The organism is Haladaptatus sp. DYSN1 (assembly GCF_029489995.1).
In the GTDB taxonomy this organism is placed as follows: domain Archaea; phylum Halobacteriota; class Halobacteria; order Halobacteriales; family Halococcaceae; genus QDMS2.
Genome location: NZ_CP120470.1, coordinates 1,279,352 through 1,385,820, shown reverse-complemented (window position 1 = coordinate 1,385,820; position 106,469 = coordinate 1,279,352). Strand labels below are relative to the sequence as shown.

Sequence of the window (106,469 nt, the reverse complement as noted above, 5' to 3'; positions counted from 1 at the left end):
GAAGCCGTCGTCTTCCTCGGGGCGGACGATGAACGAAGAGATGCCCTTGTTGCCCGCCTCTGGGTCGGTTTTAGCGAACAGGGTCACGGTGTCGGCGACCGACCCGTTCGAAATCCAGAGTTTGCCGCCGTTGATGACGTACTCGTCGCCGTCTTTTTCGGCTGTCGTGCCCATCGCGGGCACGTCGCTGCCCGCCTGTGCCTCAGAGAGAGCGAACGCGCCGATGTCTTTGCCTTCGGCGAGTGGCGTGAGATACTCCTGTTTTTGCTCCTCGTTGCCGAACTCGTAGAGCATGTTGCCCGCGAGCGAAATGTGTGCCGCGACGATGGTGCCGACGCCGCCACTGCCGCGTGCAATCTCCGAGAGCCCAATCGCGTAGGAATGATAATCGAGGCCTGCACCGCCGTACTCCTCGGGGAAGGGCATCCCCATGAGGCCGAGTTTGCTCATCTCGGAGACGAGGTCTGCCGGGAATTCGTCGTCGTGGTCGATGTCCGCTGCAATCGGTTTGATCTCCTCGTCGACGAACTCGGAGACCATGTCCTTTATTTGCTGTTGCTCAGCGGAGAGGCTGAAGTCCATACGGAGGAATTAGGATGGTCGTTCCTTTAGTTTTCGTATCCTCGCCACGAATTGCCACCGTGGCGGCGGGATAGCCTTACCTGTCTTCTAAGGCGTCTGCGATGCGGCCGAGTTCACGGCGGATGTCGACCATCTCGTCGCGGACCTTGCGCACTTCGCGGACGAGTTCTTCGTTTGCGCGACTGTTGCTCTGTTCGCGCTCTGGTCGACCACCCATGGCACCGCCGGGGCCGCCACCGCCCATCATGCCGCCCATCATCTGGGCGAATGGGTTGCCGCCGCCACCCATGCCGCCGCCCATACCGCCACCGCCGAAGGCTTCTTCGAGGCGCTCTTCGCGGCTTCGGTCGCCTTCGCCTTCCTCTCGCTCTTTGGCGCGTTTTTCGCGAATCTCCTCGACGCGCTCGCGGAAGGACTTTTCCTGTGACTCTGACTCTGCTTGCTTCTCCTGCTTGTCGTCTTTCGTCATAAGCCGGGGTTGGGAGTGACCGGGGAAAAACGTTGGGGGACGTGGACTCAAAACGCGAGCAGGCTCGACTGGACGGGTTTCGTCGACGCTTCCGCGGTGAGTTCGTATCCGACGAGGCCGCGAAGGTCGACAGCATAGGTCGACCCGGCGTGGCCCAAGAGTAGAACGCGCCCCTGGCTGCCGACGACGGTTCCCGTCGCGAGCGTTTCGGCGATAGGCGGTGCGTCGAGAGAAAATCCGTAGTCAAAGTCGAACTCTTCGATGACGTCAAAGTCAGTGAGAAGGGCGTTCCACGCCGCCTCGTCAACCGTGCGGTGGAGGCCCGGAATCTTCGTCGGGACGCGCACCCGGTCAACCAGCCGGTTCGCGATTTCAGCTTCGCGCTGGCGAGCGATGCGGCCGTCTTTGACGGTGGCGATGTGCGCGCCGCGGTCTGCACCCTGCTCGGTGAGGCGTTGACGGAGTCGCCAACTGCGGGTCACGCCGACTTTGAAGATGTCGGGGGCGAACGCGGCGAGGTAGATGGCGTGTTCCTCCTCGCAGGTGTCGAGCGGTTTGTCGCAGTTTCCGGTGCAGATGGCACACGGCCACAGGTCAGAATGCAGGTCGCAGTAGGGAGCGCGCGGTTCGTCACAGGCGACGTGGTCGTCGTCGTGGACGACGCCCGCACAGTGTCTTCGACCGAGCGAATAGTCGAGTCGACGGCCCGGAACCAGTGGCTCGCGGCGAACTGCGCCGTCCTCGGCGACGAGGAGGGCGGCCTCGTTCTCCTGGCCCGTCCGGTACCCGACGATTTGCACACTGGGGGCTACGCCCGCAGCCGGTAAAAGCCGTCCGTTACCGTCGGTCGCGATGAACTCACGAGTCGATTACCCACGTCGAGACACTCCCGGCCAGAAACGTACATGAACTATCATTGAATTAGTTAGTAGGTTAATATTTTCAGAACAAAATTGCGAAAATTTTAATTGCAGACCGTCTGTCTCGCAGGTATGGCTGATTTGCCAGACACTCTCACACGTCGTAACGCACTCAAACTTCTCGGAACCACGACGGCCGCCGCCGGACTCACGGGCGTCGCAGCCGGTGACCTCAGCGGCCAGACCACGCGCGTGAACGTCGGTTTCGACAATTCGAGCGCGAAGCAGGCCGCCCTCGACCTCGCGGACACCCTTCACTGGGAGTTCGCGTGGGGCGCAGTCACGATTTCGCTCCCGACCGCCGCAATCGACACGCTCAGTGGCGTCCGAGGCATCCGCTACGTCGAAGTCGACGGGACGATGGAGGCCATCGCACAGGACCTCCCGTGGGGCGTAGACCGCACGGACGCCGAGGTCGCACACGCTGCGGGCGACACGGGCGCGGGAGCCGATATCGCCATTATCGACACCGGTATCGACCAGTTCCACGCTGACCTGGCTGACAACCTCGGTAACGGCCGTGCCTTCACGGGTCCTATCGCGACGAGTAACTGGCAGGACGACAACGGTCACGGCACTCACTGTGCGGGTATCGCAGACGCCATCGACAACGACACCGGGGTCGTCGGCGTCTCGACGAACGCGACCCTTCATGCCGTCAAAGTCCTCACCGCCGCAGGCACCGGGATGACTTCCGACGTGGCCAAGGGCATCGAATGGGTCGGCGACCAGGGCTTCGACGTCGGGTCGCTGAGTCTCGGCGGCGGCGCGTCCGAGACGCTCAAAGAGGCCGTCGAGTACACCACCGGCAAGGGCGTCCTGCTCGTCGCCGCGGCCGGCAACGACGGCCCGTGTACCGACTGTGTTGGCTACCCCGCCGCCTATCCCGAAGTGGTTGCCGTCAGTTCGACCAACCAGAACGACGGCCTGTCGAGTTTCTCCTCGCAGGGACCGGAAATCGACATCGCGGCTCCGGGGTCGAACATCTACTCCACCTACACGGGCGGCAGCTACGCCACCCTCTCGGGCACGTCGATGGCCTGTCCACACGTCTCGGGCGCAGCGGGGCAATTGATGGCGCAGGGTCAGTCGGCGAGTCAGGCACGCAACACGCTTCTCTCGACGGCAGAAGACATCGGTCTCTCCGCAAACGAGAGTGGCGCGGGCCTGCTCGACGTGGCCGCCGCGCTCGGCCACAATTCCGGCGACGACCTATAAGTGACATCCTCCCGCGCCTGAAGACGCAGGCCTCCCACACCCACCAACGGGCGGTTCGTTGGGATGTTTATGGTTCGCACCCCGACGAGGTGCTGGCTATGCCACGTAGCCGTTACTCCTATCTCGTCCGGGCAACGGACGGGACTCGGAGGTACCTAGTTGTTTTGTGTCGGTCCGCCGTCCGCGGGCTTACGTTTTGATGAGGCAAACACCCAGTCAACTGCCAGGTTTCGGACTGTCAGAACCCGATGGGAAACCATCGAATCGACACCGAGTGATACGCACGGAGAGCACCTAAGACTATGCTGTACAGTGAAAGTAACCAAAGACGGCGATTCATCCACGTCCTCAAGGGCGTGGTATTCTCGCCTGCAATCCTATAAACTATCGATTAGATAGTTCAACGGTCCTGAATTGTTTCCGCTAAGCAGTTCTCTGCCAATTATTTTAATAATTAATAACAAAGAATTTAATTACTGTTGGCTTCTGGTGGAGTTATGACAGAATTGTCAGAGACTGTCACTCGTCGTAACGCACTCAAACTCCTCGGTTCGACCGCCGCCGCAGCCGGGCTCACGGGCGTCGCCGCGGGCGACCTCACGGGCGACTCGATGCGGGTCAACGTCGGTTACGATACGGAGACCGCAAAACAGGCCGCACTCGACCTCGCCGACACGGTTCACTGGGAGTTCGCCTGGGACGCCCTCACCATCACGATGCCGACAGCGGGCCTCGATTCGCTCCAGGGCGTTTCGGGTATCCGCTACGTCGAGAAGGACACCGAAGTCGAAGCGCTCGCTCAGACGCTGCCGTGGGGCGTAGACCGCACGGATGCGGAAGTCGCACACGCGAACGGTGACACCGGCGAAGGCGCAGACATCGCCATCATCGACACCGGCATCGACCGTTATCATGGCGACCTCGTGGACAACCTCGGCGAAGGACGGGCGTTCACCGGGCCAATTGCCTCCGACAACTGGCACGACGACAACGGTCACGGCACGCACTGCGCCGGCATCGCGGACGCAGTAGACAATTCACAGGGTGTCGTCGGCGTCTCCACGACCGCAACGCTCCACGCCGTCAAGGTACTCACCGCCGCCGGCAGTGGGTTCAACTCGGACGTGGCAAAGGGCATCGAGTGGACCGCAGACCAGGGCTACGACGTTGGCTCCATGAGCCTCGGGGGCGGTGGCTCCACACAGAACGGGAAAGAAGCGGTCGAATATGCGGCGAACAAGGGTGTGTTCCTCATCGCCGCCGCTGGCAACGACGGCCCCTGTACGGACTGCGTGAGCTACCCGGCCGCATACCCCGAAGTGATGGCCGTGAGCGCGACGAACGACCAGGACCAGCTCGCGAGTTACTCCTCACAGGGTCCTGAGGTCGAAATCGCCGCGCCCGGCACGGACATCTATTCGACGTACACCGGCGGGACGTACAACACGCTTTCCGGCACGTCGATGGCCTGCCCGCACGTCTCGGGCGCAGCGGGGCAACTGATGGCCGAGGGGCAGTCCGCCAGTCAGGCCCGGAGCACCCTCAAGAGTTCTGCTGAGGACATCGGCCTCGGCGCGAACGAAAGTGGTTCGGGGCTGCTCGACGTGGCCGCCGCACTCGGCCAAAACTCCGGCGACGACCTGTAACCTCGGCAAATAGTTGTGAACTACCCTGCCCTACCGCGCTCGGGGCTACCCGCCCCTCGCTTGTTGAGGACAGGGCTTCCTGTTTCTGTGTCAAGACTTGCACCCGTGGGCACAGCGGTCTCAGACTCCGCAGGCGATTTCCCTTTACGGGCAGTTCGGAGTGTCCCACTCCTACTGAATCGACACTCGGCCCACACGTCCGATGCACGCTTGTTGTCGTCGTTCGAAAGGCGCGACGCGCCTTTCGTGATGACGAAACGGCTTCGCCGTTTCGAACCACGTTTGAACAACGGACGAGACGTGGTGAGTATCTTACTACCCCCTTCGACCGAATCGGTAGTAAGCGTATTGCACACAGTGAATGTGAACTATGCGGGCGGTGTATCCCCTCCCTACTCGCGTCTTCGACGCTCGTTGAGGAAGGGGGCTTACCGCCTTCGATTATGCTAAACTACACCACCGCCTCTATCCGGACATGACGCTCGAAAAATCGCTCACCGCGACGCCCACGAACGGAAGCGTCGATTTCGTCCTCACGCTCAGGAACACTGGCGAGGACACCGTCTCGCTCACCTTCCGCGATTCGGGGAAGGCAGACTTTGTCGTCTTAGACGGCGACGAGGAACGCTGGCGCTGGTCGGACGGGCGCATGTTCGCCCAGGTGCTCACGAATCAGGATATCGAACCCGGAGACACAGTCGATATCGAAGCGGAGTGGGAGGACCCAGACCCCGGCGAGTACGAAGTCGTCTGCGAACTCCGGACGATGGAAGCCGAGGAAGAACGGACGACATTCTCGGTGTGACTGGGAAGTAACACCAGCCAGTGTTACCTGACGGTCAGTGTTCCTGGTCGGGGTTTTCGAGCAGTTCCTGTACCGCTTTCCGCACGGATTCGTGCGAGGAGAGCCGTGGCTCGTAGCCGAGTGCAGAGAGTTTCTCGATAGAGAGGCGCATCTTCGGCACGTCGCCGGTCCAGCCACGGTCGCCGCCCGTGTACTCGTATTCGGGGTCGAGGCCCATCTCGTCTGCGACGATGTCCGCGATGGTCGTCACGGAGGTGGTCGTCCGGGTACCGAGGTTGTAGGAGTTCATCGGCGCGTCTGCGTGTTCGACGACGTGGGCGATGGCTTCGACGCACTCATCGACGTGCATGTAGGACTTCTCCTGGCGACCGTCGCCAAGGATGACGAGTTTCTCGGGGTCGGCCTGCAACTTCTCGACGAAGTCTGGGACGACGCCGTGGCCAAAGCGCGGGCCGACGATGTTCGCGAAGCGGAAGTTCCACACGGTGAAGTCGTAGGAGTGGGCGAACACAGAGAGGAGACTCTCCTCTGCGAGTTTCGCCGCGCCGTAGATGCTGATGGGTTCGAGTGGGGCGTAGTCTTCTGGCGTCGGACGCGGGGCCTCGCCGTACACCGTCGACGAGGAGGTGTAGACGACGTTCGAGACGCCAACGTCGTCCATCCGCTCTAAGATGTTGTACGTGATGTCACCGTTCACCTCGAACTGCTTGCGCGGTTCGTCCGTGTTCACGTACTTCTCCGCTGCGGCGAAGTGGAACACGGCATCGAGGTCGTCGGTGATGACGTCCGCGACGGCTGACTCGTCGGTGAGGTCTGCGTTCACGAATTCAGCGTCGTCGGGGACGCTCGATCGGATGCCGTTCGAGAGGTTGTCGGCGACGACGACGTCGTTTTCGGGGAGCAACTGGGCGACCATCCGCGAGCCGATGAGACCCGCACCGCCCGTGACGAGGATGCGCTTGCCGGAAAGCTTCATGCGCCGAGATTTGTCGGGGTGCTCAAAGTCGTTCTGGGTCGGTACGGAGAATTTGTGGTTAGGCATCAATGCACAAACACTCGCGATTTCTGGATGGGTGTCCAAGAGCCAGAACAATTATTAGTGAAATTCTGCAATACCAGACAGAATGCCAACTGAGACGTACGGGTTGATTAGTTTGCTGCCTGCGTTGCTGGCAATCGTCCTGACCCTCATCTCGCGACAGGCGTTGCTGTCCCTGTTCGCCGGTGTGTGGCTCGGAGCGACCATCCTTGTCGGGTGGAATCCAATCGCAGGAGGCGCAAAATCGCTCGCACTCGTCGTATCGAACGTCACCTCCGCGTTCAACGCAAAACTCCTGTTGTTCACCTTCCTCGTCGGTGCGTTACTGGGCATGGTGTTCCTCTCGGGGGGAATGCGAGCGGTGGCCGATGGAATCGTGAAGCGAATCAAAACGCGCAGACAGGCGAAAGCGGGCACGGCGTTCCTCGGGACGCTCATCTTCTTCGACTCCTACGCGAGTACGATGATTTCCGGGTCGGTCATGCGCCCGGTCACAGACCAGTTCGACATCTCGCGTGAGAAACTCGCCTACCTCCTCGACTCGACCACCTCACCGATGGCCTCTATCGCCGTCGTCTCGACGTGGCTCGGTTTCGAGGTGGGCCTCATCCAACAGCAGTTCGACGCACTCGGGATTCAGCAAAACGCGTTCGTCGTGTTCGTCGCGTCCATCCCGTTCCGGTTCTACAGTGTGTTCGCGCTCATCCTCGTCTACATCGTCGTCTTCACCGACTGGAACTTCGGGCCGATGAAGAAGGCAGAAGAGCGCGCACAAAACGAAGGCAAACTCATGCGCGACGACGCCTCGCCGCTCATGGAGACGCAGGCGAGCGACATCGAGACGCCCGAGCACGTGAGTCCACGCTGGTGGTACTTCGCCGCACCAATCCTCGCGCTGGTCGTGGTCACACTCGTCGGTCTGTGGTGGACCGGTGGTGGCCCGGCGAAGACGAACGCCGCGCTCGCCGGAACCAGCGGCCTCGGTGCAGTGTCTGCGTTCCTCGGGTCCTACGCAGACGCGCTGAAGGAAGCGGGAACCGCCGACGCCATCCTCTGGGCGGCGTTCGCCGGGTGTGCGACGATGCTCACCATCCTCGTCGGTCACGCCCGCATCGGCCTCGACAAGGTCAGCGACGCCATCTTCGAGGGCTTCAAGATGGTCATGTTCCCGGTCGCCATCCTCTCGCTCGCGTGGACGATCGGCAACGTGAGCCAGTTGCTCGGCGTCGGCCCGTACGTCGTGAGCGTCGCAGAGGGCATCATCACCGCCCCGCTGCTCCCGGCCGTCATCTTCCTCACGGCCGCGCTCATCAGCTTCGCCATCGGGACCTCGTGGGGGACGATGGGGATTCTGTTCCCGGTCGCTGTCCCGCTCGCCGTCGAACTGAACGCGACCCTCACGCTGGCCATCGCGGCCATCCTCACCGGGTCGCTGTTCGGAGACCACTGTTCGCCAATCAGCGACACCACGGTCATGAGTTCGATGTTCGCTGCGAGCGACCACGTAGACCACGTCGCCACGCAGATGCCGTACGCGATTCTCGCCGCCGTGGTGGGGACGCTTGGCTTCCTCGTGAGCGGCTACACCGCGCTGTCGCCGTGGGTGACACTCGCCGTCGGCACCACCATCATGGGCCTGAGCGCGTACCTCCTCTCTGAATACGTCGGCAAGACCGACCGTGTTGGCGTCGGCGCGCTATTCGAATAATCTGGGACGCCGTCTCCCGCTTTTTTCGCCTCTCACCATCGCGTTCGATTGATAGACTTTTCTCCCCCGATCTGATTGTGCGGGTATGCGCCTCCCCTACGAGTGGGCAGAAGCGACAATTCCAGTCAACGGAGTCGAACTCCAGTGCTACCGCACAGGAGAGGGCCCACCACTCGTCATGGCACACGGCTTCTACGAGAACGCGCCGTGTATGGCGCAGTTGGCGAACGACCTGGCCGACGACTACGAGGTCATCCTCTACGATGCTCGCGGCCACGGAATGTCGGATGCATCCGAAGCCGGGTACACAATCGACGACCGGGTTGCAGACCTCGTCGGTGTTGTAGACCACCTCGACCTCGAAGACCCCATCCTGTTTGGTCACTCGATGGGTGGGTCAGCCGCCGCCTGGACGACCGCGACCCATCCCGACCTCCCGCGTGCCCTCGTCCTCGAAGACCCTGCCAACCTGCGTGGTCATCACGAAATCGAGGCCGAAAAACGGGTGGCGCTCGTTCGAGACCGACTCGAAGCCATCGACTCACAGACGGTCGCAGAACTCGCGAGCGACTACGAGCAGTACGGGCCGAACGCCGCCCGTCAAATTGCCATCGCGAACACGGAGTGTCACCCACATATCGTCGAAATCGCTCGGGAAGGGTATCCGCGGACGGCGGACGCCTTCCCGAAAATCGAGTGCCCGACGCTCGTGTTGAAATCCGATGCCGACACGGAGGTTCGAGCAGCTGACGTGGCCGCAGCAGAGCCGTTGAGACACGGCAGACTCGTCCACATCTACGATGCCGGTCACTCGGTGTTCCGCGACCAGTACGACGCCGCGTTCGCCGAATTACAGACGTTTCTCCACCGTGTCGAAACCCGAACGTCCCAATCCGAAACCCCCTAACCGTCGCCGCCGCTTTGCTCGTCTATGCAGGGAGAACCCGAAGTCGTCATCCTTCGGCTGGGTCACCGCCCCGGTCGGGACGAGCGGATGACCACGCACGTCGGCCTCACGGGCCGAGCGCTCGGCGCAGACCGCGTCATCCTCGTCGACACCGAGAGTTCGAAGGACACAATCGAAGACATCACCGACCGCTTTGGCGGCCCCTACGACGTGGAAGTCGTCTCCTCACACCGCCCGGTCATCCGCGACTGGGAGGGAAAAATCGTCCACCTCACGATGTACGGCGAGCGCGTCCAGGACGTTGAAGCCGACATCCGCGCCGCCCACGCCGAAGAACCCCTGCTCGTCGTCGTCGGCGCGGAGAAGGTTCCCTTCGAAGTATACGACGCCGCAGACTGGAACGTCGGCGTGACTAATCAACCGCATTCTGAAGTAGCCGGCCTTGCCGTGTTCTTAGACCGCCTGTTCGAAGGCCGTGAATTAGAGCGCGAGTGGATCGGGGCGAAAAAGCGCGTCATTCCCCAGAAGAAGGGCAAGCGCGTCGAACCGGTCGAGGAGTGAGCGGTCGCTGTTCTCACTGACGTTCGAGCAGAAATCCGCGGTTTCAATAGTAGAAGGAGCAAAATCGGTCGATTTTCGCAGTCTTCTCCGGAAACGATGTCCCGAGAGTTCGTTTCGAGATAATGGCCACACTCAGATGAAGTCGATGTCGAGGATGTCGGTGATTCCAGCGACGTCGAAATCCGCGTCGGCCACAACGAGTCGCTCGTCGAGCCCCTTCGCAGTGCCAGCGATGAATGCGTCTCGCGCAGCGAGTGCCTGGCCACGCTGGTGCAGGTCGTTCTGCAGTTTTGCTGCGGCGCGTTCCAGGTTAGCTGTCTCTTCGATAACGGCCACCCACTCGAGGGCATCTTCGAGGGCGTCAAAATCTGCGGGGCCGGCTTTGAAAACTTCTCCCTGGTAGACTTCGAACATCACCAGTGGGGGTGCAATTGCGCGTTCGTCGAGGTGACTCTCGACGTAGTCGATGGCTTCGTCGGTCCCATCGAGATAGTCGATGAGGACACTGCTGTCGTAGAGCGTCATCGACTACCGACGCCCTGCTTCATGTCCTTTCGCGCATCACGGGCTTTCTGTGCGGCGTCAGTCCCTTTCCAGAGTCCGGCACCGTCTCGGACGGTCTCCCGCCGCTCTTCGATGAGTCGAGAGAGCAAGTCGTCGAACGTCTCGTCGCTTCCCTTGAGCGCTGCGAGCGCTGCATGGGTGTCGTCTTTGACTCGGATACTCTTGCTCATAGCGGTTGTATACAGGCCCGTATACAAGGGTGTTGCGTCGATTGACTGAACCTAGGTTAACGGATTTCGCACACATGGGCGAGAGCAGCATAATTTATCACCAAACTGCCACGTTGTCGAAACATGGCGGACACCACGCTCGAACAACGAGTGGCCCGCGTCGAACGCCTCCTGTACGTCGTCATCGCAATCCTCGTCGTTCCGTACCTGCTCGGATTTGCAAATCACTTCGGCCTGTGGGTTGGCGGGAGTCTCGGCGTTCTGGTTGGCCTGGTCCTGTTGGTGCTGATTGTCGCTGTCACCCGGTGGCACGGCGGCTCGACGACGCGGTAAGGCACATCGCCCAAATCGCGTGTTCGGCGTCTCGAAACGGTCCGTGACGGACGACACGACGCAACCGCGCACCCGATGGTTTTAAACTGCTGAGCGCACCACGTTCTGGTAATGGCTTTTGAGGAGCTGCTCGAGGACCCTGTCATCCAAAAATATCTTCACGAGTTGGTTGGACCGACGGGTATGCCGGTCGCCGCCGCGCCGCCTGACGGCGAGGTGACTGACGAGGAATTGGCGGAGGATCTGGGGCTCGAGCTCAACGACGTGCGACGCGCCCTGTTCATCCTCTACGAGAACGACCTTGCGAGCTACCGACGGCTCCGCGACGAGGACTCCGGCTGGCTCACCTACCTCTGGACGTTCGAATACGAGACGATTCCGGAGAACCTGGCTGACGAGATGGAGCGCCTGCTTGGCGCGTTAGAAGAGCGCCGTGAATACGAACAGAACAACGAATTTTTCCTCTGTGAAGTGGACTCCATTCGCTTCGAATTCGGCGAGGCGATGGACTTTGGCTTCCAGTGTCCGGAATGTGGCTCGCCGCTCGAATCGATGGACAACTCGCGGCTCGTCGACGCGATGGACGACCGAATCGACGCCCTCCGAGACGAACTCAACGTAGACATCTGAATGGTAGTACTCGCAACGAAACTGTACGTAAAAGGAGAGGCCAGAGAGCGGTCGCTCGACGGCCTTCGCTCGCTCATCGACAACGACATCGGCGACTTGGACGTCACCTACACCATCGGGATACTCGACAACGACTTCCCGTCGGTGACGCTCGACGGCCCAGACGCCACCGTCGCCAGAAACGCCCTCCGCGAGTCGTGGGGGGAGATTACCGACTCGTTCGCCGAGGGCGAGACCTACGTCGGTACCTTCGAACACTGGGACGACGACGGCTTCATCCTCGATGCTGGCCGCGAGATTCGGATTCCCGCCGACGAGATTGGCCTCGGAGCGGGGACGCCCGAACAGATTCGGAAACGCTACGGCCTCGTCCAGCACATGCCACTTCGGTTCGTCTACGGCGAGCCGTGTCGGCTGGCCGACGAACAGCGCGACGACCTCTACGAGTGGACTCGTGGCCTCGGACGCGTGAACGTGAACAACGCCACCCGTGGCGAGGTTCGCGCCACGGTTAACCGTGCGGGCCACGCACAGGACATCGTGACGGTCGAACGCCTCGGCCTGTTAGAACAGAGCATCGTCTGCAAGGAAGGGACCGACCCGCCGGGACTGCTCGCCAGTATCGGTGAATACGTCCCCGCAGAACTCCTCTGTGTAATTCCATGAGACGCCGGCTGCTCGCCCTCGCTCTGCTCGTCTTGCTCACCGCATCAGCAGGCTGTATGGGGATTTTCGGCCCCGGCGAGGTCGACCAGCAACGTCTCAACGAGGATGCATCGTACGACTGGAACACGTCGGCAAACGCTACTATCGACGTCCGAAGCGGCGAGTACCAGTCGGTGTACGTCGTCTCGAATCAGTCTGAAATCGAATTCTACGAGCGTGACGGCTTCGGCACCGAACGCCCGCTCGAAATCTCCGCGCTCAAATTCCAGTACGAAAACGGCACGGTCGTAAACGCCTCCACGCTCGACGTTTCACAGACGCGCAACCGTCTCATCGTCGGCCTCCCCGCCGCAGACGGCAAAGTCGCGTTCACCGGCGCGGCACAGGGCAAGAGTTTCGCGACGCCGACGTTCGTGACGGGCACCTACGAGGTCATCTTGCCGCCCGGCATGCGCGTCGATTACGTCCCGCTCGCGCAGGTCCAGCCCGGTGGCTACGAGACGCGACTCGAAGACAATCGCGTCCACATCACGTGGGATGACGTCCAGAGTCGGGCGATCGTCCTCCGCTGGTACCTTGACCGCGACCTGACCATCTTCGCGACGGCGGCGGCCGGCCTCGCCATCGCGGGGGTCGTCGGGGCGTTCTACTACCTGCGCCAGATTCGCGTCCTGCGCGAACGCCGCGAAGACCTCGGTCTCAGCGTGGATATGGACGACGACCGGCGCAGACCGCCGCCGGGAATGCGTTAACTCGCTGCGAGCTGGTTCTGGTCGACTTCGTAAATCGTCACGTGCGAACTTTCGTAGGCAACGCTCACCCCGGACAGCCGTGAGAAGTCGCCGGGGTCGTAGGCTTCGCGCTCCTGTGGCCCGACGTAGATGTAGCGCACGTCGTACTGTTCGAGGACCGCGACTTGCTGGTCGGGCGTACCCGTGTAGAACTGCGTGACGTCGCCGACCCGCTCGTCGTAGGCGGCCTGCCCGCGATAGCCGATTTCGTGAGTCCACCCGAGGACGGTCGGCAAGCCGGTGAGCGCGGAGGGTGCGTTCGACCAACGGTAGGCCCGCCCCGGTGCTTCGATGATGTGTGGCTGGCCCTCCTTCTCGTCGAGCCAGTGGATGGCCTCGACCTCGCTCGCGTGATAATCGGAGACATACTGGAGACTGTCGAGAGTCATGTCGTCGGTCGCGCCATCGTCGAAGTGTCCCGCGAGGGCGAACGCGCCGTAGAACGACGTGGAGACGACGAGCAGTGCGGCGAGTACCGCGGTGCCCTTGCGCCAACTGGTCGGGATGGCGCGTCCGCCGCCAAGAAGGCGTGCGAGCATGATGGAGGCGGCGACCGACCAGAGCACCCACACCTGCATGTACACCTTGAACACCGTGTTGAACCGGCCGGGGGCGGCGTCTTCCTGGACGAAGGCGAACTCGACGATGAGGACGAGGCCGAGGCCGGCGAGCAGCAACACCGTCTCGTAGCCGAGGTCGTCGCGGAGGCGCAACAGCACCCAGCCGACGACGAGCAGCGGGGCAAAGACGGCGATGGCGGCCAGACCACCGAGCCACGCCGTCGGGACGAACAGCGCGAGGACCACACCGGTCTGGGCGGCGTGTTTCTTTATCTCGGGCTTGACGTGCGCGAGGAGGTAGGGGACGAACACCGCGAGGAACGCGCCGTGGACCACGAGCAGGCCCGCGAGGGGGCTTCGCTCTGGGAAGAAGCCGATACTTCGGCCGCTCGCCGTCCCGAGCCAGAACGGGAGCGTCCAGAGAAGCCCGCCGACGAGCACGAGAAGGGCGACGCCGAGTGCGCCACCGAATCGCGACCCCTCGCGGGTAATCGGTGAGTCGAGGCGCTCGGCCCGCGTGACGACCGACGTTGGCAACAGCGAGAGCGGTCGTGCAGGGGCGAACGCGACAGAGAGCCACGTCAACCCGACGATGGTCGGGAACGACCAGGTGTTGACGACGGCAATGAAGCCCGCGAGCGGTGGAATCGCCCCGAAGACGAGGAGTCGACGTCGGGTCACCTCCCGCTCGGGCGTCCGGAAGTACGCAAACAAGAGGCCCGCGCCGAGCAGGAGAAACGGCGTGCTCATCATGTGGGCGTGGAGGTCGCCGTTCAGCCACGCGAAGAAGGGGAACTCGTTGATGGTGCCCGGAATCACGCGACTCGGATGCCAGTAGGCGAACTCACTCGGTGGAGCGACCACTTTCTCTGCGGCGAGTTCGTGGAGGTTCGCGGCGATGGCCTGTCCGAGTGGCCCGCCGATGGCGTCGGGAAGCGCCCAGACGAGCACCTGCAACCCGGTGAGGATGTTGCTCGCAAAGCCGACGAAGAAGACCGCAAAGAGGCCGGCTGTCCGCCGCGAGACGTCGAAGCTCCCGGCGACCATTCCGGCGACGCTGTACGCTGCAGTGAGGAGCATTCCATAGAAGCCCGCAAGCGCGAGGTTGTACGCGAAGCGCGTCTCGGTTCCCGTGAGAATCGTCAGCAACGCGGAGGTGAGGTGGCCGCCGTAGTAGTAGCGCACCGGTTCGCCCGCGTACCAGAAGTCTTCAGGGGGCAACACGGGCGACCGGAGCAGCGTCTTCAGCAGGCCGAAGTCGAGGAACTTCTCACCGCCGCCGGGCCAGACACCGGGGTCCGCCCCGCGGACGACGATAATGAACAGAAACGCGAGCGTGAACAGCAGGGGTACGTCGATGCGGTCGCGCCACCCCACTTCGACGCCCCGAGAGAGGGCGAAGGCAGAACCGGCGACGAGAACGATAAGCCCTGCGGCGAGGGCAACCCAGCCAAAGGCGAGGTGGCCCACCCAGTAGGCGGTGAGCGTCATGATGCCGAGACCGAGCGGCAGGGCGAGGCCCGCCCCGCGGTCTGCGACCCGGTCGAAGATGAGCGCGGCGAGCGGCATGGAAAGCGCCCAGAGTGAGAGATACACCGCGAGCCAGAGCGCGACGAGACCGACTTCCATTACCCGTGAGAACGGACAGGAGGAATTATACCTCTTGTGGATGCCAGAATCGCCCGCCCTGCGCTCGAAGGCGAATCGCTTTTAGCCTCAGCGATTGTCACGTAATTAAGATGGAGTGGTCTGTCGGCATCGTCGTTCCCGCGTTCCAGCCAAACGTCTCACAGCTCCAGACGTTCGTCCGGGCGCTCGACGAGACCCTCTCGCCCGCCGTCATCCGCATCGAACTCGACGACCCGCGCCCGGGCGTCGTCGACGCACTCTCCTCACTCCCCGCGACCGTCAACGCCGTCGACGCCCGCCGTGGGAAGGGCGCAGCCATCGCCGCTGGCTTCGAAGCCCTCGACACCGACGTCTACGCCTTCGCCGACGCCGACGGCGCGACGCCTGCCAAATCGATTGCCGACGTGGTCAGACCCGTCCTCGAGGGCCGCGCCGACCTGAGCGTCGGGTCGCGCAGACACCCCGACGCCGTCGTCAAGAGCCACCAGACGCTCGCCCGTCGCCGCCTCGGCGACGCCTTCGCCTGGCTCGCACGACGCCTGCTTTCCGTCGACCTCTTCGACTACCAGTGTGGCGCGAAGGCGATGACCGCAGACGCCTGGGCCGCCGTGCGCGAACACCTCTACGAACCCGGCTTCGCCTGGGACGTCGAACTCATCGCCATGGCCGGCGCACTCGGCCAGCGCGTCGCCGAAGTCCCCGTCGAGTGGCACGACCAGCCCGATTCGACCGTCGACCCCGTCGGCACGACGAAAGCGCTCGCGAAGGGGCTGTTCGTCTCGCGCCACCGCGCGAAACTCGTGAGCCAGGACCGGTTTCACCAGGCCATCGCCAACCGCCGCGACCAGCCGACGGCACTCATCGACCTCGGGCCAAACGACGACTGAAGTGCCCGTACCCGCGGGTACACCGGGTGTGTGACAGGTATCGCCCCCACGGCAGGCAAAATGTCGCACACGGCGGCAGAATCACAACCCTTAATGGGGGTGCTCGAATACACTGTAGTAGCGAGATGGGATAGCCAGGAGATTCCGCCGGGCTCATAACCCGGAGATCGGTAGTTCAAATCTACCTCTCGCTATGAAAATTTTGTGATAGGTTAAATCGAGAAGTGCTTGCTGTGTTTGGATTTTTGTTGTGTCTTGTTTTGTTCAGTTCTGAGTGTTTCGCTGGATAGTCCAGCAGGGTTCAAGAAATTTCAGGGTAGGACTGTTCGAGTTATCACCTAGTTACCCCGTTTACCGCAACGTCGGTCCGAAGGACACTGAACCTTATAAACGATAACGTAACCACAGAGGGTGTGGCGACGCAATTGACGAAGACGCTCGTCTTCCAGCTCGAATGCAACGGTGGCGAGCAACTGCTCCATGACGCCTACGCTGAAGCACGAAACGTGTACAACGAGACAATTCGGCTCGCGAAAACGGAGCTGGGTTGGACGGAGATTTCACCGACGGTAGAAGACGAGGCAGCGCTCGTCAAGAACACCACCCAGCGCATCGTCGCGAAGGCCTACAATGCCTACGAGCAGTACCGCACTCACGTCTGCCCGTATCGCTCTCGAATCACCGACTGGTCGACAGAGTAGATAGTGACAGAGCCGTGCTGGTAGGCCACGGAGATGCCCTCCTGTGCGGCGAAGTCGCGCAGGTCGTAGGCGTCTCGTTCCGCCTGACTGACGTAGATGTACTCGATATTGTAGGTGAGCAGGTGTTGGGCGGCGATGTCCCAGCTTCCCGCGTAGATTGTCTTCACGCGGCGTTCGCGGACTTCGACGGCTTCCTCGCCGTGATAGCCTTTTTCGTGTTCCCAGCCGACCATCGTGGGGATGCCCGTGAACACGGACGCGGGGTTCGCCCAGGTGTACGTGGTTCCGGGGTGTGAGACCATGTTCGGTTGCCCCTCGCGCTGGCTCAGCCAGTCGAAGGCGGCGGCCTCGTCGGGGTGCCACTGCTCGACGAAGCGTGTGGCGTCAAGAGTCGGGTCGACGGGTCGCTCTGCGGTGAGTGGCCCGCCGAAGTGCTTTGCGAGCGCGAGGCCGCCGAAGGTCGCAGACGAGAGGACGAGCACAGCGAGGGCGACGTTCGCGACGGTTCTCCCGCGACTGCGAGAAACTGTTGGCAACAGCGATCGCTCCGGTGTAGAACTTCCGTCGAGGGCGCGGGCGAGTGCCACTGCACCGCCGACGCCCCAGAGCACCCACACCTGCATCGACACCTTGTAGACGGTGTTCCAGCGCAGCGCGTTCGGGTCGTGGGGCCACACTTTCGCGTAGACGAACTCCACGATGAGCAGGAGGCCAAGGCCGGCGACGAACAGGAGCGTCTCGAAGCCCACGTCGCGGTCGGTTCGGAGCAAGAGCCAGCCCACTGCGAGGAACGAGACGAGCAGGAGGATAGCTCCGACAGTGAACTGGGTTGCGAGCAACGTTCCGGGACCAATCACGACTGCTCCAACGACCACGGTTTCCGCGCGCCAGAGATCGTGCTCGCGGAGGAGTGCGGTGACTCGGGGCGCGAAGTAGCGGGCGAAGATGGCGAAAAAGAGACCATAGACGAGCAGCAGGCCGCTGAGGTCGCTCCGCGGTGGGAGGACGCCGAGACCCTCGTTCGGGGGGCGGCTCAATGCGAGATACGGAGCTGCCCAGAGCGCCGCGAGCAGGGCGACGCCACCGAGGAGGAGGCCGGCGGTGACGAGTCGGGTGCATTCACCGCGGAGCGACTGGTCGGTGGTCGAATTGGTGGAACCAGTGAGGAGACTGCGGGGTGTCGTCGGCGCGAAGACGAGCGTCAGGCCGGTGAGGCCGAGCGCGGTCGGTCCCGACCAGGTGTTGATGTACGTGAGCAGGCCGGCCATCGCGGGGAGTGCGCCGAAGACGAGGAGACGGCGACGGAGCAATGCGTCTGCAGGCGTCCGGGTGTAGGCGTAACAAAGCGCCGCCGTGAACACGAGAAACGGCGTGCTCATGAGGTGAGCGTGGAGGTCGCCGTTCAGGAACTCCCAGAACGGCGTGACGTGAATGGTGTCTGGAATGATGTACCGGCCAAACCAGTAGCTGAGCGTCTCTGGATTCGTGGCGACGACGAGTGCCTCCTCGTAGGGCATTCGAATCCCATCGAGGAAGACGTGGCCGAAGCGGGCGGCGAGGTCATCGGGAAGGACGCCGAGCAGCAGCCGACCGGGCGTGGCGAGCGTTCCAGCGAAGCCGACGAAGAAGGCGCTCAGGGCTCCGGCTTTGCGGGGTGAACTCCCACGGTGTGCGGCAATCGTGGCCGCGAGGCCGTACGCGCCCGTGACGAGCGTGGCGTAGAAGCCAGCGAGCGCGAGGTTGTACGCAAAGCGGGCTTCGGTCCCCGTGAGCCACGCGAGAGCGACCGTGAGCAGGTGGCCGCCGTAGTAGTAGTTCACCCGTTCGCCGGCAAACCAGAAGTCCTCGGGCGGGAGGACGTTCGCACGCAGGAGCGTCTGGAGGAGGCCGTAATCGAGGAACTTCTCCCCGCCCGGGGCGTGGACGGTGGGGTCTACGGCGCGGACGGCGACGAGGAAGGCGAATGCGAGGGAGAAGACGACCATCGTCTCTGCGTAGTGGGAAAGCGAGAGCGAGACGCCCCGTCTGAGGGCGAGGGCAGTGCCCAACAGGAGTACCCAGAGGGCGATGAGAACGGTCCAAAAGGTAAAGAACACGTGGCCGAGGAGGAAGGTCACGACTGTCAGTACGGCCAGTGAGAGGGGCAGGGCGAAGGTAGCGCCGCGGTCACGAAACCCGGGGAAGGCGAGGGCTGCGAGGGGAGCACCTGCGAGGGTGAGGGCCGCGAACGCCACCAGCCACCAGAGGGCGAGGGCGAACTCCATGTGGATGGTTTCAATCCTCCTACATCACGGTCGAGATAAGTGTCTTCTGGTCGGCAAGACAGCAGATATTTACCCCCGCTTGCGGTGAGTCTCTGTCAATGAAGAGGTCTCTCTGTGGGGCGGTGGGGATAGCGACGGTGGAGGGTCCGCAGTGAGTCAGCCAGACGAACGCGGGACGCTCTGGAACCTCGTTCAGTCGCTGCTCTCGGGCGTACGTTTCGGCCAGTTTCTCTCCGTGGGCATCGTCGGCCTGCTGTTCGACAACGCCGCGCTGTTCGTCCTCCACGGCCTGCTCGAAATCCCCCTCTGGATAGCGAAAGTTGGCAGTGCTGAAACGGCCATCATCGTGATGTTCCTCGTAAACGAGAACTGGACCTTCTCGCGATGGGGCGAGTCGAGTCCCGGCGAACTCCTCAAACGCTTCCTGAAATCCAACCTCGTGCGCGTCGGCGGCGTCGCCATCGCGTGGACCGTCCTGCTGGTGCTCAACGGTGAGTTCGGCGTCTGGTACCCCATCGCCAACAACCTCGGCATCGGCGTCGCGTTCCTCTTTAACTACGCCTCAGAGAGCCTCGTGACCTGGCGCGTCCACGAAAACGAGTAGGCCGGTCGGTTGGTCGGCGGTCTGTTGTTCGATGCGCAGTTTATTGCTCGATGCTGAGTTCGTCGAGGAGCGTCTCTGCGGCTGCGGCCGAGGAGCCCGGCCCACGCGCCGTGACGAGGTCGCCGTCGACGGTCACGCTGGTGTCGGAATCGAGTTCTGCATCCCAGTTGCCGCCCGCGGCAATGACCTCGTCTTCGACCCAGTAGGGGAGTTTCGTCCCGTCGGGGAGCACGTCGTCGTCGTCGACGATGTCTTGTTCCCACGCGTTCGGGAAGCCGGTGACGTCGCGGCCCTCCACGAGGAAGCCGTTGTCGCTGTCGCGCGTGAAGGCGAGGATGCCCACCGCGTGGCAGATGACGAGCGCCTTGCCCGACCCTTCGACGGCGTCGCGCAGGAGCGTGCGTGCGTGGACATCCTGGTTGATGTCCCACACCGTGCCATGGCCGCCGGGGAAGACGACGGCGTCGTAGTCGCTCGCGTCGGCCTGCGCGACCGGAATCGGATTGTTGAGTCGCTCGTCGTTCTCGTGGATGTCCATGATGTGTTCGGCCTGCTCCTCGCCGATGTCATCGGGGTCGACCGAGCGCTCGTCGATGACGGGCGGTGACCCGGACGGTGTCGCCACCGTCACGTCGACGCCCGCGTCGCTGAGTTGGGTGAGCGGTTCGATGCATTCTTCGCCCCAATACCCGGATTCGCTGACGACAAACAGTGCTGATGGCATTGTAGACCTGGGTATTGGCCCGTGGCGCATAAGCGCCACGCCCGGAGAGAAACTAACCGCCTAATCCGACGGTTAGTTGTCGCCGTGTTCGTCCACGATGACGACTTTGCCGTCCTGGACGTCCACGTTGATGAGTGTCTTGACGTTGTAGCCCGTCCCCTCGATTTTGTTCTCGCCGCCGACCTTCTTGATGACTGCGACGACGTCCACGACGTCCGCGCCGATTTGCTCCAGTGCGCCCGTGAGCGCCTTGAGCGTGCCGCCCGTCGAGAGCACGTCGTCGAGCAGGAGCACCCGGTCGCCCTCGTCGACGTCGTTGATGTACATCTCGTTCTCGGAGTAGCCCGTGACCTGCGAGAGTGCCATCTCGCCTTCGAGGCCGTACTGGCGCTTGCGGACGACGACGAGCGGGATGTCCGTCATCAGGGAGACGGCAGTGGAGATGTGGATGCCCATCGCCGCGGGCGTGACGATCTTGTCTACGTCCTCTAAGCTCACCTTGCGGATGATCTTGATGACGATCTCACGGAGCAGGCTCGGCTCCAACATCGGAACGCCGTCGCTGATTGGGTGGACGAAGTACTGATACCCGTTTTTCTCGATGATAGGGGCCTCAAGCAGAGACTGCTTCAACTGGTCCATGTCGTGGGTAGTACAACCCCCCGGTAAAAACTGACGATTATCCGGCCAGCAACGGGAGTTTCTCCGCAAGCCACCCGACAAGTGGGAGCGCGAAATCCCCGGCGTAGGCGAAGTATTCGATACCCGAGAGCAGGAGGAACAGCGTGCCGACGCCAGCGGTGAGGCCGAACAGCGCGGCTCCGAGTCGGTCGCCGTGGTCGGTGAAAAGACGCCAGACGGCCCACAGCCCGAAGGCGAGTCCGACGCCGATGCCGAGCAGGGCGTGCAGCTGTACCGCTTCGCCGAGCGCGGGCCGCTGGACGAGCAAGAGGAGGACGAGCAGTTGCCCCCCGACGAGCACCGTCCCGGCGTAGGCCCACGCGAGTGTCGCAAACTCGTTCTCGACGCCACGACGAACCGAGGGGAGACGCATCACCGCGTAGAGGAGGAACGGGAAGACGGGGAGGAGATAGCGAACGGTGATGGTTGCATACAGAGGTAGCCGCGGGAGGTAAACTGCCGTGAGGAGAAGGCAATAGAACCCCACGAATGCATCAGTCGCCCCTTCCGGTGTCTTTAGCCACGACGCTATGCGGTTCTTCGAACGGAACTCCCGAATCGCATACACCGGAAACGCGGTGAGTACGCCCAGGAGTGGTGCGGATTCGAGAATGGAGAGATTGATGGCTTCATTTCCATCTCGTTCGATGCCAATTACGTGGTACCCCTGCCTGATGTACGTTTGAAACAGCCGATTTGGTGAGTTTATTGCGACGGTAATGCCGTCAGTGAACAGGCCGGTAAAGATGGTGACTTTGCCGACGAGAGCAGTAATGGCTGAGTATTTCCCAGCAGAATCGCTTCCGGAGCCCCCTCCACCAATTGAACCCCCTGATGCGCTGCTCGGGGCGTCCAGTGGGCCACCGTTGTACTGAGGGAGGAGTCGAGGTGGCTCAATCGGATTTCCGGAGATGAGTGTATTCGTGAGGAAAAACGGGAGTAGCGAAACGAGGAACACAACTCCGAGGAACGAAAGCGTCCGAATAGTATTGGACTTCGAGGTGGGGAGGTCAACCAGCGCGAGTGCGACGATGAGTACGAACGCTTCCGGCGCATGAACCCAGGCCGTCAATCCAACGAAGACGTACGCAAGCGCACGCATTCGGAGATTTCCCTCACGACTTCGGTAGAAGCAATAGAGCGTCCCGACCGCGAACAGCGTCGTGAATACGTGACGTTTGGGAATCGACGCCCAGAACCCGACCGGCGTCGCGAGCACCGCGAACGCACCCGTGACCAAACCGACGCGTCGGTTGTACATCTCGGTGAGCAACCGATAGAGCACGACGCCGACGAGCGCCGCAGCGACCATCGCCGTGACCTGGAGTGCAGCCTGGTGCATCCACACCGGGTCAAGTGGACCGGCGAAAGCGACGTTCCCCGCGAACAGGAGGAGTGCGAGACCGCTGCCGACGAGGGTGAACTGCGTGCGCCGCCCGGTCAATCCACCCGCGAGATAGAATCCTCCGAGGGTCAGGCCACTCCAGCCGGCGACGATGGCGATGCGCGGGTCGGCGACGACGGAGACGGCTTGCAGCACCCAGAGAGCGGGCAACGACATGAACATCTGGCCGTAGTTGCGGCCGTAGAGCTTGCCGTCGAGGAGCACCATCCCGGGCGTGTCCGGCCCAGGACCGTACGGGAAGCTTTCGAGCCAGAGGTGCCCCTCGGAGACGGCGACGAAGGCGTTCACGACCGTCCACGTGTCGCTGATGAAGATGCCAATGCGCCAGTAGCCAATGAAAAACCAGAGGGCGACGACGAACAGGAGCACGCCCCAGCGGTCGCGGAAGATGAGCCGTCCGAGTCGCTTGCTGTTGTGGACGAGGGATTCGTCCGTCCAGTCGGTCATCGGCGCACCTCGACCGTGACCGGCTGTCGGGCCAGTTCGCGCTCCTCGCCGCCGGCCCGAACCAAGACGATGAGTTCAGCGTCGTACTCGTCTGCGGTCACCCGTCCCGGTGCGAGCGCCTTCTGCTGAAGTGCGATTGATTTGTTCCCCGTGTCCTCGGGACTCAAGAACAGCGTCGTCCCGTGGGTGTAGCCCAATTCGGGAATGCGAACCTTGTAGACGACCATGGGCTGGCCCGTGACCGAACCGACCTGAATCTGTGCGTCGGGAACACGGAGGTAAAACGACTCAGCGCCGTACTGACCGCGAACGAGTGCGACCCCGTCAGTGGGAATCGACTGTACGGCCACGTCCGCCGAACCTGAGCCTATCGGCGCTTCGGGCGTCGATTCCTCGGGCGCGGGCGTAAGGTCAATCGCCCCGACGAGCGGGCCGGAGAGTACGGTCACGACCAACAACACGAGAACGGTCGCGGACGCGACTACTCGTTCCGGTTCCATCGTTCTCGAAAACTAACGGATAGCCCATAAATACCACCGCTCTCAGACCTTCGCATTCGGGCCGTGCCACTCGGTGATGATGATGTCCACGTTCCGCTTTGGCGCGTGCCACATCACCTGGACGGTGGCCTCGGGCGGCACGTCTTCGAATCGGAGCGTGTCCCCAGCGTTAATGGGACCCTCCCACTCACCGAGATAGCGCCCGTCCGCCGTCCGGAACCAGATTCTATCGCCTGCGAGGGAGTCGCCCGATTCGTGGACGACGGTCAGCGTCTCGCCTCCCTTGTCGTACTCGAAGGTGAGAATCATCGACGGCGCGGGTTTCGGTGACTCTGCGAGATCCGCGAACCCGAGGAAGCCAACAGAAAGGGGAACGAGCAACAGGAGCGCCACGGCTACGATGAGCGCGTTGCGACCCTGCGGACTGTTAATTAAATCTCGAACTCGGACACCCCAAATCATGGTTCACCCCGGCCACAACAGCGAAGACGCGAACTGTCTACCCCATCCCTAGCCTACTCGAGTCAAGGCGGTACTAGGAGATAAAATAGTTGGCTTGAGTGAGTGTTGTGAATGTTGTCATTCGGGTGGGTGAGGACTGAGATTCGGTTCGAGGTGGAATCTTCACAATTGGCCCGAATCCCCGGAAGAGACGGGTGTGTGGACGATAGAATCTGAGTGTGGAAAATGGGATGTTTTCGGGTGAATTGGCGTTTCGCTGAACGCGAAAGCTAGAATTCAGGCGTTTCAAAGTCTGAACGCCCAGAATCTGCGTGTGGAAAACACCCGATTTTGGGCTGCTTTCGCGTCTTTTTGGGTGTTGGTGGCGTAGAGAATCTCCACAATCGGTTGCCGTCTTGCGGTTTTGGATTTTGATGGGAATCGAGGAGGAAATTGGGTGTGTTTTTGAGATTCTCGATTTGGCTCAAAGCGTAGAATTTCGATGTTTGACGCGCTCTCGCACAATTCAGGTATTTCTTGCCTTGCAACTACAGTTTCACAATCGGTTTGTCACACTCGCCCTTTCGGGGTCATTAATCGCCCTCTTCCGGGGTTTGAACCCGATTGTGGGAAATCTGAGTGTGGAGATATGGAGTTGCAGGACCGGTGGCTCTCGACTGATTTGTCACGCCGATAAAAATGTGAAAGTCGGTTATTGAATTACGCGTCCGGACCTTCCCACTTCTGGAGCGTCGAGGAGTCGCCAGAGCCGTCGTTGTAGACAACACGGACGGTATCAGTTGACGCGACAGCTTGGTCGATGTCTTCTCCGGAGCCGACCGTGATTGAGTCACCAGCAGTCACGTATGAGTCGCCGTCATCTGGCCAGGTATCTGAGTTACTACCAACTTTGACTTGCAAGTTAGCTGCTTTGATCTTGTCACCTGATTCGTGCGTGATGGTGAGCGCGTCAGAGCCGTCGTAGTCAAACGAGAAGCTGGCCTGCGGTGCCGTGTTTCCGACCTGGTCACCGAGACCAAGGACGAACGTTCCAATCACCGCTGCGAGGATGACCGTGATGGCGACCATTAAGATGACGCCAATCACGGGCGATACCGCGTCTTCGTCTGTAAAGAGTTGTTTGAGTTGCATGGTATGTTTCCATGCACGCCCAATGGCAATTCCAATGATTTGTCATAGCGACAAATCAGACACATTTGCCCTCCGTCAACTGACGTGCCCGACGTTTGCCCGTCGCTGTACCCGGATTTGAGCGTGCTAATTGCTCATTTAGAGTGTCTTGTAATAAAGATATTCAATACTTTCAAAAATTATGTACAAATATTATGTTTGAAATGTCACTAGCGGATAATTGGCGTCAAAAGAGTGTTTACGGATTATGCGTCTGGGCCGGTCCACTTCTGGAGCGTCGAGGAGTCGGAGTTGCCCGACTGCCAGATGACCCGGACAGTGTCACCTGAGCCAACGTTTGTTGCCCAAGTAGGTGTGCCACTATCTAAGTCAACAGATGACCCTGCAGTTACTTTAGTAGAGGATGCTGCTGCTTCTGCCCAAGTTGCCTCTGTGCCTGCTCCTTTCAGCGTCAAATCCGCTGCTTCTATCCCATCACCACTCTCGTGAGTGACTGTTAATGTATCTGTTCCATCGTAGTCAAACGAGAAACTGGCTTGTGGAGCGGTGTTCCCGACTTGGTCGCCGAGTCCTAGCACGAACGTGCCGATGACGGCGGCCAGAATAACCGTGATGGCGACCATCAATATGACGCCTATCACGGGCGATACCGCGTCTTCGTCTGTGAAGAGTTGTTTGAGTTGCATGGTGTAATTCCATGCACGCTCCGATAGGGCGCGGCATCTGCCAACGCGATCGTTAGCCACCTGCCCCTTTGAGCGTGCTGGGTATCACTTCTCACTGACAGAATATAAATCTACGCCGGAAAAATTGGAACAAAACACTATCCTATTGTCGGACAATTGTCTGACGGCTATCGCTCAGTAGGTGGAATTACGTCTCTCAAAAATTGTTCAAAAAGCTTTGTCAGCGTGATTAGGCCTGTGGGCCGGACCACTTCTGGAGCGTCGAGGTGTCGCCGGAGCCATCGTTGTAGATGAGGCGGACCACATCGTCCGATTCGACAGCTTTTCCATCGATGTCGTTGGTTGAAGCGCTACCGACAGTAATGGAGGTGCCGGCGGTGACGAAGCTTCCGGACGAACCCCATGCTTCACTGATGTCACCGTCAGCGTCCTTGACAGTAATCTTTTCTGCGGCAATCTTGTCGCCTGATTCGTGAGTAATCGTCAGGACGTCAGAGCCGTCGTAGCTGAAACTGAAGCTCGCCTGCGGTGCCGAGTTCCCCACCTGGTCGCCCAGCCCGAGAACGAACGTACCGATGACTGCTGCGAGGATGACCGTGATGGCGACCATTAGGATAACGCCGATCACGGGCGAGACTGCGTCCTCTTCTGTAAAGAGTTGTTTTAAGTGCATTGTGTTTACCTCAAAGACACGCTGACCTCGTGTGGCGGGGCCGAATTCCCGCGCCCAGTTAACCTGAAGCTGGTCGAAGATTTGTTGGCAAATCCCCTTCCCCCCTCTCCAGTTCAGACCAGAGTGTTCACCCTTAGTAATGTATTCAAGTATCTTAAATGTTTCTGTTGACATTAATTATAGACTAACGGTTGGAAATGTGCGCTTACCCAGGACCGTCCGGATTTCGTGGGTATGTTCCGGCAAGGATGGGGGGAGAGTTTGGGGAATCTGAAAATCACGCGGAGACGCGCTCACGGCGCGCATTGAGAACGGTTAAGTTGATTTACTGGTGAGAGACAGTTGTGCTACCACAGACGCTGTCACTCCTGCAGGCGTCTGGCGCTCGCGAGCTCCTCTCGCTCATTGGCTCCGGCCCGTTGTCCGGGGTCGTCGCCGCGACGTCAGCGCCTGCCCCGGACACACAAGCGTTGCTCGCGGTGCTCGCGCTGCCATTCATCGGCGCGGCACTCGTCCCGGTGGTGTACCGCGCCCTCGGCGAGCGCACGGCCTACTACGCGGCCGCAATCGCGCTGTTCTGTTTCGCGCTCGTCGCCACGCAGTACGGCCGCGTGGGCGCAGTTACCATCCCATGGATACCTGAACTCGGCGTCTCGCTCACGCTGTACGTAGACGGGCTCTCGCTGCTCATCGGCTTCCTCGCGAGCGGCGTGGGCGTGCTGATTCTCACCTACTCCGGTGGGTACATGCACGGCGAACCGGGCCAGGCAAAGTACTACGCCTCACTGCTCGCGTTCATGGGGTCGATGCTCGGCGTCGCCTTCGCCGCAGACCTCATCGCGCTGTTCGTCTTCTGGGAACTGACGAGCATCTCCTCGTTCATGCTCATCGGGCACTACCAGCGCAAACGCAGTTCGCAGTACGCCGCCCGCAAGTCGATGATCATCACCGTCGCTGGCGGCCTGTTCATGCTCATCGGCTTCCTGCTCCTGCACGCCCTCTCGGCGGGAGCCATCGGCGAAGCCACCTTCACCCTCGTCGGGACTGAAGGTGCGATGATTGAGAACGCAGACGCTATGAACGAAGCCCTGCGCTCGTCTGGCCTGCTCGTGCCCGTCATCGCCCTCATCGGCGTGGGCGCGGCGGCAAAATCCGCGCAAGTGCCACTCCACATCTGGCTGCCAAACGCGATGGAAGCGCCAACGCCCGTTTCGGCGTTCCTCCACTCCGCGACGATGGTCAAGGCAGGCGTCTACCTCGTCGGGCGCTTTCGCCCACTCCTCGTCGGCGACGAGTGGATGCTCATCTTCGCCACGCTCGGCCTCATCACGATGACCGTCGCCGCCCTCCTCGCGGTAGGGGCGACCGACATCAAGGAGCTCCTCGCCTACTCGACGGCGTCACATCTCGGCCTCATCATCGCCGGCTTCGGCTTCGCGAACGAACTCGGCGCGGAGACCGGCGCGTTCCACATCCTGAACCACGCGGTGTTCAAGGCCGCGCTGTTCCTCGTCGCCGGTATCATCGCCCACGAGGCGGGCACGCGACTCATCTCCGACCTCGGCGGGCTCAGAAAGGACCTGCCAATCGTGGCGGGCATCACGGCCGTCGCGGCGCTCGGCATGGCCGGCTTCCCGCCGTTCAACGGCTTCTACTCCAAAGAACTCCTGTTCGAGGCGGCCTACGAAGTCGCCGCGCACTCGGGCGGCCTCTGGTGGGTGTTCCCCGCCGTCGCCGTCTTCGGGAGTATCTTCACCTTCCTCTACTCCATCAAGTTCCTCTCGCTGTTCTTCGGCGACAAACCGAAAGAACTGGGGGAGGTCCACTCCCCACCGTGGACGATGCTCGCGCCGCCGCTCTTGCTGGCCGGCATCGCGCTGGTCATCTCCATCAGTCCGCAGACGGCCATCGACACCATCGTCCAGTCGGTGTTCGAGAGCGCGATTCCCGCCCACGGCCCGGGTGAGGAAGTCCACCACATGACGATTGGTTTGCCGACGAAACTCAAGCCGGCGGTCATCATGAGCGCCATCACAATCGCCGTCGGCGCGGTGGCGTGGCCGTTCTACGACCGCCTTCACGCGGGCGTGAACGCGCTTACCGACGTGAAGTACCTCCGTGCAAACTGGTACTACGACAACGCGGTCTACGGCCTCACGAGCGCCTCACAGCTCTCGATGCCACAGGTGCAGACCGGCCTCGTCCGCACCTACGTCACGTGGGCACTCGCAGCCGTGAGCGTCCTCGCCCTCAGCGCGTACCTCGCGGCCGGGGCTGCGCTGCCCGCCTTTACGGGCATCGGCCTCGGCATCCCAATCGTGCTCGTGTTGCTCGTCGCCGTCGTCGGCGCGGTCGCCGTGAGCATCGCCCCCTCGCACATCGCGGGCGTGCTCACGCTCTCGATTCTCGGGTTCATGGTCGCGGTGTTCTTCGTGCTCGCGAACGCACCCGACCTCGCCCTGACCCAATTAGTCATCGAGACGCTCGTGCTCGTCATCTTCCTGCTCGTGCTCGACAAACTGCCGGCTTACTACGGCACGGCACGGCGGGCGGTGGCGGCACGCGACGCCGTCCTCTCGGCTGTCGTCGGCGCGACGGTGTTCCTCACCGTCCTGCTCTCGACGGCCGCGACGCCGGACGACCCAATCTACACCTACTTCATCGAACGCGCGGGTATCCCCGAGGAACACGGCCCGCTCCTCGTCGATTACGGTGGCGGGGGTAACATCGTGAACGTAATCCTCGTGGACTTCCGAGCGTTCGACACGATGGGAGAAATCGCGGTGGTTGCGATGGCCGCGCTGTCGGTGCTCACACTCATCGCCATGCGTGGACGAGGTGAGCGCGGATGACGGACAAGGACACGACCGTCATTTCGCGGACGGTCACCCGCATCGTCGTCCCGCTCATCTTTCTTCTAGCCATCGCGCTGCTCTTACAGGGCCACAACCTGCCGGGCGGCGGCTTCATCGCCGGCGTCCTCACGGTGGCAGCGTTCGCCCTCATCTACATCATCTTCGGGCTTTCCTACCTCGAAGAAGAACTCCTGCATCGCCGGCCAGAAAGTTCGCTCGACGTTATCCAGCCGCGCATCGTCGAAGACTATCGCGGGATGTTCGCCACGGGGCTCATCCTCGCGGCGGGCAGCGGCATCGTCGCCATGACGGTCGGCTTCCCGTTCCTCACGCAGGCGGTCCTGTTCGTCTACCACGTTCCAATCTACCATGAAATCGAACTTGCCTCGGCGCTCGTGTTCGACCTCGGCGTCTACTTCGTCGTGGTCGGTGCACTGCTCACGATTCTCGGGGTGGTGGGGGCAGAATGACGCAGTTTGTCCTCGCCGCCGTCCTCGGACTACTGTTCGCCCTCGGGACGTTCCTCGTCCTGCGACGCGACATCGTCCGCGTCGTCTGGGGCGTGACCATCATCAGCCAGTCTGCGAACGTCTATCTCGTCACCATGGGCGGGCTCTCGGGGTCGGTCCCGATTCTCGCCCACGGTGCCCACGGCGACCTCTCGGGCGTGACCGACCCGCTCGTCCAGGCACTCGTCCTCACGGCCATCGTCATCGGCTTCGGGACGACGGCGTTCGCACTGGTGCTCACGTATCGCGTCCACCAGGAACACGGGACCATCGACCTGTTCGAACTCGAACGTGGAGGTGACACCTGATGGAACCTGCACACCTCGTCATCGCGCCGCTGCTCACCGCGCTCGTGACGGCCATCCTGACGCTCGCCACCCGCAGTTCGCTCTCGATTCAGCGCGCCCTGAGCCTGGTCGGTGGCGTTGGCTACCTCGTCGGCGTCGGCGTGCTCTACAACGCGGTGCAGACGGACGCAGACGGCGTCATCGTCTACCAGCTTTCTGACTGGGCTGCACCGTTCGGTATCACGCTCGTCGCGGACGCGCTCTCCGTGTTCATGCTGGGGCTCGCCGCGCTCGTCAGCCTCGCCGCGCTCGCCTTCTCCGTGCGCTTCATCAGCGATTACGGCCAGCGCGTCTCCTATCACCCACTGTACCACCTCATGATGGTGGGCGTGACCGGGTCGTTCCTCACGGGCGACATCTTCAACCTGTTCGTCTGGTTCGAAGTGATGCTCATGTCGAGTTACGTCCTCGTCGCGTTCTACAGCGGGAAACAGCACACCCGTGCGGCGCTCACCTACGTCGTGCTCAACCTGCTCGGCAGCGCGGTTATGTTGCTCGCCATCGGCGGCCTCTACGCCACGACGGGCACGCTCAACATGGCTGACATGGCGCGTCGCCTCGCAGACCACACGGCCTACGGCATCGACCCCGCACCCGTCCTCGGCCTCTCGGCAATTCTGTTCACCGTCTTCGCGCTGAAGGCGGGGATTGCCCCGTTCCAGTTCTGGGTGCCTGCCGCGTATCGCGCCGCACCCGCGCCGGTCGCCGCGATGCTCGCAGGCGTGGTGAAGAAAGTCGGCGTCTACGCCATCATTCGACTCTACTTCACCATCTTCGCCGCGGCAACGCTGCCCGCAGGCCTCTCGTTGCCCGGCCTCTCGGGGACCGCGTTCCTCGACTTCTTCGGGCCGGTGTTCTTCATCATGGCCGCCGCGAGCATCCTGCTCGGCGGCTACGGCGCAGTCGGTCGCAGAACCTTAGACGGGATGCTCGCTTACTCCTCGATCGGCCAGGTGGGCTTCATCCTGCTCCCCCTCGCGGTGGCGGCGACCGTCCCCGAGGTGCGCACCCTCGGCATCGCCGCCGCGCTCATCTACTCGCTCAATCATGGCTTCGCGAAGGCACTCCTGTTCCTCGCGAGCGGCGTGATAGAGCGCATGACGGGCACCCTCGAATTCGCGAATCTCGGCGGCCTGACCGAACGCGCACCCGTCCTCTCGGGTGGCTTCTTCCTCGGCGCGCTCGCCCTCATCGGCATCCCGCCACTGACGGGCTTCTTCGGGAAGTTGCTGGTGTTCGACACGGCCGCACGCGCCGGGGCTGACCTCGCGCTCGCCGTCGCGCTCGCCGGGGCAATCCTGACCATCGCCTACTTCTCTCGCGCGTGGAACCGTGGCTTCTGGGGCGACCCGGTCGAGATTCTCGAACAGCCCTCGGGCACACTGACCGTCGCCGTCGCCGCCCTCGCCCTTGGCGTGGTCGTCCTCGGCATCGGCTTCGACCCCGTCATGGACGCCGCGAACGCCGCGGCGGGCGCCGCCTTAGACCGGGCGGGCTACGTCGAGGCTGTCGCGCCGGAGGTGGTCCAATGAAGCGTTGGCCAGTTCTCGGCGTCGCACTCGCCGTCCTCTGGCTGTTCGTCCGCGGCGCACCGTTGTTCGAACCCGTCGCGCTGCTCGGCGAGTTCCTGCTCGGTCTCGCGCTTGGCGTCCCAATCGCGTTCGCGTTCCGTCGGTTCTACGCCGACGACGTGAAACTGGGTCGCGCCACCCGGGCCGTCCCGTACGCGTTGCTCTACCTGCTCGTGTTCGTCCGCGAGTTGGTGACCGCGAACGTGGACGTCGCCTACCGGGTGCTCTCACCGTCGATGCCCATCCACCCGGGCGTCGTCGAGGTGCCCCTGCGCGTCACGTCCGACCTCGGCATCACCACCATCGCAAACAGCATCACCCTGACACCGGGGACACTCACCATGGATTACGACGAGGAGAAAAACGCCCTCTACGTCCACGCCATCGACGCCCGCGACCCCGCGGCCATCGTGGCACCCATCCGGACGTGGGAGGACTACGCACTGGTCATCTTCGACGAAGAACTGAGCCCGGACGACCCCGTCCCGAAACTGGGAGGTGAGCCAGATGGCAACTGAGGCCGCGGCCGTGCCCGGCTTCGTCACGCTCGCCTTGCAGGCGGGCCTGATCGTCGCAAGCGGCGTCACGCTGCTCGCGGGCTACCGCGTCATCCGCGGACCGACGACGCCAGACCGCGTCGTCGCCCTCGACACCATCGGGACGAACGTCGTCGCCATCGCCGTGTTGTTCGCACTGCTCTCTGCAGAAGGGCTGTTCATCGACGTCGCGCTGGTGCTCGCCATCATCGGCTTTATCAGCACGATTGCCGTGGCGCGCTACGTCACGGAGGGGGATATCATAGAATGACCGCCGCTATCTCCACCCTGCAGGGCGTCGTCATCGTCGCGCTCGTGGCAGTCGGCGCGTTCTTCCTCACCGTCGGGACGGTGGGGCTGATTCGCCTGCCGAACGTCTACAACCGGATGCACTCGACGAGTAAGGCGTCCACGCTCGGCGCGGCCTCGTTGTTCCTCGCCACGTTCGTCTACTTCGGACCGCGGGCGGAGGGACTGACCGCACTCGTCGGGATTGGCTTCCTCTTCCTGACCGCACCCACAGGTGCGCACATGATTTCGCGGGCGGCCCAGAAGATGGGCATCCCCTTCTTAAACGACATCGCCTGGCCGGGCGACGAAGAGAACTAGTGTTCGCCGGCCACTTCTTCTGCGACCCGCATTCCGAGGTCGAGTTTCGACCCCTCGAACACGCGTGCGCTGTGCTCTCGGACGATGAGCGCCCGCGTCTCGTCTTGTCCCATCACGCTCGCGTCGTTCGCGACGACGAAGGAGAGGTCCGCGCGGGCGAGAATCTCGCGAGCCTTCTCGATGAGCGCGGCGTCGTCCCCGTTCGATTCGGCTTTGAAGCCGACGATGGTGAGGTCGGGGAACTCCTCGCGGATGGTGTCGATGAGTTTCGGCGTGGGAACGAGCGAGAGCGAGAGATCGTCCTGGCGGGAGCGAATCTTCTCGTCGCTCGACTCGACGGTGTAGTCGCTGATGGCGGCCACCGAGACGAGCGCATCTGCACTACCCGCAACCACGCGGACGGCGTCGAGCATTTCCGCGGCCGACTCGACCTGTTCGACGTCGGCGTAGGGGACGTCCGGCCCGTCGTGGACGAGCGTCACGTCCGCCCCGAGGACGAACAGCGCGCGGGCGACGGCCCGCCCGGTCTTTCCTGAGGAACGATTCGCGATGACGCGCACGGGGTCTACGGCCTCCGACGTGCCTCCACTGGTCACGACGACGTGCTTGCCAGCGAGGGGACTGTCGGTCGTGTACCGGGCGACGTCGAGGACGATGGCTTCCTCGCTCGCGATTTTCGCCTTCCCCTCCGCTATGCGCGGTGCGACGAAGTGGACGCCCCACGATTCGACCTTCTCGATGGCTTCTAAGACGCCCGGGTGGTCGTACATCGGTTCGTGCATGGCCGGGGCGACGACGACGGGAATGCCCGAACCGAGGGCCGTCGTCGCGCACGTCGTGACGGGCGTGTCGTCTACGGCGTGGGCGATTTTCCCCACCGAGTTGGCCGTCGCGGGCGCGATGAGGAGCACGTCTGCCCACCCATCGTAGCCACACAACTCGACGTGTTCGACCGCGCCCGTGATTTCGGTGACCACGGGGTTGTCGGTGGCGTATTCGAGCGACCACGGGTGGATGATACCCTGTGCGCTGCCCGTCATCACCCCCCGAACGTTCGCGCCCTGCCTGCGCAACTCGTGGGCGAGTTCCACCGTCTTGACCGCCGCGATGCTCCCTGTCACGCCCAGCGCGACGTTCACTCCCTGTAGCATTGCTCGTATCTCCGTCACCCGGGGGTAAAAATGTGGGACTGTCGCGGGTGGTTACTCGTCTGTCTCGCGGCGCTTCGCGACGACGCTCGGATGCATCGTCGGTTCGTCGGGGTGTGGCTCCTCGAAATACGACTGCATCAGTTCGAGCGATTGGCGCTCGCGGCGCTCGCGTTCGTCTTCCGAGATCTCCTCACAACCGGGTGGCACCTCGCGGCCGCGCTCGGTGAAGTAGCCTTCCGGGGCCACCCAGTCGTTGTAAAAGGGCACGTCCGAGTCGTGGATGAGCGTCAGCGCGACCTCTGCGCCGTGGCCAGCGGAGACCACCGTCTGGTGGTACTTGGCGGCGATGCGACCGGCGGCGTACAAGCCCTCCTCGTCGGTGCGCCCCTTCTCGTCTACGCCGACGTACTGCTTGCTCCCGCGTTTGTCGAGTTCCACGTCGAGCCCGTCGAGGTACGTGCTGTCCGGCCACGAGGCGACGATGACGTACGTCGTCTTCAGGATGCCCTCGTCGGTGTTCACGACGAAGCCTGCATCGTCGCGTTCTACGGCGAGAACTTGCTCGTCGGTGAAGACACAGCCGTTTCGCGCGGCCTGTGCGCGGGTCATGTCGAGAAAGAGCCGTGAGTTGACGCCCGCCGGGAAGCCGGGGACGTTTTCGAGGTGGGAATTGCGGTTCAGAATCGACTCGCCGTGATTGACGACGAGCGTGTCCAGATTCGCGCGGGCGGTGAAGATGCCTGCCGTCAGGCCGGCGACCCCACCGCCGACGACGAGCACGTCGTGTCGGGGTGCTTCGGTCATTGCCACAGACTTCGTGGGTCGGGGTAAAAACGACTGTGTTCGGGCACACCTTCATAGCCCCGCAACCCGAATCGAGCGTGTGGACGAAATCGAAGTCAGCACGGTGGTCTACCTGCCTCCAGCGGAAGTCTACGACTTTCTTATCGACTTTCCGCGATACACCCGCTACTCGAAGCACCTCCAGGACGTCCGCCGTCACGGCGACGGCTCTCCGGGCACGGAGTACGACCTGCAATTTTCGTGGTGGAAACTCTCCTACACCGCCCGCTCGCGGGTGACCGAGGTGGACCCACCGAACGAGATTCAGTGGGACATCGTCAAAGACATCGAGGCGACGGGCTACTGGCGTATCGACGAAATCGACCCACCCGATGGCGAAGACCACGCCTGCCGGGTCTGGCTCTACGTCGAGTACGACCCCCACTCCGCCCACGTCGGCGCGCTCAACCTGCCCAGATTCGTCTCGTTCGACTGGGTCGTCAGAAAGGTCAAACCGCTCATCCTCAAAGAAGCAGAACGCGTCGTCGAACGAATCGTCGCCGACATCGAAGGCCGACGTCGCGAGGTCGAACTGACGATTCACCAACCGCCCGACGCTATCTGATCACTCGTCGATTTCGTAGTTGCCGCCGTACTTCATGAAGAAGTAGACGAACCCGAGCACCGTAGAGAGGCCGATGGTCGTCGCGATGCCGATGGCCTTCGCGCTGTCGGGAATCGGTGAGACCGCTCCACCGCCTGCGGGGGCCGCACCGGACTCGTTGATGACGATTTCGCCGACCATGCCCGAGGCCTTGTGTGGCTGGCAGTGGTACGCGTAGGTGCCGAGTTCCTCGAAGGTGAACTCCGTCTCGAAGCCCTCGTTTTCGAGCGATTCGTGGCCCTCCCAGCTGGAGCCGGGCTGGCTGTCGACGACGATGTTGTGATTGTCCGATTCCCAGACGAATTTCACGGTCGTCCCGGGCGATGCGTAGAGTGGCTCTTCGGTGCCGGGGCTGAACACGAGGTCGCCACCGGGGCCGACGGCAACCTCTTTGCTCCCGCCGCCACCGCCACCACCACCGCCCGAGGAACTGTTGTTCCCGGAACCGCCTTCTTCCTGTGCGCTTGCGTTCCCCGCAGCGCCGGCGACCGCTGCGGACCCTGCGGCGGCCTGCAGGAAGCCCCGACGGCTCACCGCCTTGTCAGATTTGTCACTGCTCATGCGCGGGGCTAAGAACCAGCCCGTACTCAATACTTTGGTTCGCGTTCGCCATTCCTTATAAATGACCGGGCGGGAAGGTGGACAGTCAGTCTATAGTGAGTAGTCGTGGTCACCAGTTTCCGAATCGAGGAATGCGACAAGCAGGTCGATGGTCGCGGCGACGTCCCCGTGGTGGGCGCACTCGGCGACGGTGTGCAGATAGCGCGTCGGAATCGAGAGCGCGCCGACCGGCTTCGCACCGTGGGAGTTCTGTAGGCCACCGGTGTCCGTGCCGCCCGCGGGCAGGATTTCCAGCTGGAAGTCGATGTCTGCGTCCTCGGCCACGCGGCGCATGCGACGGTGGACCTTCGGGTTCGTGATGACGCTTGAATCTTTGAGTTTGATAGCCGCACCCTCGCCGAGCGTCGTGACGTAGTCGCCGGGCTCGAAGCCGGGGACGTCGTTCGCGACGGTCACGTCGAGCGCGAGCGCGAGGTTCGGGTCTAAGTCCACGCCGAGGGCGGTCGCTCCGCGCAGGCCGACCTCCTCCTGGACCGTCGCCGCGAAGTGGATCGTCACGGCGGGGTTCTCGATGCGGCGGGCAGCTTCGAGCATCGCGAACAGGCAGACGCGGTCGTCGAGCGCTTTGCCCGTGATGTTGTTGCCGACCACCGTCGTCGTCTGTTCCATCGAGACGAGGTCGCCGACGTTCACGCGCTCGCCGGCCTCTTCGCCCGAGAGCCCGAGGTCGACGTACACGTCCTCGACTTTCGCCTCCTTTTCCTTCTGGGCGTCCGTGAGCGTGTGTGGCGGCACAGAGCCGATGACGCCCGTCAGGTCGCCGTCCTCGGTGTGGACGGCCACGCGCTGGGCCTTGAGCACGGACGCGTCCCAGCCGCCGAGGGCGTCTAACTGGAGGAAGCCCTCGTCGGTAACGTGGCGGACGATGAATCCGATTTCGTCCATGTGCGCGGCGACGACGACTTCGTAGTCCGTCCCACCTTCGATGGTCCCGACGACGTTGCCCATCGCGTCGGTCTGGATGCGGTCGACGCTCGCCTCGAATTCCCGACGGACGATGTCACGAACCTCGTCCTCGTAGCCGGGCACGCCGTGGGCCTCGGTGAGTTCTTTCAGGAGCGGGTAGTCGAACGAAAAATCCGGAGTTGCGGTCATGCCTACTCGTCAGGGCCGACCGACTATAAGGCCTAGACGTTTCGCTCGACGACGAACCGGGTGAAGTCAGCGAGCAACTGCCCCGTCTCGGGGTCTACGTCAACCTTCGCCAGTTCCTCGCGGGCGGCTTCAGAAAGCGCGAGTGCCTGTTCGCGTGCGTACTCGACGCTCCCCGTTTCGAGGAAGATGTCGAGCACTTCGGCGATTTCCTCCTCAGTGTTCTCCTCGGCCCAGAGAATCTCTTCGAGGCGGGCGACGGCTTCGGGGTCTGCCGTCTCCGCTGCGTGAATCACCAGCAGCGTCTTCTTGCCCTCGCGGATGTCGTTGCCGAACTCCTTGCCGAAGTCGCCGCCGTCTTCTAAGGCGTTTTCGGCGTCGAGGATGTCGTCGCCAATCTGGAAGGAGATACTCATGCGCTCTGCGTAGGCGGCGAGGTGGCGTTCGACCTCGGCGGACTGACCCGTCACGATGGCGGCGAGGCGGGCGACGATGCGCCCGAGACACCCCGTCTTGCACGCACACATCTCCAAATACTCGGGTTCGCCGACGCGAATCTCCTGTTCGTTGTGCCAGTGAATGTCCATCCCCTGACCCAGATGCGTGCGGTTGAGTTCGTACATCAGCATCTCGTAGGCGGCGAGTCGTCGCTCTGCGTCGAGGTCAGCCGGATTGTGGGTGAGAATCTTCAGGGGGAGGAAGTACATCGCGTTGCCCGCGTTGAGTGCGATGTCTTCGCCATAGACGTGGTGGAGGGCAGGCCCGTCGCGGCGCAGTGTTGCGCCGTCTTCGACGTCGTCGACGATGATGGTCCCGTTGTGGAGAATCTCCGGAATCACCGCGTAGGGGAGGTACGGCTCCGGGTCCTCGCCGAGTGCCTGGACGAGCAGTACGAAGATGACCGCACGCCAGCGTTTGCCACCGCGGTCGAGCAGCTCCCAGAGCGGCGTCGAAAGCGCCTGCTGGAGGGCGACCGAGTCGTAGCGGTAGGTCGGTTCGCCGAAGAACTCCTCGAGGTAGGCTTCGTCTACGTCGCGGGGGAGGTGTCGGGCAATCTCGTCGTCGATAATCGGGCGCCACTCCTCGAGTACATCCCGCATACTGTGGTCAGTGGCAGTCGCGGAATAAAGTTCTATTCCCAGGGGAACCCGATGCCCCTATGGCCCTGTGCTGAGTCTCTTCGGCTATGACCGACTGGATCGGCGAGACCTTCACCAGCACCGTCGGCTGGGACCATCTGGAAACGCTCGTAGACATCGGCAACCGACAGGCCGGCAGCGTCGGCGAGCGCGAGGCTGCAACAGCCACGCGCGACGCCCTCGAAGCCGCCGGCGCACGCGACGCCCACCTCGAGGACTTCCCGATTCAGGGCTGGACGCGCGGGTCGAGCAGCATCGAAGCCGGCGACACCACCCAGCGGTGTATCGCCCTCCCACACAGCCCGAGCGGCGAAGAAACCGCAGAACTCGTGGACCTCGGCTACGGCCTCCCCGAGGACTTCGAAGACGCCGACGTCGAGGGGAAAGTCGTCATGGTGTCGACGAACGTGCCGAGCTGGTACGAGCGGTTCCCCCACCGTCGCGAAAAGTACTACCACGCCGTCGAGGGCGGCGCGGCGGCCTTCGTCTTCAGAAACCACGTCGAGGGCGGCCTCGCCCCCACGGGAAGCGTCGGCATGGACGCCGCGCCCATCGGCGAGATTCCTGCCGTCGGCGTCTCGAAAGAGGTCGGCGCACGCCTCGCCCGCCGGTTCGACGGCGAGGAAGTGACCGTCGCCGTGGAAGCCGACATCCACGACGCGACGAGTCAGAACGTCCACGCAGACCTCGGCCCGGACACCGAGGAGGCAATCCTCGTCACGAGTCACGTCGACGCCCACGACATCTGTGAGGGCGCGATGGACAACGGCGCGGGCACGGCGATGGCCGTTGAACTCGCCCGGACGCTCGCGGCCCGCGAGGGCGAACTCGACACCCGCGTCCACTTCCTCATCTTCGGCGCGGAGGAAGTCGGCCTCGTCGGTGCGAGTTACGCCGCAGAGCGCATTGACCACGACCACATCAAAGCCATCCTCAACAACGACGGCGTCGTCCGCGGGCGCGACCTCAAGTTCTACACCCACGGCTTCCCCGAACTGAAAGAAGCGGTGAACACGATTTCCGAGCGATTCGAGCACCCGATGACCGTGACCCCGCGCCTCGGGCCACACTCTGACCACTGGGAGTTCGTCCAGTGGGGCGTGCCAGGCTACCACGTCACCTCGGAGACAGGCGAAGCGAGCCGCGGCTGGGGTCACACTCGCGCCGATTCACTCGACAAACTCGAAGTGCGAAATTTCCGCGAGAGCGCGATTCTCCTCACCGAACTCGCCGTCCACCTCGCGGCAGACGAGTTCAGCGTCGCACACCGAGACCCCGAGGCCATCGCAGCAGACCTCGAAGCCGAGAATCTGGACACCGCCCTCAAACTCACCGGTGACTGGCCGTACTGAGTCCGATTCGTTGTCGAATCCCGCAGTCTTTTGGCAGCCCGGTGCGTGATTTCAGTCAATGACTGGTCGCAGGCGTCCGTGTCTGGAGGTGGCGGTGTGAAAATTGGCGTGCTCACACAGCCGCCGGTCGACGACACGCTCGCCGAGGCCATCGCCGCAGCCGGCGGCGACCCCGTCTCCGTGACCCCAGATACCCTCTCTGCGGTGGACGCAGTCGTGACCGTCGGGGAAGCCCAACTGCTCGCACTCGCCACCGAGTCGCGGTCGGTTCCCATTCTCCCGATAGACGCGGCCCCAGGCGTCCAGACCGTAGACCGGACAGACGCGACAGCCGCCCTCGAACGACTCGTGACTGGCGAGTTCGAAACCCAGCCCGTTCCACTGCTCGAAGCCACCGTCGGTGAGCGAACTGTGTGCGCGCTGCGCGACGTGATGCTCGTGACGACCGAACCGGCCCGTATCTCGGAGTACGCCATCGACAGCCACGGCGAGCGCGTCGCGGCGTTTCGCGCAGACGGCGTCGTCGTCGCCACGCCCGCGGGCAGCCACGGCTACGCGCGCGCTGCGGGCGGGTCGGTGCTCGCACCCGGCGAACAGGTGAGCGTCGTCCCCGTCTCGCCGTTCGCCATCGACATGGACCAGTGGGTGCTCCCGATGGCCGGCCTCTCGCTCTCGGTGGTGCGCGACGAGGCGGAAGTCGAATTACTCGCCGATACACGCCATGAGATGGTGGTTCCGCCCGGGACGACGGTTTCTATCGCCCCGAACGGCACGCTTCCGGTCGCGGTCGTCACAGAAAGCCGCCCCGCGCTGACCGCCTCATCGGCCCGGTAGATTGGAAAACTTCTAATGGGTAACGGACTGAATGACGCGTATGCAAACCCTAGCGATGTTTGGTCCGCTTGACACCATCCTCGCTCCCATCATCCCGTTCGTCGTGCTCGGGCTCCTGGTGGCGAACATGGTGACGCGGGTTCTCGCACACCGTTCCTACGTCAAACAGAACAACGAGGGCGGCGCAGAGTCCATCACCCGCTCTACGGTACACACCGCGACGACGTTCCTGCTCATCCTCGCGACGTTCTACTACCTGACCGTCGATTCCTACGCCGGCCTCGTCTCCGGCGTCCTCATCCTCGGGATGGTCGTGAGCGACTTCTTCGAGTTCGAGGCACGGCTGGTCGAAGCCCGCCGCGAAGTCCCACTCGACACGCCAAAGAGCGCGATTGCCGCGTCCGTCCTCGCGCTGCTGTACGTCGCCTTCCAGACGCTGTTCTTCATCGTCGAACCGTTCTGGCAAGCAATCGTCGGCTAATCGGGTACCCGCTTTTTCGTTTCTCACTACCCTGAGCGACGGCGCTGTGTTACTCCGACGGCGCGGTTGGTACGCAGTAGCTCCCGATTGCCTCCCGCAGACAGCGCTCTAGCGTCAGCTCCCCCCGTCACACCACTCGACGCAAACCCCATACTGGCTGCCCGTCTGAGCTACTCGCCGTGTGGCCGAGGAGAGTCTGCCTCGTGAGAAGAGATCCGTGAGACAGCCACTGTGAGCGTCCGGCAGCTCGCTCGTGACCACGTGGTGCGCGTAGTCGCCATCACGAGCCACCGCGCTGCAGAACCAGTCCCCATCGCTCGACGAGCCGATGGCTCACCGGACGAGCACAAAGAGAGAAAGACCGTGTTATTCTGCCTTCGCGCGCTCTGCGCGAGAGGCGCGATACTGGTTCACTGCCGGGATGATGACCCAGAAGGTGAGCGCGCCGAGGATTGCGAACCAGAAGAACGCGTCTCGGAGGTAGACGGCCATCGTTCCGTACAGGTCGAGTTCCTCCGGGGTTGGTCCAACAAGTTGGGCACCCTCGAAGTGGGGCGTGTTGTACCACCCTGCGAGCACCATCCAGAGGAGGCCAGCACCCGTGAAGATGCCAAGCCCCTTCGCGAATTCGTCAGCCATTATCTGCAGGTTCGTCGGCGTCGTCTTTAGACTTTCCCATTCCCTGAGCGCGAAACCGCGTCGAGAAGGCGTAGACGACGGCCCCGAGTGCAATCAATCCGATACCCGCGAGCGCGATGGGGACGTTCACCTCCTCTGCCGACAGCGACGACTGCTGCGTCGCCACGTCGAGGACGAGAAATCCCCCGACGACGGCGAGTACTGCGAACAGCGTCGAGAACACGGTGACGGTCTTGTACAGGCGAATCGGGACCTCGATGTCCCGTGCGCGTCGCTCTTCGGACGCTGACTCCGGCGATGGCTCATCGGTTGGTGGCATTGACAGAATGTGAGTAAACCGGGTTACCGCGGCGGCCGCAGGCGGTAGTACCGGCGGTTGAGTTCGAACATGTAGCCCTCGCGCATGGCCTTCAACACCGCGTAGGTGATGAAGCCGGCGACGAACGGCACGAGGAACGTCAGGTCGAACAGCAGGTTCGCGTCCATCGGGACGAGGTTCTTCACGGAGAGGACGCTCACCGTGAACGCGAACACGACGCCGAATACACCGACGGCAGCCCAGAAGGGCTCCTCGACGGGACGGCGTGCGCTGCCTTTGTTCAGGAACGGGACGATGGCGATTACTCCGACCACGACTAGGTTCGCGACCACACCGTAGGTGCGGTCTGCCATCAACTTCGTCCCACCGAGGATGGCGAGGTCAGGGTTGAGCGGACCGAGCTTCAGCAGCCCGAACGACCAGTAGAGATACCAGTCGGGCAGGATAATCGCCGGCGTGGTACTCGGGTTGGCCGGCGGGCCGATGTGTGGTGGGAGCGTCGCCGAGAGGAACAGCAACATCCCGCTGAAGAACGCGACCAGCGAGAGGTTCCGAATCATCTCGTGGGGCCACGCGGGGAAGCCGAGCACGTCGCGTTCGACGTAACTCGACGCCATGCGCAGGTCCTGGTCCTCGCGGCGGGCGCGCTCGAAGTACTCGTAGGTCAGCCGGGAGAGACCCTCGGTGCGCTGTTTGCGCTCCAGCCACGTTGGCGTCTCATCGTCCGGCGGGACGATGCCAGTGCCGTCGGTTCTGACTTCCGTGTCGTTGTTGTCGCTCATGGTCTTAGTGTGGCTCTGCGATACCCTGCATCCAGACGATGCCGATGTGGAGCGCGATGACCGCGGTCACCACGAACGGCAACAGGAAGACGTGCAGGATGTACATTCGCTGGAGCGTTGCCTGCCCGAGGGTGAACCCACCGAACAGGAGCTGTGCGGCCCACTCACCGATGAGCGGGATGGACAGGGCCATCTCCACACCGATCTGGCCGGCCCAGAAGGCAAGCTGGTCCCACGGGAGGAGGTAGCCGGTGTACCCGAACACCAGCGTCAGGCTGATGAGGATGATGCCGATAATCCAGTTGAGTTCACGCGGTTCCTTGTACGCGCCCGTGAAGTAGACACGGAGCATGTGCAGGAACACGGCGGCCACCATCACCTGGGCGGACCATCGGTGAATCGACCGCAGCATGAACCCGAAGTTCAGGTCCTGCATGATGAACACGATGGAGTTGTACGCCGTCGAGGGGTCGCCCGCCGTCGCGGGGGCGTAGTAGAACCCGAGCAGCGCGCCGCTTATCGCGGCGGCCACGTACGCCAACGTCGAGAAACTCCCGAGGGCGTACAGCGGGTACCAGTACCAGAATTTGTTGTCCAGATTGTACTGCTCGGTGTGGGACTTTGGCATCTGCATGTTGACCTTGTAGTACAGGTCTTCGAGCAGTTCCAGGTAGTCCACGAGCCGCAGGCGCTGGTCGAGCCAGATGAGTACCGTGAGGTACGTCTGCTCGACCGTCGTCAGGTCGCGTTCGCGCATCCACGCGCCGTGGTCCATTTCGTCTTTACGTTCGAGACTCATCGTTAGTTATCCGGGCGTGGCAGTGCCACGAATGATTTCTTGATCGTGCTGAACGGGTCGTACACCGACTGGTGGCACTGACAGTACACGCGGTCCTCTGCGCCGAACTTCGAACTGTCGCCGAACGCCTTGAACGCGGGCACACAGCAGAAGTGCGTACACTTGTCGAGCCAGGCGATGAAGCCCTCGGCGGTGGAGGCACGCAGCCACTCTGCGAACTCGCCCTCGCCGCTCTCGACTTTGTCGAGGATGCGCTTGCTGCGGAGCACCTGAATCGGAATCTGCTCCTGTGGGCTCACGCCTTCGGAGCGCCACGTCCCCATGGCCGGTTTGCCGAGGCCGCTCGCGCCGATGCCGTTGCCCCACGACTCGTAGTCCTGGAAGTCGTCGATGTGGATTTTGTCGCCGCCAGAGTAGGTGCTCGATTGCCACTCGTACGGGGGCGACCCCGTCGAGCGGAAGAAGTTGTCCTGGTCTGCCGCTGGTTGGATGCCGGGCAGTGACTGGGCTCCGCAGTACTGGAACCACTCAGAGGAGTACGTCTCCCCACCGAGTTCCATCTCCGCGACCGTGATTTCTCGACCCTGCACCGTTCGCGTCTCTGGCTCCGGCCAGACTCCCTTGATGAAGCCTTCGGAGTCGATTTCGATGGGTATCTGCGGCATGCCACGAGGCGCGGGGCCGTCCGTGTTCTCGATGCCGAGATACTGTATGATACCACCACCGGCACCGGTCGGCGCGGTCGCCGAGTTGAGTGCCGCGACCCCGCCGGTTCCGACGCTGGCGAGAGTCGCACTCCCGACGACGCCCTTGACGAAGCGCCGTCGGCCTGATTCAGTTGGATATTTGTCGTCGTCTACTGGCATAGGTTACCTCTTGTAGTATGGATAGACTGCGCGTTTGATGCTCTCCCACGGACCCTCGTCGGAGAAACCGGAGCCATACATGTCCTCTTCTTTGATGTAGAGGTCCTCCCACTTCCGACGCCGTTTCTTCACAATCATGACGTCAGGGAGGAACTCCTTGCGGTAGAGCATGAGAATGAACGCGAGGTCGATGAAGATGACCGACAACACGCCCCCAAGGAACATGCTCCCGAGCCCGGTCTGGTCTGCCGACGACCAGCCGGTAAGCAAGCCAAACACGAACAGGCCGACGAACGCGACTTCGATGACCGTCAGCAGGACGATTGCGATTGCTGCGGCGGTGCTCTCGCGGGCTGGTTCGTAGCGGTGGATGTCACCGTAACTGCTCTCTGATGAACTCATGGGTTAGTTACCTCCCTTCGCGTGTGGCGATTCGCCGTATTTGAGCAGGAAGAACGTGTAGATGAGCGAAACGACGAGCATCAGAATCGTCGCGATACCCACGAAGTGCGCCTGAATCGGCACACCCATCTCTTCTGCGTCGATTTCGACTTCACCGCCCGTTGGCGGTGCACCCGACTCGTTGACGATGATTTCGCCGACCATGCCGGAGGCCTGGTGGGGCTGGCAGTGGTACGCGTAGGTACCGGTCGTCTCGAAGGTATGTTCGTATTCGAACCCCGAGTTTTCGAGTGGTTCGTGGCCTCCCCAGTTCGCGCCGTCGGGTTGGCTGTCGACGACGATGTTGTGGTTGTCCGACTCCCAGACGAACGTCACGGTCGTCCCGGGCGATGCGTAGAGCGGTTCGTCGGTGCCGGGGGTGAACACGAGGTCACCACCGGGGCCGACGGTGACGGTTTTCGAGCCGCCACCGCCGCCACCGCCGCCGCTGCCTCCGTCCGTGCTGTTGTTGCCCGCTCCTGGCGTCGTCGTTCCCTCGCCAGAGGAGCTATTGTTGGAGGATGTGGGCTCCTCCTGGGCCACAGCGGGGGCAGCGCCGACGACGGCGGTACCGCCTGCAACACCGCTGGCGGTCAGTAGAAAGTCCCGTCGCTTCATGTACGGTTGGGACTCAGTACCCGGTTTGTATAAACCCACCGAATACGGGTGTCGGGGCCTATACATCGGGGTGTAACATTGGCGCAGAAACACCACCATGAGGCGCCGGAACAGTCAACCATTCGACAATAGCGTGTGAGTCCCCTCACGAGGAGGTGTTCTCTGAGCGTTCCGGTTCGGTGGTTCCGTCCAGTTCTCGCGCCCGGCGCGCTGCCTGCAAGCGGTCCCGCCATTCTGCTGGCAGCGATTCGGGGTAGGACCCCGATTCGACGTCGAGCGACCGCAACCGCTCGCGATACTCCTCGGCCCGGAACCGGTCTGAGAGGCGGGCGTTCGCCACGATAACCGAGAGGAAGAAGCCGAAGGCGACGAAGCCGAGTCCGACGATGATGGTGAGCAGGATGGCCCGACCGACGGGGAACAGCGTCAGTTCGCCGACTGGCGTCCCGCAGACGAACCCGTCACCGCCCGGAGCGGGCGAACAGAATCGTGGGAGCAGCGGGTCGTAGATGAACGGCCCGACGAGGAGGACGAGCCCCGCGAGCAGGTTCAACCCGCCGACGGTGAGCAGTATCGTGTTGCCGAGTTTGCCGGACCCCTCGCGGACGTCCTCGGGCCGGGGAAGTGCTCGTCCCTCAGGAGCGACGTGCGGCTCGTAGTCGTCCATCGCACAGAGGGCGACGGTGGGCTTTACGTCCCGGAGCACCGTCCCGCTCCCCTCGACGCTGCCGTCCGAGTAGACGACGGCGTATCCCTCGTCAGAATAGGCGAGCAGGCACTCTTGCCCGTCGTCGCGGACGCGCTGGACGCGGGCGAACACCTCGCGGACGGCGATTTGCCAGCGAAGGTCTGACTCTACGCGGGCGAGGAGCTCTTCGCCCGTAATCCACGAATCTGCGTCGAAGGCAACGTCCCACTCCTCGGGCGTCATCTTCGCCATGTCCGCGGGCCCGAAGTTCTCGAAGTCGTACTTCTCTTCGACCCGTCTGCGGAGTTCCTCTACTGACGGTGCCTCCTCGTCCGCCGACGAGGAGTCCTGCGTCTCGTCGGGTTCGTCGGCGCCCGTGGAACGAGCATCTCCCATTTCCGTGAAAGTTAGGCGTCGACCGGTAAACGCTTTCCGAACCCCCGTTCCAGCGGCTGGTTTCGCCACGTTTTAGCGCGTCGCGTCGCTACGAACGGTAATGCTCGGCCTGCCGGATGCCACGATTGCGGCCGTGGCTGCCCTCCTCGTGACGCTCAGTTTTCCGTTCTACCTCTACGGCGCGTGGATAATGATCGACGCAGAAGAGGTGACGTGGGGCGTTCTCACCTACCACCTCAAATTCATCTTCGTCGGGCTTACGCTGAACACCGTCCCCGTCGTGTTCTGGATGGTTCCCCGCCTGTTCGAACAGTTCGACGGCTTCGCCGCGTTTCACGCCTTCCTCGGCCTGCAAGCCTACGCGATGCTTCTCTTTGCGCTCACGGGTATCGTCCGCATCTTCCAGGCGAAGTACAAACACAACCTCTACCACGACTACGACGAGAACGTGTTGCTCTCTGAAATCGGCTCGGAGAAGATGGACTTCTGGCGTAAACGCCTTCGAATCGGCGTCTTCGGCTACGTGATATTCTGGATTTTCGCGTGGGTCGTCGGGATGGCTCGGTTCGTCACGAAGTACCAGTTATTCTGAGTGGTCCGGTTCACACCCCGTCCGCGAGCGTCAATCCGAGGTAGGAACCGGCGACCATGTTGAGAAACTGCTCTACAGCCTCACGCGGCGTTCCGATTGGAAAAATTTCGAAGAGAGTGAGGTCCACGACGAGCGCCACGAGTGAGACGACACAGACGAACCCGAACCGCCGCAGGCTGACCCACTCGGAGGCGAGCACCCGCGCTGGTACTGACATGGATGAGTAGTTAGCCGGTTGACACGGACCGGGAAAACGGTTCTGACTTACCAGGGTTCGCCCTTCGCCAAATCGACTTCCCGATCGATTTTCGAGGATGGACAGATGTCTTCGAGCACACACTCCTCACAGTCCGGATTGATGGCCGTACACGTCGCCCGGCCGTGGCTGATGAGCAGGTGGGTGAAGTTCTGCCAGTCCTCGCGGGGGATGATGGGCATGAGGTCCTGTTCGATGTTCTTCGGACTCTTTTCTTCGGTAATCCCAAGTCGCCGAGAGATGCGCTGGACGTGGGTGTCCACGACGATGCCCTCCACGATGTCGTGGCCGTGCTGGAGGACGACGTTCGCGGTTTTCCGCCCGACGCCTGCCAGGTCGGTCAGTTCCGACATCGTGTCTGGAACCTTCCCGTCGTGAAGTTCCAGAATGTCCGCACACGCACTGCGGATGTACTTCGCCTTGTTGTTGTAGTAGGTGATAGAGGAGATGTCGTCTGCGAGTTCTTCCTGGTCTGCGTTGGCGTAGTCCTCGGCGGAATCGTACTTTGCGAACAACTCGCGGGTGACCTTGTTCACCCGTTCGTCGGTACACTGCGCAGAGAGCATGACCGCAATCAGGAGTTCGAGTCGGTTCGAGTAGCGAAGCGAAATCGTCGTGTCGGGGAACTCCTCGTAGAGGCGGTCGAGCACCTCTTCGGCCTGTTCCTCGCGCGACGAAAGCGGCGTTCCCATGCTCGAGGAGAACGCCCAAAAACAATTGAGTGATTCGGTTTTGTTACCAGAGCACCGCCGGCCAGACGAACATGAACAGGAGCATGATGAGTCCCGTGAGGACCGCCGTCATCACGACGTTCAACACGATGCCGGCTTTCATCATGTGTTCTTGTTTCATGTGCCCCGACCCGAACACGATGGCGTTCGGCGGGGTGGCCACCGGGAGCGCGAACGCGAACGAGGCGGCGATGGCCCCACTCACCGCGAGGAAGATGGCTGCCTCCGGTTTCGCCACGCCGAGCGTCCCCGCGAATACGCCCCCGAGGGCGATGAGGATGGGGACGATGATGGCGGAAGTGGCGGTGTTCGAGGTCATCTCCGTGAGGAAAATGACGAGCAAGACGATGGCCCCGATGACGATGAGGATGTTCGTGCCGACGAGTTCGTTGAAGATGCCGCTGACAATCCACTCCGTTGCGCCCGTGTCTGCGAACGCCCCAGCGAGCGCAATCCCGCCGCCGAACAGGAGGATGGTCCCCCAGTCGATGTCCACGATGTCGTCCCAGTCGACGGTGTCCGCGAGGACGAGCGCCGGGATGGCGTAGAGACCGACCATCACGTAGTAGAGCAGCCCCTGGTGGCCCTCGACGCCGAAGATGGTCATGCCCTCACCGCCGAAGAGCGTGGTGAACACGGCCGGTGGCAGGAGGGGTTCGAACAGCAGGTCGAGACCGCCGAGCACCCACAGGAACGCCGTTGTGCCGAAAATCCACGCGACGCGGCGGCCGCGAGTCGAGAGTGCGCCTTCCTCTGCGAGATACTCCGCTGCCTTGCGGCGTGCGGCGCTCACGTCTTCGACTTCCGGCGGATAGAGATGGAAGGTGAGGAGGTACCAGACGAGCGGCAGCGTCACGAAGACGATTGGAATGCCGATGACGAGCCAGTCGAAGAAGGTGATTTCGTAGCCGAGCAGTTCCTTCAATTGCCCGGCGACGATGGCGTTCGGCGGCGTGCCGATAAGGGTGCCAACCCCGCCGACGCTGGCGGCGTAAGCCGTCCCGAGCAGCGTGGAAATTTGCATATTTGAGAAGGCCTTCGCGTCGTCGGTCTGCTCCTGAATCTCCTCGCGGCCGATGACCTGGGTGAGGACACCGACCGCGATTGGCGTCATCATCGCCGTCGTCGCCGTGTTCGACACCCACATCGAGAGGAATGCCGTGGCGAGCATGATGGCGAGAATCAACAACCGGGCAGAAGAGCCCATCTTCGCCATGAGCCAGAGCGCGATGCGCCGGTCGATATTGTACTTCTGGAGCGCGTTCGCGAGCATGAACCCGGCGATGAACAGGAAGATGAGGTGGTCTGCGAAGCCTTCCAGTGCCGGGTCGATGTCGTTGTAGACGCCGAAGGCGGTGAGCAACACCGGAATCGACAGCGCCGTCACGGGGAGTGGCAGCGCCCCAGTAATCCAGAGCGACCCCGCGAAGAACATGGTCGCGATGGCGTATTGCCCGCGGATGGTCAGCCCTTCGGGATTCGGGGCGAGCGCGATGAGCGCCGTCCCGAGGACAGCGATGCCAAACAACGTGACGCGTCTGCGCGAGGCGTTAGCACCCGATTGTATCATTGATACACCGCCTCATACCAAACAATGATATTTAACAATTGTCTTACGGAGTTACACGATAGTCGTAAAACTAACTAATCGCTGCTGATACGTCAACAAATGTGTGGAGAAAAACAATCAGAAGTTCGACGTGAGTGCGCGAATCTGATCTGCGGACAATTCCGTGCTGTACAGCGAAAACAGGGCTTCGCGCCGAGAGCACGAGAGTCCTCGACTCCCGCCTTCGAGCATCGAGACGTGCGCCTGGAGCAGGTCGTCTACGCGCCGCTCCACCTCGCGTTGCTCGAATCCCGCCGCCGTCCGCAGGAGTCGCCACGCCAGTGGCGAGATTTCGTCGACATCGACGCCGCCCTCCTCGGCCCCTCGCATTGGTGGAACTCGCACAACCTGACGCAAAACAGTTACGTATCAGTCAGGTCACCGCGGACGACAGAGCGGAGGAATTAAGCGCGCTTCTCCCACCTCACGAAGTATGAAAGCGACGGCGAAAGCCCACCCGATTCAGGGGCTCGTCAAGTACCACGGGATGCGAGACGAGGAACTCAGACTCCCGTATCACGACAGTATCAGCCTCTGTACCGCCCCGAGCCACACGAAGACGACCGTCGAATTCGACGACTCGTTAGACGCGGATCGCTTCCGCGTGGACGGCGAGGACATCACCGGGCGCGGCGCAGAGCGCATCGAACAGGTCGTAGACCACGTCCGGTCGCTCGCCGGTATCGACACCCGCGTGCGCTTCGAGAGCGAGAACAACTTCCCGAGCAACGTCGGCTTTGGCTCCTCCTCTTCCGGATTTGCCGCCGCCGCGCTCGCCGCCTGCGAAGCTGCCGGCCTCGACATGACCCTCCCCGAAATTTCGGCAGTCGCCCGCCGTGGCTCCTCCTCCGCTGCCCGCGCCGTCACGGGCGGCTTCTCCCACCTCCGGACGGGCCTCAACGACGAGGACTGTCGCTCAGAGCGCATCGAATCCGACTTAGAAGGCGAAGTGGCCATCATCGCCGCGCTCGTCCCGGCCTATAAGGAGACCGAAGAAGCGCACAAGGAAGCCGCAGACAGCCACATGTTCGACGCGCGGATGGCCCACATCCACGGCCAAATCGCCGAGATGCGCGACGCCCTGCGCGCGGCTGACTTCGACCGCGTGTTCGAGACGGCAGAACACGACTCGCTGTCGCTCACCGCGACGACGATGACCGGCCCCGCGGGCTGGGTCTACTGGAAGCCGGACACACTCCGCGTGTTCGAAACCGTCCGCGAACTTCGCGACGACGGCGTCCCCGTCTACTTCTCGACCGACACGGGCGCGAGCGTCTACGTGAACACCAAACCCGAATACGCAGACCGCGTCGAGGAGGCCATCGCCGCCCTCGACATCGAGACGCACGTCTGGGAAATCGGCGGCCCGGCCCGCATTCTCGACGAATCCGAAGCCCTGTTCTAGCATTTTTGCGTCTGGGGGTTCTACAGGACGTATGCGCGTCCTCGTCCTCGGCGCCGGCTACGCCGGCCTGACCCTCGCCTATCGTCTCGAGCGCTCACTGCCCGACCACGCGGAGCTTGCGCTCGTAGACGACACTGGCACCCACCTCATCCAGCACGAACTCCACCGCGTGATTCGTCGCCCCGCGCTCGCGGAAGCCATAACCATCGACCTCGCCGACATCTTCGACCGTGCGACGGTCGTCACCGACCGCGTGTCCCACGTCGATACCGAGGCAAAGCGCGTCGAACTCGAAGCCGGAGAGAGCCTCGACTACGACCTGTGTGCCGTCTGTCTCGGCGCGGAGACTGCCTACTACGGCCTTCCGGGGCTCGAAGAACACGCGACGCCGCTCAAAACCGTCGGCGACGCGACGACGATTCACGACACGTTCGTCGAAAGCGCCGACGACGACGGCCACGTCCTCGTCTGTGGGGCGGGTCTCTCGGGGATTCAGGCGGCGGGTGAACTCGCCGCGCTCGCCGCAGAACGCGGCTGGGAGCCGAAGATTCGACTGCTCGAACAGGCCCACAGCATTGCTCCCGGTTTCCCCGAGAACTTCCGGGTGGCGGTTCGAGACGCGCTCACGAGCGAGGGCGTCATCATCGAAACCGAGACGACGGTCACGAGCGCGGACGACGACGAGGTTCATCTGGAAGACGGGTCGATGGCCTACGACCAGTTGCTCTGGACCGGCGGTATCGCGGGTCCCGAGGCGCTTTCGGGCGAGCGTCGCCGCGTCCGAAGTACGATGGAAGTCGCAGACGGGACCTTCGTGGTCGGCGATGCGGCGGACGTTATCGACGCGGACGGCCAGCAGGTGCCCGCGAGCGCTCAGTCGGCTATCCGCGAGGCGCGCGCCGTCGCAAAGAGCATCGAACGACTGGCGACCCGCGACACCGCAGACGGATTCGCGCCGCGACTTGAGGCGTTTCGCTTCGACTCACCGGGGTGGATCGTCACCGTCGGCGAACAGACCGTCGCGCAGGTTGGACCGACAATTTTCACGGGAACGCCGGCCCTCGCGCTCAAGGCGTCGATTGGCGCGGGCTACCTGACGCAGGTCGGCGCGGTACAGTCGGCAATCGACCTCGTCCGGTCGGAATTTGCCGACTAAAAAGGGGCCGCTCAGACGCCGGGAATGCCGATGGCGCTGAGCGAGATGATATTAAGCGTGCCGAGGATGAACAGCACGACGGTGGCAGTCACCCAGGCGACGAGCGCGATGGCGATTGCGTTCACCCAGCCGCCCGGATACCGCCAGTTGACCACGGCGATGTAGGCAATGAGCGCGAGCAACGTCCCGATAAGCGGGAGGAAACTCAAAACCGCCCACACGACGGCCCCGATGAGCGCCGTGATGACCGCTTGGCCGTAGTCGTCTACGTCGGTAATGACCCTCGCACCGACGTAAATGCCGAATCCACCGACGAGCAGGCTGACGACGAACAGGATGACCGAATCGATGAGCGCCATACGTATCGTACGTTCGTCGCAGCAGTATATATTCATTGGCCAACTGACGTATCCTCTCGCCGATGGTCGGTTCCGCCATCCCAACCGTAAACTGCGTGGCGACCACAGGGCCTGTATGTCCGAAATCAACAGACAGTTTCGCCTCGCGAGTCGACCGACCGGAGAACCCGACCTGGACGACTTCGACCTCGTCGAATCCGAGGTTCCGACGCCCGAGCACGGCGAAGTGCTCGTCAAAACCTGTTATCTCTCCGTCGACCCGTACATGCGCGGTCGAATGCGTGACGCAGACTCGTATGCCGAACCGTGGGACGTCGGCGACGTGATGAAAGCCGGCGTCGTCGGCGAAGTCGTCGAATCGAACCACGACCAGTTCGCGGAAGGCGACATCGTCGCTGGGAACCTCAACTGGGCCGAGTACGCCACCGCAAAGGGCCACCAGCTTACCGCCGTGAATCCCGAGCACGCGCCAATCTCGACGGCCCTCGGCGTCCTCGGGATGCCCGGTCGGACCGCCTACTTCGGCCTCCTCGAAGTCGCAGAGCCAAAACCCGGCGACACCGTCGTCGTCTCCGGCGCAGCAGGCGCGGTGGGTTCGGTCGTCGGCCAACTGGCGCAACTCGCCGGCTGTCGCGTCGTCGGCTTCGCTGGCAGCGACGAAAAGACGGCGTGGCTCACCGAAGACCTCGGGTTCGACGCCGCCATCAACTACAAAACGACCGATTCGCTCGACGCGGCGCTCACAGAAGCGGCTCCCGAGGGTGTGGACGTGTACTACGACAACGTCGGCGGCCCGATTACGGACGCCGTGATGCGCCAGTTGAACGTCGATGCACGCGTCGCTGTCTGCGGCCAGATTTCGCAGTACAACGCGACCGAGCCACCGCAGGGACCGCGAAAGTTCGGCCAACTCATCGTGAGTCGGGCGCGCGTTGAAGGCTTCCTCGTCCGCGACTTCGAATCCCAGTACGAAGAAGCGACCGAGCGCCTCGCCTCCTGGGTTGCTTCGGGCGACATCGAATACCGCGAGTCCGTCGTCGAGGGCTTCGAAAACGCACCCGAGGCCTTCCTCGGGCTGTTCTCGGGTGACAACATCGGAAAACAGCTCGTGAAGGTCGCAGAGCCGTCACTCACAGCGTGAAAACAGGTGAGGACGGAGTGAGTCAGTCGGAGGGTGCGACCGGAGGAAGTCGCAGGCTGACACTCGCCGTAATGGACGCTTTCTTTTTCAGAGGAACCGCTGGCCGAGAGCCGTGATGCCGAAGGCGGCGACCGTGAGGACGCTCAGCAGGTAGCTCGACAGGAGCGCCGCTGGAACGAGGCTCAGGGAAATCGCGCCGAGGAGGAGGGCGCTCACGGACGAGAGGCCGAGGTAGTAGTTCGACCACGCGAGGTCGTCGTCGTTCGCGTCGGCCTCTGCGTCCTCGGCCTCGCCTACGTGTTCCGAACGGTCCTGCGTTGCCGGAGCCTCGGTCGGATTCGCCGTTTCGATGAACGGGTACAGCTGGTCTGCGTGGTTCGTCGGGGTGACGATCCCGCGGCTCTGGTTGTACTCGATGACGCCGGAGTCGTCGAGCTTGGGGAGGTGGGTCTGGTAGAGCGCGATGTACACGCGCTGGCGCTCGTCAGAGTGGAGCTGCTGGACCGTCGTGTCGTTCTCCCACGCGGCCACCTGCTCTGCCACGTCACGCATGCGGACGCTGTCCTCGTCCGATTGCGCGAGGTACCGGAGTACCGCACGTCGGCGTTCGTTCTGCAGTAGGTGGAAGATGTCATCCTGCGTGAGTGGTTCGACTGTGGGTTCCGAGTCCGCGTGGGGTTCGGATTGCACGTTCGCGGTTGGGGAGTCGGTGCTTGCCGTCATCACAACTTCGAGAAGAGAGGGGGAGACAATAAAGGGGGCCTGTGGTTTCGACCCGTTTCGAGAAGTTTCAGACCGTTTCAATCGGTTCACGTATTGCGGTTAAACGGAATTGAACGATCCGTGCGTGGTGCTGTCAAACAGGTTCGGAATCCGGAGTCACACCGATTTAATTTCGATTCAGTTACATTTGAACACAGTCGGGATTGCGGCGGCATCTTAGGTCCCTATATTGTGTCTTATCCACACCGGTGTTGTTCGTGTATGCACCCCTCCACCTAGGGTGTATAAAGACAGGAACGTGGGGGTTACCGCGACGCGGTAACTCCCCGCTGGGCTGCTCCGATGAGGAGCAGGGCGAAGAACGCCACGACGAGCCACTGGCCTGTCTGTGAGCTGAGCGCTTCCGCGACCATGCCCAGCAGATTCGCACCAACGGCTTGACCCAAGGCGAACAGGAGCAGGACGAAACCGATGAGGACGACGCCTACGCGGATCGCGGTGTTCGCGAACCACGACGCCTGCGACGTCTGGGCCGGTTGCTGGCCCTGCTGGCCTGCACCCTGCTGGGTGCCGCCCTGTTGTGTTGCACTCTGCTGATTCGAGCGCTGTTGTCCGGAATTATGCCGGGAGTTTGTTCCTGATTGGGGCATTGTGGGTCACCCCGGATAGCCCATAGAACAGTACCCTTGTTATTATACGGCGGCTAAGCGGCGAGAAATCAACGGCTTAGAACAGTTTAGGGGGCCAACACGCCGCGCGGGGGTCGGTTACCCACCACCGAGCCCAGAGAGCGCCCACCGGTAGACGAACCCGACGCCGACGGAGATGGCGTAACTCGCGAGGACGAACGGTACCCAGAACACGTAGAACTCGAATGTCGGGAACAGCGCCTTGCCGAGCGCAGACCCGATAGTGAGAATGAGATAGCCGGGAAGCGCGAGCGGCGTCATCCACTCGGTGTTCCACGCGCCGAGCGCGAGTGGCACGACGAGAAAGAAGAACACAGCCAGGACTACCGGACCGGCGAACACGCGTTTTAGTTCCATCTCAATCACCGTTAATCCGTTCGATACCGTGTCGTTCGAGTAGTTCCGCCGCCGCACGCGTCGTCCACGCAGTGCGCGTGGGCAGGTCGAGCAGGAAACTCGTCGATTCGACGACGTACGCGGGCGTGCCCAGGTCCTGACCGACCTTATTCGCGATGAGGGGGCCGGATTCGGGCATCGGACCGCCCGAGTGATATTTGTGGAGGGGCATGTACCACGGAACCACCTCGTCGTTCAATAGCTCTGCGACCGCCCGTGCGTGTTGCTGGGCGTCGCCCGCCGCCGACGGGAAGATAGCCTGCCCGACGTAGCCGGGCTGGACGCCGTAGATGCCGAGCGAGCGGTGGAGGTCCATGAACACGTCCGGGTCGTGGCGCTCGATTTCGGCCCAGAGTCCGCGTGCCAGTTTGGATTCGGGTTCCTCCCCGGGCGGAAACAGGCGGTTCAGGTCGCCGCCGGTTCCCTCACGGGTTCCTCGCTCGATCGCGACGACGTTCACACGCGGGACGACGACGAGCGTCCCACGGGCGATGTCCCAGGACGCGACGTTCTCGGCCGCCCGAAGCCCGGAAGTTTCGTCCCCGTGGACACCTCCGGTGACCATCGCCGTCGGGCCCGGTTCGGAGCCCTCGATGACGTGAACGGTCGTGGCGTGGTCCGTGTCCGGCAGGAGGGTGTACGTTTCACGGGTTGCCGTAGCAAAATCACTGTGCTCGCCGGTCGCTGGCGCGCTGCCCGCGACTGCAAGCGCAAGAGCAGCGACTGACCGGGAGAGCACGGTGCGACGTTTCATCGGTGTCTGGTTTGCACGTGACGACTAAACTTATGTGGCCGGTAAGCGGTGGAACACGCACGAACTTGCATAGTAAATATAAATCCCTGGGGTGACAATTAATTCCATGGACGAGTGGGTTGAAAACCGGACAATCGGTGAGGGGCGCCAGTATCGCGTCGCAATCGTCGAATCTCCAGACGCCTTCGGTATCGCGATACAGACCCGTGACGACCCGGCTGACGCGTTCAGCGAACGCATCGTCCTCAACCCCGCAGAAACGGAATCGTTCATGGAGTTTTTAGAACAGGGCGTCGGCGTCGCCCGATATCGCGCCCTCGCAGAAGTCGTCGGCCCCGACGCTCTCGACCTCTACAAACGCGGTGAGATAACCGCCGACGAACTGGTCGAGAACTTCGGCAACGAAGTTCAACGAGAAGTAAACGACAGCTAACTCGTCCGTTCTATCACCTCGATTCGATTCCCGAACGGGTCGCGGAAGGAAAACCGCTCGCGGCCCGGAATCGGCGTCTCTTCTTGAATGACCACGTCGTGTGCTTCGAGTCCCTCCCGCACCGCCACGAGGTTCGCAACTTCGAGCGCGACGTGCTGTTTCGAGCGCTGGTCGTGGGAGGCTTCGACGCCGAGGTGGAGTTCTATCTCGCCCGCACGAAACCAACACCCACCGTTTTGCTGGAGGGAGGCTGGCTTCGGAATCTGTTCGAATCCGAGGATGCCGCCGTAGAATTTTCGGGCTTCGGGTTCTGTGCCCGGTGGAATCGGAAGCTGAACGTGGTCAATGCGAGACCAGGAAATCATTGGTCACTGAGGGTGCTGATGGCTGAAAACGGTGGCTGTTCGTGAATGGAGGATTTCGACGTGTAACGCGAGACGAGTCCTGCGGCTCACGTGTTTGTGAGCCGCAAAAAATGACGAGCGCTGAGAGATTTGAACTCCCGACAACTTGGTCCGAAGCCAAGCACTCTGTCCAGGCTGAGCTAAGCGCCCTCATCCGATTATTCCATGCGGTCTATGTTAAACCCCGCGATTTTCCCCGCGGGATTCGCGCCTTTTATCCTCCCCCCGACGACAGTTTGCCCATGTCGATGGGAGACCGCGTCCGTGGCCTGCTGGAACTCACTCGCCCGGTCAACGCCGTCGCAGCGGGTGTGCTGACGTTCATCGGTGCGTTCGTCGCGGGCGGCGCGTTCGACCTGCCGGTTCCCACGGCCGCAGCGGTAGGAGCGACCATCTTCGCCACGGGCGCGGGCAACGCCATCAACGACTACTTCGACCGGGAAATCGACCGCATCAACCAGCCCGAGCGGGCCATTCCCCGTGGAGCCGTCACGCCGCGTGAGGCACTCGTCTTCAGCGTCGCGCTGTTCGCGGCCGCGGTCGTCCTCGCGCTGTTGCTCTCGGTTGCGGCAATCACCATCGCGGTGGTGAACCTCGTCGCGCTCGTCGCGTACACGAAGTTGTTCAAAGGACTCCCCGGCGCGGGCAATCTGGTCGTGGCGTATCTCGGCGGGAGCACGTTCCTGTTCGGCGGCGCAGCAGTCGGCGTCCTCAACGAGGCCGTCATCGTCCTGTTCGCGCTCGCGGCCATCTCGACGCTGACCCGGGAAATCGTAAAGGACGTAGAGGACATCGCCGGAGACCGCGAAGAGGGATTACACACGCTCCCGATTGCGATTGGAGAACGAAACGCGCTCGTCCTCGGCGTCGCGCTGCTGGTGGTCGCCGTCGCTGCGAGTCCCGCGCCGTATCTCCAGCAAACCTTCGGCCTCGCCTACCTGCTCGTTGTCGTCCCGGCTGACCTCGTAATGCTCTACGCCGGATACGAGAGTTTTCACGACCCGACCGCCAGCCAGTCACACCTGAAAGTGGGCATGTTCCTCGCCGCGTTCGCCTTCATCGCCGGGCGAATCGGTGTCATTCTCTGACTGTCGTGGCAGTATATGGGTTTATGAGGGTGTATCGCATTGACCTGTGTAGATGCGCAGGTGTGAACGGGACGTTCACGGACCGCGTTCATCGACGATAGTTTCTCGTGGGTTCGGGGGCGACGATGTATAATCTCGGACCACGACTTGACGGGCACTCGGTGAACCCGGGCTCGAACATCCTCATTACAGGGCCGCCACTCTCCGGAAAGCGACAGCTCGCGCTCAACATCCTCAGTCAGGGCATCGAAGACGAGGAGGGCGCAATCGTCGTCTCCACGAAGGAGAGCGGCGAACGAATCAAACAGGAGTACGAGGCGACCCACGGGCCCGTCGGCGACCGCCCGCTCGGCATCGTCGATTGCGTGACCAAACATCAGGGCCTTGGCCCTGCGACCGAGAGTCAGACGCTCAAATTCGCCTCCTCACCCGGAGACATGACCGGCATCGGAATCAAGCTCTCAGAGATTCTCGAACACTTCTACCGCGACCGGAACGTCCAGCACAATCGGGTGTTGCTTCACTCGCTTTCGACGCTGGTCATCTACTCGAACCTCCAGACTGTGTTTCGCTTCCTGCACGTGTTCACCGGGCGAACCCAGAGCGCGGACGCCCTCGGAATCTACATCCTCGAATCGACGGCCCACGACGAGAAGGCGCTGAGCACGCTCGCCCAGTTGTTCGACGGAGTCATCGAAACCACCCAGGAGGCGGAGACGGTTCGGCTCAAGGGGTCGGTTGCTTAATCCGCCACTGAATGCAGGCAAATCGCACACCTGCGGTACGCTTTTCCGACGCGATTTCATCTGTAGCGGTATGCCAGTCGAGACGGACGCGGAGCTCCGTGAGATACTCGGACTCGAGACGATCGCCGTCGTCGGGTGTTCATCTACACCCGGCAAAGACGCCCACAACATCCCTCGCTACATGCTGAACCACGGGTACACCATCATTCCGGTGAACCCGTACGCCGAGGAAATCTTCGGCATGGAACCCTACGATTCACTCGCCGAGGTCGAAGAAGAAATCGACATGGTGGACGTGTTTCGCCCCTCGGACGAGGTTGCCGGCATCGTCGATGCCGCCATCGAACGCGGCGACGTGAAGGTCATCTGGACGCAACTCGGCATCCGCGACGACGAGGCGGCAAAAAGGGCAGAAGAGTCGGGAATGCGAGTCGTACAGGACCGCTGTCTGAAAGTCGAACACGCCCGGTTGCTCTAGGACGCTCGCGCGGTCAGTTTTCCCACTCGTCGAAGGACCGATAGATACCCTTCGAGAGGTAGCGCTCGCTCGAATCGGGGAAGATAGTGACGACCGAGTTGTGGGGTGCATCGACGTCACCAAACTCGATTTTTCGCGCGAGTCGGAGTGACGCGACGCTCGCCGCGCCCGCACTCGACGCCACGAGGTGGCCCTCCTCGCGGGCGAGACGTTTGAGTTCGTCGTGGGCGTCCCGGTCTGCAACCTGCTCGACGCTGTCGACGATGTCCGGGTCGAACAGTTCGTTCGTCGCGACGTTGTGCGTCCCGATACCCTCGATTTTGTACTCGGCCTCTGGGACGTCCTTGCCCTTCGTCGTCGAGTAGAGCGACCCCTCCGGTTCGACGGCGCAGATGTGCGTGTCGGGGTTCTGTTCGAGCGCGTAGCGGGCGATGCCCATGAGCGTCCCGGCGGTTCCACACCCGGCGACGATTGCGCCGACCGCACCGTCCAGCGCGTCGAAGATTTCCGGGGCGGTCAACTCGTAGTGCGCCTCGGCGTTGAGCGGGTTCGCGAACTGCTGGGGGACGACGGCATCGTCGAGTTCGTCAGCAAGTTCGTGAGCGCGGTCGATGGCTCCACCCATGCCGTCCTCCGTCGGCGTGTTGATGATTTCTGCGCCAAGGGCGGTCATGAGCTGCTGTTTCTCGACACTGAAGCGTTCGGGGACGACGAAAATCGCGTCCAGTCCGAGTTGTCCCGCGGCGATGGCAAGGCCGATGCCCGTGTTCCCGGCTGTCGGTTCGATGACCGTCCCGCCTGGCGAGAGTTCGCCGCGTTCGAGCATCTGCTCTAACATGTAGAGCCCGATGCGGTCTTTCACGCTCGCGCCCGGGTTGAACGATTCGAGTTTCGCGTAGACGGGAACCGTATCGGGCGAGGCGTGGACACGGACGAGCGGGGTTTCGCCGATGGTGTCAAGAACCGAGTCGAGGGGTTCTCGGTGCGAGGTCATACCCGGTGGTTCGCGGCCCACCAGTTAAAGCGGCAGGTTTTACCAGTCAGTTCGTGCCGTCGGTTGGCGTTTCGGCGGCCGGTTCTGCATCCGATGCCGCCGATTCAGCGACCGTCTTCTCTTCCTCTTCGACGGCGGCCTCCGCGAGCAGTTCGTCCACGTCGAGGCCCTGTTTCTCCGCCAACGCGGCGAGAATGACCTGCTGGCGCTCGATAGTCGCTTCCATCGAATCGACCTTCTCGCCGGTCGTCTCGACCTGCGCCCGGAGCGCCTGAATCTGCTCGCGCAATTCGTTCAGCCGTCGGTAGAGTTCCTCTGCTGTGTCCGCAACCTTCTGGAGTTTCTTTGCAGTTCCGCCAAGTCCCATGCCCGGGCGTTTGGGGCGAGGCTACGTGTGCGTTGCGGCTTTCGCTGGCTTACTCGTCGGGGTAGGACTCAAGCGGAAACCGGTCGAGACCAACTGTGTCGTAGTCTTTTTCACTGGACAATACTGCTCCACCTCCAGTCGCAGCCATCCCGGCGTGAAGTGCATCGAACGGCGTCATGTGGTGCTCCTCAAGAAAGCTTGCAGCGGCGAGAACCGCTTCTTCGTGTTCCACAGGTCGAATCGGTACCAATTCGAGAAGGTTTGCGATTGCACGTGGGGCATCAATCTCGTAGGCTGACTGTTCCCGGTCGTAGAAGAGCACCAGTACCTCTGCATAGGCTAAGATTGACGTGTGAATGTCTTCTCGGTCATCGAGCGCTTGAAGAGCCGACGCTTGGAGCCAGTCTTCGTCCTTGATGAGTGCCGTCAGAAAATCCGTTTCGACGTACACTGGTCAGTCCTTTCGCCCTTTGGAACGCGTTTTTTCCTCTGCTTGTACCTCTTCGTCGATGCACTTTCGCGCAGTCTTTTTCAATTGACCCGCATCCTCGCCTTCGAAGGCGTCACCGACCGCCTCGCGGATCCCTTGAAGTGGGTCGTCATCGACAGGGAACAGCGCGACGTGGCTTGGGAGTTCGACAATGCGGTACTTGTCTCCGAATCGTTCGCGCACGGCTTTTGGGAGGTAGATGCGACCGCGCTCGTCGGTGGATTTCGACATCCTTGTACAGAGTACTACGGGAAAATATTAAAAATTTCCCACGGGTTCGAAAATACTCCCGTACCAATCTGTTTTCGGTCAGGGACACTTCGAAGTGCGTATCAATTTGCCCAAATCGAACGCGTGTCGCTAGAACGGGGCGTTTAATTCGATTCCCCGACAACTCCCGGCAATGGCAGAGGAACCGACCGTCAGTACCCCCGCCCCCGTGCTCGGTATCGTGGCAGACGTCGCCGTCCTCGTGGCGATAGTTGTCCCCTATCTCATCGTCCCGGAGAGCGCCTACTCCGGACTCACGGTGTACTACACGAGCGGCCTCGCCGGGGTGTTCGGCGCGGCCGGGTTCGCACTCGTCACGCTCATCGCGTTCGCTGCGGGCTACAAGAACCGCACCGAGCCGGTGACCGTCGCCGGGGCGACCATCGCGCTCGGCGTGTTCATGGTCGTGCTCACGTTGCTGTGGGCGCTCGCGGTTCCCGCGGACGTGATTGGAAGCATCGCCACGCTCGAGAGTTCGCTTGCAGCCACGTTGATGGAGAATCATCGTTGGCTCATCCTCCTGTTCTCGCTCGGCGTCCCCGCGAGCGGGGTGTGGTATGCCCGCGCCCTCAAGTTGTTTTAACGCAGGGGAGTCGAAAGGCCCTTAAGCCGCAACCGGATATCTGGTAACTGGACTAGGTCGGGCAGTTAGGCCCTGCTCGTCACCCACGCTATGGTCTTTAGTGGGGACCGAACAGCGGGCGCGTCCGGTCAGACCGGCACGGGCCCCGGGAGCCAACGTAGAAGCCTCGTCCTTCGGGGACAGCGGTCCACCGGCGAACGTCTGCAGGGACGTCACGCCGTGGTTAATCGCGAGCAACCCGTCAGGCGCGGAAGCGAGCAGCGAACTCGCGGACACCTGTCGCTCGAAGGGGTGCGGGGTGGAGGCGGCAACCGGGATTCCCCGTGCCGGAACGCCGGGCAAGCCCGTCCGTCCGCATTCATATCTCATTCACGTTTTTGAGCCGTGGCTGTGGTCCTGCTTTCCAATATCTGCACAGCGCAACCGCTCATCACGCGATAAACCGAAAGAACTAGTCGGTTACAGAGATTCGAGGAGAAAGCCCACGACTTCAGTCGTTGGAGGAAGTCAGTGTTCGACTGCGCCGAAGTCAGAGCCGTCCTGGAGCATGACCGTTCCAGAGAGGTCGCGCTGTGGGTACGGAATCTCGATTCCCTCGGCGTCGAACCGTTTCTTGACGTTCGTGACGTACTCCCCACGCGTCTTCACGAAGTCGGCGCGACTCGGATTGTCGATCCAGATGCGCGACTGGAGGCCGACGTAGGAGTCCGCGAGTTCCGTGAGCCGGACGGATGGCTCCGGGTTGGCCATGATACCCTCGTGTTTCTCTGCTTCCTCCATGATAATCTTCGTCGCGAGGTCAATGTCGTCGTCGTAGCCGATGCCGAAGACGAACTTGAGGCGGAGTTTGCTCTTCGCGACGGGGTTCTTGATGACCCCGTCGGTCAGCGTCGAGTTCGGGACGGTGAGCAGTTCGTTGTCGAAGGTGCGCACTCGGCTGACCCGGAGGCTGATGTCTTCGACGATGCCCGAATAGCTGTCCCACTCGATCCAGTCGCCGATGCGGAACGGCTTGTCCGTGTAGATGAAGATGCCCGCGACGAAGTTCTTGATGACGTCCTGCATCGCGAACCCGATGGCGAGCGTCGCGGCCGCCGCGATGGTTGCGAGCGAGGTGAGCAGGTTTCCGAACCCAGCTGCCGCGAACGCCGCAAAGAGCGCGAGGAAGAAGATGAGAATTGCCACAACGCGGGCGAGTGGCTTTCTCGCGTGGTCGTCGAGACCCCGGCGTTTTACCAGTCGCTCGAAAATCGGGGTGAGGATGACCTGCCCGATGAGGAAGACGACGAGGAACGCGCCGATGAAGAAAACGATTTGTGCCGCATACTGGCCGTAGGTGTTCCCAAGTAGTTCGTTAAAAATTGGAATCTCTGGTGCCATCTAGTGGAACACCGCTGTGTTCCCGCGCGTGTCTACCACCTCAGCGCCTGCTTGTTCGGCGAGTGCCGCTGCCATCTCTTCGACGGTCGTCCCCGCTTGCGAAGAGCGGTGGAACTTCACCTTCACCAGTTTGCGGTCCTGGAGCTGGTCTTTCAGTTCTTCTAAGACGGCGTTCGGGCCGGCCTTGCCGACCCACACGGTTACGTCCACGTCGTGAGCTTCTTTCCGCAGTTCGTGATTGCTCATTAGCTTATGGGCTCTATTGACCGAAGCTATGTGAATATTGAGGTATGAAAGTCGCTTACCGGTACGCTACACCGGGACACACTCACCTAAGAAAGTTGTCAGTACGGGTGGCGTCCGATGTGGCCACAGTCACACGCGATGACGACGTGGCCGTCCCGTAATCTCACGCGCGCGTTGCGCCCGGGGACAAGATACGTATCACACGCGGGACAGGTGTAGCGTTTGAACTCCCGAGGGAGTCGGAGGCGATTTCGCTCTGCGATGCGACGAGCGAGGCGCACGTATTCGCGCGCTCGGTCCTCGTGACCTGCTTTGACGGCGTCTCTCGAAAGGTCGTGCAAGCGCGCAATCCGCTCTTCGGCAATCGATGTCATGTACGGAAACGAGGGGTGGGGTGGGGGGTTTCCGGGGCCGAACACAAAGGAAAGAAAAGCTCCTGTGTTGCCCCAAGCGAAGAAATTCCGTGTTATGTATAAATAGATTCCGATTGAGAGAGGAAGCGACAGTCACGACCGCAACAGTTAATCGACTTCCGTGGGTCGGTTTTGCTGTGCGCGCGCTCAACTATCTCGAACTGGAGTCCGCCCTCGCCCGAAGCGGCATCGGGACGGCGACCGACCAGCAACGCGCAGCCCTCGCAGAGACCGAGGTCGAGGTCATCACCAGCCCCTGGGTCGGTGGCGACCTCGCGCGCGGGGTGCGGAGCGCGCTCTACGGTGGGCCGCTGCTCGAATCGGTGGACCTCGTCCACTTGAACACCATCGGCCCCGTCTCGCTCGCGCTCGCGAGGCGCGCGAAGTCCCAGGGTGTACCGCTCATCCTCCACGCCCACACGACGGGCGAAGACTTCGCGGAGAGTTTCCGCGGCTCGACGCTCGCCGCCCCAGTGCTCGCGCGGTACCTCAAGTGGTATTACTCACAAGCTGACCTCGTGCTCTGCCCGAGTGAGTTCACGAGAGGAATCCTCGAATCGTACCCCGTGAACGCCCCAATTCGGCCGGTCACGAACGGGGTGGACATCGACGCGCTCTCGGGTCACGACCAGCTTCGTGAGGAATACCGCGACCGCTACGACCTGGAGGGGATGGTCGTCTTCGCCGTTGGCAGCGTCTTCGAGCGAAAGGGCCTGACCACCTTCTGTGAACTCGCCCAGGAGACCGACTACGACTTCGCCTGGTTCGGCACCTACGACACTGGCCCGCAGGCGAGCGAAACCGTCACGCGGTGGGTGACCGACCCACCTGAAAACGTCACTTTCACCGGGTGGGTGGACGACATTCGCGGCGCGTACGGCGCGGGCGACGTCTACCTGTTCCCGACCAAAAACGAGAATCAGGGCATCGCCGTCTTAGAAGCGATGGCCTGTGGGAAGGTCGTCGTCCTCAGTGACATTCCCGTGTTCAACGAGTTCTACACCGACGGCGAGGACTGCCTCATGTGCTCGACACAGGCGGAGTTCCGCGAGGCTCTTGACAGGTTGTCGAACAACCCCGAACTCAGAGAAAAACTCGGTGAGAACGCCAGACAGACCGCTGCGGAGCACGGTCTGGACCGCGTCGGAGACGAGCTGCTTTCAATCTACCGTGATGTCACAAACCATTAAGTCTCGCCTGAACAAGGGTGTCGAATGATGCCCCGGGTCGCCGCGTTCACCGACACCTACCTGCCGACGGTAAATGGTGTCACCTACACCGTAAAGACGTGGCGTGAGCGGTGGCAAGCACGGGGCGGTCGAATGGACATCGTCTTCCCGCGTGCGAGTGGCTACAGCCCCGAACAGGGCGAGTACGCGGTTCGGAGCCTCCCGTTTCCGTTTTACGACGGCTTCTACCTCGGTACGCCGTCGGTTCCGGCGGCCGTCGAAGACGTGGATATCGTCCACGCGCACACGCCGTTCGCACTCGGCCTCGGTGCGCTCAGACTGGCCCGCGACCTCGAGGCCCCGTTCATCACGTCCTATCACACGCCGACGAGCGAGTACGCAGAGTATCTCGCCCAGCGTGAGTTTCTCTCGAACGGTCTCGGCCGAATCGCCGAATCCTACGAACGCTGGTTCTTCGGGCAGGCGAACACCGTCCTCGTCCCGAGCAAGGACACCAAACGTCACCTCACTGACGGAGTGGGCATCGAGACGCGCGTCGAAGTCGTGCCGAACGGCGTGGACATCGAAACCTTCCGTCCCACCGATGGCGAGGAGTTTCGCCGAAAACACGACATCGACGAGGACCGCCTGCTCGTCGGCTACACCGGTCGCCACGGCTTCGAGAAGTCGCTCGGTTCGATTCTCGACGCAGTTGCGGACCTCGACTACGACGTGACGGTGGTGTTCGGCGGCGACGGCCCCGCCCGCGAGACGCTCGAAGCGCGCGCCGCGGACATGGCCATGGACATTCGATTCCTCGGCTTCCTCGACCGTGAGGACCTGCCCGCCTTCTACGCGGCCCTCGACGTGTTCGCCTTCCCGAGTCCGGTCGAGACGCAGGGCATCGTCGCACTCGAAGCCAACGCCGCAGGAACACCAGTGGTGGCGGTGAACGCCGGTGCACTCGCGGACACCGTCGTCGACGGCGAGAACGGCTACCACTTCGAACCGGGGGACATCGCGGGGTTCAGAGACGGCATCGAGCGCGCACTCGCGAACCGCGAGGCGCTGAGCAAAAATTGTGTTGCTCGCCGCGACGAGATCAGCGTCGAGGCGGCGGTCGACCAACTGCTAGATATCTACGAGCGCGAACTCGCTCAGTACTCGTAGAAGCCCTTCCCCGTCTTCTTGCCGAGGTCGCCGGCGTCGACTTTGCGCTTCAGGAGATACGCCGGCTTGTAGCGTTCGCCGAGTTCCTCGAACAGCGTCTCGGTCGCGTGCAGGCAGATGTCGAGGCCGATGTGGTCTGCGAGTTCGAGGGGGCCCATCGGGACGTTCGTCCCGAGTTTCATTCCCTTGTCGATGTCTTCTTTCGTGCCGACACCCTCGTCGTAAGCCCGAATACCCTCGTTGAGCCACGGCATGAGAATGCGGTTGGTGACGAAGCCGGGTTTGTCGTCGGATTCCCACGTTTCCTTGCCAAGTTTTTCGGAGAGGTCGTGGGCGAGTTGGCCAACGTCGGGGGCGGTCTTCTCACCGATGACGACCTCGACGCCCTTCATGATGGGGACGGGGTTCATGAAGTGGAGGCCGACGACCATCTCTGGGCGTTCGGTCGCGCTCGCGATGGTCGTAATCGAGAGCGTACTCGTGTTCGTCGCGAGGACGACGTCTTCGGGCATGAGGTCGTCTAAGTCGGCGAAGATGTCCTGTTTGACCTCCATGTTCTCGACGGCGGCCTCGACGATGAGGTCACACGCAGCGAGGTCGTCGAACTCGGTGGTGCCGGTGATGCGTTCGAGTGTGGCCGTCTTCTCGTCTTCGCTGAGTTTCTCCTTCGAGACGAAGCGACTGAGCGAGTCGTCGATGGCCCCCATGCCACGTTCGACGAACTCGTCTTTGATATCGCGCATCACGACGTCGTACCCGGCCGCCGCGGCGACCTGTGCGATGCCGTTGCCCATCGTTCCCGCGCCAATCACGCCAATCGTGTCGATGTCGTCCATGCCGCGCATACGAGAACGACTCTCGGGAGGGGGTGTAAACGTGCCGGAGTCACAGGGGGTGACTCGCCTGAGCCGGCAGCAATCTCCCCGAATGACATGGTTTATAACACCGGGATGGACTACGATAACTCATGGCAATGCGAGGGTCGCGCGACCAGTTTCCCGTCCATCGGCAGGTGCCGTTCGACACCGAAACCGCCCATCGATTGAGCTGTGAACTCGGCGAATATCTCACGACACAGCCGCCTGCAGAACCCCTCGCTACCGTTCGCGACGATGCGGGCCGCGCCGTGACGGTGTACGCCCTGACCGAACACTCGTGTGTGGTCAGGTTCAGAACGCCCGTTGGGCATCTGCGATTTTTCGAGGTGCCGCGAGCGGACGTTTCGACCACCATCGACCAGCTTCGACAGCGTGGCTGGCAGCCAGTCGATTCCGGCGCGTAGGGGTGTGGGTCGTGGACATACGGCACAATCCGACCCAATAGACTATTAAGCAAAGTCGCCACAGTCTTAGGCGTATGATTCCGGTTGACGACTCCCCAATTACCCGGGATGGAAAGTCACTCATTCTCGCGTACGACCACGGTCTCGAACACGGTCCGGTGGACTTCACCGACGTTCCAGAGCGGATGGACCCAGAGACGGTGTTCGACATCGCGACCCACGACGCAGTAAGTGCCTTCGCCGTCCAGAAAGGTCTCGCAGAAGCCTACTACCCATCGTACGAGGACGACGTGAACCTTCTCGTCAAGATGAACGGGACGTCCAACCTCTGGATGGGCGAGCCAGACTCGCCGGTTAACTGCTCTGTGGACTACGCCGCAGAAATCGGCGCAGACGCCGTTGGCTTTACCGTCTACAGTGGTTCGAACCACGAAGTCGAGATGTTCGAAGAGTTCCGCGACGTTCAGGAGAAGGCCCGCGAGTACGACCTCCCGGTCGTCATGTGGTCCTACCCACGCGGTCAGGGGCTCAAAAACGACACCTCGCCGAACACCATCGCCTACGCCGCCCGCATCGCCCACGAAATCGGCGCGGACATTGCGAAGGTCAAGTACCCCGGCAGTCAAGACGCCATGGAACTCGCCGTCACGGCCGCAGGCGCGACGAAAGTCGTCATGAGCGGCGGGTCGAAGACCTCCGACGAGGAGTTCCTGAACACGGTCAACTCCGCGATGAACGCCGGCGCGACGGGTCTCGCCGTGGGCCGCAACGTCTGGCAGCGCGAAGAACCAGAACACATCTTAGACGCCCTTGGCGACCTCATCTACGAAGGCAAGTCGGTCGACGCCGCACTCGAATGAGCACGCTCGACCGCATCATCGACACCGTCGCCGAGACGGCCCCCAACATCCGCGAGGGGCTGACCGGGCGGCGCACCTACGAAGAAGAGGAAAATCCGTCCGGGGAGGCCCAACTCGCGGCCGACCTCTACGCGGACGAACTCCTCAGTGAGCGGCTGCTCTCACTCGACGGTGTCGCGACCTACGCCTCGGAAGAACGCGACGACATCGACGGGAACCCAGACGACGACGACGGCTTCCACCTCGCGTGTGACCCGCTCGACGGGTCCTCGAACCTGAAGTCCAACAACTCGATGGGGACGATTCTCGGCGTCTACGACGCACCCATCCCCGCGAGCGGACGGGACCTCGTCGCGGCCGCCTACGTCCTCTTTGGGCCCATCACGACGATGGTCGTCGCCCGCGAAGAAACGGTGACCGAGTACGTCATCGAAGACGGTGGCAAGCGCGTCGTCAAAGACGACCTGACGCTACCCGACGACCCCGTCACCTACGGCTTTGGCGGGCGCGTCCCCGAGTGGACGCCCGCGTTCACCGCGTTCGCCCGAGAAATCGAAGAGGAACTCAAACTGCGCTACGGCGGCGCGATGATAGGCGACGTGAATCAGGTGCTCACCTACGGTGGCATCTTCGCGTATCCAGGCCTCCAGTCGCGCCCGGAGGGGAAACTCCGCCTCCAGTTCGAGGGGAACCCCATCGCCTACATCGTCGAAACTGCGGGTGGCCGCTCATCCGATGGCAGCCAGTCGCTGCTCGACGTGGAAGCGACCGAACTCCACCAGCGAGTGCCGGTTCACGTCGGCAATTCTCGCCTCATCGACCGGCTCGAAGCCGCACTCGCCGACTGAGGGGCGTATAACCCTCATCAATTTTCAAGGGAAACGGTTTCAATCCCCTACCGCCTCTGGTTTTTCATGAAGGTCACCATCGCGAAGGGTGCGAGCGAGGAGGAGGCCGCCGCCATTGCGGAGGCACTCGCCCAGAACTTCCGAAACGAGGTCGAGGTGTACGTTCGCGGGGCAGAGGAACCCGCCGCCACGGCAGACGGCAGCGACCTGCCCGAACCGGAGTCGGAACCCGAAGCAGACGACTTCGGCCCGACCGAGCGCGAGGCGGAACTGTGGGCGGAAATCGAGGAAATCGAACTCGGCGGCCCGGAGAAGTACAAACAACGCCTGCCAGACCAGGGGAAACTGTTCGTCCGCGACCGGATGGACCTCTGGTTCGACGACGGCTTGCTGTTCGAAGATGGCAAGTTCGCCCAGTTCGACGCGGACGACCAGTTGCCAGCAGACGGCCTCATCACCGGCGCGGCGGAGTTCGAAGGACGGGAAGTCCACTTCATGGCCAACGACTTCACGGTGAAAGCCGGGTCGATGGCCCGCCACGGCGTCGAGAAGTTCCTGCGGATGCAACAGCGTGCGCTCAAAAGTGGCAAGCCAGTCCTCTACCTGATGGACTCCTCGGGCGGGCGCATCGACCAGCAGACCGGCTTCTTCGCCAACCGCGAGGGCATCGGCAAATACTACTACAACCACTCGATGCTCTCGGGTCGCGTCCCGCAGATTTGCGTGCTCTACGGCCCGTGCATCGCTGGGGCGGCGTACACGCCAGTGTTCGCCGACTTCACCATCATGGTCGAGAAAATGAGCGCGATGGCCATCGCCTCCCCACGGATGGTCCAGATGGTCACCGGCGAGGACATCTCGATGCAGGACCTCGGCGGCCCAGAGGTTCACGCAAAGGACACGGGGAGCGCAGACCTCGTCGCCCGCGACGAGGAACACGCCCGCGAACTCGGCGCGAAACTCATCTCCTATCTGCCCGACAACGCAGACGAGAAACCGCCGCGCGCTGAGCCAAAGCCGCCGGCGAAGTCGCCAGAGGGCATCGACGGCATGATTCCACGAGAGCCAAATCGCGGCTACGACATGGTCGAACTTATCGAGCGCCTCGTGGACGCCGATTCCTTCTTCGAGTTGCAAGCCGAGTACGGCAAAGAAATCGTCACTGGCTTCGCCCGACTCGACGGTCGGCCAGTCGGCATCATCGCGAACCAGCCAGCCCACCGCGCGGGAGCCATCTTCCCGAAGGCCGCAGAGAAGGCCGCAGAATTCGTCTGGAAGTGTGACGCCTTCGACGTGCCGCTGCTCTACCTCTGTGACACGCCGGGATTCATGGCCGGGTCGCAGGTCGAAAAGGAGGGCATCTTAGAACAGGGGAAGAAGATGATTTACGCGACGTCTTCTGCGACGGTGCCAAAGCAATCGGTCGTCATCCGGAAGGCGTACGGGGCGGGCATTTACGCCATGTCAGGACCGGCTTACGACCCCGAAAGCGTCATCGGTCTGCCGACGGGTGAAATCGGCATCATGGGGCCGGAGGCTGCCATTAATGCCGTCTATCGCAACCACTTAGACGCCATCGACGACCCAGAGGAACGGGCAAAGCGCACCGAGGAACTCCGCGAGGAGTACCGCCACGACATCGACATCCACCGCATGGCGAGCGAAGTCGTCGTAGACGAAATCGTCCCCCCGAGTACGCTTCGCCAGGAACTCATCAACCGGTTCAACTTCTACGAAAACGTCGAAAAGGACCTGCCGAGCAAGAAGCACGGCACCATCCTCTAAACTGCAAACTGACCGTATAGTTTTCAGAACCCTCTGCCCTTCCTGAGCGTTATGTCGCTGCTACAGCGAATCGTCGCGTGTAAGCGACACGTAACTATGTGAGCGGTTTGCTTACTTGTTGCTGCCGTTGCGGTGCTGCGGAACGCTCCATACGGCCGGTGTGTGAAAACGCACCGGCCGCTCCCGCGGAGCAACGAGTAATCCCTATGTCCCACGCTGATGAGCCACGTCGACTCCCGCCGACGCCAGTCATAGAATCGCCCCACGCGTCTGTCCAATCGGATGGATGGATTAGCCGCGTGCTTGGTCCCGTCCAGTACAAGATGTGGTTCGTCGTGCTCAGTGCGATGATCGCGGACGTACTCTTGACGATGTACGGCCTTCAGCTCGGCCTGACAGAAGTGAACCCCGTGGCGGTGCGCGCCATGGAGCTGTTTGGATACGCAGGACTTGGGTTACTCAAGACGGTGGCAATCGGAATTGGACTGCTGTGCTGGTTCCTCACGCCGCCGCAATACGCGCCTGTGGTCCCGGTTGGACTCGCAGCACCGTCCATCGTGGCGGTGTGCATCAATACGGCACTCGTTTTATACGTGATGTGAGTCGCTATTCGGATGGTTTCTTGAGCGACAGCGCGGTCCGGTCGAACTCACAGACCAGTTCGTCGTCCTGATTCAACACTTCGACGTGCATCGTCACGACGCCGCGTTCACCGTCCGAGGTCTCGCGTTTGTCCGTGACCGTGGTCTGCGCCCGAAGCGTGTCGCCGTGGAACACTGGTTTCGGGTGGCTGACGTTATCGTAGGAGAGGTTCGCCACGATGGTCCCGTCGGTGGTGTCGGGGATGGTGAGGCCGACGGCGAGGCTCATCGTGTAGAGCCCATTTACGAGGCGACGGCCGAACTGCGTCTCTTTGGCGAACTCCTTATCCAGGTGGAGCGGTTGCTGGTTCATCGTCATGTCGCAGAACGTCTGGTTGTCGCTCTCTGAGACGGTGCGATGTTTCTCGTGTTCGATTGTTTCCCCGACCTCGAACTCCTCGTAATATCTGCCGGTCATAGTCCCAGTTGCGTGCAGTGAGGTGAAAAATCCCGTCGATTTTCCAGAAGACTTTACCGATGGTAGATATATGTTGGCACGTCACATGACGGGGCCGTCGTGCGGTGGAGCGGCGCGGCGGTTCCGAACTTGACAGAACAGTTTGAATTCGAACCGTGTACGCACGATTCTCATTGCAGCGCTCGCCGTGACGGCCACCTTCGCCGGGGTCGTCACCGCAGAACCATCGGCCGTCGTCGAGGCCGACCCCACCGCGCCGGGCGCGGACGCGAACCACAAGGTGTTCGTCGTCGTCGACGAGCAGACCCAGGGACGCTTTACGAATCTCACCGTCGATTACGGCGACAGCGGCGTCGACGTGAGCAGTATCGAGAAGACAGACATCACGCGGATGGGCATCGACCGGAGGAGTTCGATAGACGGGATTCGGACGAGCGAGCAACTTACCTACAGCGTCGAGGGCGTCTCACCAAGCGCCGAGGGCACGGCGGTTACCATCCAGATGACCGGGGAAAACCAGTTGAGCGCGGGCGACGAGGTAGTGCTCGTCCTCGGCGGCGTGACCAACCCCGAGAAGGGTACGTTCAACATCCCCGCGCCCGACGAACCCGTATGGCACGCAGAAGCGTTCTGTTCTCCCCGGGCGACCGCCCGGAAATGATGCGGAAAGCACCCGGTATCGGCGCTGACGTGGTCATCTTCGACTTGGAAGACGCGGTAGCACCGGAGCGCAAAGCCGAGGCACGCGACGCCGTCTCCGCCGTCCTTACCGACGACGAGTTCGACCCCGATTGCGAAGTCTGTGTTCGCGTGAACCCCATCGGCACCGTCACCGAGGACGACCTCGACGGGATTCTGCAGGGGGACTCACGACTCGACGCTATCATGCTGCCGAAGGCGACGGGAGCTGGCGACGTGGACACGCTCGATGAGCTGCTACAGGACCGTGGGTACGACCTCCCGGTGTTTTCGCTGGTCGAATCGGCCGCAGGCGTCCTGAACGCAGCCGACATCGCCGCCGCGAGCGCGACTTCGGCGCTCGTCTTCGGCGCAGAAGACCTGGCCGCAGACCTCGGCGCGACCCGGACCGAGGAGGGGACCGAAGTGCTCTACGCCCGTGAACACGCCGTCCTCGCGGCGAGCGCCGCGGGTGTCGATGCCATCGACACGGTCCACACGGCGATTCGCGACACGGAAGGACTCAGAGCGGAGACGGAGTTCGCCATCCAGCTCGGCTACGACGGGAAGATGGCCATCCATCCCTCGCAGGTGACGGTCATCAACGAAGCGTTCACGCCCGAACCCGAGCGCGTCGAGTGGGCAAAAACCGTCCTCACTGCGCGCGACGAGGCCGCCGTGGAGGGCCGAGGGGTGTTCCGTGTCAACGACGAGATGATAGACGCGCCACTCATCGCGCAGGCAGAGCGGATTGTCGAGCGAGCGCGGGCCGCAAATCTGCTCTAGGGGAGGCTACTGTCGGCAGATTTGCCGGTACGCTTAACCGTCGCGTGTTCCATTCTAACAGGTATGACAGAAGAGGCGAACCCATTCGAAAGTCTTCAGCGGCAAATCGACAACGCGTCTCAGTTTCTCGACGTTCGCGAAGACGTTCTCGAACGACTCAAACACCCCGAACGAGTTCTCGAAACGAACTTGAGTGTGAAGATGGACGACGGGAGCATCGGCGTTTTCAAAGCGTTCCGGTCGCAGTTCAACGGCGACCGTGGCCCCTACAAGGGTGGCATTCGGTACCACCCGGGCGTCACCCGCGACGAAGTAAAGGCCCTCTCCGGGTGGATGGTGTACAAGTGTGCGGTCGTGGACATCCCCTACGGCGGCGGCAAGGGCGGCATCGTCATCGACCCGAAAGCATACTCAGAAGGTGAACTAGAACGCATCACGCGGTCGTTCGCGAAGGAACTGCGCCCGCTCATCGGAGAGGACCGCGACATCCCCGCACCGGACGTGAACACGGGCCAGCGGGAGATGAACTGGATTAAGGACACCTACGAGACCTTAGAGAACACGACCGCGCCGGGCGTCGTGACGGGGAAAGCCCTCGAAAGCGGCGGCAGCGAGGGGCGCGTCGAGGCGACCGGCCGCTCGACCATGCTCACCGCCCGCGAGGCGTTCGACTACCTCGACATGGACATGAAAGGCGCGACGGTTGCGGTCCAGGGCTACGGGAACGCCGGGTCCATCGCCGCCTACCTCATCGAGGACCTCGGCGCAAACATCGTCGCCGTGAGCGACTCCTCGGGTGCGGTGTACAACCCCGACGGCCTAGACGCCCGCGCCGTCAAGGACTTCAAGAACGACACGGGGTCGGTCACCGGGTACGACGAAGCCACCGAGGAGCTGTCGAACGAGGACCTCCTCACGCTCGACGTGGACCTGCTCGTCCCCGCGGCGCTCGAAAACGCCATCGACGGCGACCTCGCGAAAGACGTGAAGGCGGACGTCATCGTCGAGGCCGCGAACGGGCCGCTCACGCCGGAGGCAGACGACATTCTCACTGAAGCCGACGTCCACGTCTTCCCCGACATCCTCGCGAACGCGGGCGGCGTCACCGTCTCCTACTTCGAGTGGGTCCAGAACCGCCAGCGGTTCTACTGGGCAGAAGAGCGCGTGAACGACGAACTGGAAACGGTCATCGTGAAGGCGTTCGACGACCTCGTGTCCGCCTACGAGAAACACGACCTGCCAAACTTCCGGACGGCGGCGTACGTCGTCGCCATCCGCCGGGTCGTGAAGGCGTTCGAAGAAGGCGGCACCTTCCCATAACCGCGCGGCATCCACGTTCTTGTCACCGCTAAGTCTATTATTCTAGACACTGAAACTGTTCGAACGTGCCGAGACAGAGGAGTCCCTTCAGGTTCATTTATCCCGAGCGAGGATCCGTCGTCGTCGCACTCCTGCTCTTGCTCGGATACGTCCTCGTCAATCACACGACGGGGCCGCTCTCTCGCACTCTGCACCCCACCTATCCATCGCTGTTTCCTGAACCGGTCCACACGCTCGCGCTGTTCGTGTTGGCGTTCACGTCGATAATGGCGCTCGTCGGTGAGGGATACCGCCAGTACAAGGCGAATCCACGCATCTTCATGAGCCGAGAGGAGGTCCGGGCGTTTCACTCCCACGAACGATTCGACGAGCAACAGTACCGCAATACCCTCGCCATGCTCGTCGTCGTCGCGCTCGTCGTGGTACTCGGCTGGAGCAAGTTCATCGTCTCGTACGCGGGGACGGTGCGCGTCGTCGCTCAGTTCCATGTCACGGGGACGATTGGAGCGATAAATCCGCTGAACGTCGGCTGGGGCATCGTGTTTCTCGCGGGATTTTTCACCTTCGCAATCGGCCTCGACTGGCTGGTCGTCGCGCTGTGGCGAGACCTTCGGTTCAAACTGTTCAAGGATCGCGTTGAGGCCTGATAAGAAACAGAAAACTGGGGCATAAATGTTTTATCAGGAACAGGTTAGATACAGCTATTATCCTTCAGGCTGTAAGAATTTCATCGTGAAGCGGGGGAAGGGGACGTTCAGATTCGTGTATCCTAAACGCGGGACAGTCGCGCTGTTGCTCGCAATCGGGCTTGGCTACTTTCTCGTCGAGCACGCAGCGACGTCTCTCGCGGAGACGATGGGACCCGCACATCCCGGACTCTTCCTCGAGCCGATGCGCACGCTCGCGCTTGGCTTCCTCGCGTGGATTGGAATTACTGCGATTTTCGTCGAACTGTATCGGCAGTACGAAGCGAATCCACGGACGTTCAAGAGCGTCCACGAGATTCGAAATTTCCACGTCGCAAAGCGGTTCGACAGCGAACAGTACATGACGAACAGCTCCATCGCGATTCTCGGGGCCGTGATGGTTCTCTACGGGTGGCCCGAGTTCATCAGCATCTTCGAAGAGACGGTCCATCAGTTCATCCTCATGTACGTCGTGGGTGGGCGCGGCGAGATTCCGCCGCTGCACTTCTTCTGGCAGGTCATCTACCTCGGTGGGTTCGCCGCGTTCGCGCTCAGCCTGGACCGCGTCATCGTCGCCTTCCTGCGCGACCTACGAATCAAACTGCTCCAGCGACAGTTGATTCGCAAGTTGCGGGCTCAGTAGCTGTGCTGTTCTGCGAGACTGCCGGCGTCGTCGTAGACGAACACCGTATCACCTGAGTTGTTCCAGACGGCCTGCGTTTTGCCCCAGTAGAGGTCAGACGAGGTGTCCGTCCCGCTGCCGGTGTGGAGCGTGACGGTTGCGCCCGCGGCGAGCGAGAAGCCACTCGGGAAGGCATAGGTCTTGCCCACCTCGTCTTCGACGGTCCAGTCGGTCAGGTCGAGCGACCCTGAGCCGACGTTCTCGAACACGACGTACTCGTCGTTCAGATTGTCGTTGTCGTTGCCTGCGGCATCTTCGTGCACCTGCGCGACGTCTATTTGCCCGCCACTCGACCCGCCGCTGCCGTAGGCGGCGAACAGCGGGAAGGACGTGTCGAAGTTCGTCGTCTCGGGTACCTCGGCGTCGGAATCGACGTTGTTCGTGCCGTCGGTGACGAGGTCCTCGTTCAGGCGTAGGTCCGTGCCGAGGTCCCCGGCGAGTGCGTTGAGGTTCGCGCGTGCGTCGGCGGTCACTTTCCCGTCGCCCATCAGAATGACCGCGCCGCCGTCCGCAACGAAGGTGTCGAGTGCGCTGACTTCCGCGGACGTGAACGACCGTTCCGGCGTCGTGACGACGAGCGCACGCGCCTCGGAGAGGTTCGCGTCCGTGATATCGTTGACTCCGGCGAGTCCGATGTCCTGTCCTTCGAGGAAGCGCATGTAGTAGGCCGTGTCCTCGGCAGAGAGGCCGAAGGTCGTCCCGAACTGGCCGTGGCCGCCGTCTACGAGCACGTCACCGGAGTTCGTCCCGAGGTAATCGATGAGATTCGTGAGGAAGACGAAGTTCTCGTAGTTCGAGGTGTCCACCGCGTACCCCTCGTCGAGTTCGTACCCTTCGTCGACGAACGGGCCGCCGACCACGGCCACGCTGTTCGTCTCGTCTACGGCGACGAGCGGGATGTCGCCTGAGTAGTCGTGACCGCCATCGAGGTCTTGCGAAGCAGACGATTCTGCGAACACCGGGACGCGGGCCGGGTCCACTGCGCCCGAGGTTGTTCTGACGCTCGCCGTCGTCGGGAAGAAGAGGTCGTCTACGTCGCGGTTGCGAATCTCGGTGCTGTTGTTCGGGTCGCTCTGTCCCCAGACACCTGTCGCGCCGTCACGGGCGTTCGTTTCGGCGGTGATGAACGAGTCGTGGTTCGCGAATCCGGAGTCGTAGACACGGGCGTAGCCGTCTGCGACGGCCTGCTCGTTGTAGAGCGTGTCGCGCGTTCCGCTGCCGGCGTCGTAGGTGATGTAGCCGAGGACGCGCCCGAAGGCGTCGCGGACGGGTTCGTTTGCGTCGAAGTGCAGGTCCACCGTCTGGTTCGAGAGTTCGGCCGTCGCGTAGTCGGTGGCGTTCGCACCCCACGTTTCGAGGTACGAGGAGTCCTCGATTCCCTCCCACTCCTGGACGCGCTCGTACTGGCTGTTCGCGGACGTTTCGGGCGTGTCGATGCCGAGGATGCGGATGCTCTCGGTCGTGCCATCGTCGAACTGGACGTCCACGGTGTCACCGTCGGTGACCGCCGTCACGTCCACCGTGTACGTCGCCGTCGGGTCGAGGCCAAGTCCTGCACGGTCGTCGAAGTACGGGAAGGTGGCGTCGTTGAACTCGTCGGTGACGGGCTTGTAGTTCTCGCCCGCGTTCACGATGTCGTCCTGTAACTGGTCGTCGTTGAAGCGATAGGCGAGTTCGAGGTAGCCCGCGATGTCGTTCAGATTTTGGGTCTCGTCGAAGTTCGAGTAGTCGGATTCGTTGTGGAGGAACACCCAGCCACCGCCGGAGACGAAGGATCCGAGGTCCGAAAGTTCCTGCTGAGTGAACGCCGTGCCGGGTGCCGTGATGACGACGGCGTCCGCCGAGGCGAGGTCGGCAGAGAGGTTCTGCGTGGCCGTGACGGTGTACCCGTTGGACTCTGCGTAGTCCTCGAACTCGCTCGCGCTCGCGAGGTCGTAGTACTGGCCGTGTCCCTCGTCCCAGAGGACGGTCCCGCTGCCGCCGAGGGCGTCGTCCCAGACGTTCAGGACGAACTCCTCGTTGCCGTACTGCCAGTTGACGCTGTCGTTGACGAAGATGCCACCGAACCCGACGGTGTTCCAGTCGGTCGCGACGACGGGAATCTGGGAGTTCTCGCCGTAGGTGGTGGCGTCACCGTTTCCGTCTGCGTCCACGTTCTCGGTCGTGCCCTCCGCCCAGACGGAGACGACCGACCCGTCTGCGAGTTCGTTGTACTGGTAGTCGAGCAGACTACAACTGGAGTCGAGGACGAGGTCTTCGATGGTCCCGGAGACGGCCACCGCGTCCCGACTGAAGGAGGCGGTGCCCAGTGTGGTTGCCGCGGTTGCCGTTGCGAGTGTGCTTACGAATTGACGACGACGCATGTACTGGCCACTTTTTTCCACCCCTATAGTTTGTTATATTATCTTCGCGGTGGCGTACATTGACACGGGGAACTGCCAGCCGAAAGAAGGAGAGCCGCGTTACAGGCCGAGCTGGCGGCCGATGACGAGGTGCTGGATTTCGGAGGTTCCCTCGCCGATTTCCATGAGTTTCGCGTCGCGGTACATCCGCTGTGGGGCGAAGTCAGTGGTGTAGCCATAGCCGCCGAGCACCTGCACGGCGTCCTCGGAGACTTCGCGGGCAATCTCGCTCGCGTCGAGCTTGGCGAGCGCGGAGGACTTCGTGACGTCCATGCCCTGGTCGTACTGCCACGCCGACTTGTGGGTCAGTAGGCGAGCACGCTCGATTTTGCGGTCCATCGAAACGATTTTGTCGCGGATGGCGTCGAACTTCGAGATTGGCTGGCCGAACTGCTCGCGCTCTTTGGAGTACTGGTGGGCCGCCTCGTAGGCTCCCTGTGCGATACCCACGGAGAGGGCGGCGATGGAGATGCGCCCGCCGTTGAGCGTCTTCATCGTCTGCTTCCAGCCCTCGCCTTCCTCGCCGAGCAGGCGGTCTTCGGGGAGGCGCACGTCGTTGAACTGAATCTCGCAGGTCGGCGAGGCGTTTAGACCCATCTTGTCCCAGATGGTGGTAACCTCGAAGCCGTCGTCGTTGCGCGGGTCCACGATGAACGTCGAGATGCCGTCGTAGCCCTCGCCGGGGTCGGTGACCGCCTTTACGAGGACGGACCCGGCTTCGCTCGCGTTCGTGATGAACTGCTTCGTGCCGTTCAGGACCCACTCGTCACCATCTTTGACGGCCGTGGTGTCCATGTTCGAGGCGTCACTGCCGCTGCCCGGTTCGGTGAGCGCCCACGACCCGATGTACTCACCGGTCGCGAGCGGGCGCAGCCAGCGTTCTTTCTGTGCTTCGGTGCCGAACATCTCGATGGGTTTCGAGGCGAGTGAGATGTGGGCGGCGTAGGAGAGACCGACGGAGCCGGAGGCGCGGCCGATTTCCTCGGTCGTGAGGGCGTACATGAGCTGGTCGCCTCCGAGGCCGCCGTACTCCTCTGCGATGGGGACGCCCATCATGTCGAGGTCGGCGAGGGCGTCAAAGATTTCCGCAGGATACCGGTGTTCGTCCTCGATCTCCTGGGCGATAGGGACGATTTCCTCGTCGCAGAAGTCTCGAACGGTGTCGCGAATCATCCGGTGTTCGCTCGGTAGACTGAAATCCATACCCAAAGATTCGGTCAACGGAAGATAAAAACACCGACAATCATTACAGATTGTGCGACAGCGCCACGTAGGACAGTCCGTGTCACCGCGAACGATTCGGATAAGCGTTCTGGCGAAGACCTATGCCGACGGAACCCCCGTATCTGGGCAATGGCATTCAGGCGGTTCCTCCGCGGGCGCGTCGAATGGGACCGACTCGAGTCGGTCGCGAGAGCCATCGCAGACCGGTACGGGGAAGACGACGTGCACGTCGAATTTCTCGAAGCCGACAACTGGCTCTCTACTCCCTGCGTCGTCAACGAGCGGTGGTTCGTGAAGATAATCACCGAACAGAACTCGCTCGTCCACGCGCTGCTCACGACGGGCCGTAACATCGGTGCGTTCACGAGCGGGACGGAGGGCTTTTTCGACCACTACGGCACCGCCTACGACATGGCCGAACACGAGTTCGAGGCGACGAAGAAACTGCGGGAAATCGGCATCGACGCCCCCGAACCGATTGAGGCCTTCGAGTTCGAAGACCTCGGCATCCTCGTCCTCGAATATCTCCCCGAGTTCCGGACGCTGAACGAACTCGACCGCCGTGAAGCACTTTCCTACGCTCCCGACCTGTTCGAGGCGCTCGCGACGATGCACGACAACCGCCTCGCCCACGGCGACCTGCGGGGGGAAAACGTCCTCATCGCGAACAACACGCTCTACTTCATCGATGCGACGAACGTCAAAGAATCCGGCCTCGCGGACGCTCGGTCCTACGACCTCGCGTGCGGGCTCGCCGCGCTCGAACCCATCATCGGGGCCGGCCCCGCCGTCGATTCGGCCCTCGACAGCTACTCGATAGAAGAGGTGCTCGCCGCCCGTGAGTTCTTAGACTTTATCAACATGCGCCCGGACCACGATTTCGACGCCAGCGCGGTGAAAGGCGAAATCGAAAAACAGGCCAGCTAACCCCAGAGGTGAGTATTTCAGCCTGCCAGTGCTAGTTTTCCAGTGGTATGAGCCAGCAGGCAACAGGAACCTTCCGCCACTACATCGGCGGGAAGTGGACCGAGGGTGCAGGAGGGGAGACGTTCGAGAGTCTAAACCCAGCGACGGGCGAGGTGCTCGGTGAGTTCGCGAAGGGGACGCCGGCGGACGTTGACGCGGCCGTCGACGCCGCCACAGCCGCCTTCGAGGAGTGGCGCAATCTTTCGCACATCGACCGCGCGGAGTATCTCTGGGACATCTACCATGAGATGCGAGAACGCACCGACGAGCTCGCAGAAATCGTCACCAAGGAGTGCGGCAAAGAAATCTCGGAAGGCCGGGCCGACGTGGTCGAAGCCTACCACATGGTGGAGTGGGCCGCAGGCGACGCCCGCCACCCGAAAGGGGACGTGATTCCCTCGGAGATTCCGAGCAAGGACGCCTACATGCGCCGTAAGCCGAGAGGTGTCGTTGGCTGTATCACACCGTGGAACTTCCCCGTGGCCATCCCGTTCTGGCACATGGCCGTCGCGCTCGTCGAAGGGAATACGGTGGTCTGGAAACCGGCTGAACAGACGCCGTGGTGTGGGCAAATCATCGCAGAGATGTTCGAGGACGCGGGCATCCCCGACGGTGTGTTCAACATGGTCCAGGGATTTGGCGACGCCGGGGCCGCCATCAGCGAACACGAGGACGTAAAGACGGTGTTGTTCACGGGATCCGCCGAAGTCGGCCAGAAGGTCGCCCAGATTGCGGCCGCCCAGCCCGGAAAGCTCGCGGCCTGTGAGATGGGCGGGAAAAACGGCATCGTCATCACCGCGAACGCAGACCTCGACATCGCCGTTCACTCGGCCATCATGTCGTCGTTCAAGACGACCGGTCAGCGATGTGTCTCGTCGGAACGCCTCATCGTCCACGAGGACATCTACGACGAGTTCAAAGAACGGTTCGTCGAACTCGCCGAGCAGATTTCGGTCGGTGACCCACTCGACGAGAACACCTTCATGGGGCCGGCCATCGAGCCAGACCACGTCGAAAAGATTCGCCAGTACCGCGACCTCGCGATAAAAGAGGGCGCAACCGTGCTCGTAGACCGCACGGACCTCGACGCAAGCGAGATTCCAGCGGGCCACGAGGACGGCTACTGGGTCGGCCCGCTGGTCTACGAAATCGAGTACGGCCCGGACGTGCGCGTCATCCGCGAAGAAGTGTTCGGCCCGCACGTTGCGCTGCTCACGTACGCAGGTGACATCGAGGAAGCGGTGGCGATGCACAACGACACCGAGTACGGACTGGCGGGAGCCATCATCTCCGAGGACTACCGCGAAATCAACTACTTCCGTGACCACGCGGAGGTGGGCCTGTCCTACGGGAACCTCCCGTGTATCGGCGCAGAGGTCCACCTCCCGTTCGGCGGCGTCAAGAAATCAGGGAATGGCTATCCTTCGGCCCGCGAAATCATCGAAGCCGTCACCGAACGGACAGCGTGGACGCTCAACAACTCGAAGGAGATTCGGATGGCGCAAGGACTCTCTGCTGATATCAAGACGCAAGACTCGTAGGTGAAGTGTAAGAGCGGTTCGAGGCGAAGTGTGGGCCGTGTCGCGTGTGCGCCCCTGCACGCGACGCAGCCGGGTGACGCTGCGGCGAGCGTCGTGTGGACCGAGGCCATCGCAGTCCACGAGTGGCGGTGCGTTAGTTACCGGATTGACGAGAAAAGCGTCGTACCGGTACCTGTTGGAAGGCACTCACGACATTTAAATGCGGTGCATCGGGCAACCGTCGTCCGGTTACGCGGAGGTTTTCAGGTCTTCGAGCAGGGCGGCCTCTAAGTTCTTCAGCTCCTTCGAGAGATTGCGCTTGAAGAAGCGTTCGACGCCGGGGACCTTCCCCTCGACGACGAACCGGTTTTCCAATTTCGTCCCGTTTTCGGTCTCCGTGAGTTCGTGTTCGCCCACGACGTGCATCACCGACGACCGACCGACGAACTTGATGTACTCGGGTTCCTCGCGTTTTACGTCCTCAGTTCGGACTGGGACGGTCTTGTCGATGAACGGAATCGGGATGCTAATCTGCCACGTCGCTTTCGTCCCCTCGTCGTCGTCGATGGTGTACGAATCGACGACGCTGATGTACTCTGCGCGTTTGGCCGGGTCTGCGATGAACTCCCAGACGCGCGCGGGCGTGGCGGGCAACTCGAACGTTTCTGCAACCCGGACGGTCATACGACTGTCCCTACTTGCTCGTCGCTTAAAAAAGGCGCTGACTGGTTAGCCAAGCGTCACGCGCCACGTCGTAGACCGGGCACGTCCCCACTTTTCGATCTCGATGTCTTCTGACTTCTCAGAAAGGCGTGGGAGACGGACTCCGACCTGCTTTGCGGTGAGCCCAATCTGGTCTGCGATGTGCTTCGCGCGGAAGTAGCGTTCCCCCTTGGCAACGCTCTCGCGAAGGTGTGCGAGAATTCGCAGGTCCTCATCTGTGAAGTCTGTCATCACCGGGTCAATAGGACGTACAGAGGTTTAACGGTTACCGAGTCAGTTCCCGTAGAAGTGTAATAATCCAATCAGAATGCTCCCAAACACCATGGCGGCGGCGAAGCCGTAGGCGGCGTTCAGTGTCTCTGGGAAGACGTACATCGCGAGTGCTCCGAGCAGTGCGAGCGCGCCAAAGAGCATGGCCATGCCGACGCCCTTGTCCGTGGCTGCGGCGGAATCTGCGGTCATGAGAGGAGGTAGCAGCAGGAGGGTCTTAGTTCATTCTTTTCCGGCGGCGGGAGACGACAGAAGAATTTTACGCGACTGCGCACTCACCTCTGGATAATGGCAGGGGCAAAGACACTCTTCTTTGGCAGTAAACTCAAGGTCGTCGTCGCCGTGGTCGGCCTGCTCAGCGCCAGCGTCGGCGGTGCGTGGGCGCTCGGTATCGTCGGCGTTCCGGGCGTCGTCGCCGTCGAAAACCGGTTTACCGGCGTGAGCGACACGGCGACACAGATTCAGACCGACCTCGTGGTGAACAATCCGAACCCGATAAACCTCCAACTCGGCGGTACGTCGGTCGAGTACGACGTGGCGATGAACGACGTCTCCATCGCCAGTGGGCAAAAAGAGGGGCTAAACATCGACCGGGGCAACACCACCCTCCAGTTCGAAACGCAAATGGACAACGAGAAGATTCCCGCGTGGTGGGTCACGCACATCCAGAACAACGAGACGACGAACGTGAACATCGACGCGACGGTTCACTCCTCGCTGCTCGGGCGCTCGTTCAACGTCCCCCAATCCCAGCAGGTGAACACGAACCTCATCGGGCAGTTCAACTCGGACGAGACCCGACGTATCGACGCGAATCAGGCGCTCATCTCCGACCCAGTCCTCTACATCAACCAGACGAGCGCCGAGTGGGGCACGGTGACCCAACAGAAGACGCCAATCGACCTGCGATTCAAGATGTACAACCCCAAACTCACGCCCTACACCATCACCGAACTCGGCTACACGGTGACGATGAACGGCATCACAGTCGGTGAGGGGACGACGGACCGCTCCTACGTCATCCCTGGCGGGGCCACCGAGACGGTCCAGACGAAGGCGAACATCAACAACCAGCTCCTCGACGACTGGTGGGCCTCGCACCTGCGAAACGACCAGGTGTCGGAACTGCGCATCGACTTCTACGCGAAGGTGCAACTCGGGCAGAGCGGCCCAACCGTCCGCCTCCCACTCGACCAGTTGACCCACAGCCAGACCGTCGAGACGGACATCTTCGGGACCAAAGACCAGACGGACATCGAAACGAACGCGAGCAGCGACACCTCTGCTGGAGACGGTGCCCAGTCCACCACGACCGACGGAACGACGACGAGTGAATCAGAAGCGACGACCGCCACCGAGGAGACGACCACCAGCCAACCGACGACCACCGAAGACGGTGGCATCCTCGACCTGCCCCTCGGAACGCGCGTGCTCTGGGCTGGCCCGGCGATAGCATTTTAATCCCCCACCGTCTACGTTGGAATACAATGACACGGAGTACCCAGGCTCCTGGTCGCGTTCTTCTCCCGTGAGCAACGCGTAACGGCAGACGGCGAATCGATTATCCTGACGATAGACGGCGACACCCACGAGTTGCCACGCTCGGTCGCCCGACAGTTGCACGACGAAATCGGCGAGGCGTTACACCACCGCGAAGAGTTCTTCCGCACCGTCGGCGAGTATCGTGAGAACGGCACCTACCGCGTGAGTCGCCGCGGCGCGACCTCCGGCGGGAACGCCAAGGTGTTCCGCAGTTTCGAGGAACTGGAACGCCTGTACGAGCGGTTACCAGCGGCGTTCACCGCAAACGACGTCGGTCGGACCGGCATCACCGGGTCGCGTCGGCACATGCTGGTGCGTCACTTCGCCGAACATCCGACCTTCGCGTGCAAAATCACGCGCCGAAATCCACTGACGGTGAAAAAAGGGTAGCTATCGAATCGTCGTGTGCTCAGATTCCTCGTTGAGCGCGAGGTTCGTCGCGATTTCGGCGTTACGGACGGCGTACTGAGCCGTCTGCTGGAGGCTCACGAGCACTTCTCGGACCTGCAGGAGGTCCTTATTCGACATCTCCGGGAGGTCGTTCAGGATCTCGTGTTCCTTGTCGCCGATTTCTGCGAACATCTTCCTGACCTCGATGGTCATCTCGAAGTCGCGTTCGACCGCAGAACGGACGGCGAGCTCCGTGATTTCGTTCACCTGGTCCGTAAACTCGCGGATGCGGCGCATCGTCGCGGAGTCGACGTTCAGGGTGTGGCCGTCCGTCTCGATGACGGTCTTCGCGATGTCCTCTGCGTTGTCGGCCGTGAGTTCGAGGTTCTTCGCGATAGAGCGGTAGCCGATGAGCGGGAAGCCATCGGCGAGGCCCACGGCGCGGGCGAGGTTGGGGTTCTGGTAGGCGGTGAAGATGAGGCGAAGCAGCAGGACGAAGATTTTGTTCGCCTGTCGCTCGCGGTTCAGGGCGCGCTGGGCGAGGTCCGGGTTGCCGTGCGCGAGGGCCTTTACTGCCTCGTTTCGCATCGTAGAGCCGGTCGATTCGAGGCGTTCTAAGAGATTGTCGAGTGTGAAATCTTCAGGGTCAACAGAACAGCGGATGGCGATGCGGTCTGGGGTCTCCTCGATGACGCCGAGGCCCATGAGCTGGGTCTCCGCGTTGTACACCGCGTTGATGTGGGCGCTGGTGAGGGTCTCACCCTCGTCAGCTTCCACGTGGATTACCCGGCGGCCGAGGACGTACTGCGCGACGATTGCCCGCTCGACGGAATCTGCGTCGAGGTTCTTCGCGTGGATGATAGCCTCAGACTCCTCGGTCTGTGCCGACTCCGGCATGACCGTGAGTGTACCCTTTCCGCCCATCCGAATCGTCACCTCATCGCCCTTCTCGACTCCGTGTGCCTTTGCCCATTCCGCGGGCAACGTCATCGCCAGAGTCGAGGGTCCGAGTCGCTGTACCTTACGTGTCTCCATACGGAATCTTCTCTATTCGGACTACCTTATATCTCACCATATGGGAATAATCCACCTTGTTCTCCGTACTAGGGCCTAAGAGGGTGTTAAACGGCTTTCAGCATTCGGTGTTCGAATCGACCGACGCGAACGCGATACCAGCCCTTTAATTCCTCGTCGAGCGCCGAATCTCCCGTGTCAACACGCAGCACGCCGATGTCGTCTATCTTCGCTCGCGACCCGACGACGTCGACGTCGCACTGGCGAATGACGGCGGGAGACAACTGGTGGTTCCCCCGCCCAAAGATGAATCCCTGCCCACCGATGGGGGAGACGACGATGCGATTTTGTGCTCCGAGGGCGTCGAGAATCTGCGCTTCGTTGCCGTCGGTGACGAGTACCTCCCCGTCTCGCCAGACGTCGACGCCCAGTGGCGACCCGTCGAACCCGAGCGCGTCTTTGATTGCGCCCACGGTGCTGCCGGGACCGAGGACGTAGGGGACCGCCGGGTCGATGTCTGCGACGAACCCATCGACGAGCGTCTCGATGGTTCCAGAAGAGAGTTGTTTCGACGACTGGCGGTCGTCTGCAACCGGGACGTTCACCACACCTTTGAGTTCCGCGCGCACCTCGCCATCGCGGTAAGCGGCCTCGTCTAAGTCCATCACTTCGCTCGATTCGACGCGGTCGAAGGTGGCGGCGATGCGCCCTGCCGCACTCGGCGAGACGGCGAACACGGCGGAGTAGATTTTCACACCGGTCGGAATGCCAAGTATTGGCGTCTCCGCATCCAACTCGGCGAGCGTCTCGGCGACGTCCACAGCGGTGCCATCGCCGCCAGCGAACAGGACGAGGTCCACGTCAGCTTCGACGAACCGCCTGACGGCTTCCCGAGTGTCCGCGGCAGTGGTGTCAGTGGGTGCATCGGAGACGAGTTCGGGAGTGAAGCCAGCGGCCCTCGCTGCGGCCTCACCCATCTCCCCGGAGACCGTGAGAATCGTCGCGTCGGGGGCGTGTTTGGCGAGGCTTTCGAGGGCGTCGCGAGCGCGAGCCGGCGAGCGTGGTTCCGCGCCGAGGTCGCGTGCCTGCTCGACCGCGCCATCGGTCCCCTTGAGGCCGACGCGCCCGCCCATGCCGGCGATTGGATTCGCCACCACTCCGATGCGTCGCATGGTCGTTCATGCGCGAGTTCGACACAAAAGGGGTGCGGTGGCGGCGAGGGAGAACCAAAGCCCAATTATTATGTCAATCTACCCGATTAGAGCCACCACACAGGAACGGAACAGATGATGATAGACGAATTAGATGAGATAGTCGAGTACGCTACGTATCGATTCGGGGACAGCCTCCGCGTCGTCGGATACGTCACCGAAAATGAGCGTCATTCGACAGTTATGCGCGACGATGTCGCAGAGCAGTACGATGCAGCAGAGTTGGACAGAATCAGGGACGAACTCGTGTTGAGCACCATCGACCACGACCATCAGGAAAACCTGTACGCAATGGGGACCCCCCAGGCGACCGTGCGGATGTTCGAGGAGGCCGTCCTGGTCGCGTTCGACAATCCGGATGAGAACGCAGCAATCATCGTTTCGCTCGACATCGACGTCGACTGTTCGCTCGTCGAATTCGTCACGGAGTGTCGGGCGCGATTCGACGGCGGCGGTGGCTGAGCCAACGTATGAACATTTAAGCGAACCCGCTTGCAACGACTTTTCATGTTTGTTCCACTCGTCGAAGCGGGAGAAACGGCCTTCACGGCCGCACAAATGAACCTCATCGGAGGCGCGATGGGCGTCCTCGGACTCGTCCTCGTCGGCGGCTGGTGGTACTACCTCTACCGCTAAGCTTCTGTCACGCGTTCTCGTAGCCACGCTTTCGCCGCAGCGACCGCGTCTTCGTCCTCGCTTTCGAGCTTGATGCGAACGTTCTCGCCTGGATAGCTGCCGACCTTGACGCCGAACTTCGCTTGAACCTCGTTCATCCGGTCGATGAGCGCGCTCTCGGGTTCGGCGGCGACGACCTGATCGGTGTAGCGTTTCGTTCCCGCGAACTCGTCCGCGACGAGGTCGAACATCGCCTTCATCTCCGCTGGGACACCGGGGAAGACGTACACCGACTCGACCACGCAGCCGGGGGCGACGCCGACTTCGTTGGGGAGCATTCGCGCTCCCGAGGGCAGGTGGGCGGTCCCCGTCGCGAGGTCGTCGCGCGAGTAGCCGCCGTGCGTCGTGAGCCATTCGAGAGCTTCGTCGTGTGGTTCGACGGACTTTCCGAACGCGGCGGCAATGCCGGCCATCGTCAGGTCGTCGTGGGTCGGTCCAAGTCCGCCCGTAACGAGGACGGCGTCGTACTCGGCGTGGTATTCGTTGACCACGCGGGCGATGTCGGCAACCCGGTCGGGGACGGTGGTCACGCGTTCGACCGTGACACCGCGCGCGGCCAATTGCTGGGAGAGCCAGGTGGCGTTCGTGTTGACGGTGTCTCCAGCGAGTATCTCATCACCGACGGAGACCAGGGCGACGCGCATACCGCTCGGTAGGAGTGGGGGTCGTAAAAATCCACAGTTAGCAGCGAGTTACCTGACGTCGAAGTCCGTGAACATCCCGAGTCTGTAGTGGGCCGGGAGGTTGCAGATGAGTGCGTAGTGTCCCGCTTCCATATCGACGGTCAGGGTCGCCGTGTCTCCAGTCTCCAGGTCCTCTACCTCGTCTACGAGTTCGATGCCCGGTGCACCGGCTTCGTCTACATCGCCGTTCTCGTCGGTCGGTAACTCAGCCGCGGGAATCTCCGTCCGTAGCACGACGAATTCGTGGACAGAGGGCCCATCGTTCGTGATATTGAACTGGATGCGCCCGGCCTCCACGGAGTCGTCACTCAGGATGATGTCGAAGTCGTTGAGCGTGACGTCCACTTCTGTGTCAGCAGTTGCACCCGTCCCGCCAGTACAGCCGGCGAGCGCGACGACGGCGAGGCCCCCAGTCGCTTTCAGGAAGGTACGACGGTCGGCCGTCCCCAGTTCCCCACGCAGTACCCCAGTTGACGCAGCCTTCGTGCTGGCCATAGGGTAGTGTACGCGGGCTGTGAGGATAGGCTCATCGTCGGGTCTCAGCACGTGAGACTACGCGAGATAGCGAATTGCAGTTGAAGAAATCCTGCCCGGTCAGATAGCGAGGTCGCCTTTTGCCTTGACGACGTCCACTTCTGAGGCGTCGATTGCATCGACTTCGAGGTGCATCGGGATGAACTCCCGGCGCTCGAAGGCTTCCTGTTCGTCTGCCGTGCCGATGGTACACCAGAGCTGGACGCGGTCCGGGCCGTGGTAGTCACCCTGTCGTGCGACGCCGAAACAGACCATCTCTTGACCGTCGTAGTTGATGATACCACCCTTGCGGATGCCGGGGTCCCCGTGGATGATGAGCCGCTTCATGGTCGTCGGTTTGGGCGACGGTGAAATTATACTGTCGGTTGCCGGTGGCCAGCCATACGCTCCAATTTGCCATCCGCCGTGAGAAATATAGTCTCGCCAACATTAACTCCTGAGCGATTGTATATTCCGGAAATGTACGGTCGTCGTCCGTTTCTTCTCGCCTGCGCTGTTGCGCTGTCCGGCTGTTCGCTCGTTACCGACCGGGATGGACCGTCAGAGAGCACGCTCACGCTCGACGTTCGAAACGAACGCACCGGTCCGGTCGACGTGACCGTGAAGGTCACGGACGAAGAGGGAACCGTCGTGGACGAGGAAACCGACCGAATCGACGCCAGCGTGAGTCGAGCGTTCGAATTCGAGGTCACGGACCAGCGCGAGTACACAGTGACCGTTTCCGGGAGCGACTGGGGGACGGAACTCGCCTGGAACGCGGCGACCTGCGCGCTCCTCGATTCGACCGTCCGGCTCACCGACGAATCGGTCGAAAATAGTGGTGAATGCGTCCAGACCCGGTAACGGGTCGTTACTCGTAACTCGCGACGTTGTCCATGTGGTAGACGATTTCGTCGGAGACGTTGTCGAGATAGCCGGAGTGGTTGCTCCCAACCTGTGAGGTGGCGTCGTAGTCCCAGTAGTTACCGGGCGCGGTGTTGCCCGATTCCTTGCCAGTTTCACCCAGCGCCTGGTCGAACTCGAAGGAGTTGTAGGCCCAACTGAGCGTGCTGTCGTCGTTGCTGTAGTAGTTGAACGTCGCTCGGGTCTCGTTTGCCACTGCGTAGTAGCCGTCGCCGTGTTCGAGCGTCGGGCGCTCGTTGTCGACGGCCGCGCCAATCAGATGGACCGAGTCGATTTCGTAGCCGTACTGGTCCCAGTCGGAACTCACGTCGAGCGTTTCGAGGGCGCTGAAGGTGACGTGCGCGCCGAGCGAGTGGGCGACGATGCGGACGGTGCCCCCACAGTAGTACTTGTAATCGAGGAGGAACTGGGCGAGTTTTGGGCCATTTTGCTGGGCGATGTCCTGTGATTCGTTCCAGCCGTAGTCGCCGCCCCCGCCCTTGTTGTTGTCCCAGCTATAGCCGATGGTGGTTCCCCAGTAGCCGTTAGCGTCGAGTTGGCTGTCTGCGTGTTCCATCTTGTCCTCGGCGGCTGCCTCCGCGTCGCTGTCCGAACCCTTCTTGTCCCAACCGTGGACGAAGACGGTCATGTCGGAGACACAGCTCGTGTCGATGCCGGGAACCGTGCCGTCGGTGTCGTAATCGGTCGCCGTGTGACCCGCCGTGAGGTTGGCGTCGTCGTCGAAGTGGCCGCGCGTCGAGACCACCGGAACGTACGTGGCCGCCGAGGCGGTGGTCGCGCCGAGTGCGGTGAGTCCTGTCGCTGCGATGCCGGTGCGTTTGAGGAAGTTGCGTCGTTTCATTCGTTGGTAGCGTGTAGTGGTTTGCGAACTGGCCGACTGCCCGTCGCGTGACGAACAGTTTTTGTTACAGATAAAATTATTATAAAATTATCTAATAGAACTACCGGGGTGAATAATAAACACGTTCCACCCATGTATGCCAATAGCTGTGATGGGTTACGCCGTCGCGGACCCGCGGAAGGCGACGGGGCGACACGTGCGTGAGACACGGGAAAACCAAATGCGTTTTAAGGCGTGGCACGTTACGCCAGCATAAGGGATTAGCTATGCAGATGCCACGACGCTTCAATACGTACTGTCCGCATTGCCAAACGCACCACGAACACGAAGTCGAGAAAGTTCGTCGCGGTCGCGAAACCGGGATGAAGTGGATCGACCGCCAGCGTGCCCGTGGCAAAGCCACGATCGGTAACGCAGGCAAGTTCTCCAAGGTGCCTGGTGGCGACAAGCCAACGAAGAAAGTGAACCTCAAGTACCGCTGCAGCGACTGCGGGAAGGCCCACCTCCGCGCCGGCTGGCGTGCTGGGAAGCTCGAGTTCCAGGAGTAATCTCATGGCAGGAGCCTTCATCACCGTCAAATGCGCAGATTGCGAGAACGAACAGACCCTCTTCGAACGCGCGGCCACGGAAGTCGCCTGCGCCGTCTGCGGGCACACGCTCGCCCGTCCGACCGGCGGCAAGGCGACCATCGAGGGTGAGGTCACAGAGGTCGTCGAGTCACGATGAAATACAGCGGCTGGCCCGAGCCGGGCGAACTCGTCGTCGGAAAGGTAGAAGACATCGAGAACTTCGGTGTGTTCATCGACCTCCAGGAGTACGACGAAAAGCGCGGACTCGTCCACATCAGCGAGGTGGCCAGCGGATGGATCAAGAACGTTCGTGACCACGTCCGTGAAGGACAGACCGTCGTCTGTAAGGTGCTCTCGGTCGACGAGAACTCCCAGCAGATCGACCTCTCTATCAAGGACGTAAACGACCACCAGCGCAAAGACAAGATTCAGGACTGGAAAAACGAGCAGAAAGCAGACAAGTGGATGCTCATCGCCTTCGGTGAGGACATCGCAGACGAGGAGTACGCATCCATCGCCAACGAACTGCTCGACGAGTACGGAAGCCTCTACGCTGGCTTCGAGGCCGCCGCAATCCACGGCGCGAGTGCCCTCGAGGACACCGACTTAGACGACGACGAAGTGAGCGCAATCGTCGAATCCGCTCGCGAGAACGTCTCTGTTCCGTACGTCAACGTCACGGGCTACATCGACCTGCGCTGTCCGGCCCCGGACGGCGTGGACGTCCTCAAAGAGGCGCTGAAGGCGGCCGAGGAGGACGCGGACCTCCCCGACGACATCGAACTCGGCGTCACCTACGTCGGGTCGCCCGAATACCGCATCAAGGTGAAAGCGCCCGACTACAAACTCGCAGAGGACGCCCTCGAAGCGAGCGCCGGGCGAGCAAAGGACTACATCGAGTCCCACGGCGGCACCGCGCTCTACCACCGCGAACGCCACGAAGACGACGAATGAAATCAGACATCCGGGTGTGTTCGGCGAGTGCGACCGCACACGACCGCCCGGTGTACACGCTTTCTGCGACCTGCCCGATTTGCGGCGCCAAGGCCGTGAACTCAGCCCCGGCGAAGTTCAACCCCGAAGACCCCTACGGCGAGTACCGACGCGCTCTTAAACGCAGAGCACACGAATAGTGCCGTATGGACGAGTTTGACATCGAGGTCCTCGCCGACCCCGAACTTTCTGACCCAATTCTGGTAGAGGGACTCCCCGGCGTGGGCCACGTTGGGAAGTTGGCCGCCGAGTATCTCGTAGAACAACTTGACAGCGAGCTGGTACGCCGCGTCTACACCGAACACTTCCCCCCACAGGTGAATTTGGAAGATGGCATCGCGGAACTCACCTGTGCTGAGTTCCACGCCATCGAAGGCGAGGAACACGACCTGCTCGTGCTCACGGGCGACCATCAGGCACAGGACAACGCGGGTCACTACCGCCTGACCAACGCCTTCCTGGACGTGGCAGAGTCGTTCGACGTCTCGAAAATCATCGCCCTCGGCGGCGTCCCGACTGGCGAACTCATCGAAGAGTACGCCGTCCTCGGCGCAGCCACAAACGAAGACCTGGTCGCCGAACTCGAGGACCTCGGCGTGGAGTTCCGCGAGGACGAACCGGCCGGCGGCATCGTCGGCGTGAGCGGCCTCATGCTCGGCCTCGGTCGCCGGCGGGGCATCCCCGCCGCGTGCCTGATGGGCGAGACGAGCGGCTACCTCGTGGACCCAAAGAGTGCACAGGCGGTGCTCAAGGTGCTCGAAGCCGTGCTCTCGGTCGAACTCGACTACGAGGACTTAGAGGAACGCGCAGACGAGATGGAAGACGTGATGGGCAAAATCAAAGAGATGGAACAGAGCGCGGCCCCGACCGACGAGGACCTGCGCTACATCGGCTGATTAGTTCGTATCGACACCGACGACGAGGTTCGTCTCGTCAGTGCCACTCACGTCAAAGAACCCTTCTCTGACGGTTGGATTCACCTCGACCGGCCCGAAATCGTAGGTGCCCGTCGAGTCCGGACACTCGACGAAGTACGAATAGTTCGTCGTCGCGTTCGCAATCGCCTCCTTCGTGAAGTAGACGTAGTTGCCCTCGACGCGGTCTACGTCTTCGCTATATGCTTCGAGCACCGTCCAGCCGTCGGGTACGTAGTCGCGGACGACAGACCGGTCCGTCGGCGTCACCGACAGTTCGAGGTGATTCGTTTGCCCGGCCGTGAACACGGAGCCGTCGTCGTGGCGCTGCCCGGAGACGGAGAACGCCTCCTGTGGCGCTTCTACCGGGTCCACCGAGAAGTCGCCACCGCCGAAGGTGACGCGCTCCAGTCCGTTCTGCATCGTCCGAACCTGCGTGAAGCCCATCGCGTTGGTCAGGACGAGGTAGCCGAGGAACGAGACGGAGTAGTCGAGCATTCCGAACGGGTGGAGATTCGACTGGGAAGCGGGCGGGAGCAGGCTGCCGATGCAGTGGATACCCGTCCGGTCGTCTGCCGTCCACGTAAGCGAGCCGGCGGAGATGCGCCCGTCGGTGGTCCCCGCAATCGAGGGTACGGCGGCCCCGCCCGCAGCTTCTTCGAAGGCTTCCACGTCCACGAGCGTCATCGGCGCTTCGTTGCTCGTGGAGTAGCCAAGCGGCGTCATCTTCCAGAGCGCCTGTTGAATCGGTCGGGTGTCTTCGAGCAGCGGGTGGTCTGGGTCCTTCTCGCCGAGGTGGCCGATGTAGAAGTTTTCGGGTGAGACGCGTTCGCCCTGAACGTCTGCGGCAAGGGTGTTTTGCAGCTTGCCGAGCAGATTGAGGCCGGTGTCCGTGAGGACGAGGTTGCCGTCGTTTTCGACGAACGCGTCGAGTGCATCGACGTAGGCCGGTTGCTCACCGCCGAAGTTGTGGATGACGACGGCGTGGTCGTAGTTCGCGAGTGCGCCGTTTGCCACCTCGTCTATCGTGACGGGTTCCACCGAGCCACTGTCGAGGAACCCAGCGAGGTCCTCGAAGAATTCGAACGGCGTCACTTCGTAGTCGGTCTGCTCGTAGCCGAGTGCACGGACGGGGTCAGGGTTCGGGCCGGAGGACCCGAGCGTCCCGTAGCGGACTTCGGTGAACGCCGGTTCCGCCTTCAGATTCTCCATTCTGACGGTCCACGTACCCGCTTCCGGGCGCTTCACTTCCCAGGCTTCCTGGTCACAGCAGCGGCCACCGATGGCGTGGCCACCTTCGAGTGGGTTCTCGGAGCGGACGACCTCGCCGGATGGGGCCACGAGTTCGGTTTCGAGCAGCGCATCGTGGGCGTGGACGTGCGCAGAGAAACTCGAGAGTCCCGACGGTACGTCGAACGTGCTCGTCGCGACGCCGTCGCCGGCGACCTGCTGTTGGTCGGTCGAACTGCTCGTCGTCGTGGTCTGTGAACTCTCGCCCGGCCCGAGGAACGTCGCATTGATTTCGTACGTCGAGGCGGCGTTGGCCCACGTCTCCGCGATGAAGGTGTACTGGCCCGGCCCCGCGAGGTCTGCGGAAATCGTCTCCGGGTTGTCGGCCGTCGCCGCCGCCCCGATGCGGTTGCCGTCCGGGTCCTCCAAGTAGAATTCGAGGTCCTGTTGTTCGGGGGTCCACGAGAGTTCTGCCTGCACCTTGGTCGGACTCCCTTCGAGGTCGACGGTGTGGAAGGTCTCTTCTGCCGTCGTCTCCGCGCCCGTCGCGCCCGGCCCAATCGTGCCGGAGGCGCTGTAGGAGTCGAGTTCCTTGAGAGTAAAGGAGAGGTCGTCCGAGGAGCGCGTCAGCCCGTCGGTCGTGACGTAGGCCACTCGGTCGCCGCCCGTCTCGATGGACGTGTCGAATTCGTCTGTGCTGTTTGGCGTGTCGCTGTTCTCGTAGGCGTAGCGGGCGATTGTCTGGATGGCCGTCTGATAGCCAGTCACCTGCATCTCGACGATTTCGGGGTGGTAGACGTTCGTCCCGACCATGTGCGAGTAGGCCATCTCGAAGTCCATCGTCGTCATGCCGAGGCCGCCGAACTCCTCGGGGTGGGCCATCCAGTCGCCCATCGCGCCCGTCACGGTGTAGTCGATGGTGTCCCAGATGCCGGCGTAGTCGAACGCCTGCTCGGGGAGGACGCCGAAGCCCTGTGGCGAGACGTTCGTATCGCCTGTGATGGTCTTCTGTAAGTCGGCCGCGGTAACCCACGTTTCGAGGGCGCTCTCCAGGTCGTCGTCGATGACGCGACACATCTGGTAGAGTTCGTGGAGTTGCCGGGAGTCGAACTGGTCCTGGCTGATGAGGCCCAACACGAACTCCTTGGCGTTCAACATCCCGTGCATGTCCGCGCCGTAGTCCAGATTCTCGTACCCGCGGAAGTGGTCCACGATGGTGAGCGCGTCGGTCACTTTGTCGAGCGACCGTTCTGCCGGGTCGTCCGGTTCGCCGGGATAGTGCGCCGGCGTAATCCACCCGACGGTCGGATACTGGCGGTTCGTGTCGTAGACGCCAGCGTTGCCGCGCTCGTACATCGGAACGACGGGGACGCCGTCGTCCGGCCCGACGAGTTGGTAGCCGCTTTCGTACTGGGGATGTCTCGCGACCCAGCCGTCGGGGTTGGTGTAACAGAAGATGAGCACGAGGTCATCGAGCAGTTGTTCGATTTCGGGGTCGCCACCGCGGAGTAACTTCTCGATGTACCGCGACCCGGCCTCCGCCCCGGCGCGTTCTAAGCCGTGAAGTGACAGGCTGTAGAACACCTTCGTCTTCTCCTCGAAGGCGGTCTGGTCCTCGATGTCGTTCGTGATTTCGACGACGTAGACGTCCTTCGGGTCCACGCGCCCGCTAATCTCGTTGTAGTGGCCCGGACTCGTGCCGATGGAGTAGTAGCGCATCCGGTCTGCGTTCTCTTCCTGAAGGTGGCCGATGCCATCTATCATCTGCTCGTAATCGACGTAATCGACCGAGCGCTTTGCCTCCGGGAAGACACCGAGTGGGTAGTAACCAAGTCGCCAGAACGGGTTCGACCCCGGCGAGTGGCTGAGCGTCTCCGCCGTCGGTAGGTCCGCAACCTCGGCCGATTCAGTCGCCGTGAACTGCCCGTAGGCGGCTGGTTGTGGCGTGCTCGTCGTTTCGAGAGAGGCGTCGAGGTCGAGCGACGCGATGTCGTCGAGCCCCGACTCCTCTGAGAACGTGACGAGCGTCGGGACGGCGTAGTCCGTCGGCGTGTGATTGACGACGTATTCGTATTCCGCGCTCATCGTGTCTGCGGACACGTCGGCCGTCGCGTTGCCCGGGAGGGCGAGCGCCCCCGCGGTCGCCACAGAGAGGCGGACGAAGGTTCGACGTGAGATACGACTGGCTGCGAAACGGTCTGTCGGTGGAGAATTCTCGTCTGTCATAGTGTCGGTGTGGGCAGCAAGGCCCACGCGTATTTTCACGAGATGTCTCTCAGGTACAAAGTCTTCTGACAAATGTGTCCAATTAACACGCCATCCACACGGTTCATACGCTTCGCGGTCCAACATCATCCGTGATTGGTGACCTGCTGGCTGCGCTTCCCGGCTGGCTCGTCCTCGGCGTTGCGCTCGGGATGGCATTTTCCCTCGCGATAGCCACGGTGTTCGTCGTCGGCGAACGTCTGTACCCGACGGCCCCAATCGACCCGCGCCACGTCTGGAGCGGCGACGAGCGTCGGCGCAACGAGATTCGGGAGTTTCTCCATACTATCGGCGAACCGTTCGCCGAAAACCACCCCGTCGAAGGCCAGACGGTCGATTTCTACCTCCCGATGCGCGACGTGGCGATAACGTTCGACGCACGGGCCTACTACCGCATCGAAGGTTCGCCCACCTACGCCGTGCTCGTCGAACACGAGATGCCCGGCTTTCAACTGGCCGGCAGACTCCCCTTCGAAACGCCCGAAATCGAGATTACCGACGGCACGCCCGACGCGACGAGCATGGCCTTCGCCGTCCTCGGTGTCCCGAAAACAGCGAACAGCACGGAACTCAAGCGAGCGTACAGAGAGCGCATCAAGGAGGTCCACCCCGACCACGGCGGCGACTACGAGACGTTCAAGCGCGTCCGCGAAGCCTACACCACCGCGAAAAAACGAGCGGACTGAGTGCGTGCGAACTGATTAGAGGTCAGCGACTTCGTAGGCGAGTCCCGCATCGCGAAGCGCGTCGGTCACGCGACCGGCGGTATCGACGGTGGCGACGACCACGACCGAGAGGCCGCGACTCGCCGCGTCGGCGGCGACTTCACCGGCCGCGAAGATGGTGTCCGGCGTCCGTTCGATGCGTCGGAGCGCCCCGACTGCCTCGACGCCCATCGCCGCGACGAGGTCCGCCGTCTCGCAGGCCGCCGCGAGCGTGTCTTCGTCAACCTCGTCGTCACCGGCCCGAACCGGCGACACCTGATAGACCGTCACGTCGCCCGGTTCGAGGTCGATGACGCCCGAAAAGCCGGTGACGCCGACGACTCGACCGGACTCGGCCATGGTCGTCGCGACGCCGGTCGCTGGTCCCGCTGCGCCGGGCGTCGCGTGGAGGAGGCCATCGACGATAGAGAGGGTCACCGTCTCGCCAGCCTCCACGGAATCGGTCGCGATTGCAGCGTCCTCCTGGACGTTTCCGAGCACGTCCTCCGTGACGTGTTCTGCAAAGCGCCGAACGTCCGTGGCGGCCTGAAACAGCCAATCGACCCCCTCCTTGGTCACGCGGTAGCGCGAGCGCCCCTCCTTGCGCACGAGGCCCTCAGCGACGAGGTCACGGATGTACTCGCTCACGGCCTGACTCGTCACGCCGACGGCCTCCGCGATTTCGCCCTGGCTCACGGCTGGCTGTCGGTCGGCGATTTCGACGAGGATGCGAAATCGGGTTGCGGCGCGCTTGTTTTCGAGGACGTCCGCCATACCACGTTCTACGGACGGGGGGCTATAAATTGCGTCGCCTTACCGGAGTGGCTGGAGCGGTCAGCGGTGGTCCGCCAGCACCACCTCCGCCGCGACCCGCCCGCTCTCGAGTGCGCCCTGAATCGACGACCACTGGGTCCAGTCGCCCGCGAGGTAGACGTTCTCGTCGCCGTCGCGCACGTCGGGCAGGCCAGATTTGAATCCGGGTGGCTGGCTAAACTGCGCGAACTCGATGCGGTCGGTGTGGATGTGTCGGAGGCTCCCGAAGGACTGTTCGGGGAACCACGACGCGAGGGCGTCGCGGCTTCGTTCGGTGAGTTCCGCGTCCGTCGCATCGGGCAGGCCGAGATAGGTGGCGCTCACGAGATGCTCGCCGCCGGGGGCGTAGTTCGGGCAGACCGCGGAGAGCGGCGCGACCTGATTTGGCCCCTCCTCGGTCGCGTTCAACACGAGCCGGCGGTCGGTGTCGAGGGGCGTCGAGAGCGAGTAGTACTGGGTGACACAGGACTGGGCCTGGCGTGGAATCGCGGACACGTCGGTCAGGTCGTAGGCGGATTTCGGGTCGGTGGCCACGACGACGGCGTCGGCTTCGAGCGTCTCGTCGTCGAGTTCGACGGTCGGTGCGTCCCCGCCGAAGACGCCGACTGCGTGCGTGTCGAGGGAAATGTTCGCACCCGACTGGCGGGCGTGGTCGGCCAGTTGCTCGGGAATAGCGCCCATCCCCTGTTTCGGCACGACAGTGTCGCCCGTCGCAAGCATCTGGAACGTGTAGTCGAACACCGCAGCGGAGGTGGCAAGCGACCGGTCGAGCGTGATGCCGCCGTAGAACGGCGCGGCGAAGTTGTCGATGAAACTCTGTGAGAACCCGCGTGCGCGGAGACCGTCTTCGATAGACCGGTCTTCTCCGTCGAAGAATGTCTCCGGGTCCCGTTTTCCGAGGGCACGACGGAGTTTCAGGATGCGGAATTTGTCGCGGAAGGTCACCTCGCGGTTGAATAGCGACTCGCTCAGGTCGCCGGGGTTGCGAAGCGGGTCTGCGAGGACCGACCGGTGGCCGGGGCGGGCGATGGTCGCCCCCGGTTCGAAGGCGTAGAGTTCGAGGGCGTCGAAGTCGAGTTCCCGCCGAGCGGCCGGATAGGCAGTGAACAGGACCTGAAAACCCCGGTCGAGCGTGAAACCGTCTTTCTCGATGGTTTGCACGCGACCACCGACGGTGTCCTCCTGTTCGACGACGTGGACCTCGATGCCGGCGTCAGCGAGGCGGCGGGCGGCGACGAGGCCGGAGAGCCCCGCCCCGATTATCACGACTCGTGTCATAGTTTCGTATAGTCCGGCGAGACACAAAACCGTATTGCGCCGAGACAGACAGCGATTTGTCGATTGCTCCGTAGATACAGGTATGGAGACGACTGCTGCGTTCCGCGGTCTCACGTGTACGGACTGTGGCGAGGCGTTCGACGCCGAGGCGGCCACCCACCGCTGTCCCGAGTGCGGCGGCATCCTCGACCCCACCTACGACTACGACGACATCGAGTTGACCCGTGAGGACCTCGAATCCCGGCCTTTCACCGGGATGTGGCGCTACGAAGAACTGCTCCCCTTCACCCGCGCGTCGAGCGTGACGATGGACGAGGGCGCGACGGCGCTCGTCGAGGCTCCCGCCCTCGCAGAGCGCCTCGGCGTCGGCCGCGTCGTCATCAAAGACGAAGGGCGCAACCCCACGGGGACGTTCAAGGACCGCGGCCACGCCGTCGCCGTCACCGCCGCCGTCCAGCACGGCGCGACGGACATCGCGCTTCCCTCCGCCGGAAACGCCGGCCAATCCGCCGCAGCCTACGCCGCCCGCGCTGGCCTCGCCTCACACGTCTTTCTCCCCTCTCGCTCCGCGTTCGTGAACAAGGCGATGGTCAACGTCCACGGCGGCGACATGAAAGTCGTCGAGGGGCGCATCGGCGACGCCGCAGACCGCTACGCGAGCGCGATGGCAGACGAAGACTGGTACTCGACGGCCACCTTCCAGACGCCCTACCGCCACGAGGGCAAGAAAACCATGCTCTACGAGATCATCGAGCAACTCGACTGGGAGGTCCCCGACGCCATCCTCTACCCGACCGGCGGCGGCGTCGGCCTCGTCGGGATGCACAAGGCCGCCCGCGAGTTCCGCGACCTCGGCCTCATCGACGACCTCCCGCCGATGTACGCCGCACAAGCCTCGGGGTGTGCGCCAATCGTCAAGGCGTTCGAGGAGGGCAAAGACCGCCACGACGTGTGGGAGGTCCCCGACACCATCTGCGGCGGCATCGAAATCCCCGACCCCGGCGCGAGTCCGCTCATCCTGGAGGCCATCCGCGAATCAGACGGCGGCGCGGTGGCGACCGACGACGACGAAATTCTCGACTCCGCCGTCGCCGTCGCCCAGCAAACGGGCGTCGAGATGGGCGCGACCTGCGGGGCGGCCGCGAGCGGCGCGTGGGAACTCGCAGAGCGCGGCGAGTTCGGCGAAGACGACACCATCGTCCTGCTCAACACCGGCGCGGGCAACAAAGAGGACGACATCCTCCGCAGTCACCTGATGGGAATGGGCTTCTAAACTACCACAGAATCGGCAACAATCCCGTTTTTGGACCGTATTTTCGTGTGAAACGGAGGCCTACCAACTGGCGTGAGACGTATGTTGCAACTCGTGGTAGACGCAGGTTTCAGCGGGACTCCGCACCTGCCGAACCTGAAACGTTGAAATTACAATATCCAGACGTATTGAATCAACAGCGGGTGAAACAGATGAACCGAACCCGACGATCGTTTATCAAAACCGGCGTCGCGCTCGCGGCGCTCGTGAGTGGGACGACGACTGCAGCTGCTGGGGGATGTGGGAGAGAGCCACCACAACCACCACGACAGGAACCGTGCAACAAGTTCGATGATACCGAGAGTGATTGGTATCTCAACCGTGACAGGGTAAAGGGAGAAGATTGGGCTGATAATGCAGACACAGCCGGGAATTTTGGCCCGCAACCTGGTGAAGTGGCTAACGACGTGGTGTTCCCGACGAATGCCGACCTTCCACCCGGACACGATAAGGTTCCAGAACCGCACGACAAAGACGAAAGTCCGCCACTGGAGAACGGACAGAAAGTCGGACACTGCAAATTCGACCCGCACCCGAACAGCTCGAACGACGAGTAAGCGGCTTTCGGAACCGACGCTGCAACAAAGTCACCTTTTTCGTGGCCAGTCCCCTACGACCAGCCAATGCTGGATATCCTCTCGACGCTCGTCGCGGGCGTCGTCTTCGGGCTCGCTATCGCGGCCCCGCCTGGTCCCATGAACGCGGTCATCGCAGAGGAGAGCGTGCTCCGAGGGTGGCTCGCTGGGGTTCGTGCCGGGCTCGGCGCGTTCACGGCCGACGTGGTGTTTTTCGTCCTCGCGCTCTACGGCGCAGTCGCGTTCGTCGAGACCTACCCGACTGTGCGCGGCGTCATGGTCGCCGCCGGTGGGTTGTTGATGCTGTACTTCGCCTATGGTGCGGCCCGGAGTGCGACCCAGACGTTCACGGGTGACGGCCTCGACGACGACCAGAAGGGGTTCCAGAAGGCGTTCGTCCTTGCGCTCACGAACCCGTATCAAATCGTGTTCTGGCTGACCATCGGCGTTGGCCTGCTCCAGCCGGGAACCATCGACGTGTTCGCGCTCGTTCCCTATGTCGGCGACCAGCTCGCGGGGTCGCTCGTCGTCGAGACGGGAAGCACGATGCTCCTCGTCGGTTTCTTCGGCGGCATCCTCGCCTGGGTCGGTGGCTTTCCGGCGACGCTCGTCGCGGCGGAACATCGAACCGACGCGTTCGCTCCGGTCGTCGCGTATCTCAGCGCCGGGATTCTCGCGGTGTTCGGCGTGCTGTTCCTCGCAGATGGCGCAACGACGCTGTTTTAGGGCTGGTCGGGGTCGCGGGTCACCACGCCGTCCCCCGTCGAGAAGGTGACTTCGCGGTCTTCCGCGACGGTGAGGTCCACCGTCGCTGCGGTGATTGGCGACTCGGCTGTCTCTTGTGCCGACTGGTCTTCCGTCTCGGGCGACCAGCGGACGATGGCCGCGCGAGGGGCGAGGTCGTCGGTCTGGGCGTCGGGGAAGGTCAGACACCCCTCGGCACGGACGGTGTCGCCGACGCGGGTCAGGGTCTGCATGTGGACCTGCTGGGCCGAAGACCCGTACGGTCCCTGGACCACGAGGAGGGTGTGTTCGTCGAACGACGTCTCCCTGGCGAACGAAGCGGCGTCCTCCGGCAGGTTGGAGTAGTCGAATCGCTCCGCCTCGTTTTCGGTCGAGACGAGCGTGGTGTAGTACTGTTCGGTTCCGTCGTCGTACTCGTCGAATCCGCCTTCGATGAACCCCGCACGGGCGACGCTCACGCTGTCGAAGTCGATGGGTGATTCGCCCATGTCCCGACACAGGTGGAGTTCGTCGTTCGACTGGCCGATGGTGTCAGCGCAACCCGCCAGCCCGGCGAGTGAGGCACTCGCTGTGAGGGACAGAACCTGTCGGCGACTCGGCGACATAGGCGAGGCTAGGGACCCGCTGGGCAAGAAAGTGGTGGCCCACGCGGCTGTGGCCCGCTATACGTCGGCGCTCATCTCGGCGATTTCAGCCTCTAGCCACTCCTGGAACCACTTTACGCGCTTCAGGCGCTGGAACGCGATCGAGCGAGCAGTTTCCGACTGCACTCGCTGGGCGGCGTCACGGCCGCGTTCGAGCACGCGTCCAACCATCTCCGCCGAATCCATGTGCGTCCGGGCCTCGTAGCCCATGCGCAGGAGCATCAGCGTGGTGCCGTTCGCGCCGACCTTGTCGAGCAAGTCGGCCTCAATGAGACACTGCGTTTCGAGCGTCAGATTCGAGAGGTCACCCTGATACGAGTGGTCGGTAATCGAGTCACACACCTGCGTGATGAATGACTCAGGGTAGTCGCCGTGGGATTCGAGGAACGCCTGCGCGACGCGGGCACCCTCCTCTGCGTGGACCTCCTGGTCTGCTTCCAGTTTCGCCACGTCGTGAAACAGCGCGGCGACGCGGGTCACGTCCACGTTCGCCCCCTCGTTGCGAGCAATCTTCGTCGCGAGCCCGACCACGTTCAGGATGTGGTTGTACCGGTACTCGGCGGAGTGCCACGGGTACCATCGCATTCGGCCACCCTCGTCTTCGTTGCGGACTGAGGCCTGGAGATAGTCGTAGACAAACTGCTTCATCTCCTCGAACGCCTCGTCCGTGATGGGTGACTCCTGAATTTCAACTCCCACAGAACCGCCCCCAGAGCGATGTAGTTGTGTTCATGTTACGTAGAAAAAGGTATGTTCTACTCTTTAGCGTTACGACAATCCGATTGATTAATCAGGAGCCTCCACTAGGTGGTATGGATTCGATACCCCGGTATCTCACCGACACCGACGCGAGATCTTTCGAGTCGACCGTTACCCGGGTCGCAGACGACCGGGTCGTTCTCTCAGAGACGCTCTTCTATCCCGAAGGCGGTGGCCAACCGGCAGACCACGGAACGCTACGGGCCGACGATGCGGAGTGGGCCGTCTCCGACGTCCAGAAGAAAGACACGATATACCACACGCTGGGAGCAGAGCCGCCCGCAGAGGGCACCACCATCACCGGCGAACTCGACTGGGAGCGCAGATACGCTCACATGCGCTACCACACGGCCCAGCATCTCCTCTCTGCGCTCCTCATCGAGGAGTACGACGCACCGACCACGGGGAACCAACTGTACACCGACTATGCACGCATGGACGTCGAACACGACCGCTTCACCGACACCGACCTCGCCGATATCGAAGCCCGGATGAACGACCTCGTCGACGAATCCCTGCCCGTGACCTGGTACGAGATGGACCGCGAGCAGGCAGAGGCCGAACTCGACCCGGTCAGAACCCGGATTAACCTCTTGCCGAAGTCCATCGAACGGCTCAGAATCGTCGAAATCGAGGGATACGACCGAACCGCCTGCGCCGGAACGCACGTCGCGAACACCGACGAGATTGGAACAGTCGAGATTCAGGGGCGCGAATCGCGGGGGAAGGGATTCGAGCGGGTCCGGTTCGTTCTCGACGAGTAGGCTGTGCACACGGCGTGCGAACTCCCGCATGGCATTCGTGGTGACATCCCGGAGTTCACGCATGAACGTCAGGCAGGTCATCCCGCCGGATGCCATCCCGAGCATCGACGACCCCACATTCACCGCCGCGTACGATGGCGACTCCGACGAGCGAATCGTCGTCTTCGTCACCCCCGAAGGGATGGCGACCTTCGAGAATCCGGGATTCTCGTTCAACCGCGCAGCCCAACCCGGCGTGTTTCGAGCAGATGGAACCCGGTGGGACGGCGTGACCGGCGAGAGCGACGATGGGCGGACGCTCACCCGGGTACCGACGCGGTGGCTGTTCGCGTTTAACTGGCAGGACGACCACGGTCCACGCTCGTTTTTCTCGAATTGACTACTTTTTAACCTGAAAATTGGTCGTTCGAACAGCAATTTTGCCGACTAATTCGCGTTAACGCGCAAAGAATTATATAAAAGTCGCTCGATTCACCACTTGCATGGCGTACTCAGCTGAACCTTCGACGACAACTCCCGTGTGGCGTGACCCGGAACACTGTCCGTTCTGTGGGGCAGAACTGGTCGACGGTGGACCGGCATTCATGGCACACATCGACGACAGTCAATCCTGTAATCAGGGGTTCAGTCTGTGGCGCCAGCAAGTCGCAGACGACATCGGCAGCGAGTGGGGCGGCTAAGCCTTACTCTGCGTACGGTCGTTCGTAGCCGTTGTTGATGACGTGGCGCACGTAGTTCGCGTAGGTCCGGTCTGCGGGATTCGTGGCAACCTGTTCGTACTGGACTACGCCTTCTTCGTCCACGATGAACGTCCCAGCGAGTGGAATCTCTCCGTGTGCGGCATGATGTTCGGTGCCAGCATAGGCGGAAACCAGTTCCAGGTCGGGGTCCGAAAAGAGCTGTATTTTGAGGTCGAACCGATCGCGCATCTCCCGGAGCCGTGAAACCGGTTCGTTGCTCACGGCGATGATCGTCGTGTCGTGGTTTCGCCAGAGGTCGTATGCGTGATTGCTGAACGTCTGGAGCTGTTCTGCACAGTACGAACACCAGTGACCGCGGAAGGTCAGCACGACGACGGGACCGTCCTCGCGTGCCGCCGTGAGGGTGCGCGTGCTGCCGTCCGTGCCCTCGACAGAGAACTCCGGTGCGTCCGTGCCTTCGAGTGTCATACCCGCTTTTACGGGAGCGATGGCTTGACGCTACGGGTTGTGGCAACAGGAAAATCGAGCGGTGTGTCGTCCGTTCAGGCCGACTTCATGACGCCCTCGACGTCGGCTGTCGAGTAGTCGAGGCCGTGGGTCTCTTTTGCGTGCATTTTGACCATCTCGATGAGTTCGTCCTTGTTCTCTGAACGAATCATGAAGTCACAGTCGTTTCCAGCATCGCGGCAAAGTACTTGGTGAGCCATTGGCATCTCCGACCCCACAGAGGCGAGCGTTTCACGTAGTTATAGTTCCCTTGCACCAGAGCAGTCAGGAAAAGCGGACGATTAGGTGTCGTCGTCGTGGTGCTCGCGGTGGAGTT

At 62.3% G+C, this 106,469-nt stretch carries 130 protein-coding genes, 2 tRNA genes, 1 other RNA gene and 1 pseudogene (2 of these 134 running past the window's edge); 66 read left to right on the top strand and 68 right to left on the bottom strand.

The features are described from left to right. From P0648_RS07495 to P0648_RS07485, 3 genes are all read right to left on the bottom strand, one after another. Positions 1 to 582, bottom strand: partial view of an acyl-CoA dehydrogenase gene (locus P0648_RS07495; RefSeq protein ID WP_277505793.1) — the 5' portion only. It extends 561 nt beyond the left edge of the window; the window shows 582 of its 1,143 coding nt (coding positions 1-582); its start codon is at positions 580 to 582; the stop codon falls past the left edge of the window. Between the two features lie 76 nt (positions 583 to 658). Further along, positions 659 to 1,051: a hypothetical protein gene (locus P0648_RS07490; protein ID WP_276247888.1), complete on the bottom strand. Its 393-nt coding sequence runs from the start codon at positions 1,049 to 1,051 to the stop codon at positions 659 to 661. A 47-nt stretch (positions 1,052 to 1,098) separates the two neighbouring features. Beyond that, the gene (locus tag P0648_RS07485; protein ID WP_277505792.1) at positions 1,099 to 1,851 is read right to left on the bottom strand and encodes a DUF2797 domain-containing protein; all 753 of its coding nucleotides are present in this window, start codon (positions 1,849 to 1,851) and stop codon (positions 1,099 to 1,101) included. 192 nt (positions 1,852 to 2,043) lie between these two features. Between P0648_RS07485 and P0648_RS07480 the strand changes: the two genes are divergently transcribed. The 3 genes from P0648_RS07480 to P0648_RS07470 all read left to right on the top strand — a co-directional run bounded on the left by P0648_RS07480 (position 2,044) and on the right by P0648_RS07470 (position 5,640). Continuing rightward, positions 2,044 to 3,189: a S8 family peptidase gene (locus P0648_RS07480; RefSeq protein ID WP_277505791.1), complete on the top strand. Its 1,146-nt coding sequence runs from the start codon at positions 2,044 to 2,046 to the stop codon at positions 3,187 to 3,189. A gap of 497 nt (positions 3,190 to 3,686) precedes the next feature. Then, positions 3,687 to 4,835, top strand: a complete 1,149-nt coding sequence (locus P0648_RS07475) for a S8 family peptidase (RefSeq protein ID WP_277505790.1) — start codon at positions 3,687 to 3,689, stop codon at positions 4,833 to 4,835. 475 nt (positions 4,836 to 5,310) lie between these two features. Further along, on the top strand, positions 5,311 to 5,640 hold the full coding sequence (locus P0648_RS07470; RefSeq protein WP_276247892.1) for a BsuPI-related putative proteinase inhibitor: 330 nt from the start codon (positions 5,311 to 5,313) through the stop codon (positions 5,638 to 5,640). 34 nt (positions 5,641 to 5,674) lie between these two features. Here P0648_RS07470 and P0648_RS07465 read toward each other — a convergent pair whose 3' ends face one another. Next, the gene (locus P0648_RS07465) at positions 5,675 to 6,616 is read right to left on the bottom strand and encodes an NAD-dependent epimerase/dehydratase family protein (RefSeq protein WP_277505789.1); all 942 of its coding nucleotides are present in this window, start codon (positions 6,614 to 6,616) and stop codon (positions 5,675 to 5,677) included. Positions 6,617 to 6,764: 148 nt separating this feature from the next. Here P0648_RS07465 and P0648_RS07460 point away from each other — a divergent pair, with 148 nt between their 5' ends. From P0648_RS07460 to P0648_RS07450, 3 genes are all read left to right on the top strand, one after another. Continuing rightward, positions 6,765 to 8,387, top strand: a complete 1,623-nt coding sequence (locus P0648_RS07460; RefSeq protein ID WP_276247894.1) for a Na+/H+ antiporter NhaC family protein — start codon at positions 6,765 to 6,767, stop codon at positions 8,385 to 8,387. An 85-nt stretch (positions 8,388 to 8,472) separates the two neighbouring features. Beyond that, complete coding sequence (locus P0648_RS07455; protein WP_277505788.1) at positions 8,473 to 9,294, top strand: alpha/beta fold hydrolase; 822 nt, start codon at positions 8,473 to 8,475, stop codon at positions 9,292 to 9,294. A gap of 24 nt (positions 9,295 to 9,318) precedes the next feature. After that, positions 9,319 to 9,855, top strand: coding sequence for a tRNA (cytidine(56)-2'-O)-methyltransferase (locus P0648_RS07450; protein ID WP_276247896.1), 537 nt, complete (start codon positions 9,319 to 9,321; stop codon positions 9,853 to 9,855). A 132-nt stretch (positions 9,856 to 9,987) separates the two neighbouring features. Here P0648_RS07450 and P0648_RS07445 read toward each other — a convergent pair whose 3' ends face one another. After that, positions 9,988 to 10,380 (bottom strand): PIN domain-containing protein, encoded by a 393-nt coding sequence (locus P0648_RS07445; protein ID WP_277505787.1) that lies wholly within the window; start codon positions 10,378 to 10,380, stop codon positions 9,988 to 9,990. Next, positions 10,377 to 10,589, bottom strand: a complete 213-nt coding sequence (locus tag P0648_RS07440) for an antitoxin VapB family protein (protein WP_277505786.1) — start codon at positions 10,587 to 10,589, stop codon at positions 10,377 to 10,379. The genes P0648_RS07445 and P0648_RS07440 overlap by 4 nt, the downstream gene beginning before the upstream one ends. Positions 10,590 to 10,712: 123 nt before the next feature. On the opposite strand from P0648_RS07440, the gene P0648_RS07435 reads away from it, so the two are divergent. The 4 genes from P0648_RS07435 to P0648_RS07420 all read left to right on the top strand — a co-directional run bounded on the left by P0648_RS07435 (position 10,713) and on the right by P0648_RS07420 (position 12,970). After that, positions 10,713 to 10,922, top strand: coding sequence for a hypothetical protein (locus tag P0648_RS07435; RefSeq protein WP_277505785.1), 210 nt, complete (start codon positions 10,713 to 10,715; stop codon positions 10,920 to 10,922). A gap of 111 nt (positions 10,923 to 11,033) precedes the next feature. Next, the gene (tfe, locus tag P0648_RS07430; protein WP_276247900.1) at positions 11,034 to 11,552 is read left to right on the top strand and encodes a transcription factor E; all 519 of its coding nucleotides are present in this window, start codon (positions 11,034 to 11,036) and stop codon (positions 11,550 to 11,552) included. After that, positions 11,553 to 12,218 (top strand): DUF2110 family protein, encoded by a 666-nt coding sequence (locus P0648_RS07425; protein ID WP_276247901.1) that lies wholly within the window; start codon positions 11,553 to 11,555, stop codon positions 12,216 to 12,218. It abuts the gene before it with no gap. Beyond that, positions 12,215 to 12,970: a DUF5803 family protein gene (locus P0648_RS07420; protein ID WP_276247902.1), complete on the top strand. Its 756-nt coding sequence runs from the start codon at positions 12,215 to 12,217 to the stop codon at positions 12,968 to 12,970. The genes P0648_RS07425 and P0648_RS07420 overlap by 4 nt, the downstream gene beginning before the upstream one ends. Here P0648_RS07420 and P0648_RS07415 read toward each other — a convergent pair. Then, the gene (locus tag P0648_RS07415; RefSeq protein ID WP_277505783.1) at positions 12,967 to 15,198 is read right to left on the bottom strand and encodes a DUF2298 domain-containing protein; all 2,232 of its coding nucleotides are present in this window, start codon (positions 15,196 to 15,198) and stop codon (positions 12,967 to 12,969) included. The two genes, P0648_RS07420 and P0648_RS07415, sit on opposite strands and share 4 nt — an antisense overlap. Before the next feature lie 110 nt (positions 15,199 to 15,308). Here P0648_RS07415 and P0648_RS07410 point away from each other — a divergent pair, with 110 nt between their 5' ends. From P0648_RS07410 to P0648_RS07400, 3 genes and pseudogenes are all read left to right on the top strand, one after another. Continuing rightward, the gene (locus tag P0648_RS07410; RefSeq protein WP_277505782.1) at positions 15,309 to 16,085 is read left to right on the top strand and encodes a glycosyltransferase; all 777 of its coding nucleotides are present in this window, start codon (positions 15,309 to 15,311) and stop codon (positions 16,083 to 16,085) included. A gap of 119 nt (positions 16,086 to 16,204) precedes the next feature. Next, a tRNA-Met gene (locus P0648_RS07405) sits at positions 16,205 to 16,279 on the top strand. A gap of 219 nt (positions 16,280 to 16,498) precedes the next feature. After that, positions 16,499 to 16,711, top strand: a pseudogene (locus P0648_RS07400) (RNA-guided endonuclease TnpB family protein); the annotation flags it as partial. Positions 16,712 to 16,737: 26 nt separating this feature from the next. Here the strand turns inward: P0648_RS07400 and P0648_RS07395 are convergent. Further along, positions 16,738 to 19,050 (bottom strand): DUF2298 domain-containing protein, encoded by a 2,313-nt coding sequence (locus P0648_RS07395; RefSeq protein WP_277505780.1) that lies wholly within the window; start codon positions 19,048 to 19,050, stop codon positions 16,738 to 16,740. A gap of 151 nt (positions 19,051 to 19,201) precedes the next feature. On the opposite strand from P0648_RS07395, the gene P0648_RS07390 reads away from it, so the two are divergent. After that, positions 19,202 to 19,654 (top strand): GtrA family protein, encoded by a 453-nt coding sequence (locus tag P0648_RS07390; protein WP_277505779.1) that lies wholly within the window; start codon positions 19,202 to 19,204, stop codon positions 19,652 to 19,654. A 40-nt stretch (positions 19,655 to 19,694) separates the two neighbouring features. Here P0648_RS07390 and P0648_RS07385 read toward each other — a convergent pair whose 3' ends face one another. From P0648_RS07385 to P0648_RS07350, 8 genes are all read right to left on the bottom strand, one after another. After that, positions 19,695 to 20,378 (bottom strand): type 1 glutamine amidotransferase domain-containing protein, encoded by a 684-nt coding sequence (locus tag P0648_RS07385; RefSeq protein ID WP_277505778.1) that lies wholly within the window; start codon positions 20,376 to 20,378, stop codon positions 19,695 to 19,697. Positions 20,379 to 20,450: 72 nt separating this feature from the next. Then, complete coding sequence (gene hpt, locus P0648_RS07380; RefSeq protein WP_276247909.1) at positions 20,451 to 21,020, bottom strand: hypoxanthine/guanine phosphoribosyltransferase; 570 nt, start codon at positions 21,018 to 21,020, stop codon at positions 20,451 to 20,453. Positions 21,021 to 21,057: 37 nt separating this feature from the next. Then, positions 21,058 to 22,911, bottom strand: coding sequence for a hypothetical protein (locus P0648_RS07375; protein ID WP_277505776.1), 1,854 nt, complete (start codon positions 22,909 to 22,911; stop codon positions 21,058 to 21,060). Beyond that, on the bottom strand, positions 22,908 to 23,411 hold the full coding sequence (locus tag P0648_RS07370; protein ID WP_277505775.1) for a hypothetical protein: 504 nt from the start codon (positions 23,409 to 23,411) through the stop codon (positions 22,908 to 22,910). Before P0648_RS07370 ends, P0648_RS07375 begins: the two co-directional genes overlap by 4 nt. 42 nt (positions 23,412 to 23,453) lie before the next feature. Further along, positions 23,454 to 23,873 (bottom strand): hypothetical protein, encoded by a 420-nt coding sequence (locus tag P0648_RS07365; protein ID WP_277505774.1) that lies wholly within the window; start codon positions 23,871 to 23,873, stop codon positions 23,454 to 23,456. 699 nt (positions 23,874 to 24,572) lie between these two features. Continuing rightward, positions 24,573 to 25,004, bottom strand: coding sequence for a type IV pilin N-terminal domain-containing protein (locus tag P0648_RS07360; RefSeq protein ID WP_277505773.1), 432 nt, complete (start codon positions 25,002 to 25,004; stop codon positions 24,573 to 24,575). 245 nt (positions 25,005 to 25,249) lie between these two features. Next, positions 25,250 to 25,690 (bottom strand): type IV pilin N-terminal domain-containing protein, encoded by a 441-nt coding sequence (locus P0648_RS07355; RefSeq protein WP_277505772.1) that lies wholly within the window; start codon positions 25,688 to 25,690, stop codon positions 25,250 to 25,252. Positions 25,691 to 25,919: 229 nt separating this feature from the next. Next, complete coding sequence (locus P0648_RS07350; protein ID WP_277505771.1) at positions 25,920 to 26,363, bottom strand: type IV pilin N-terminal domain-containing protein; 444 nt, start codon at positions 26,361 to 26,363, stop codon at positions 25,920 to 25,922. 419 nt (positions 26,364 to 26,782) lie between these two features. On the opposite strand from P0648_RS07350, the gene mbhE reads away from it, so the two are divergent. From mbhE to mnhG, 7 genes are read left to right on the top strand one after another with little or no spacing between them, the layout of a single operon-like run. Then, the gene (gene mbhE / locus P0648_RS07345; protein ID WP_369685678.1) at positions 26,783 to 29,215 is read left to right on the top strand and encodes a hydrogen gas-evolving membrane-bound hydrogenase subunit E; all 2,433 of its coding nucleotides are present in this window, start codon (positions 26,783 to 26,785) and stop codon (positions 29,213 to 29,215) included. Then, positions 29,212 to 29,688 carry an MnhB domain-containing protein gene (locus tag P0648_RS07340; protein ID WP_277505770.1) on the top strand — a complete coding sequence of 159 codons (477 nt, stop codon included), beginning with the start codon at positions 29,212 to 29,214 and terminating at the stop codon, positions 29,686 to 29,688. The genes mbhE and P0648_RS07340 overlap by 4 nt, the downstream gene beginning before the upstream one ends. After that, the gene (locus tag P0648_RS07335; RefSeq protein WP_276247917.1) at positions 29,685 to 30,035 is read left to right on the top strand and encodes a sodium:proton antiporter; all 351 of its coding nucleotides are present in this window, start codon (positions 29,685 to 29,687) and stop codon (positions 30,033 to 30,035) included. The genes P0648_RS07340 and P0648_RS07335 overlap by 4 nt, the downstream gene beginning before the upstream one ends. After that, complete coding sequence (locus tag P0648_RS07330) at positions 30,035 to 31,606, top strand: complex I subunit 5 family protein (protein WP_276274403.1); 1,572 nt, start codon at positions 30,035 to 30,037, stop codon at positions 31,604 to 31,606. Before P0648_RS07335 ends, P0648_RS07330 begins: the two co-directional genes overlap by 1 nt. Continuing rightward, positions 31,603 to 32,163 (top strand): Na+/H+ antiporter subunit E, encoded by a 561-nt coding sequence (locus P0648_RS07325; protein WP_276274404.1) that lies wholly within the window; start codon positions 31,603 to 31,605, stop codon positions 32,161 to 32,163. Before P0648_RS07330 ends, P0648_RS07325 begins: the two co-directional genes overlap by 4 nt. Next, positions 32,153 to 32,452 carry a monovalent cation/H+ antiporter complex subunit F gene (locus P0648_RS07320; RefSeq protein ID WP_277505767.1) on the top strand — a complete coding sequence of 100 codons (300 nt, stop codon included), beginning with the start codon at positions 32,153 to 32,155 and terminating at the stop codon, positions 32,450 to 32,452. The genes P0648_RS07325 and P0648_RS07320 overlap by 11 nt, the downstream gene beginning before the upstream one ends. Further along, positions 32,449 to 32,790 (top strand): monovalent cation/H(+) antiporter subunit G, encoded by a 342-nt coding sequence (mnhG, locus tag P0648_RS07315; protein WP_277505766.1) that lies wholly within the window; start codon positions 32,449 to 32,451, stop codon positions 32,788 to 32,790. The genes P0648_RS07320 and mnhG overlap by 4 nt, the downstream gene beginning before the upstream one ends. Here the strand turns inward: mnhG and coaBC are convergent. Both coaBC and P0648_RS07305 read right to left on the bottom strand, forming a co-directional pair. After that, a complete protein-coding gene (gene coaBC, locus P0648_RS07310; protein WP_277505765.1) occupies positions 32,787 to 33,941 on the bottom strand; it encodes a bifunctional phosphopantothenoylcysteine decarboxylase/phosphopantothenate--cysteine ligase CoaBC in 1,155 nt (384 codons plus the stop codon). The two genes, mnhG and coaBC, sit on opposite strands and share 4 nt — an antisense overlap. Before the next feature lie 51 nt (positions 33,942 to 33,992). Beyond that, positions 33,993 to 34,745, bottom strand: a complete 753-nt coding sequence (locus P0648_RS07305; protein WP_276274406.1) for an FAD-dependent oxidoreductase — start codon at positions 34,743 to 34,745, stop codon at positions 33,993 to 33,995. A gap of 79 nt (positions 34,746 to 34,824) precedes the next feature. Here P0648_RS07305 and P0648_RS07300 point away from each other — a divergent pair, with 79 nt between their 5' ends. Then, positions 34,825 to 35,349 carry an SRPBCC family protein gene (locus P0648_RS07300; protein ID WP_276247924.1) on the top strand — a complete coding sequence of 175 codons (525 nt, stop codon included), beginning with the start codon at positions 34,825 to 34,827 and terminating at the stop codon, positions 35,347 to 35,349. Here P0648_RS07300 and P0648_RS07295 read toward each other — a convergent pair whose 3' ends face one another. The 3 genes from P0648_RS07295 to P0648_RS07285 all read right to left on the bottom strand — a co-directional run bounded on the left by P0648_RS07295 (position 35,350) and on the right by P0648_RS07285 (position 38,201). Beyond that, a complete protein-coding gene (locus tag P0648_RS07295) occupies positions 35,350 to 35,949 on the bottom strand; it encodes a plastocyanin/azurin family copper-binding protein (RefSeq protein ID WP_276247925.1) in 600 nt (199 codons plus the stop codon). It lies immediately after the preceding gene. Positions 35,950 to 36,039: 90 nt separating this feature from the next. Then, on the bottom strand, positions 36,040 to 37,104 hold the full coding sequence (locus P0648_RS07290) for a M42 family metallopeptidase (RefSeq protein WP_277505764.1): 1,065 nt from the start codon (positions 37,102 to 37,104) through the stop codon (positions 36,040 to 36,042). Positions 37,105 to 37,136: 32 nt separating this feature from the next. After that, positions 37,137 to 38,201 carry a polyprenyl synthetase family protein gene (locus P0648_RS07285; protein ID WP_277505763.1) on the bottom strand — a complete coding sequence of 355 codons (1,065 nt, stop codon included), beginning with the start codon at positions 38,199 to 38,201 and terminating at the stop codon, positions 37,137 to 37,139. 86 nt (positions 38,202 to 38,287) lie between these two features. Here P0648_RS07285 and P0648_RS07280 point away from each other — a divergent pair, with 86 nt between their 5' ends. The 3 genes from P0648_RS07280 (at position 38,288) to P0648_RS07270 (ending at position 40,907) form a co-directional block, all read left to right on the top strand. Next, positions 38,288 to 39,592: a M28 family peptidase gene (locus tag P0648_RS07280; protein ID WP_277505761.1), complete on the top strand. Its 1,305-nt coding sequence runs from the start codon at positions 38,288 to 38,290 to the stop codon at positions 39,590 to 39,592. A gap of 96 nt (positions 39,593 to 39,688) precedes the next feature. Next, on the top strand, positions 39,689 to 40,426 hold the full coding sequence (locus tag P0648_RS07275) for an ATP-NAD kinase (RefSeq protein ID WP_277505759.1): 738 nt from the start codon (positions 39,689 to 39,691) through the stop codon (positions 40,424 to 40,426). Positions 40,427 to 40,466: 40 nt separating this feature from the next. Then, positions 40,467 to 40,907, top strand: a complete 441-nt coding sequence (locus tag P0648_RS07270; RefSeq protein WP_276247930.1) for a hypothetical protein — start codon at positions 40,467 to 40,469, stop codon at positions 40,905 to 40,907. Between the two features lie 366 nt (positions 40,908 to 41,273). On the opposite strand, the gene P0648_RS07265 is transcribed toward P0648_RS07270, so the two are convergent. The 8 genes from P0648_RS07265 to P0648_RS07230 form a co-directional block, all read right to left on the bottom strand. Further along, positions 41,274 to 41,546, bottom strand: coding sequence for a hypothetical protein (locus P0648_RS07265; protein WP_276247931.1), 273 nt, complete (start codon positions 41,544 to 41,546; stop codon positions 41,274 to 41,276). Further along, on the bottom strand, positions 41,539 to 41,865 hold the full coding sequence (locus P0648_RS07260; RefSeq protein WP_276274413.1) for a hypothetical protein: 327 nt from the start codon (positions 41,863 to 41,865) through the stop codon (positions 41,539 to 41,541). Before P0648_RS07260 ends, P0648_RS07265 begins: the two co-directional genes overlap by 8 nt. A 23-nt stretch (positions 41,866 to 41,888) precedes the next feature. Next, complete coding sequence (locus tag P0648_RS07255; protein ID WP_276247933.1) at positions 41,889 to 42,647, bottom strand: cytochrome bc complex cytochrome b subunit; 759 nt, start codon at positions 42,645 to 42,647, stop codon at positions 41,889 to 41,891. A 4-nt stretch (positions 42,648 to 42,651) separates the two neighbouring features. After that, positions 42,652 to 43,446, bottom strand: a complete 795-nt coding sequence (locus P0648_RS07250) for a cytochrome bc complex cytochrome b subunit (RefSeq protein WP_277505755.1) — start codon at positions 43,444 to 43,446, stop codon at positions 42,652 to 42,654. A gap of 2 nt (positions 43,447 to 43,448) precedes the next feature. Then, positions 43,449 to 44,312 (bottom strand): ubiquinol-cytochrome c reductase iron-sulfur subunit, encoded by an 864-nt coding sequence (locus P0648_RS07245; RefSeq protein ID WP_276274414.1) that lies wholly within the window; start codon positions 44,310 to 44,312, stop codon positions 43,449 to 43,451. Between the two features lie 3 nt (positions 44,313 to 44,315). Then, positions 44,316 to 44,714 (bottom strand): hypothetical protein, encoded by a 399-nt coding sequence (locus P0648_RS07240; protein ID WP_276247936.1) that lies wholly within the window; start codon positions 44,712 to 44,714, stop codon positions 44,316 to 44,318. A 3-nt stretch (positions 44,715 to 44,717) separates the two neighbouring features. Then, positions 44,718 to 45,371: a plastocyanin/azurin family copper-binding protein gene (locus P0648_RS07235; RefSeq protein ID WP_276247937.1), complete on the bottom strand. Its 654-nt coding sequence runs from the start codon at positions 45,369 to 45,371 to the stop codon at positions 44,718 to 44,720. Positions 45,372 to 45,516: 145 nt separating this feature from the next. Further along, on the bottom strand, positions 45,517 to 46,455 hold the full coding sequence (locus P0648_RS07230; RefSeq protein WP_277505753.1) for a hypothetical protein: 939 nt from the start codon (positions 46,453 to 46,455) through the stop codon (positions 45,517 to 45,519). 100 nt (positions 46,456 to 46,555) lie between these two features. Between P0648_RS07230 and P0648_RS07225 the strand changes: the two genes are divergently transcribed. Then, on the top strand, positions 46,556 to 47,047 hold the full coding sequence (locus tag P0648_RS07225; RefSeq protein WP_277505752.1) for a hypothetical protein: 492 nt from the start codon (positions 46,556 to 46,558) through the stop codon (positions 47,045 to 47,047). Positions 47,048 to 47,057: 10 nt separating this feature from the next. Here P0648_RS07225 and P0648_RS07220 read toward each other — a convergent pair whose 3' ends face one another. From P0648_RS07220 to P0648_RS07205, 4 genes are all read right to left on the bottom strand, one after another. After that, positions 47,058 to 47,264, bottom strand: a complete 207-nt coding sequence (locus tag P0648_RS07220) for a hypothetical protein (protein ID WP_277505751.1) — start codon at positions 47,262 to 47,264, stop codon at positions 47,058 to 47,060. 47 nt (positions 47,265 to 47,311) lie between these two features. Continuing rightward, the gene (nth, locus tag P0648_RS07215; RefSeq protein ID WP_277505749.1) at positions 47,312 to 47,995 is read right to left on the bottom strand and encodes an endonuclease III; all 684 of its coding nucleotides are present in this window, start codon (positions 47,993 to 47,995) and stop codon (positions 47,312 to 47,314) included. 43 nt (positions 47,996 to 48,038) lie between these two features. Next, positions 48,039 to 49,604 carry a DASS family sodium-coupled anion symporter gene (locus P0648_RS07210; protein ID WP_276247942.1) on the bottom strand — a complete coding sequence of 522 codons (1,566 nt, stop codon included), beginning with the start codon at positions 49,602 to 49,604 and terminating at the stop codon, positions 48,039 to 48,041. Between the two features lie 117 nt (positions 49,605 to 49,721). Then, entirely contained in the window at positions 49,722 to 49,973 is a 252-nt protein-coding gene (locus P0648_RS07205) for a hypothetical protein (protein ID WP_276247943.1), read from the bottom strand. 103 nt (positions 49,974 to 50,076) lie between these two features. Between P0648_RS07205 and mvaD the strand changes: the two genes are divergently transcribed. After that, positions 50,077 to 51,048, top strand: a complete 972-nt coding sequence (gene mvaD / locus P0648_RS07200; RefSeq protein ID WP_276274415.1) for a phosphomevalonate decarboxylase MvaD — start codon at positions 50,077 to 50,079, stop codon at positions 51,046 to 51,048. 31 nt (positions 51,049 to 51,079) lie between these two features. Continuing rightward, positions 51,080 to 52,204: an NAD(P)/FAD-dependent oxidoreductase gene (locus P0648_RS07195; protein ID WP_276247945.1), complete on the top strand. Its 1,125-nt coding sequence runs from the start codon at positions 51,080 to 51,082 to the stop codon at positions 52,202 to 52,204. Positions 52,205 to 52,215: 11 nt separating this feature from the next. Here P0648_RS07195 and P0648_RS07190 read toward each other — a convergent pair whose 3' ends face one another. Then, positions 52,216 to 52,563, bottom strand: a complete 348-nt coding sequence (locus tag P0648_RS07190) for a hypothetical protein (RefSeq protein WP_276247946.1) — start codon at positions 52,561 to 52,563, stop codon at positions 52,216 to 52,218. 115 nt (positions 52,564 to 52,678) lie between these two features. On the opposite strand from P0648_RS07190, the gene P0648_RS07185 reads away from it, so the two are divergent. Then, positions 52,679 to 53,704 (top strand): NADP-dependent oxidoreductase, encoded by a 1,026-nt coding sequence (locus tag P0648_RS07185; protein ID WP_276247947.1) that lies wholly within the window; start codon positions 52,679 to 52,681, stop codon positions 53,702 to 53,704. Positions 53,705 to 53,791: 87 nt separating this feature from the next. Here P0648_RS07185 and P0648_RS07180 read toward each other — a convergent pair whose 3' ends face one another. From P0648_RS07180 to P0648_RS07165, 4 genes are all read right to left on the bottom strand, one after another. After that, positions 53,792 to 54,427 (bottom strand): hypothetical protein, encoded by a 636-nt coding sequence (locus P0648_RS07180; protein ID WP_277505748.1) that lies wholly within the window; start codon positions 54,425 to 54,427, stop codon positions 53,792 to 53,794. A 305-nt stretch (positions 54,428 to 54,732) separates the two neighbouring features. Beyond that, positions 54,733 to 55,077, bottom strand: coding sequence for a hypothetical protein (locus P0648_RS07175; RefSeq protein ID WP_276247949.1), 345 nt, complete (start codon positions 55,075 to 55,077; stop codon positions 54,733 to 54,735). A gap of 117 nt (positions 55,078 to 55,194) precedes the next feature. Further along, a complete protein-coding gene (locus tag P0648_RS07170) occupies positions 55,195 to 55,473 on the bottom strand; it encodes a hypothetical protein (protein WP_276247950.1) in 279 nt (92 codons plus the stop codon). A gap of 1 nt (position 55,474) precedes the next feature. Further along, complete coding sequence (locus P0648_RS07165; RefSeq protein WP_276274418.1) at positions 55,475 to 56,266, bottom strand: succinylglutamate desuccinylase/aspartoacylase family protein; 792 nt, start codon at positions 56,264 to 56,266, stop codon at positions 55,475 to 55,477. A 106-nt stretch (positions 56,267 to 56,372) separates the two neighbouring features. Here P0648_RS07165 and P0648_RS07160 point away from each other — a divergent pair, with 106 nt between their 5' ends. Beyond that, complete coding sequence (locus P0648_RS07160) at positions 56,373 to 56,699, top strand: hypothetical protein (RefSeq protein WP_276274419.1); 327 nt, start codon at positions 56,373 to 56,375, stop codon at positions 56,697 to 56,699. Here the strand turns inward: P0648_RS07160 and P0648_RS07155 are convergent. Both P0648_RS07155 and P0648_RS07150 read right to left on the bottom strand, forming a co-directional pair. Then, positions 56,696 to 57,064, bottom strand: coding sequence for a VOC family protein (locus P0648_RS07155; RefSeq protein ID WP_276247953.1), 369 nt, complete (start codon positions 57,062 to 57,064; stop codon positions 56,696 to 56,698). The two genes, P0648_RS07160 and P0648_RS07155, sit on opposite strands and share 4 nt — an antisense overlap. Before the next feature lie 114 nt (positions 57,065 to 57,178). After that, positions 57,179 to 57,253, bottom strand: a tRNA-Arg gene (locus tag P0648_RS07150). A gap of 92 nt (positions 57,254 to 57,345) precedes the next feature. On the opposite strand from P0648_RS07150, the gene P0648_RS07145 reads away from it, so the two are divergent. The 3 genes from P0648_RS07145 to P0648_RS07135 all read left to right on the top strand — a co-directional run bounded on the left by P0648_RS07145 (position 57,346) and on the right by P0648_RS07135 (position 59,415). Next, positions 57,346 to 58,191 (top strand): geranylgeranylglycerol-phosphate geranylgeranyltransferase, encoded by an 846-nt coding sequence (locus tag P0648_RS07145; protein WP_277505747.1) that lies wholly within the window; start codon positions 57,346 to 57,348, stop codon positions 58,189 to 58,191. Positions 58,192 to 58,316: 125 nt separating this feature from the next. Next, positions 58,317 to 58,937: a recombinase RecA gene (locus P0648_RS07140; RefSeq protein ID WP_276274421.1), complete on the top strand. Its 621-nt coding sequence runs from the start codon at positions 58,317 to 58,319 to the stop codon at positions 58,935 to 58,937. 70 nt (positions 58,938 to 59,007) lie between these two features. Continuing rightward, on the top strand, positions 59,008 to 59,415 hold the full coding sequence (locus P0648_RS07135) for a CoA-binding protein (RefSeq protein ID WP_276247956.1): 408 nt from the start codon (positions 59,008 to 59,010) through the stop codon (positions 59,413 to 59,415). A 13-nt stretch (positions 59,416 to 59,428) separates the two neighbouring features. On the opposite strand, the gene P0648_RS07130 is transcribed toward P0648_RS07135, so the two are convergent. From P0648_RS07130 to P0648_RS07115, 4 genes are read right to left on the bottom strand one after another with little or no spacing between them, the layout of a single operon-like run. Further along, positions 59,429 to 60,409 (bottom strand): PLP-dependent cysteine synthase family protein, encoded by a 981-nt coding sequence (locus tag P0648_RS07130; protein WP_276274422.1) that lies wholly within the window; start codon positions 60,407 to 60,409, stop codon positions 59,429 to 59,431. A 46-nt stretch (positions 60,410 to 60,455) separates the two neighbouring features. Then, complete coding sequence (locus tag P0648_RS07125; protein WP_276247958.1) at positions 60,456 to 60,776, bottom strand: DUF5798 family protein; 321 nt, start codon at positions 60,774 to 60,776, stop codon at positions 60,456 to 60,458. 49 nt (positions 60,777 to 60,825) lie between these two features. Next, positions 60,826 to 61,227, bottom strand: coding sequence for a PIN domain-containing protein (locus P0648_RS07120; RefSeq protein ID WP_277505746.1), 402 nt, complete (start codon positions 61,225 to 61,227; stop codon positions 60,826 to 60,828). A 3-nt stretch (positions 61,228 to 61,230) separates the two neighbouring features. Beyond that, entirely contained in the window at positions 61,231 to 61,497 is a 267-nt protein-coding gene (locus P0648_RS07115) for an AbrB/MazE/SpoVT family DNA-binding domain-containing protein (protein WP_276247960.1), read from the bottom strand. A 172-nt stretch (positions 61,498 to 61,669) separates the two neighbouring features. On the opposite strand from P0648_RS07115, the gene P0648_RS07110 reads away from it, so the two are divergent. After that, entirely contained in the window at positions 61,670 to 62,119 is a 450-nt protein-coding gene (locus P0648_RS07110; RefSeq protein WP_276247961.1) for a hypothetical protein, read from the top strand. Positions 62,120 to 62,164: 45 nt separating this feature from the next. Continuing rightward, positions 62,165 to 62,477, top strand: an RNA gene (gene ffs / locus P0648_RS07105) — signal recognition particle sRNA. Positions 62,478 to 62,626: 149 nt separating this feature from the next. Here the strand turns inward: ffs and P0648_RS07100 are convergent. From P0648_RS07100 to P0648_RS07090, 3 genes are all read right to left on the bottom strand, one after another. Then, positions 62,627 to 63,499 (bottom strand): mechanosensitive ion channel family protein, encoded by an 873-nt coding sequence (locus tag P0648_RS07100; protein ID WP_276247962.1) that lies wholly within the window; start codon positions 63,497 to 63,499, stop codon positions 62,627 to 62,629. After that, entirely contained in the window at positions 63,500 to 63,745 is a 246-nt protein-coding gene (locus P0648_RS07095) for a YhbY family RNA-binding protein (RefSeq protein ID WP_276247963.1), read from the bottom strand. A gap of 98 nt (positions 63,746 to 63,843) precedes the next feature. Next, the gene (locus P0648_RS07090) at positions 63,844 to 64,119 is read right to left on the bottom strand and encodes a ribonuclease P protein component 4 (protein WP_276247964.1); all 276 of its coding nucleotides are present in this window, start codon (positions 64,117 to 64,119) and stop codon (positions 63,844 to 63,846) included. 176 nt (positions 64,120 to 64,295) lie between these two features. Between P0648_RS07090 and P0648_RS07085 the strand changes: the two genes are divergently transcribed. Further along, the gene (locus tag P0648_RS07085; RefSeq protein ID WP_276247965.1) at positions 64,296 to 65,348 is read left to right on the top strand and encodes a glycosyltransferase family 4 protein; all 1,053 of its coding nucleotides are present in this window, start codon (positions 64,296 to 64,298) and stop codon (positions 65,346 to 65,348) included. Between the two features lie 27 nt (positions 65,349 to 65,375). After that, on the top strand, positions 65,376 to 66,497 hold the full coding sequence (locus tag P0648_RS07080; protein WP_369685100.1) for a glycosyltransferase: 1,122 nt from the start codon (positions 65,376 to 65,378) through the stop codon (positions 66,495 to 66,497). Here P0648_RS07080 and P0648_RS07075 read toward each other — a convergent pair. Then, positions 66,485 to 67,342 (bottom strand): 3-hydroxyacyl-CoA dehydrogenase family protein, encoded by an 858-nt coding sequence (locus P0648_RS07075; protein WP_276247967.1) that lies wholly within the window; start codon positions 67,340 to 67,342, stop codon positions 66,485 to 66,487. The genes P0648_RS07080 and P0648_RS07075 overlap by 13 nt on opposite strands. 122 nt (positions 67,343 to 67,464) lie before the next feature. On the opposite strand from P0648_RS07075, the gene P0648_RS07070 reads away from it, so the two are divergent. From P0648_RS07070 to P0648_RS07050, 5 genes are all read left to right on the top strand, one after another. Next, positions 67,465 to 67,779, top strand: a complete 315-nt coding sequence (locus P0648_RS07070) for a hypothetical protein (protein ID WP_276247968.1) — start codon at positions 67,465 to 67,467, stop codon at positions 67,777 to 67,779. Positions 67,780 to 67,853: 74 nt separating this feature from the next. Beyond that, positions 67,854 to 68,639 (top strand): class I fructose-bisphosphate aldolase, encoded by a 786-nt coding sequence (locus P0648_RS07065; protein WP_276247969.1) that lies wholly within the window; start codon positions 67,854 to 67,856, stop codon positions 68,637 to 68,639. After that, on the top strand, positions 68,636 to 69,487 hold the full coding sequence (locus tag P0648_RS07060; RefSeq protein WP_277505743.1) for a class 1 fructose-bisphosphatase: 852 nt from the start codon (positions 68,636 to 68,638) through the stop codon (positions 69,485 to 69,487). Before P0648_RS07065 ends, P0648_RS07060 begins: the two co-directional genes overlap by 4 nt. A gap of 66 nt (positions 69,488 to 69,553) precedes the next feature. Then, positions 69,554 to 71,272, top strand: coding sequence for an acyl-CoA carboxylase subunit beta (locus P0648_RS07055; protein WP_276247971.1), 1,719 nt, complete (start codon positions 69,554 to 69,556; stop codon positions 71,270 to 71,272). A gap of 323 nt (positions 71,273 to 71,595) precedes the next feature. Then, positions 71,596 to 71,874, top strand: coding sequence for a DUF5658 family protein (locus P0648_RS07050; protein ID WP_277505742.1), 279 nt, complete (start codon positions 71,596 to 71,598; stop codon positions 71,872 to 71,874). Between the two features lie 4 nt (positions 71,875 to 71,878). On the opposite strand, the gene P0648_RS07045 is transcribed toward P0648_RS07050, so the two are convergent. Beyond that, positions 71,879 to 72,349, bottom strand: a complete 471-nt coding sequence (locus P0648_RS07045; protein WP_369685677.1) for a MaoC family dehydratase — start codon at positions 72,347 to 72,349, stop codon at positions 71,879 to 71,881. Between the two features lie 124 nt (positions 72,350 to 72,473). Here P0648_RS07045 and P0648_RS07040 point away from each other — a divergent pair, with 124 nt between their 5' ends. From P0648_RS07040 to P0648_RS07020, 5 genes are all read left to right on the top strand, one after another. Then, on the top strand, positions 72,474 to 72,992 hold the full coding sequence (locus tag P0648_RS07040) for a hypothetical protein (RefSeq protein ID WP_277505741.1): 519 nt from the start codon (positions 72,474 to 72,476) through the stop codon (positions 72,990 to 72,992). Further along, positions 72,944 to 73,795, top strand: coding sequence for a CoA ester lyase (locus P0648_RS07035; protein WP_276247977.1), 852 nt, complete (start codon positions 72,944 to 72,946; stop codon positions 73,793 to 73,795). Before P0648_RS07040 ends, P0648_RS07035 begins: the two co-directional genes overlap by 49 nt. A 63-nt stretch (positions 73,796 to 73,858) precedes the next feature. Continuing rightward, on the top strand, positions 73,859 to 75,115 hold the full coding sequence (locus P0648_RS07030; protein ID WP_277505740.1) for a Glu/Leu/Phe/Val dehydrogenase: 1,257 nt from the start codon (positions 73,859 to 73,861) through the stop codon (positions 75,113 to 75,115). A 65-nt stretch (positions 75,116 to 75,180) separates the two neighbouring features. After that, a complete protein-coding gene (locus P0648_RS07025; protein WP_276247979.1) occupies positions 75,181 to 75,762 on the top strand; it encodes a hypothetical protein in 582 nt (193 codons plus the stop codon). Positions 75,763 to 75,847: 85 nt separating this feature from the next. Next, positions 75,848 to 76,444: a hypothetical protein gene (locus tag P0648_RS07020; protein ID WP_277505739.1), complete on the top strand. Its 597-nt coding sequence runs from the start codon at positions 75,848 to 75,850 to the stop codon at positions 76,442 to 76,444. Here P0648_RS07020 and P0648_RS07015 read toward each other — a convergent pair. Further along, complete coding sequence (locus tag P0648_RS07015; RefSeq protein WP_277505738.1) at positions 76,438 to 78,846, bottom strand: DUF4350 domain-containing protein; 2,409 nt, start codon at positions 78,844 to 78,846, stop codon at positions 76,438 to 76,440. The genes P0648_RS07020 and P0648_RS07015 overlap by 7 nt on opposite strands. Positions 78,847 to 78,945: 99 nt before the next feature. After that, positions 78,946 to 80,088 (bottom strand): acyl-CoA dehydrogenase family protein, encoded by a 1,143-nt coding sequence (locus tag P0648_RS07010; protein WP_276274430.1) that lies wholly within the window; start codon positions 80,086 to 80,088, stop codon positions 78,946 to 78,948. A gap of 150 nt (positions 80,089 to 80,238) precedes the next feature. Between P0648_RS07010 and P0648_RS07005 the strand changes: the two genes are divergently transcribed. Beyond that, positions 80,239 to 81,036: an RIO1 family regulatory kinase/ATPase gene (locus P0648_RS07005; protein WP_276247983.1), complete on the top strand. Its 798-nt coding sequence runs from the start codon at positions 80,239 to 80,241 to the stop codon at positions 81,034 to 81,036. Between the two features lie 47 nt (positions 81,037 to 81,083). Continuing rightward, complete coding sequence (locus P0648_RS07000; RefSeq protein WP_277505735.1) at positions 81,084 to 82,616, top strand: aldehyde dehydrogenase family protein; 1,533 nt, start codon at positions 81,084 to 81,086, stop codon at positions 82,614 to 82,616. 228 nt (positions 82,617 to 82,844) lie between these two features. On the opposite strand, the gene P0648_RS06995 is transcribed toward P0648_RS07000, so the two are convergent. Genes P0648_RS06995 through P0648_RS06985 form a run of 3 tightly spaced genes read right to left on the bottom strand, consistent with a single transcriptional unit; the run spans position 82,845 to position 83,780 of the window. Then, positions 82,845 to 83,279, bottom strand: a complete 435-nt coding sequence (locus tag P0648_RS06995; RefSeq protein ID WP_276247985.1) for an SRPBCC family protein — start codon at positions 83,277 to 83,279, stop codon at positions 82,845 to 82,847. Positions 83,280 to 83,324: 45 nt separating this feature from the next. After that, a complete protein-coding gene (locus P0648_RS06990) occupies positions 83,325 to 83,549 on the bottom strand; it encodes a hypothetical protein (RefSeq protein ID WP_276247986.1) in 225 nt (74 codons plus the stop codon). Positions 83,550 to 83,591: 42 nt separating this feature from the next. Continuing rightward, the gene (locus P0648_RS06985) at positions 83,592 to 83,780 is read right to left on the bottom strand and encodes a hypothetical protein (protein ID WP_277505734.1); all 189 of its coding nucleotides are present in this window, start codon (positions 83,778 to 83,780) and stop codon (positions 83,592 to 83,594) included. A 96-nt stretch (positions 83,781 to 83,876) separates the two neighbouring features. On the opposite strand from P0648_RS06985, the gene P0648_RS06980 reads away from it, so the two are divergent. Both P0648_RS06980 and P0648_RS06975 read left to right on the top strand, forming a co-directional pair. Further along, positions 83,877 to 85,049, top strand: coding sequence for an LEA type 2 family protein (locus P0648_RS06980; protein ID WP_277505733.1), 1,173 nt, complete (start codon positions 83,877 to 83,879; stop codon positions 85,047 to 85,049). A gap of 105 nt (positions 85,050 to 85,154) precedes the next feature. Beyond that, a complete protein-coding gene (locus P0648_RS06975; RefSeq protein WP_369685676.1) occupies positions 85,155 to 85,520 on the top strand; it encodes a hypothetical protein in 366 nt (121 codons plus the stop codon). On the opposite strand, the gene P0648_RS06970 is transcribed toward P0648_RS06975, so the two are convergent. Continuing rightward, a complete protein-coding gene (locus tag P0648_RS06970) occupies positions 85,521 to 86,555 on the bottom strand; it encodes a phosphate uptake regulator PhoU (RefSeq protein ID WP_276247990.1) in 1,035 nt (344 codons plus the stop codon). Positions 86,556 to 86,641: 86 nt separating this feature from the next. Then, complete coding sequence (locus P0648_RS06965; protein WP_277505731.1) at positions 86,642 to 87,706, bottom strand: ATP-NAD kinase family protein; 1,065 nt, start codon at positions 87,704 to 87,706, stop codon at positions 86,642 to 86,644. 114 nt (positions 87,707 to 87,820) lie between these two features. Between P0648_RS06965 and P0648_RS06960 the strand changes: the two genes are divergently transcribed. Next, positions 87,821 to 88,207 (top strand): hypothetical protein, encoded by a 387-nt coding sequence (locus P0648_RS06960; RefSeq protein WP_277505730.1) that lies wholly within the window; start codon positions 87,821 to 87,823, stop codon positions 88,205 to 88,207. Between the two features lie 45 nt (positions 88,208 to 88,252). Then, positions 88,253 to 88,381 (top strand): hypothetical protein, encoded by a 129-nt coding sequence (locus P0648_RS06955; protein WP_276247993.1) that lies wholly within the window; start codon positions 88,253 to 88,255, stop codon positions 88,379 to 88,381. Here the strand turns inward: P0648_RS06955 and P0648_RS06950 are convergent. The 3 genes from P0648_RS06950 to P0648_RS06940 all read right to left on the bottom strand — a co-directional run bounded on the left by P0648_RS06950 (position 88,378) and on the right by P0648_RS06940 (position 89,964). After that, positions 88,378 to 89,064 (bottom strand): molybdopterin-binding protein, encoded by a 687-nt coding sequence (locus P0648_RS06950; protein ID WP_276247994.1) that lies wholly within the window; start codon positions 89,062 to 89,064, stop codon positions 88,378 to 88,380. The two genes, P0648_RS06955 and P0648_RS06950, sit on opposite strands and share 4 nt — an antisense overlap. A 48-nt stretch (positions 89,065 to 89,112) precedes the next feature. Continuing rightward, positions 89,113 to 89,598, bottom strand: coding sequence for a cupredoxin domain-containing protein (locus tag P0648_RS06945; protein ID WP_276247995.1), 486 nt, complete (start codon positions 89,596 to 89,598; stop codon positions 89,113 to 89,115). A 99-nt stretch (positions 89,599 to 89,697) separates the two neighbouring features. Further along, entirely contained in the window at positions 89,698 to 89,964 is a 267-nt protein-coding gene (locus tag P0648_RS06940; protein WP_276247996.1) for an HAH_0734 family protein, read from the bottom strand. A 132-nt stretch (positions 89,965 to 90,096) separates the two neighbouring features. Here P0648_RS06940 and P0648_RS06935 point away from each other — a divergent pair, with 132 nt between their 5' ends. Then, entirely contained in the window at positions 90,097 to 90,480 is a 384-nt protein-coding gene (locus P0648_RS06935; protein WP_277505727.1) for a hypothetical protein, read from the top strand. Between the two features lie 7 nt (positions 90,481 to 90,487). On the opposite strand, the gene P0648_RS06930 is transcribed toward P0648_RS06935, so the two are convergent. After that, the gene (locus P0648_RS06930; protein WP_277505726.1) at positions 90,488 to 91,381 is read right to left on the bottom strand and encodes an alpha/beta hydrolase; all 894 of its coding nucleotides are present in this window, start codon (positions 91,379 to 91,381) and stop codon (positions 90,488 to 90,490) included. A 266-nt stretch (positions 91,382 to 91,647) separates the two neighbouring features. On the opposite strand from P0648_RS06930, the gene P0648_RS06925 reads away from it, so the two are divergent. The 5 genes from P0648_RS06925 to P0648_RS06905 are packed head-to-tail and all read left to right on the top strand — an operon-like array spanning position 91,648 to position 93,839. Then, positions 91,648 to 91,929 carry a 50S ribosomal protein L44e gene (locus P0648_RS06925; protein WP_276247999.1) on the top strand — a complete coding sequence of 94 codons (282 nt, stop codon included), beginning with the start codon at positions 91,648 to 91,650 and terminating at the stop codon, positions 91,927 to 91,929. A 4-nt stretch (positions 91,930 to 91,933) separates the two neighbouring features. Next, complete coding sequence (locus P0648_RS06920; RefSeq protein ID WP_276248000.1) at positions 91,934 to 92,107, top strand: 30S ribosomal protein S27e; 174 nt, start codon at positions 91,934 to 91,936, stop codon at positions 92,105 to 92,107. Further along, positions 92,104 to 92,904, top strand: coding sequence for a translation initiation factor IF-2 subunit alpha (locus tag P0648_RS06915; protein WP_276248001.1), 801 nt, complete (start codon positions 92,104 to 92,106; stop codon positions 92,902 to 92,904). Before P0648_RS06920 ends, P0648_RS06915 begins: the two co-directional genes overlap by 4 nt. After that, positions 92,901 to 93,083: an RNA-protein complex protein Nop10 gene (locus tag P0648_RS06910; protein WP_276248002.1), complete on the top strand. Its 183-nt coding sequence runs from the start codon at positions 92,901 to 92,903 to the stop codon at positions 93,081 to 93,083. Before P0648_RS06915 ends, P0648_RS06910 begins: the two co-directional genes overlap by 4 nt. A gap of 6 nt (positions 93,084 to 93,089) precedes the next feature. Beyond that, on the top strand, positions 93,090 to 93,839 hold the full coding sequence (locus tag P0648_RS06905) for a proteasome assembly chaperone family protein (protein WP_276248003.1): 750 nt from the start codon (positions 93,090 to 93,092) through the stop codon (positions 93,837 to 93,839). Here P0648_RS06905 and P0648_RS06900 read toward each other — a convergent pair whose 3' ends face one another. Further along, positions 93,840 to 97,313 carry a M14 family zinc carboxypeptidase gene (locus P0648_RS06900; RefSeq protein ID WP_277505725.1) on the bottom strand — a complete coding sequence of 1,158 codons (3,474 nt, stop codon included), beginning with the start codon at positions 97,311 to 97,313 and terminating at the stop codon, positions 93,840 to 93,842. A 191-nt stretch (positions 97,314 to 97,504) separates the two neighbouring features. Here P0648_RS06900 and P0648_RS06895 point away from each other — a divergent pair, with 191 nt between their 5' ends. Beyond that, positions 97,505 to 98,038, top strand: a complete 534-nt coding sequence (locus tag P0648_RS06895; protein WP_277505863.1) for a J domain-containing protein — start codon at positions 97,505 to 97,507, stop codon at positions 98,036 to 98,038. 15 nt (positions 98,039 to 98,053) lie between these two features. On the opposite strand, the gene P0648_RS06890 is transcribed toward P0648_RS06895, so the two are convergent. Further along, on the bottom strand, positions 98,054 to 98,830 hold the full coding sequence (locus tag P0648_RS06890; RefSeq protein WP_276248005.1) for a MarR family transcriptional regulator: 777 nt from the start codon (positions 98,828 to 98,830) through the stop codon (positions 98,054 to 98,056). Positions 98,831 to 98,890: 60 nt separating this feature from the next. Then, a complete protein-coding gene (locus P0648_RS06885) occupies positions 98,891 to 100,147 on the bottom strand; it encodes an NAD(P)/FAD-dependent oxidoreductase (RefSeq protein ID WP_276248006.1) in 1,257 nt (418 codons plus the stop codon). Positions 100,148 to 100,229: 82 nt separating this feature from the next. Here P0648_RS06885 and P0648_RS06880 point away from each other — a divergent pair, with 82 nt between their 5' ends. The 3 genes from P0648_RS06880 to P0648_RS06870 all read left to right on the top strand — a co-directional run bounded on the left by P0648_RS06880 (position 100,230) and on the right by P0648_RS06870 (position 102,760). After that, a complete protein-coding gene (locus P0648_RS06880) occupies positions 100,230 to 101,420 on the top strand; it encodes a threonine synthase (RefSeq protein WP_276248007.1) in 1,191 nt (396 codons plus the stop codon). Between the two features lie 191 nt (positions 101,421 to 101,611). Beyond that, positions 101,612 to 102,016 (top strand): twin-arginine translocation signal domain-containing protein, encoded by a 405-nt coding sequence (locus tag P0648_RS06875; protein ID WP_277505724.1) that lies wholly within the window; start codon positions 101,612 to 101,614, stop codon positions 102,014 to 102,016. A 66-nt stretch (positions 102,017 to 102,082) separates the two neighbouring features. Continuing rightward, complete coding sequence (locus P0648_RS06870) at positions 102,083 to 102,760, top strand: LysE family translocator (protein WP_277505723.1); 678 nt, start codon at positions 102,083 to 102,085, stop codon at positions 102,758 to 102,760. On the opposite strand, the gene P0648_RS06865 is transcribed toward P0648_RS06870, so the two are convergent. Together P0648_RS06865 and P0648_RS06860 are read right to left on the bottom strand one after the other, a co-directional pair. Continuing rightward, the gene (locus P0648_RS06865; RefSeq protein ID WP_276248009.1) at positions 102,757 to 103,383 is read right to left on the bottom strand and encodes a hypothetical protein; all 627 of its coding nucleotides are present in this window, start codon (positions 103,381 to 103,383) and stop codon (positions 102,757 to 102,759) included. The two genes, P0648_RS06870 and P0648_RS06865, sit on opposite strands and share 4 nt — an antisense overlap. A 57-nt stretch (positions 103,384 to 103,440) precedes the next feature. Next, positions 103,441 to 104,121 carry an HD domain-containing protein gene (locus P0648_RS06860; protein WP_276248010.1) on the bottom strand — a complete coding sequence of 227 codons (681 nt, stop codon included), beginning with the start codon at positions 104,119 to 104,121 and terminating at the stop codon, positions 103,441 to 103,443. Positions 104,122 to 104,234: 113 nt separating this feature from the next. Here P0648_RS06860 and P0648_RS06855 point away from each other — a divergent pair, with 113 nt between their 5' ends. From P0648_RS06855 to P0648_RS06845, 3 genes are all read left to right on the top strand, one after another. Further along, a complete protein-coding gene (locus P0648_RS06855; RefSeq protein ID WP_276248011.1) occupies positions 104,235 to 104,945 on the top strand; it encodes an alanyl-tRNA editing protein in 711 nt (236 codons plus the stop codon). Between the two features lie 61 nt (positions 104,946 to 105,006). Then, positions 105,007 to 105,324, top strand: a complete 318-nt coding sequence (locus tag P0648_RS06850) for a hypothetical protein (RefSeq protein WP_276248012.1) — start codon at positions 105,007 to 105,009, stop codon at positions 105,322 to 105,324. Between the two features lie 103 nt (positions 105,325 to 105,427). Then, on the top strand, positions 105,428 to 105,625 hold the full coding sequence (locus P0648_RS06845; RefSeq protein WP_276248013.1) for a hypothetical protein: 198 nt from the start codon (positions 105,428 to 105,430) through the stop codon (positions 105,623 to 105,625). A gap of 3 nt (positions 105,626 to 105,628) precedes the next feature. On the opposite strand, the gene P0648_RS06840 is transcribed toward P0648_RS06845, so the two are convergent. The 3 genes from P0648_RS06840 to P0648_RS06830 all read right to left on the bottom strand — a co-directional run. Further along, positions 105,629 to 106,114 (bottom strand): peroxiredoxin, encoded by a 486-nt coding sequence (locus tag P0648_RS06840; RefSeq protein WP_277505722.1) that lies wholly within the window; start codon positions 106,112 to 106,114, stop codon positions 105,629 to 105,631. 74 nt (positions 106,115 to 106,188) lie between these two features. Further along, on the bottom strand, positions 106,189 to 106,353 hold the full coding sequence (locus tag P0648_RS06835) for a DUF1059 domain-containing protein (protein WP_276274432.1): 165 nt from the start codon (positions 106,351 to 106,353) through the stop codon (positions 106,189 to 106,191). Between the two features lie 81 nt (positions 106,354 to 106,434). Then, positions 106,435 to 106,469, bottom strand: the end of a protein-coding gene (locus tag P0648_RS06830; protein ID WP_276248016.1) for a hypothetical protein. The gene runs 193 nt beyond the window's last position; the window shows 35 of its 228 coding nt (coding positions 194-228); its start codon lies beyond the right edge, outside the window; the stop codon is at positions 106,435 to 106,437.

Bases quoted from the DNA above. Each gene is read 5' to 3' on its own strand.
- P0648_RS07395 (WP_277505780.1), bottom strand. From the start codon at position 19,050: ATGGAGTTCGCCCTCGCCCTCTGGTGGCTGGTGGCGTTCGCGGCCCTC.
- P0648_RS07245 (WP_276274414.1), bottom strand. From the start codon at position 44,312: ATGCCAGTAGACGACGACAAATATCCAACTGAATCAGGCCGACGGCGC.
- P0648_RS06865 (WP_276248009.1), bottom strand. From the start codon at position 103,383: ATGTCGCCGAGTCGCCGACAGGTTCTGTCCCTCACAGCGAGTGCCTCA.
- P0648_RS07210 (WP_276247942.1), bottom strand. From the start codon at position 49,604: ATGATACAATCGGGTGCTAACGCCTCGCGCAGACGCGTCACGTTGTTT.
- P0648_RS07415 (WP_277505783.1), bottom strand. From the start codon at position 15,198: ATGGAAGTCGGTCTCGTCGCGCTCTGGCTCGCGGTGTATCTCTCACTC.
- P0648_RS07335 (WP_276247917.1), top strand. From the start codon at position 29,685: ATGACGCAGTTTGTCCTCGCCGCCGTCCTCGGACTACTGTTCGCCCTC.
- mnhG (WP_277505766.1), top strand. From the start codon at position 32,449: ATGACCGCCGCTATCTCCACCCTGCAGGGCGTCGTCATCGTCGCGCTC.
- P0648_RS07280 (WP_277505761.1), top strand. From the start codon at position 38,288: ATGACCGACTGGATCGGCGAGACCTTCACCAGCACCGTCGGCTGGGAC.
- P0648_RS07340 (WP_277505770.1), top strand. From the start codon at position 29,212: ATGACGGACAAGGACACGACCGTCATTTCGCGGACGGTCACCCGCATC.
- P0648_RS07250 (WP_277505755.1), bottom strand. From the start codon at position 43,446: ATGAGTCTCGAACGTAAAGACGAAATGGACCACGGCGCGTGGATGCGC.
- P0648_RS06835 (WP_276274432.1), bottom strand. From the start codon at position 106,353: ATGGCTCACCAAGTACTTTGCCGCGATGCTGGAAACGACTGTGACTTC.
- P0648_RS06980 (WP_277505733.1), top strand. From the start codon at position 83,877: ATGGCAGGGGCAAAGACACTCTTCTTTGGCAGTAAACTCAAGGTCGTC.
- P0648_RS07240 (WP_276247936.1), bottom strand. From the start codon at position 44,714: ATGAGTTCATCAGAGAGCAGTTACGGTGACATCCACCGCTACGAACCA.
- P0648_RS07135 (WP_276247956.1), top strand. From the start codon at position 59,008: ATGCCAGTCGAGACGGACGCGGAGCTCCGTGAGATACTCGGACTCGAG.
- coaBC (WP_277505765.1), bottom strand. From the start codon at position 33,941: ATGCTACAGGGAGTGAACGTCGCGCTGGGCGTGACAGGGAGCATCGCG.
- P0648_RS07255 (WP_276247933.1), bottom strand. From the start codon at position 42,647: ATGAGCGACAACAACGACACGGAAGTCAGAACCGACGGCACTGGCATC.
- P0648_RS07350 (WP_277505771.1), bottom strand. From the start codon at position 26,363: ATGCACTTAAAACAACTCTTTACAGAAGAGGACGCAGTCTCGCCCGTG.
- P0648_RS07005 (WP_276247983.1), top strand. From the start codon at position 80,239: ATGGCATTCAGGCGGTTCCTCCGCGGGCGCGTCGAATGGGACCGACTC.
- P0648_RS07320 (WP_277505767.1), top strand. From the start codon at position 32,153: ATGGCAACTGAGGCCGCGGCCGTGCCCGGCTTCGTCACGCTCGCCTTG.
- P0648_RS07115 (WP_276247960.1), bottom strand. From the start codon at position 61,497: ATGTCGAAATCCACCGACGAGCGCGGTCGCATCTACCTCCCAAAAGCC.
- P0648_RS07330 (WP_276274403.1), top strand. From the start codon at position 30,035: ATGGAACCTGCACACCTCGTCATCGCGCCGCTGCTCACCGCGCTCGTG.
- P0648_RS07035 (WP_276247977.1), top strand. From the start codon at position 72,944: ATGGCACGCAGAAGCGTTCTGTTCTCCCCGGGCGACCGCCCGGAAATG.
- P0648_RS07080 (WP_369685100.1), top strand. From the start codon at position 65,376: ATGCCCCGGGTCGCCGCGTTCACCGACACCTACCTGCCGACGGTAAAT.
- P0648_RS07370 (WP_277505775.1), bottom strand. From the start codon at position 23,411: ATGGAACCGGAACGAGTAGTCGCGTCCGCGACCGTTCTCGTGTTGTTG.
- P0648_RS07260 (WP_276274413.1), bottom strand. From the start codon at position 41,865: ATGCCACCAACCGATGAGCCATCGCCGGAGTCAGCGTCCGAAGAGCGA.
- P0648_RS07445 (WP_277505787.1), bottom strand. From the start codon at position 10,380: ATGACGCTCTACGACAGCAGTGTCCTCATCGACTATCTCGATGGGACC.
- P0648_RS06960 (WP_277505730.1), top strand. From the start codon at position 87,821: ATGATGATAGACGAATTAGATGAGATAGTCGAGTACGCTACGTATCGA.
- P0648_RS07305 (WP_276274406.1), bottom strand. From the start codon at position 34,745: ATGACCGAAGCACCCCGACACGACGTGCTCGTCGTCGGCGGTGGGGTC.
- P0648_RS07470 (WP_276247892.1), top strand. From the start codon at position 5,311: ATGACGCTCGAAAAATCGCTCACCGCGACGCCCACGAACGGAAGCGTC.
- P0648_RS06905 (WP_276248003.1), top strand. From the start codon at position 93,090: ATGGACGAGTTTGACATCGAGGTCCTCGCCGACCCCGAACTTTCTGAC.
- P0648_RS06965 (WP_277505731.1), bottom strand. From the start codon at position 87,706: ATGCGACGCATCGGAGTGGTGGCGAATCCAATCGCCGGCATGGGCGGG.
- P0648_RS07100 (WP_276247962.1), bottom strand. From the start codon at position 63,499: ATGGCACCAGAGATTCCAATTTTTAACGAACTACTTGGGAACACCTAC.
- nth (WP_277505749.1), bottom strand. From the start codon at position 47,995: ATGGGAACGCCGCTTTCGTCGCGCGAGGAACAGGCCGAAGAGGTGCTC.
- P0648_RS06915 (WP_276248001.1), top strand. From the start codon at position 92,104: ATGAAATACAGCGGCTGGCCCGAGCCGGGCGAACTCGTCGTCGGAAAG.
- P0648_RS07160 (WP_276274419.1), top strand. From the start codon at position 56,373: ATGGACGAGTGGGTTGAAAACCGGACAATCGGTGAGGGGCGCCAGTAT.
- P0648_RS07145 (WP_277505747.1), top strand. From the start codon at position 57,346: ATGTCGATGGGAGACCGCGTCCGTGGCCTGCTGGAACTCACTCGCCCG.
- P0648_RS07165 (WP_276274418.1), bottom strand. From the start codon at position 56,266: ATGAAACGTCGCACCGTGCTCTCCCGGTCAGTCGCTGCTCTTGCGCTT.
- P0648_RS07090 (WP_276247964.1), bottom strand. From the start codon at position 64,119: ATGACATCGATTGCCGAAGAGCGGATTGCGCGCTTGCACGACCTTTCG.
- P0648_RS07225 (WP_277505752.1), top strand. From the start codon at position 46,556: ATGCTCGGCCTGCCGGATGCCACGATTGCGGCCGTGGCTGCCCTCCTC.
- P0648_RS06985 (WP_277505734.1), bottom strand. From the start codon at position 83,780: ATGACCGCAGATTCCGCCGCAGCCACGGACAAGGGCGTCGGCATGGCC.
- P0648_RS06910 (WP_276248002.1), top strand. From the start codon at position 92,901: ATGAAATCAGACATCCGGGTGTGTTCGGCGAGTGCGACCGCACACGAC.
- P0648_RS07155 (WP_276247953.1), bottom strand. From the start codon at position 57,064: ATGATTTCCTGGTCTCGCATTGACCACGTTCAGCTTCCGATTCCACCG.
- P0648_RS07030 (WP_277505740.1), top strand. From the start codon at position 73,859: ATGACAGAAGAGGCGAACCCATTCGAAAGTCTTCAGCGGCAAATCGAC.
- P0648_RS07175 (WP_276247949.1), bottom strand. From the start codon at position 55,077: ATGCCCCAATCAGGAACAAACTCCCGGCATAATTCCGGACAACAGCGC.
- P0648_RS07180 (WP_277505748.1), bottom strand. From the start codon at position 54,427: ATGACGGCAAGCACCGACTCCCCAACCGCGAACGTGCAATCCGAACCC.
- P0648_RS07270 (WP_276247930.1), top strand. From the start codon at position 40,467: ATGCAAACCCTAGCGATGTTTGGTCCGCTTGACACCATCCTCGCTCCC.
- P0648_RS06920 (WP_276248000.1), top strand. From the start codon at position 91,934: ATGGCAGGAGCCTTCATCACCGTCAAATGCGCAGATTGCGAGAACGAA.
- P0648_RS07440 (WP_277505786.1), bottom strand. From the start codon at position 10,589: ATGAGCAAGAGTATCCGAGTCAAAGACGACACCCATGCAGCGCTCGCA.
- P0648_RS07385 (WP_277505778.1), bottom strand. From the start codon at position 20,378: ATGCCATCAGCACTGTTTGTCGTCAGCGAATCCGGGTATTGGGGCGAA.
- P0648_RS07290 (WP_277505764.1), bottom strand. From the start codon at position 37,104: ATGACCGCAACTCCGGATTTTTCGTTCGACTACCCGCTCCTGAAAGAA.
- P0648_RS06840 (WP_277505722.1), bottom strand. From the start codon at position 106,114: ATGACACTCGAAGGCACGGACGCACCGGAGTTCTCTGTCGAGGGCACG.
- P0648_RS07205 (WP_276247943.1), bottom strand. From the start codon at position 49,973: ATGCGAGGGGCCGAGGAGGGCGGCGTCGATGTCGACGAAATCTCGCCA.
- P0648_RS06990 (WP_276247986.1), bottom strand. From the start codon at position 83,549: ATGACAGACTTCACAGATGAGGACCTGCGAATTCTCGCACACCTTCGC.
- P0648_RS07420 (WP_276247902.1), top strand. From the start codon at position 12,215: ATGAGACGCCGGCTGCTCGCCCTCGCTCTGCTCGTCTTGCTCACCGCA.
- P0648_RS06885 (WP_276248006.1), bottom strand. From the start codon at position 100,147: ATGACACGAGTCGTGATAATCGGGGCGGGGCTCTCCGGCCTCGTCGCC.
- P0648_RS07125 (WP_276247958.1), bottom strand. From the start codon at position 60,776: ATGGGACTTGGCGGAACTGCAAAGAAACTCCAGAAGGTTGCGGACACA.
- P0648_RS06950 (WP_276247994.1), bottom strand. From the start codon at position 89,064: ATGCGCGTCGCCCTGGTCTCCGTCGGTGATGAGATACTCGCTGGAGAC.
- P0648_RS07285 (WP_277505763.1), bottom strand. From the start codon at position 38,201: ATGCGGGATGTACTCGAGGAGTGGCGCCCGATTATCGACGACGAGATT.
- P0648_RS06925 (WP_276247999.1), top strand. From the start codon at position 91,648: ATGCAGATGCCACGACGCTTCAATACGTACTGTCCGCATTGCCAAACG.
- P0648_RS07435 (WP_277505785.1), top strand. From the start codon at position 10,713: ATGGCGGACACCACGCTCGAACAACGAGTGGCCCGCGTCGAACGCCTC.
- P0648_RS07050 (WP_277505742.1), top strand. From the start codon at position 71,596: ATGTGGTTCGTCGTGCTCAGTGCGATGATCGCGGACGTACTCTTGACG.
- P0648_RS07295 (WP_276247925.1), bottom strand. From the start codon at position 35,949: ATGAGCAGTGACAAATCTGACAAGGCGGTGAGCCGTCGGGGCTTCCTG.
- P0648_RS07015 (WP_277505738.1), bottom strand. From the start codon at position 78,846: ATGCGTCGTCGTCAATTCGTAAGCACACTCGCAACGGCAACCGCGGCA.
- P0648_RS06900 (WP_277505725.1), bottom strand. From the start codon at position 97,313: ATGACAGACGAGAATTCTCCACCGACAGACCGTTTCGCAGCCAGTCGT.
- P0648_RS07075 (WP_276247967.1), bottom strand. From the start codon at position 67,342: ATGCGCGGCATGGACGACATCGACACGATTGGCGTGATTGGCGCGGGA.
- P0648_RS06890 (WP_276248005.1), bottom strand. From the start codon at position 98,830: ATGGCGGACGTCCTCGAAAACAAGCGCGCCGCAACCCGATTTCGCATC.
- P0648_RS07065 (WP_276247969.1), top strand. From the start codon at position 67,854: ATGATTCCGGTTGACGACTCCCCAATTACCCGGGATGGAAAGTCACTC.
- P0648_RS07265 (WP_276247931.1), bottom strand. From the start codon at position 41,546: ATGGCTGACGAATTCGCGAAGGGGCTTGGCATCTTCACGGGTGCTGGC.
- P0648_RS07480 (WP_277505791.1), top strand. From the start codon at position 2,044: ATGGCTGATTTGCCAGACACTCTCACACGTCGTAACGCACTCAAACTT.
- P0648_RS07195 (WP_276247945.1), top strand. From the start codon at position 51,080: ATGCGCGTCCTCGTCCTCGGCGCCGGCTACGCCGGCCTGACCCTCGCC.
- P0648_RS06995 (WP_276247985.1), bottom strand. From the start codon at position 83,279: ATGACCGTCCGGGTTGCAGAAACGTTCGAGTTGCCCGCCACGCCCGCG.
- P0648_RS06955 (WP_276247993.1), top strand. From the start codon at position 88,253: ATGTTTGTTCCACTCGTCGAAGCGGGAGAAACGGCCTTCACGGCCGCA.
- P0648_RS06870 (WP_277505723.1), top strand. From the start codon at position 102,083: ATGCTGGATATCCTCTCGACGCTCGTCGCGGGCGTCGTCTTCGGGCTC.
- P0648_RS07455 (WP_277505788.1), top strand. From the start codon at position 8,473: ATGCGCCTCCCCTACGAGTGGGCAGAAGCGACAATTCCAGTCAACGGA.
- P0648_RS07010 (WP_276274430.1), bottom strand. From the start codon at position 80,088: ATGGATTTCAGTCTACCGAGCGAACACCGGATGATTCGCGACACCGTT.
- P0648_RS07360 (WP_277505773.1), bottom strand. From the start codon at position 25,004: ATGCAACTCAAACAACTCTTTACAGACGAAGACGCGGTATCGCCCGTG.
- P0648_RS07325 (WP_276274404.1), top strand. From the start codon at position 31,603: ATGAAGCGTTGGCCAGTTCTCGGCGTCGCACTCGCCGTCCTCTGGCTG.
- P0648_RS07110 (WP_276247961.1), top strand. From the start codon at position 61,670: ATGGCAGAGGAACCGACCGTCAGTACCCCCGCCCCCGTGCTCGGTATC.
- P0648_RS07070 (WP_276247968.1), top strand. From the start codon at position 67,465: ATGGCAATGCGAGGGTCGCGCGACCAGTTTCCCGTCCATCGGCAGGTG.
- P0648_RS07425 (WP_276247901.1), top strand. From the start codon at position 11,553: ATGGTAGTACTCGCAACGAAACTGTACGTAAAAGGAGAGGCCAGAGAG.
- mvaD (WP_276274415.1), top strand. From the start codon at position 50,077: ATGAAAGCGACGGCGAAAGCCCACCCGATTCAGGGGCTCGTCAAGTAC.
- tfe (WP_276247900.1), top strand. From the start codon at position 11,034: ATGGCTTTTGAGGAGCTGCTCGAGGACCCTGTCATCCAAAAATATCTT.
- P0648_RS07095 (WP_276247963.1), bottom strand. From the start codon at position 63,745: ATGAGCAATCACGAACTGCGGAAAGAAGCTCACGACGTGGACGTAACC.
- P0648_RS07450 (WP_276247896.1), top strand. From the start codon at position 9,319: ATGCAGGGAGAACCCGAAGTCGTCATCCTTCGGCTGGGTCACCGCCCC.
- P0648_RS06970 (WP_276247990.1), bottom strand. From the start codon at position 86,555: ATGGAGACACGTAAGGTACAGCGACTCGGACCCTCGACTCTGGCGATG.
- P0648_RS07060 (WP_277505743.1), top strand. From the start codon at position 68,636: ATGAGCACGCTCGACCGCATCATCGACACCGTCGCCGAGACGGCCCCC.
- P0648_RS07365 (WP_277505774.1), bottom strand. From the start codon at position 23,873: ATGATTTGGGGTGTCCGAGTTCGAGATTTAATTAACAGTCCGCAGGGT.
- P0648_RS07475 (WP_277505790.1), top strand. From the start codon at position 3,687: ATGACAGAATTGTCAGAGACTGTCACTCGTCGTAACGCACTCAAACTC.
- P0648_RS07375 (WP_277505776.1), bottom strand. From the start codon at position 22,911: ATGACCGACTGGACGGACGAATCCCTCGTCCACAACAGCAAGCGACTC.
- P0648_RS07460 (WP_276247894.1), top strand. From the start codon at position 6,765: ATGCCAACTGAGACGTACGGGTTGATTAGTTTGCTGCCTGCGTTGCTG.
- P0648_RS07130 (WP_276274422.1), bottom strand. From the start codon at position 60,409: ATGACCTCGCACCGAGAACCCCTCGACTCGGTTCTTGACACCATCGGC.
- P0648_RS06855 (WP_276248011.1), top strand. From the start codon at position 104,235: ATGGATTCGATACCCCGGTATCTCACCGACACCGACGCGAGATCTTTC.
- P0648_RS07410 (WP_277505782.1), top strand. From the start codon at position 15,309: ATGGAGTGGTCTGTCGGCATCGTCGTTCCCGCGTTCCAGCCAAACGTC.
- P0648_RS06880 (WP_276248007.1), top strand. From the start codon at position 100,230: ATGGAGACGACTGCTGCGTTCCGCGGTCTCACGTGTACGGACTGTGGC.
- P0648_RS07230 (WP_277505753.1), bottom strand. From the start codon at position 46,455: ATGGGAGATGCTCGTTCCACGGGCGCCGACGAACCCGACGAGACGCAG.
- P0648_RS07190 (WP_276247946.1), bottom strand. From the start codon at position 52,563: ATGGCGCTCATCGATTCGGTCATCCTGTTCGTCGTCAGCCTGCTCGTC.
- P0648_RS06845 (WP_276248013.1), top strand. From the start codon at position 105,428: ATGGCGTACTCAGCTGAACCTTCGACGACAACTCCCGTGTGGCGTGAC.
- P0648_RS07490 (WP_276247888.1), bottom strand. From the start codon at position 1,051: ATGACGAAAGACGACAAGCAGGAGAAGCAAGCAGAGTCAGAGTCACAG.
- P0648_RS06940 (WP_276247996.1), bottom strand. From the start codon at position 89,964: ATGAAGCGGCTCATCATCCACGGGGACCCCGGCATCCGCAAGGGTGGT.
- P0648_RS07140 (WP_276274421.1), top strand. From the start codon at position 58,317: ATGTATAATCTCGGACCACGACTTGACGGGCACTCGGTGAACCCGGGC.
- P0648_RS07220 (WP_277505751.1), bottom strand. From the start codon at position 47,264: ATGTCAGTACCAGCGCGGGTGCTCGCCTCCGAGTGGGTCAGCCTGCGG.
- P0648_RS06935 (WP_277505727.1), top strand. From the start codon at position 90,097: ATGTACGGTCGTCGTCCGTTTCTTCTCGCCTGCGCTGTTGCGCTGTCC.
- P0648_RS06895 (WP_277505863.1), top strand. From the start codon at position 97,505: ATGGCATTTTCCCTCGCGATAGCCACGGTGTTCGTCGTCGGCGAACGT.
- P0648_RS07170 (WP_276247950.1), bottom strand. From the start codon at position 55,473: ATGGAACTAAAACGCGTGTTCGCCGGTCCGGTAGTCCTGGCTGTGTTC.
- P0648_RS06945 (WP_276247995.1), bottom strand. From the start codon at position 89,598: ATGGCCAGCACGAAGGCTGCGTCAACTGGGGTACTGCGTGGGGAACTG.
- P0648_RS06875 (WP_277505724.1), top strand. From the start codon at position 101,612: ATGAACCGAACCCGACGATCGTTTATCAAAACCGGCGTCGCGCTCGCG.
- P0648_RS07000 (WP_277505735.1), top strand. From the start codon at position 81,084: ATGAGCCAGCAGGCAACAGGAACCTTCCGCCACTACATCGGCGGGAAG.
- P0648_RS07055 (WP_276247971.1), top strand. From the start codon at position 69,554: ATGAAGGTCACCATCGCGAAGGGTGCGAGCGAGGAGGAGGCCGCCGCC.
- P0648_RS06930 (WP_277505726.1), bottom strand. From the start codon at position 91,381: ATGAAACGACGCAACTTCCTCAAACGCACCGGCATCGCAGCGACAGGA.
- P0648_RS07465 (WP_277505789.1), bottom strand. From the start codon at position 6,616: ATGAAGCTTTCCGGCAAGCGCATCCTCGTCACGGGCGGTGCGGGTCTC.
- P0648_RS07185 (WP_276247947.1), top strand. From the start codon at position 52,679: ATGTCCGAAATCAACAGACAGTTTCGCCTCGCGAGTCGACCGACCGGA.
- P0648_RS07235 (WP_276247937.1), bottom strand. From the start codon at position 45,371: ATGAAGCGACGGGACTTTCTACTGACCGCCAGCGGTGTTGCAGGCGGT.
- P0648_RS07355 (WP_277505772.1), bottom strand. From the start codon at position 25,690: ATGCAACTCAAACAACTCTTCACAGACGAAGACGCGGTATCGCCCGTG.
- P0648_RS06850 (WP_276248012.1), top strand. From the start codon at position 105,007: ATGAACGTCAGGCAGGTCATCCCGCCGGATGCCATCCCGAGCATCGAC.
- hpt (WP_276247909.1), bottom strand. From the start codon at position 21,020: ATGGACCAGTTGAAGCAGTCTCTGCTTGAGGCCCCTATCATCGAGAAA.